Source organism: Acinetobacter sp. GRABPA_MV_2, from assembly GCF_056725885.1.
The window spans coordinates 1-115343 of the sequence record NZ_JBWZNA010000006.1 but is presented as its reverse complement, the minus strand read 5'-3'; the positions used below and the strand labels follow the sequence as shown (position 1 = coordinate 115343).

General features: G+C 37.1%; 111 protein-coding genes, 1 tRNA gene and 2 pseudogenes (1 of these 114 running past the window's edge). 65 read left to right on the top strand and 49 right to left on the bottom strand.

Annotated elements, in window-relative coordinates:
• The 20 genes from ung to ACXM0J_RS07715 all read right to left on the bottom strand — a co-directional run.
• Positions 1-496: the 5' portion of a uracil-DNA glycosylase gene (ung, locus tag ACXM0J_RS07810; protein ID WP_017399503.1), read on the bottom strand. 218 nt of this gene lie to the left of the window's left edge; only the first 496 of its 714 coding nucleotides appear in the window; its start codon is at positions 494-496; its stop codon lies off the left edge, out of view.
• A gap of 53 nt (positions 497-549) precedes the next feature.
• On the bottom strand, positions 550-1146 hold the full coding sequence (locus ACXM0J_RS07805) for a 6-pyruvoyl trahydropterin synthase family protein (protein ID WP_016145101.1): 597 nt from the start codon (positions 1144-1146) through the stop codon (positions 550-552).
• Between the two features lie 228 nt (positions 1147-1374).
• Positions 1375-2334: a type II secretion system minor pseudopilin GspK gene (gene gspK / locus ACXM0J_RS07800; protein WP_086264565.1), complete on the bottom strand. Its 960-nt coding sequence runs from the start codon at positions 2332-2334 to the stop codon at positions 1375-1377.
• A complete protein-coding gene (gene gspJ / locus ACXM0J_RS07795; RefSeq protein ID WP_086264564.1) occupies positions 2335-3150 on the bottom strand; it encodes a type II secretion system minor pseudopilin GspJ in 816 nt (271 codons plus the stop codon). It abuts the gene before it with no gap.
• On the bottom strand, positions 3150-3530 hold the full coding sequence (gene gspI / locus ACXM0J_RS07790; protein ID WP_017482272.1) for a type II secretion system minor pseudopilin GspI: 381 nt from the start codon (positions 3528-3530) through the stop codon (positions 3150-3152). Before gspI ends, gspJ begins: the two co-directional genes overlap by 1 nt.
• Positions 3520-4074, bottom strand: coding sequence for a type II secretion system protein (locus ACXM0J_RS07785; protein WP_086264563.1), 555 nt, complete (start codon positions 4072-4074; stop codon positions 3520-3522). The genes gspI and ACXM0J_RS07785 overlap by 11 nt, the downstream gene beginning before the upstream one ends.
• Before the next feature lie 6 nt (positions 4075-4080).
• Entirely contained in the window at positions 4081-4689 is a 609-nt protein-coding gene (locus ACXM0J_RS07780) for a TetR/AcrR family transcriptional regulator (protein WP_014206595.1), read from the bottom strand.
• A gap of 36 nt (positions 4690-4725) precedes the next feature.
• Positions 4726-5499: a TatD family hydrolase gene (locus ACXM0J_RS07775; protein WP_086264562.1), complete on the bottom strand. Its 774-nt coding sequence runs from the start codon at positions 5497-5499 to the stop codon at positions 4726-4728.
• Positions 5500-5516: 17 nt separating this feature from the next.
• Positions 5517-5858 (bottom strand): PilZ domain-containing protein, encoded by a 342-nt coding sequence (locus ACXM0J_RS07770; protein ID WP_086264561.1) that lies wholly within the window; start codon positions 5856-5858, stop codon positions 5517-5519.
• A 10-nt stretch (positions 5859-5868) separates the two neighbouring features.
• The gene (locus ACXM0J_RS07765; RefSeq protein WP_086264560.1) at positions 5869-6849 is read right to left on the bottom strand and encodes a DNA polymerase III subunit delta'; all 981 of its coding nucleotides are present in this window, start codon (positions 6847-6849) and stop codon (positions 5869-5871) included.
• Between the two features lie 13 nt (positions 6850-6862).
• On the bottom strand, positions 6863-7624 hold the full coding sequence (gene kdsB / locus ACXM0J_RS07760; protein ID WP_086264559.1) for a 3-deoxy-manno-octulosonate cytidylyltransferase: 762 nt from the start codon (positions 7622-7624) through the stop codon (positions 6863-6865).
• A gap of 9 nt (positions 7625-7633) precedes the next feature.
• A complete protein-coding gene (gene lpxK / locus ACXM0J_RS07755) occupies positions 7634-8644 on the bottom strand; it encodes a tetraacyldisaccharide 4'-kinase (RefSeq protein WP_086264558.1) in 1011 nt (336 codons plus the stop codon).
• Positions 8645-8646: 2 nt separating this feature from the next.
• On the bottom strand, positions 8647-10374 hold the full coding sequence (gene msbA, locus ACXM0J_RS07750) for a lipid A export permease/ATP-binding protein MsbA (RefSeq protein ID WP_086264557.1): 1728 nt from the start codon (positions 10372-10374) through the stop codon (positions 8647-8649).
• Positions 10371-10799, bottom strand: a complete 429-nt coding sequence (locus tag ACXM0J_RS07745) for an ExbD/TolR family protein (protein WP_063099691.1) — start codon at positions 10797-10799, stop codon at positions 10371-10373. The genes msbA and ACXM0J_RS07745 overlap by 4 nt, the downstream gene beginning before the upstream one ends.
• A gap of 15 nt (positions 10800-10814) precedes the next feature.
• A complete protein-coding gene (locus ACXM0J_RS07740; RefSeq protein WP_063098713.1) occupies positions 10815-11450 on the bottom strand; it encodes a MotA/TolQ/ExbB proton channel family protein in 636 nt (211 codons plus the stop codon).
• A 50-nt stretch (positions 11451-11500) separates the two neighbouring features.
• On the bottom strand, positions 11501-12388 hold the full coding sequence (locus tag ACXM0J_RS07735) for a ParB/RepB/Spo0J family partition protein (protein WP_063098712.1): 888 nt from the start codon (positions 12386-12388) through the stop codon (positions 11501-11503).
• Positions 12385-13167, bottom strand: a complete 783-nt coding sequence (locus tag ACXM0J_RS07730; protein WP_032007247.1) for a ParA family protein — start codon at positions 13165-13167, stop codon at positions 12385-12387. The genes ACXM0J_RS07735 and ACXM0J_RS07730 overlap by 4 nt, the downstream gene beginning before the upstream one ends.
• A 21-nt stretch (positions 13168-13188) precedes the next feature.
• A complete protein-coding gene (gene rsmG / locus ACXM0J_RS07725; protein ID WP_032007248.1) occupies positions 13189-13821 on the bottom strand; it encodes a 16S rRNA (guanine(527)-N(7))-methyltransferase RsmG in 633 nt (210 codons plus the stop codon).
• 87 nt (positions 13822-13908) lie between these two features.
• Positions 13909-14598 carry an N-acetylmuramate alpha-1-phosphate uridylyltransferase MurU gene (murU, locus tag ACXM0J_RS07720; RefSeq protein ID WP_032007249.1) on the bottom strand — a complete coding sequence of 230 codons (690 nt, stop codon included), beginning with the start codon at positions 14596-14598 and terminating at the stop codon, positions 13909-13911.
• Entirely contained in the window at positions 14598-15611 is a 1014-nt protein-coding gene (locus ACXM0J_RS07715) for an aminoglycoside phosphotransferase family protein (protein ID WP_086264556.1), read from the bottom strand. The genes murU and ACXM0J_RS07715 overlap by 1 nt, the downstream gene beginning before the upstream one ends.
• Positions 15612-15731: 120 nt before the next feature.
• Between ACXM0J_RS07715 and ACXM0J_RS07710 the strand changes: the two genes are divergently transcribed.
• Positions 15732-18170, top strand: a complete 2439-nt coding sequence (locus ACXM0J_RS07710; protein WP_086264555.1) for an LPS-assembly protein LptD — start codon at positions 15732-15734, stop codon at positions 18168-18170.
• Entirely contained in the window at positions 18170-19480 is a 1311-nt protein-coding gene (locus ACXM0J_RS07705; protein ID WP_086264554.1) for a peptidylprolyl isomerase, read from the top strand. Before ACXM0J_RS07710 ends, ACXM0J_RS07705 begins: the two co-directional genes overlap by 1 nt.
• Positions 19481-19598: 118 nt before the next feature.
• On the opposite strand, the gene fba is transcribed toward ACXM0J_RS07705, so the two are convergent.
• The 3 genes from fba to ACXM0J_RS07690 all read right to left on the bottom strand — a co-directional run bounded on the left by fba (position 19599) and on the right by ACXM0J_RS07690 (position 22314).
• Positions 19599-20636, bottom strand: a complete 1038-nt coding sequence (gene fba, locus ACXM0J_RS07700; RefSeq protein WP_016145083.1) for a class II fructose-bisphosphate aldolase — start codon at positions 20634-20636, stop codon at positions 19599-19601.
• A 121-nt stretch (positions 20637-20757) separates the two neighbouring features.
• Positions 20758-21003, bottom strand: coding sequence for a hypothetical protein (locus tag ACXM0J_RS07695; protein ID WP_086264553.1), 246 nt, complete (start codon positions 21001-21003; stop codon positions 20758-20760).
• A gap of 123 nt (positions 21004-21126) precedes the next feature.
• On the bottom strand, positions 21127-22314 hold the full coding sequence (locus ACXM0J_RS07690) for a phosphoglycerate kinase (protein WP_017399490.1): 1188 nt from the start codon (positions 22312-22314) through the stop codon (positions 21127-21129).
• A 137-nt stretch (positions 22315-22451) separates the two neighbouring features.
• Between ACXM0J_RS07690 and ACXM0J_RS07685 the strand changes: the two genes are divergently transcribed.
• The 14 genes from ACXM0J_RS07685 (at position 22452) to putP (ending at position 36046) form a co-directional block, all read left to right on the top strand.
• Positions 22452-22835, top strand: a complete 384-nt coding sequence (locus tag ACXM0J_RS07685) for a DUF2237 family protein (RefSeq protein ID WP_002121396.1) — start codon at positions 22452-22454, stop codon at positions 22833-22835.
• On the top strand, positions 22835-23428 hold the full coding sequence (locus ACXM0J_RS07680; RefSeq protein WP_086264552.1) for a Maf family protein: 594 nt from the start codon (positions 22835-22837) through the stop codon (positions 23426-23428). The genes ACXM0J_RS07685 and ACXM0J_RS07680 overlap by 1 nt, the downstream gene beginning before the upstream one ends.
• A gap of 30 nt (positions 23429-23458) precedes the next feature.
• Positions 23459-24622 (top strand): ribosomal protein uL16 3-hydroxylase, encoded by a 1164-nt coding sequence (locus tag ACXM0J_RS07675; protein WP_086264551.1) that lies wholly within the window; start codon positions 23459-23461, stop codon positions 24620-24622.
• Positions 24623-24971: 349 nt separating this feature from the next.
• The gene (locus ACXM0J_RS07670) at positions 24972-25535 is read left to right on the top strand and encodes a TetR/AcrR family transcriptional regulator (RefSeq protein ID WP_086264550.1); all 564 of its coding nucleotides are present in this window, start codon (positions 24972-24974) and stop codon (positions 25533-25535) included.
• A 468-nt stretch (positions 25536-26003) separates the two neighbouring features.
• Positions 26004-26315, top strand: a complete 312-nt coding sequence (locus ACXM0J_RS07665; RefSeq protein WP_086264549.1) for an ArsR/SmtB family transcription factor — start codon at positions 26004-26006, stop codon at positions 26313-26315.
• 407 nt (positions 26316-26722) lie between these two features.
• The gene (sstT, locus tag ACXM0J_RS07660) at positions 26723-27925 is read left to right on the top strand and encodes a serine/threonine transporter SstT (protein WP_086264548.1); all 1203 of its coding nucleotides are present in this window, start codon (positions 26723-26725) and stop codon (positions 27923-27925) included.
• 5 nt (positions 27926-27930) lie between these two features.
• A complete protein-coding gene (locus ACXM0J_RS07655; RefSeq protein ID WP_086264547.1) occupies positions 27931-28611 on the top strand; it encodes a YoaK family protein in 681 nt (226 codons plus the stop codon).
• A 3-nt stretch (positions 28612-28614) separates the two neighbouring features.
• Positions 28615-29151, top strand: a complete 537-nt coding sequence (locus tag ACXM0J_RS07650; RefSeq protein WP_002121466.1) for a DUF2058 domain-containing protein — start codon at positions 28615-28617, stop codon at positions 29149-29151.
• Between the two features lie 362 nt (positions 29152-29513).
• Entirely contained in the window at positions 29514-31361 is a 1848-nt protein-coding gene (locus ACXM0J_RS07645) for an ABC transporter ATP-binding protein (RefSeq protein ID WP_086264546.1), read from the top strand.
• Positions 31361-31801: a MaoC family dehydratase gene (locus ACXM0J_RS07640; RefSeq protein ID WP_017482285.1), complete on the top strand. Its 441-nt coding sequence runs from the start codon at positions 31361-31363 to the stop codon at positions 31799-31801. Before ACXM0J_RS07645 ends, ACXM0J_RS07640 begins: the two co-directional genes overlap by 1 nt.
• Before the next feature lie 108 nt (positions 31802-31909).
• Complete coding sequence (locus ACXM0J_RS07635; RefSeq protein WP_032007260.1) at positions 31910-32935, top strand: AraC family transcriptional regulator; 1026 nt, start codon at positions 31910-31912, stop codon at positions 32933-32935.
• 37 nt (positions 32936-32972) lie between these two features.
• Positions 32973-33347, top strand: coding sequence for a glycine cleavage system protein GcvH (gene gcvH, locus ACXM0J_RS07630; protein ID WP_032007261.1), 375 nt, complete (start codon positions 32973-32975; stop codon positions 33345-33347).
• An 89-nt stretch (positions 33348-33436) separates the two neighbouring features.
• Positions 33437-34144 (top strand): SIR2 family NAD-dependent protein deacylase, encoded by a 708-nt coding sequence (locus ACXM0J_RS07625; RefSeq protein WP_086264545.1) that lies wholly within the window; start codon positions 33437-33439, stop codon positions 34142-34144.
• Positions 34145-34555: 411 nt separating this feature from the next.
• Positions 34556-36046: a sodium/proline symporter PutP gene (gene putP, locus ACXM0J_RS07620; protein ID WP_014206579.1), complete on the top strand. Its 1491-nt coding sequence runs from the start codon at positions 34556-34558 to the stop codon at positions 36044-36046.
• 34 nt (positions 36047-36080) lie between these two features.
• Here putP and ACXM0J_RS07615 read toward each other — a convergent pair whose 3' ends face one another.
• Positions 36081-36569 (bottom strand): Lrp/AsnC ligand binding domain-containing protein, encoded by a 489-nt coding sequence (locus ACXM0J_RS07615; RefSeq protein WP_060465758.1) that lies wholly within the window; start codon positions 36567-36569, stop codon positions 36081-36083.
• A gap of 124 nt (positions 36570-36693) precedes the next feature.
• Here ACXM0J_RS07615 and putA point away from each other — a divergent pair, with 124 nt between their 5' ends.
• The 4 genes from putA to ACXM0J_RS07595 all read left to right on the top strand — a co-directional run bounded on the left by putA (position 36694) and on the right by ACXM0J_RS07595 (position 42697).
• Positions 36694-40446 (top strand): trifunctional transcriptional regulator/proline dehydrogenase/L-glutamate gamma-semialdehyde dehydrogenase, encoded by a 3753-nt coding sequence (putA, locus tag ACXM0J_RS07610; RefSeq protein ID WP_213034373.1) that lies wholly within the window; start codon positions 36694-36696, stop codon positions 40444-40446.
• A gap of 106 nt (positions 40447-40552) precedes the next feature.
• Positions 40553-41026 carry a GrpB family protein gene (locus ACXM0J_RS07605; RefSeq protein ID WP_086264543.1) on the top strand — a complete coding sequence of 158 codons (474 nt, stop codon included), beginning with the start codon at positions 40553-40555 and terminating at the stop codon, positions 41024-41026.
• Positions 41027-41132: 106 nt separating this feature from the next.
• Entirely contained in the window at positions 41133-42218 is a 1086-nt protein-coding gene (gene trmA, locus ACXM0J_RS07600; RefSeq protein WP_086264542.1) for a tRNA (uridine(54)-C5)-methyltransferase TrmA, read from the top strand.
• 248 nt (positions 42219-42466) lie between these two features.
• Positions 42467-42697 carry a hypothetical protein gene (locus tag ACXM0J_RS07595; protein ID WP_000011679.1) on the top strand — a complete coding sequence of 77 codons (231 nt, stop codon included), beginning with the start codon at positions 42467-42469 and terminating at the stop codon, positions 42695-42697.
• A gap of 35 nt (positions 42698-42732) precedes the next feature.
• On the opposite strand, the gene ACXM0J_RS07590 is transcribed toward ACXM0J_RS07595, so the two are convergent.
• On the bottom strand, positions 42733-43479 hold the full coding sequence (locus tag ACXM0J_RS07590; protein WP_479750376.1) for a phosphodiester glycosidase family protein: 747 nt from the start codon (positions 43477-43479) through the stop codon (positions 42733-42735).
• 193 nt (positions 43480-43672) lie between these two features.
• Between ACXM0J_RS07590 and ACXM0J_RS07585 the strand changes: the two genes are divergently transcribed.
• The gene (locus ACXM0J_RS07585; RefSeq protein WP_086264540.1) at positions 43673-44263 is read left to right on the top strand and encodes a lecithin retinol acyltransferase family protein; all 591 of its coding nucleotides are present in this window, start codon (positions 43673-43675) and stop codon (positions 44261-44263) included.
• Positions 44264-44308: 45 nt separating this feature from the next.
• Here ACXM0J_RS07585 and ACXM0J_RS07580 read toward each other — a convergent pair whose 3' ends face one another.
• Positions 44309-44899 carry a YceI family protein gene (locus ACXM0J_RS07580; protein WP_002121395.1) on the bottom strand — a complete coding sequence of 197 codons (591 nt, stop codon included), beginning with the start codon at positions 44897-44899 and terminating at the stop codon, positions 44309-44311.
• Between the two features lie 214 nt (positions 44900-45113).
• On the opposite strand from ACXM0J_RS07580, the gene ACXM0J_RS07575 reads away from it, so the two are divergent.
• Positions 45114-45521, top strand: coding sequence for an OsmC family protein (locus ACXM0J_RS07575; RefSeq protein WP_068566098.1), 408 nt, complete (start codon positions 45114-45116; stop codon positions 45519-45521).
• Positions 45522-45576: 55 nt separating this feature from the next.
• Here ACXM0J_RS07575 and tkt read toward each other — a convergent pair whose 3' ends face one another.
• Complete coding sequence (tkt, locus tag ACXM0J_RS07570) at positions 45577-47565, bottom strand: transketolase (RefSeq protein ID WP_086264539.1); 1989 nt, start codon at positions 47563-47565, stop codon at positions 45577-45579.
• Between the two features lie 536 nt (positions 47566-48101).
• Between tkt and metK the strand changes: the two genes are divergently transcribed.
• Positions 48102-49268 (top strand): methionine adenosyltransferase, encoded by a 1167-nt coding sequence (metK, locus tag ACXM0J_RS07565; protein WP_005069601.1) that lies wholly within the window; start codon positions 48102-48104, stop codon positions 49266-49268.
• Positions 49269-49395: 127 nt separating this feature from the next.
• Here the strand turns inward: metK and ACXM0J_RS07560 are convergent, their stop codons facing one another.
• A complete protein-coding gene (locus ACXM0J_RS07560) occupies positions 49396-49644 on the bottom strand; it encodes a hypothetical protein (protein WP_002121448.1) in 249 nt (82 codons plus the stop codon).
• Positions 49645-49903: 259 nt separating this feature from the next.
• On the opposite strand from ACXM0J_RS07560, the gene ACXM0J_RS07555 reads away from it, so the two are divergent.
• A complete protein-coding gene (locus ACXM0J_RS07555; RefSeq protein WP_086264538.1) occupies positions 49904-50095 on the top strand; it encodes a hypothetical protein in 192 nt (63 codons plus the stop codon).
• 66 nt (positions 50096-50161) lie between these two features.
• Here ACXM0J_RS07555 and ACXM0J_RS07550 read toward each other — a convergent pair whose 3' ends face one another.
• Positions 50162-50728: an FxsA family protein gene (locus ACXM0J_RS07550; protein WP_086264537.1), complete on the bottom strand. Its 567-nt coding sequence runs from the start codon at positions 50726-50728 to the stop codon at positions 50162-50164.
• Between the two features lie 411 nt (positions 50729-51139).
• Between ACXM0J_RS07550 and ACXM0J_RS07545 the strand changes: the two genes are divergently transcribed.
• Positions 51140-51961, top strand: coding sequence for an OXA-213 family carbapenem-hydrolyzing class D beta-lactamase OXA-832 (locus tag ACXM0J_RS07545; RefSeq protein ID WP_086264536.1), 822 nt, complete (start codon positions 51140-51142; stop codon positions 51959-51961).
• Between the two features lie 75 nt (positions 51962-52036).
• Here ACXM0J_RS07545 and ACXM0J_RS07540 read toward each other — a convergent pair whose 3' ends face one another.
• Together ACXM0J_RS07540 and ACXM0J_RS07535 are read right to left on the bottom strand one after the other, a co-directional pair.
• On the bottom strand, positions 52037-52582 hold the full coding sequence (locus ACXM0J_RS07540) for a GNAT family N-acetyltransferase (RefSeq protein WP_017386797.1): 546 nt from the start codon (positions 52580-52582) through the stop codon (positions 52037-52039).
• Complete coding sequence (locus tag ACXM0J_RS07535; RefSeq protein WP_017386796.1) at positions 52579-53172, bottom strand: helix-turn-helix domain-containing protein; 594 nt, start codon at positions 53170-53172, stop codon at positions 52579-52581. Before ACXM0J_RS07535 ends, ACXM0J_RS07540 begins: the two co-directional genes overlap by 4 nt.
• Before the next feature lie 197 nt (positions 53173-53369).
• Here ACXM0J_RS07535 and ruvC point away from each other — a divergent pair, with 197 nt between their 5' ends.
• A complete protein-coding gene (ruvC, locus tag ACXM0J_RS07530; protein WP_086264535.1) occupies positions 53370-53915 on the top strand; it encodes a crossover junction endodeoxyribonuclease RuvC in 546 nt (181 codons plus the stop codon).
• 3 nt (positions 53916-53918) lie between these two features.
• On the opposite strand, the gene ACXM0J_RS07525 is transcribed toward ruvC, so the two are convergent.
• Positions 53919-55379 (bottom strand): NAD(P)H-hydrate dehydratase, encoded by a 1461-nt coding sequence (locus ACXM0J_RS07525; protein WP_086264534.1) that lies wholly within the window; start codon positions 55377-55379, stop codon positions 53919-53921.
• Positions 55380-55405: 26 nt separating this feature from the next.
• Between ACXM0J_RS07525 and queG the strand changes: the two genes are divergently transcribed.
• Positions 55406-56506 (top strand): tRNA epoxyqueuosine(34) reductase QueG, encoded by a 1101-nt coding sequence (gene queG, locus ACXM0J_RS07520; protein WP_213034384.1) that lies wholly within the window; start codon positions 55406-55408, stop codon positions 56504-56506.
• 87 nt (positions 56507-56593) lie between these two features.
• On the top strand, positions 56594-57583 hold the full coding sequence (gene bioB / locus ACXM0J_RS07515) for a biotin synthase BioB (RefSeq protein WP_017386794.1): 990 nt from the start codon (positions 56594-56596) through the stop codon (positions 57581-57583).
• Positions 57584-57629: 46 nt separating this feature from the next.
• Here the strand turns inward: bioB and ACXM0J_RS07510 are convergent, their stop codons facing one another.
• Together ACXM0J_RS07510 and ACXM0J_RS07505 are read right to left on the bottom strand one after the other, a co-directional pair.
• Complete coding sequence (locus tag ACXM0J_RS07510) at positions 57630-57842, bottom strand: hypothetical protein (protein ID WP_086264533.1); 213 nt, start codon at positions 57840-57842, stop codon at positions 57630-57632.
• A gap of 64 nt (positions 57843-57906) precedes the next feature.
• Positions 57907-58257: a hypothetical protein gene (locus ACXM0J_RS07505; RefSeq protein ID WP_017386793.1), complete on the bottom strand. Its 351-nt coding sequence runs from the start codon at positions 58255-58257 to the stop codon at positions 57907-57909.
• Between the two features lie 447 nt (positions 58258-58704).
• On the opposite strand from ACXM0J_RS07505, the gene ACXM0J_RS07500 reads away from it, so the two are divergent.
• From ACXM0J_RS07500 to ACXM0J_RS07480, 5 genes and pseudogenes are all read left to right on the top strand, one after another.
• Complete coding sequence (locus tag ACXM0J_RS07500) at positions 58705-59241, top strand: fimbrial protein (RefSeq protein WP_438357832.1); 537 nt, start codon at positions 58705-58707, stop codon at positions 59239-59241.
• A gap of 73 nt (positions 59242-59314) precedes the next feature.
• A complete protein-coding gene (locus ACXM0J_RS07495; RefSeq protein WP_086264531.1) occupies positions 59315-60058 on the top strand; it encodes a fimbrial biogenesis chaperone in 744 nt (247 codons plus the stop codon).
• A 55-nt stretch (positions 60059-60113) separates the two neighbouring features.
• Positions 60114-62654: a fimbria/pilus outer membrane usher protein gene (locus ACXM0J_RS07490; protein WP_479750373.1), complete on the top strand. Its 2541-nt coding sequence runs from the start codon at positions 60114-60116 to the stop codon at positions 62652-62654.
• A pseudogene (locus ACXM0J_RS07485) lies at positions 62651-63669 on the top strand (fimbrial protein). Before ACXM0J_RS07490 ends, ACXM0J_RS07485 begins: the two are co-directional and overlap by 4 nt.
• 563 nt (positions 63670-64232) lie before the next feature.
• A complete protein-coding gene (locus tag ACXM0J_RS07480) occupies positions 64233-64412 on the top strand; it encodes a hypothetical protein (protein ID WP_086264529.1) in 180 nt (59 codons plus the stop codon).
• 52 nt (positions 64413-64464) lie between these two features.
• On the opposite strand, the gene ACXM0J_RS07475 is transcribed toward ACXM0J_RS07480, so the two are convergent.
• The gene (locus ACXM0J_RS07475; RefSeq protein ID WP_086264528.1) at positions 64465-65316 is read right to left on the bottom strand and encodes a LysR family transcriptional regulator; all 852 of its coding nucleotides are present in this window, start codon (positions 65314-65316) and stop codon (positions 64465-64467) included.
• A 94-nt stretch (positions 65317-65410) separates the two neighbouring features.
• On the opposite strand from ACXM0J_RS07475, the pseudogene ACXM0J_RS07470 reads away from it, so the two are divergent.
• The 3 genes and pseudogenes from ACXM0J_RS07470 to ACXM0J_RS07460 all read left to right on the top strand — a co-directional run bounded on the left by ACXM0J_RS07470 (position 65411) and on the right by ACXM0J_RS07460 (position 68699).
• Positions 65411-66341: pseudogene (locus ACXM0J_RS07470) on the top strand (DMT family transporter).
• 236 nt (positions 66342-66577) lie between these two features.
• A complete protein-coding gene (locus ACXM0J_RS07465; RefSeq protein ID WP_086264527.1) occupies positions 66578-67042 on the top strand; it encodes a hypothetical protein in 465 nt (154 codons plus the stop codon).
• Between the two features lie 241 nt (positions 67043-67283).
• Positions 67284-68699 (top strand): purine-cytosine permease family protein, encoded by a 1416-nt coding sequence (locus ACXM0J_RS07460; RefSeq protein WP_086264526.1) that lies wholly within the window; start codon positions 67284-67286, stop codon positions 68697-68699.
• Between the two features lie 60 nt (positions 68700-68759).
• Here ACXM0J_RS07460 and ACXM0J_RS07455 read toward each other — a convergent pair whose 3' ends face one another.
• Positions 68760-69197 (bottom strand): PACE efflux transporter, encoded by a 438-nt coding sequence (locus ACXM0J_RS07455; RefSeq protein ID WP_086264525.1) that lies wholly within the window; start codon positions 69195-69197, stop codon positions 68760-68762.
• Positions 69198-69286: 89 nt separating this feature from the next.
• On the opposite strand from ACXM0J_RS07455, the gene ACXM0J_RS07450 reads away from it, so the two are divergent.
• Entirely contained in the window at positions 69287-70171 is an 885-nt protein-coding gene (locus ACXM0J_RS07450; RefSeq protein WP_086264524.1) for a LysR family transcriptional regulator, read from the top strand.
• Positions 70172-71287: 1116 nt separating this feature from the next.
• A tRNA-Ile gene (locus tag ACXM0J_RS07445) sits at positions 71288-71364 on the top strand.
• A gap of 166 nt (positions 71365-71530) precedes the next feature.
• Here the strand turns inward: ACXM0J_RS07445 and ACXM0J_RS07440 are convergent.
• Positions 71531-72394, bottom strand: a complete 864-nt coding sequence (locus ACXM0J_RS07440) for a heme oxygenase-like domain-containing protein (RefSeq protein ID WP_213034372.1) — start codon at positions 72392-72394, stop codon at positions 71531-71533.
• 279 nt (positions 72395-72673) lie between these two features.
• On the opposite strand from ACXM0J_RS07440, the gene ACXM0J_RS07435 reads away from it, so the two are divergent.
• The 3 genes from ACXM0J_RS07435 to ACXM0J_RS07425 all read left to right on the top strand — a co-directional run bounded on the left by ACXM0J_RS07435 (position 72674) and on the right by ACXM0J_RS07425 (position 74888).
• Positions 72674-73246, top strand: a complete 573-nt coding sequence (locus ACXM0J_RS07435; RefSeq protein ID WP_086264522.1) for a TetR/AcrR family transcriptional regulator — start codon at positions 72674-72676, stop codon at positions 73244-73246.
• 185 nt (positions 73247-73431) lie between these two features.
• Positions 73432-73977, top strand: a complete 546-nt coding sequence (locus ACXM0J_RS07430; protein WP_086264521.1) for a 1-acyl-sn-glycerol-3-phosphate acyltransferase — start codon at positions 73432-73434, stop codon at positions 73975-73977.
• A 161-nt stretch (positions 73978-74138) separates the two neighbouring features.
• A complete protein-coding gene (locus ACXM0J_RS07425) occupies positions 74139-74888 on the top strand; it encodes a YebC/PmpR family DNA-binding transcriptional regulator (protein ID WP_057062671.1) in 750 nt (249 codons plus the stop codon).
• A 45-nt stretch (positions 74889-74933) separates the two neighbouring features.
• Here the strand turns inward: ACXM0J_RS07425 and ACXM0J_RS07420 are convergent, their stop codons facing one another.
• Positions 74934-75404 (bottom strand): Lrp/AsnC family transcriptional regulator, encoded by a 471-nt coding sequence (locus ACXM0J_RS07420; protein ID WP_002050132.1) that lies wholly within the window; start codon positions 75402-75404, stop codon positions 74934-74936.
• A gap of 344 nt (positions 75405-75748) precedes the next feature.
• Here ACXM0J_RS07420 and ACXM0J_RS07415 point away from each other — a divergent pair, with 344 nt between their 5' ends.
• Positions 75749-77062, top strand: a complete 1314-nt coding sequence (locus ACXM0J_RS07415; protein ID WP_213034371.1) for a DcaP family trimeric outer membrane transporter — start codon at positions 75749-75751, stop codon at positions 77060-77062.
• A gap of 51 nt (positions 77063-77113) precedes the next feature.
• On the opposite strand, the gene ACXM0J_RS07410 is transcribed toward ACXM0J_RS07415, so the two are convergent.
• The 5 genes from ACXM0J_RS07410 to ACXM0J_RS07390 all read right to left on the bottom strand — a co-directional run bounded on the left by ACXM0J_RS07410 (position 77114) and on the right by ACXM0J_RS07390 (position 81679).
• Entirely contained in the window at positions 77114-77857 is a 744-nt protein-coding gene (locus ACXM0J_RS07410) for an amino acid ABC transporter ATP-binding protein (RefSeq protein ID WP_002114298.1), read from the bottom strand.
• A gap of 13 nt (positions 77858-77870) precedes the next feature.
• The gene (locus ACXM0J_RS07405) at positions 77871-78548 is read right to left on the bottom strand and encodes an amino acid ABC transporter permease (RefSeq protein ID WP_032062410.1); all 678 of its coding nucleotides are present in this window, start codon (positions 78546-78548) and stop codon (positions 77871-77873) included.
• Between the two features lie 2 nt (positions 78549-78550).
• Complete coding sequence (locus ACXM0J_RS07400) at positions 78551-79393, bottom strand: amino acid ABC transporter permease (RefSeq protein WP_002114400.1); 843 nt, start codon at positions 79391-79393, stop codon at positions 78551-78553.
• A gap of 94 nt (positions 79394-79487) precedes the next feature.
• The gene (locus tag ACXM0J_RS07395; RefSeq protein WP_086264520.1) at positions 79488-80381 is read right to left on the bottom strand and encodes an amino acid ABC transporter substrate-binding protein; all 894 of its coding nucleotides are present in this window, start codon (positions 80379-80381) and stop codon (positions 79488-79490) included.
• 533 nt (positions 80382-80914) lie between these two features.
• Positions 80915-81679 (bottom strand): glutathione S-transferase family protein, encoded by a 765-nt coding sequence (locus ACXM0J_RS07390; protein ID WP_086264519.1) that lies wholly within the window; start codon positions 81677-81679, stop codon positions 80915-80917.
• A 345-nt stretch (positions 81680-82024) separates the two neighbouring features.
• On the opposite strand from ACXM0J_RS07390, the gene ACXM0J_RS07385 reads away from it, so the two are divergent.
• From ACXM0J_RS07385 to ychF, 7 genes are all read left to right on the top strand, one after another.
• Positions 82025-83260, top strand: coding sequence for an SfnB family sulfur acquisition oxidoreductase (locus ACXM0J_RS07385; RefSeq protein WP_086264518.1), 1236 nt, complete (start codon positions 82025-82027; stop codon positions 83258-83260).
• A 12-nt stretch (positions 83261-83272) separates the two neighbouring features.
• Positions 83273-84496, top strand: a complete 1224-nt coding sequence (locus tag ACXM0J_RS07380; protein WP_086264517.1) for an SfnB family sulfur acquisition oxidoreductase — start codon at positions 83273-83275, stop codon at positions 84494-84496.
• Positions 84496-85908 (top strand): LLM class flavin-dependent oxidoreductase, encoded by a 1413-nt coding sequence (locus ACXM0J_RS07375; RefSeq protein WP_262470191.1) that lies wholly within the window; start codon positions 84496-84498, stop codon positions 85906-85908. Before ACXM0J_RS07380 ends, ACXM0J_RS07375 begins: the two co-directional genes overlap by 1 nt.
• A 14-nt stretch (positions 85909-85922) precedes the next feature.
• Positions 85923-86753 carry a MetQ/NlpA family ABC transporter substrate-binding protein gene (locus tag ACXM0J_RS07370; protein WP_086264515.1) on the top strand — a complete coding sequence of 277 codons (831 nt, stop codon included), beginning with the start codon at positions 85923-85925 and terminating at the stop codon, positions 86751-86753.
• 5 nt (positions 86754-86758) lie between these two features.
• Entirely contained in the window at positions 86759-87835 is a 1077-nt protein-coding gene (locus tag ACXM0J_RS07365; RefSeq protein WP_086264514.1) for a methionine ABC transporter ATP-binding protein, read from the top strand.
• Positions 87816-88475 (top strand): methionine ABC transporter permease, encoded by a 660-nt coding sequence (locus tag ACXM0J_RS07360; RefSeq protein WP_017386774.1) that lies wholly within the window; start codon positions 87816-87818, stop codon positions 88473-88475. The genes ACXM0J_RS07365 and ACXM0J_RS07360 overlap by 20 nt, the downstream gene beginning before the upstream one ends.
• Before the next feature lie 93 nt (positions 88476-88568).
• Positions 88569-89660, top strand: a complete 1092-nt coding sequence (gene ychF, locus ACXM0J_RS07355) for a redox-regulated ATPase YchF (RefSeq protein WP_086264513.1) — start codon at positions 88569-88571, stop codon at positions 89658-89660.
• 50 nt (positions 89661-89710) lie between these two features.
• Here the strand turns inward: ychF and ACXM0J_RS07350 are convergent, their stop codons facing one another.
• Positions 89711-90232, bottom strand: a complete 522-nt coding sequence (locus tag ACXM0J_RS07350) for an Mpo1 family 2-hydroxy fatty acid dioxygenase (protein ID WP_086264512.1) — start codon at positions 90230-90232, stop codon at positions 89711-89713.
• Between the two features lie 92 nt (positions 90233-90324).
• Between ACXM0J_RS07350 and ACXM0J_RS07345 the strand changes: the two genes are divergently transcribed.
• Both ACXM0J_RS07345 and ACXM0J_RS07340 read left to right on the top strand, forming a co-directional pair.
• Positions 90325-91032, top strand: a complete 708-nt coding sequence (locus ACXM0J_RS07345) for a Crp/Fnr family transcriptional regulator (RefSeq protein ID WP_086264511.1) — start codon at positions 90325-90327, stop codon at positions 91030-91032.
• Between the two features lie 171 nt (positions 91033-91203).
• A complete protein-coding gene (locus ACXM0J_RS07340; protein WP_046811555.1) occupies positions 91204-91539 on the top strand; it encodes a hypothetical protein in 336 nt (111 codons plus the stop codon).
• Positions 91540-91613: 74 nt separating this feature from the next.
• On the opposite strand, the gene ACXM0J_RS07335 is transcribed toward ACXM0J_RS07340, so the two are convergent.
• A complete protein-coding gene (locus ACXM0J_RS07335) occupies positions 91614-92084 on the bottom strand; it encodes a hypothetical protein (RefSeq protein WP_025469827.1) in 471 nt (156 codons plus the stop codon).
• Between the two features lie 121 nt (positions 92085-92205).
• On the opposite strand from ACXM0J_RS07335, the gene ACXM0J_RS07330 reads away from it, so the two are divergent.
• The 6 genes from ACXM0J_RS07330 to dapC all read left to right on the top strand — a co-directional run bounded on the left by ACXM0J_RS07330 (position 92206) and on the right by dapC (position 98998).
• A complete protein-coding gene (locus ACXM0J_RS07330; protein ID WP_014206530.1) occupies positions 92206-92928 on the top strand; it encodes an AzlC family ABC transporter permease in 723 nt (240 codons plus the stop codon).
• A gap of 1 nt (position 92929) precedes the next feature.
• Positions 92930-93271 carry an L-valine transporter subunit YgaH gene (gene ygaH / locus ACXM0J_RS07325; RefSeq protein WP_001047275.1) on the top strand — a complete coding sequence of 114 codons (342 nt, stop codon included), beginning with the start codon at positions 92930-92932 and terminating at the stop codon, positions 93269-93271.
• A 131-nt stretch (positions 93272-93402) separates the two neighbouring features.
• Positions 93403-93792, top strand: a complete 390-nt coding sequence (locus ACXM0J_RS07320; protein ID WP_086264510.1) for a tautomerase family protein — start codon at positions 93403-93405, stop codon at positions 93790-93792.
• A gap of 102 nt (positions 93793-93894) precedes the next feature.
• Positions 93895-95112 carry a formate-dependent phosphoribosylglycinamide formyltransferase gene (gene purT, locus ACXM0J_RS07315; RefSeq protein WP_086264509.1) on the top strand — a complete coding sequence of 406 codons (1218 nt, stop codon included), beginning with the start codon at positions 93895-93897 and terminating at the stop codon, positions 95110-95112.
• 27 nt (positions 95113-95139) lie between these two features.
• Positions 95140-97803 carry a [protein-PII] uridylyltransferase gene (gene glnD, locus ACXM0J_RS07310; RefSeq protein ID WP_086264508.1) on the top strand — a complete coding sequence of 888 codons (2664 nt, stop codon included), beginning with the start codon at positions 95140-95142 and terminating at the stop codon, positions 97801-97803.
• Positions 97804-97828: 25 nt separating this feature from the next.
• Positions 97829-98998 carry a succinyldiaminopimelate transaminase gene (gene dapC / locus ACXM0J_RS07305; RefSeq protein ID WP_025469676.1) on the top strand — a complete coding sequence of 390 codons (1170 nt, stop codon included), beginning with the start codon at positions 97829-97831 and terminating at the stop codon, positions 98996-98998.
• A 53-nt stretch (positions 98999-99051) separates the two neighbouring features.
• Here the strand turns inward: dapC and ACXM0J_RS07300 are convergent, their stop codons facing one another.
• From ACXM0J_RS07300 to msrB, 4 genes are all read right to left on the bottom strand, one after another.
• The gene (locus ACXM0J_RS07300; RefSeq protein WP_086264507.1) at positions 99052-99684 is read right to left on the bottom strand and encodes a LysE family translocator; all 633 of its coding nucleotides are present in this window, start codon (positions 99682-99684) and stop codon (positions 99052-99054) included.
• A 64-nt stretch (positions 99685-99748) separates the two neighbouring features.
• Positions 99749-100585 carry an AraC family transcriptional regulator gene (locus ACXM0J_RS07295; RefSeq protein WP_086264506.1) on the bottom strand — a complete coding sequence of 279 codons (837 nt, stop codon included), beginning with the start codon at positions 100583-100585 and terminating at the stop codon, positions 99749-99751.
• A gap of 8 nt (positions 100586-100593) precedes the next feature.
• Positions 100594-101079, bottom strand: coding sequence for a glutathione peroxidase (locus tag ACXM0J_RS07290; protein ID WP_005069704.1), 486 nt, complete (start codon positions 101077-101079; stop codon positions 100594-100596).
• Positions 101076-101495, bottom strand: a complete 420-nt coding sequence (gene msrB, locus ACXM0J_RS07285; protein ID WP_057085714.1) for a peptide-methionine (R)-S-oxide reductase MsrB — start codon at positions 101493-101495, stop codon at positions 101076-101078. Before msrB ends, ACXM0J_RS07290 begins: the two co-directional genes overlap by 4 nt.
• A gap of 239 nt (positions 101496-101734) precedes the next feature.
• On the opposite strand from msrB, the gene ACXM0J_RS07280 reads away from it, so the two are divergent.
• The 8 genes from ACXM0J_RS07280 (at position 101735) to ACXM0J_RS07245 (ending at position 115286) form a co-directional block, all read left to right on the top strand.
• Complete coding sequence (locus ACXM0J_RS07280) at positions 101735-103165, top strand: pyridoxal phosphate-dependent aminotransferase (protein WP_005069706.1); 1431 nt, start codon at positions 101735-101737, stop codon at positions 103163-103165.
• Between the two features lie 472 nt (positions 103166-103637).
• Positions 103638-104945, top strand: a complete 1308-nt coding sequence (locus ACXM0J_RS07275; RefSeq protein ID WP_033849763.1) for a dicarboxylate/amino acid:cation symporter — start codon at positions 103638-103640, stop codon at positions 104943-104945.
• 682 nt (positions 104946-105627) lie between these two features.
• Positions 105628-106695 carry a type II asparaginase gene (locus tag ACXM0J_RS07270; RefSeq protein WP_086264505.1) on the top strand — a complete coding sequence of 356 codons (1068 nt, stop codon included), beginning with the start codon at positions 105628-105630 and terminating at the stop codon, positions 106693-106695.
• Positions 106696-106893: 198 nt separating this feature from the next.
• The gene (gene dnaE / locus ACXM0J_RS07265) at positions 106894-110457 is read left to right on the top strand and encodes a DNA polymerase III subunit alpha (RefSeq protein WP_033849760.1); all 3564 of its coding nucleotides are present in this window, start codon (positions 106894-106896) and stop codon (positions 110455-110457) included.
• Between the two features lie 14 nt (positions 110458-110471).
• Entirely contained in the window at positions 110472-111311 is an 840-nt protein-coding gene (locus ACXM0J_RS07260) for an RNA methyltransferase (RefSeq protein WP_005069717.1), read from the top strand.
• On the top strand, positions 111304-112116 hold the full coding sequence (cysE, locus tag ACXM0J_RS07255) for a serine O-acetyltransferase (RefSeq protein ID WP_086264503.1): 813 nt from the start codon (positions 111304-111306) through the stop codon (positions 112114-112116). Before ACXM0J_RS07260 ends, cysE begins: the two co-directional genes overlap by 8 nt.
• 105 nt (positions 112117-112221) lie before the next feature.
• Positions 112222-113163, top strand: a complete 942-nt coding sequence (locus tag ACXM0J_RS07250) for an ABUW_2363 family tetratricopeptide repeat lipoprotein (protein WP_033849758.1) — start codon at positions 112222-112224, stop codon at positions 113161-113163.
• 116 nt (positions 113164-113279) lie between these two features.
• Positions 113280-115286: an esterase/lipase family protein gene (locus tag ACXM0J_RS07245; RefSeq protein ID WP_033849756.1), complete on the top strand. Its 2007-nt coding sequence runs from the start codon at positions 113280-113282 to the stop codon at positions 115284-115286.
• Positions 115287-115343: the final 57 nt, after the last annotated feature.

The following is a 115343-nucleotide window of genomic DNA, read 5'->3' as shown; positions in this document are numbered from 1 at the left end:
CATTTAGAACATCAATAACTTCATCAGTAAAGGCTTCCCAACCCTGCTTTTGATGTGAAGTCGGCTGTCCAGCCTCAACCGTAAGCACACTATTGAGTAAAAGCACGCCTTGTTTAGCCCATTTTGTTAAGTCACCATGGCGAGGAGCCGGAATACCCAAATCTGTATGTAATTCATGAAAAATATTGCGCAAAGATGGTGGTAATGCAATACCTTTTTGAACAGAGAAACTTAATCCATTCGCTTGGTTTGGCCCGTGATATGGATCTTGCCCTAAAATCACAACTTTCACATCAGCTAATGGTGTGGTATTTAAAGCATTAAAGATCTGTTTACTAGGCGGATATATTATTTTCTGAGCTTGTTTCTGTTGAAATAAGAAATCGCGCAAACTATCCATCTGAGGACTTAATAGAAAAGGTGCTAAAGATCTTTTCCAACTTTCTTCTAATTGAACTTTACTGAGTTTATCTTGCTGTTGCTCAGTTAATTGCATTAATGTCATCCTAGATCAATTTTCAATTCTACAAATAAAATAAGTAATTCGATTTATACTTCGACTTGCAAATCAACTTGAGGATTATTAAATTTAACCCCTTTTTTCAAGTCTTCATACATTTGCGGATTTGCCCACTCTATCTGAATTTGTTCTGAAAAAACAATTCCATCAAGACTTAAAATACCCATTTGTTCGTTTTGAATATCTTCAATAAAGCTCTGAGCATATCCAGTATCAGTCTCATGAACAATAACAGAATATACTTCAACATCACCTTCCCCATTTTGAGTGACTGTTGATTGTAAAACTTGCTGAGCTAGATAAAAGAAAATACGTGAAAACTGTTCGGCCGACGGTGAAACAGGTAAAGAAATCCAACGAGCACTAAAAGTCTGACATGCATCAATATATTGAGAATCATCTTTTTCCCAAAAACAGATTGCGTGATCAAAGCTGTCGAACAGGTCTTTTATTACTCCCTTTAGGAGTCCAAAATCATAAACCATTTGCCCATGATCTAATTTCGAAGCTTTAAGCAATAACTCAACTTTATAGCTATGTCCATGAATTGATCGCTTACAACGATCCGATGTACAGTTACGTACAACATGTGCATTTTCAAACTTAAATAACTTACGAATTAACATGTGCCAAATCGATCATTCCTTCTAAGAACATTATTATAAAGCAAAAGACGAAAATTTCGCACCACTTTTCAATTAGAAACAATTAGCAAAAAGTATGATAAGACTTATGAAGAAACATTGGAGATACACATATAGAAAGTTTATATTTACTTTAACGCTTAACCTGAGAAAAATTTATAATTACAAACTTCAAAAAACATCCAAAGCAAATAAATCATAAATTTTCAATTAGTTAAATGGTGCCATATTTCTAGAATATACATAAACCTGCTTATCACTCCGCATCAAGGCACTTGTAAACTGTCTTTTTCTATTATTCAACACAACCTCAATTTGTGCTTGAAAAAAGTTCGACTTCACATCTAAAAGGCTACTAACTTCAGTTTTCTTTTGTGGATCAACTGTTGAAAAAGCATTCAATTGCCATAATTCATCAATATTTTGAAAGAACTTTAAATTCTGTTGGCGTAATTGAAGTTCTTTTTCTATAGTCCCTAAATCTAATTTTTGATCAATACTCGCTAATACTAATGGTGCTGCGGTATTAATATTCACTTTTGTATTTTCAGGTAATGCAGAAATGTATGGTGCAATTAGATCATATTTCTTACCTTCAAAACCTCTTACCAATTTCAACTCTTCTATACGATGAAATTTAGCATTTGAAACTAAATAACCAGGATCAAGACCTTCATAATAATTACTTTCTGCCCCCATAGGTCCAGATGGTTCATCATCTGGGTCTTGCCAATCAATAACTGCTTGACTTAACTCTGCTGGCAATCCTACACGCACAAGCAATCGCTCAAACCAATTTTTAGCAGCTTCGTTTACCTTGCCTTCATTGGTCGTTAAATTGTTTAGATTAAATTTTCCAGACTCATCTAGTAAGCGCCCCGATACGGCTCCATCTTCTATTGGGAAAGGTGGCATTGGCTGAGCCCAGCTTTCCTTTAAATGATCGATACCACCAGCATTATTTGCATCTTGAATTAATAATTCAGAAAAAAAAGCTTCTGCACTTTTTGCATAAAGTAATGACTGATTTTGACGCATCAAATAACCCGTATTTTCCATAGTATTCGTTTGATGCTTTGCAATAGAGGCAGCTAAAATTGTAGCCAAAGCAACCATTATCAAAATTGTGAGTAACGCTACACCTTGCTGATTTTTTTTATAGAGTAACAATTATTGCACTCCTTGTTTGGAGAGCGATAAGTCACCTTGGTTTAAGCTATAAATCCACTCATAACTTACACCTGCAACCGTAAGTTGCATTTTTATTCCTTTTGGCAACTTCCTAAACTCATCAGGTTTTGTGGGATCAATATTAACTTCTGGCCACTTTGTCACTTCTTGAGGTGTCAAAACCATAATTTGAAATTGTTCAACTTGGCTCAACAGCGTACTGGATAAAGGTTGCTCTCTATTTGAAGTATTTAAGTTACTATATTTAAGACGATAAAGCTTTTTTTGATCAGGATCATATCGATATTCGATACGCTCAAAAGGTGATAATCCTTGCTTTAATGGATCAGTAACACCCGCCTTACTAAAGCGAAGAACTTGATTATCAACTTCTAAAGCTGGACGTAATTGCCCGCCTTGATTGGCTGATAAAGGTATAATTTGCAATGTATCACGCAAAACTTGTTGATAAGCATCTTGTAATTCAAATAGCTGCACTTCATGTTGAGTATTACGATCACGAACTTTTAATAAATAGTCAAAAACCTTCCACCCCAACAAAGATAAAATAGCAAAAATTGCAATTGAAACTAAAAGCTCAACTAAAGTAAATCCTGAGGCACGAGTTAATCGAGCACTGCTCGATCGTGCCGCAAGATGAGAAACTGTGTTTCGAGTGTGAGAGTCTTTAAAGCAACGCTTTGTCTGAGCGCAAGACGAAGAGCTTTGCTCGGAGTAACCCCTCATCATCTGCTCCGATCGTACCGCAAGACGTGAAGCTGAGCTTGAAGAGCGAAAACTTTTATTCTTTATCATTATTTTGCTTTCATTGGATAATTAAAAAATACCAAGTGAGTAATACCATTTTGGACTTTGCCCTTATCTGAATCATATAAGCTAATTTGTAAATCTACTTTCTGAACATTCGGGCTAATTGTAGATTGTGCAGATTTGTCAATCTGCCAAGTTTCACCTTGAGAAGTAATTTGCTTGCTTTGAGTACCTTCGAGCCATTCCTGATTTATCTCCATTAAAGCAACTTCATTCATTGCCACAAACTGAGCTTTTGTTCTAAGAATTGCATTTGAGGTAGATTGAGTATATTGCATGGCTACTTTAGTTAACGCGACAGCCGCCACTGCAAAAATTGCTAAAGCAACCATTACTTCTAATAGAGTAAAGCCTTTAGATTTCATTTATTTTACCCAAATGATCAATTTGTATTTCTGAACCAATTGGTTTTTGTTCAAAGTAAAACTGTATTTTCACAGTTTTAGCTTCACCGTTACCGAACCAGATTAACTGTGGAGCCTGCCCTCCAATTAAATCGGTATTCGTAGCTTTTGAATAGTTTTGCTCATCTAAAGGTTGTATTGTAAAAGATACATGTTTAGGTAACTGGCGTGTATTAAACTCAGAATATTTCTGCCAGCGATTTTTTAAATCTTGGACCTGTAATTTACTCTGGTCATGATACTCATACAATTCATAAGAAAATGGTGAAACATCTGTTTCACTCAGAGTAGATAAAGCTAAAACACGAGACTGATCAAGCGACTCTTTACCAATTTTATGAATATCAAGCAAAAATAACTCTCTTGCTTGCATCGCTTTCTTTTGGTCAACCCCACCTATGTTGAGTACAACTAGAGAGGTCATAATCGTCATAATAACAATCACCACCATCACTTCTATGAGAGTAAAACCTTTTTGGAATACAAGTGGTGATTGAGATTTCATATCGACCTAAGCATACTGCTCAACGGCTTGTTTAGGTAGGGCCAAAGCCTGATCAATATAAGCCACCCTTAAAGTGTCTCTTGAACCTAAATATCGTTGATAAAAACTTGAGTTGAGAATAGCAGCCGCGCCATGAGTTAATGACCAAATAGAAGCAAGATAATCTCGTGTAGGCATATTGCTTTGAATAGATTCCAAATAATGGTCTGTCATGCGAATGATAATTCGCAATCTCTGTTTACGTACCTGATAAAGTTCGTGAAAAAGATGATGTACGCCTTGAGCAGTGATTGAGAGTTTTTCCTCGATTTGATGGAATAAAACTGTTCGCTCAGGATGATGCAAATGATGCAACATGAAAAAGGCTAAATGTTCCGGAAAGGCCTTTTCAGTATCTTGAACCATTTCAAGTAACATACGCTCATTACGAATGATCAACAGCATGTACAACTCATCTTTACTTTGAAAGTGTTTGTACAAAGTTCCTTTTGCTAGATCAAGCTCAGCAGCCAAGACATCAAGTGTCATTCCGGCTTCGCCATTTTCTAGCAATAATTGTTCCGCAACCTGAAATATTAATACTTCTCTTGCTCGGAACTGAGCCTGACGATCCATCTTCACGCAATTACTCTCTTATATAGTTTCTATGACCTAAATCGCTTTTAGCAAGTGCTCAAAATTTTGTGAGGTGATCATTGCAATTTCCTCAACCGATTTATCATATACATCACCGAGCGCTTTGGCTACATAAGGCACATATTTTGGCTCATTTGTTTTACCACGATATGGGACAGGAGCTAAATACGGGCTATCTGTTTCAATTAAAAGGCGATCTAGTGGAACCTGTTTAGCTACATCGCGCAAATCCTGTGCATTCTTAAATGACACAATACCGGAAAAAGAAATGTAATAACCACAATCAAGCACAGCTTTAGCAGTTTCCCAATCTTCGGTAAAACAATGCAGGATCCCATGGGTTGATTGTTCAGCACGGATAATATCTACCGTATCATGCTTTGCTGATCGGGTATGAACAACAACTGGTTTTTTTACAATTTTTGAAGCTTGGATATGTCTTGCAAAACACACCTTTTGCTCTTCAATAAAATCTGTACTGTGATAATAGTCCAATCCAGTTTCACCTAAAGCCCATACTTTTTCTGATTGAGCCAATTCAACCAAATATTCAGTTGTTGCACGTGCCATTGTGTCCACATCCTCACAAGGGTGTACACCTACCGTATAACCAACATCTGCATGTTTATTTGCAATTTCAGCTAGTGCAATATGGTCATCGAGATCAACGGAAATTGCCATAAACTTAGACACTCCTTCTGCTCGCGCCGCTGCAAGCGCAAGGTCCAGATCACCGTTATAAGGTGTCAAATCTAACATCGTTAAATGGCAATGCGTATCAACAAACACTTTTATTTCCTATCTAATTACATGGTATAACTTGGACGATCTAGAGACATACTACCAGCCAAAACTCGTTCTGCCTCAGTTTTATAGTAAATTCCCTTATCTCCGCTTAATTGAATAGCAAAACCCTGAGGTTTAAATCCACTTTGCTTATGTGATATCCAAATCACTTTACCAGTTAAAGGAATTTTCTGAGACTGCTCAGGTAAAGTAGCCAAAATGAAAATTTCTTGTCCCATTTTCACCTTTTGTTTTGACGGCACAAAAAGGCCTCCACCTTGCACATATCCCATATAACTTGCTTGCAAAGTAGCTCTATCAGGAATATTTACCTGAATAATCCCCCCCATTTGCGTTTGCATAATTTTCCCCTTAAATATTCATTAATGTTACAAATAATTGATCTATAATAAGTTGAGTTTGAACATTTTGTTCAACAAGTTTTTTTGCCTGTTGCAATTCATTATAAATATTAAATAAGCTTTCTAAATCATAATATGGACTTAACTGCTCAAAATTTATATCAGTATTTTTTTGTGGTTGATTAAGCTTGATACAAATTAAATCACCCAACAAGTATTCAAAGAGCATGATAAAATCATTAAAACTTAACTCTTTTTGCCACTTTCCCGAGAAAAATAGAGGCATATTTTTTTGAGCAACAATTTTAAGCCAATCATTTAAGAAAATCTGTCTTTTCACAAACCAGTCACTTTTAGCAATTTCCATTGCTTGTAAAGGCATATCATTAGATAAGGCAAGCAATAAATCAGGCTGTACTTCGGCAAGTTCAGATAAATGCTCATTCAAGTATGATGTAGCTTGCTCATATGAGATACGATCTAAAGCAAAATGTTGCAATCGGCTACGAATAGTAGCTGGTAATTTAAGATAGTGATCTGCCAATAAAATTAAAACAACACGTTCACCAGGTTCTTCTAATGTCTTTAGCAAAGCATTTGATGACGCCAAGTTAAGCGCTTCAGCAGGTTCAATCAGAATAACACGCCAACCTTCTCCAGTTTGTTGCACAAAAGGCAGTAGGTCACGAATCTTTTCAATTTTGATTTTTGCATTCTGCTTTTTATTTTCTTCATCCGTTGTGATATGGACATAATTGGGATGAGTATCTGATTTTAACCATTGGCAACTGCTGCACTCACCACAAGGGCCCTGCGGCTGCTTATTTAAACAAAGGACCCAAGCCAAAAAATGTTTCGCGAAAGCATGCTTTCCACACCCTTGCTTGCCGTAAAATAGTAAGCCGTGTCCAATATTGGGAAACCTTGTTGTTAAAGTCTCCCATGTTGTTTGCTGCCAAGGATACACCTTTGGAGTTACATTCGGATTCATTAAAAATTAACGCTTATTCAAAAGATTCAACAGGCATATTATTTAAGCGATCAAGATCAGCTTGAGTATCCACACCTGGTGGCAAATTGGCTTCGGCTACAGCAATTGCAATTCGATGACCATTTTCCAAAACACGCAATTGTTCAAGGCTCTCTAGCTTTTCAAGCTTCCCCATATCCCATGTTACATATTCTTGTAATAAGTTCACTCGATAAGCATATAAACCTAAATGGCGAAATGCTTGTGAATGTAAAGTCTGTTCATCATGCTTAGCCCCATCTCGATCATAAGGAATGGTAGCCCGACTAAAATATAAAGCTTCATTTTGTTTAGACATGACTACTTTTACAATACTGTCACGCTGGAACTCATCTAAAGTATGAATCGGCTCACACAATGTAGACATTGAACAATTGGGTTTATCAACCAAAAGTTTTGCAACTTGCTGAACAAGTTGAGCTGGTAATAAAGGTTCATCACCTTGAACATTTACAATAATATCATCTGCATCCCAGCCCTTAATGCGAGCCACCTCACTTAAACGGTCTGTACCTGAAGGATGATCAGCACTGGTAAGAACTACATCAATTCCATCTGCGCGGCAGATCTCAGCAATACGTTCATCATCTGTTGCCACGCACAAATCATCAAAACCTTCGACTTTTTTTGCCTGATCTACTACACGTAAAATCATAGGGCGATTATGAATAAGCAACAATGGTTTACCTGGCAAACGCGAACTTGAGAAGCGAGCTGGAATGACGATGTGTTTCATGTTTTCTTCCTAAGATAATTGAATATCAAGTTCTTGCAATTGCATTTTTAAAACCTGATAACACTGTGTAGACAGGACAGCTTTAACAGGAACTACCCAAATAGGTTGTTTAAATTCTGGATGTTTTTCAAGTAATGATAATAATTTAACCGCATCTTTTTCAGTTGTAATGAGTGGCAGCTCATCATCAAAAATTAAATCATCAATTGTGTAATCATGATGATCGCGAAATGCATGCTCATGAAATTGCTTCAACCCTAGATCTTTAAGTGTTTGATAAAACCGTTGAGGAAAACCAATACCAACTACAGCATGATAATTATTCTCAAGATTAAAGCTTAGTTTAGAATTAGATAAAGAGTTAAGTAAATATGGCTGTCCTGTCTCGAGATGCATGTTTAATTCTGTAGCAGGTTTATGAGTATGCTCGATCACTGTTCCAGTTTCTAAACGCGCAACAGGTTCCCGCAGATAGCCTTCAGGTAATAGTTTTTTATTTCCTAAACCACGATTTTGATCCAGTACAATCCATTCGATCTGTCGATCTAATGCCCAATGCTGCAACCCATCATCACTAATAATCAAATCTATTTCTGATGACTCAAGCAATAACTCTATTGCAGCCTGTCTATTAGGACCTACCGCCATTGGTACACTTGTAGCCTGAACAATTAATGCTGGCTCATCCCCAGCCTGAGCCACTTGGGCACCCGCGGTAACCAGCATTGGAAAAGGACCACTACCGCCATATCCCCGACTAATTACACCTACTTTTACATTATGCTGACGTAGATAATTCACCAATTGTATTAGCAATGGCGTTTTTCCACTTCCACCTACCGTGATATTACCTATAACCATCACAGGCACGGGTGCTTTATAAACTTGCTTAAAACCTGAATTATAAAGATTACGATTTAGTAAAAACCCAGCCCGGTATAAACAAGACAATGGACGTAAAGCAATCAACCAACTCGACTGCTTACTCCATGCATTTTGGATCAGCTGGGCTAATGACATGCCTAGTTATCCTCGAAATTACGCTGATGTAATTGATAATAAGCACCATGTTTTGCGAGGAGTTCTTGATGAGTCCCCTGTTCAACAATTTGTCCTTGATCCATCACGACAATACGGTCAGCATTCTCAATTGTTGATAAACGGTGAGCAATGACAATCGTAGTACGGTCTTGCATCGCTTCATCAAATGCTTGCTGAATAAAATGTTCAGATTCATTATCAAGAGCACTTGTAGCTTCATCTAAAATTAATATTGGAGCATTCTTTAAAATTGCTCGAGCAATAGCAATTCGCTGACGCTGACCGCCGGATAAGTTTAGGCCCTGTGCCCCTAAAACAGTATCATAACCATTTGGTAAATTCATAATGAAGTCATGTGCATATGCAGCTTTTGCAGCAGCATGAATTTCCTCATCTGAAGCACCTTGCAACTGACCATATGCAATGTTTTCACGAACAGTACGGTTAAATAATACAACTTGCTGATTTACCATTGCGATTTGTGTACGCAGACAAGAAAGATCAATGTCATTAATTGGCAAGCCATCTAAATAAATTTGCCCACTTGATACTTCTTGGAAACGTACCAACATATTAACTAATGAGCTTTTACCAGCGCCTGAACGCCCAACTAATGCTACAGTTTGACCAGGAAGAATATCTAAAGAGAAATCTTTAATAGCCTGTACGCCATCAGCATAATTTAATGCCACATGATCAAAACGAATCGCACCATGTAGTTTAGGTTTCAACTGACCGTTATTTTGCTCTTCAGGCAAATCTAATAGTTCAAAAACAGAATGAGCTGCCGCTAAACCACGTTGTAACTTTTCATTAACATCAGTCAAGTTTTTTACTGGTTTTGCTAATAAACCAGCAGCTGTAATGTAAGCCACAAACTCACCAGCACTTGTATTACCTAAAATCTGTGGTCTCAGAGCTAACCATACAATAAGGGCCATCGCACAAGCCATTACTACCTGAACCACAGGGCTATTCAGGTTTTGTACAATCACCATTTTTAAACCACGTTTTAAGTTTTCTTCCGATGACTTATAGAATCGTTCTTGTTCAGACTCTTCACCAGCAAAAGTTTTTACTACAGCATTACCATTGATACTCTCTTGAACAACGTGGTTCACATCGCCCATCGTATCTTGAACTTGTAAAGAAAGCTTTCGCATGCGTTTTGAAGCTTTACGTACCAATACACCAATTACAGGTAAAAATACAAAAATACATAGAGTAAGACGCCAATTGGTATAAAACAAATAACCTAATAGTCCTAGAGTAATCATCCCATCTCTAACGATGGTTCTTAATGACTCAGAAGAAGCTGCAGTTAACTGCTCAACGTTATACATAATTTTTGCAGTAATATGGCCAGATGAATTATCTAGGTAATATTGTGCCGGTAGTCTTAAAAGTTTGGCATAAACTTCTTGGCGAATACTAAAAACCAAACTACGTGAAATCACCGCAGTATAGTAACCGCCCATAAAAAGGCCTAAACCACGGAAAAAAACCAATAAAATGATTAATAATGGGAACCAATCCAAATCAGCTCTACTGCTATTTTGGATTGCATCAATAATAAATTTAATCAATTTAGCAACGGAGACTTCTGTTGCTGAGTTAATACCGAACCCGATAAGAACTAATAAAGCCACGCCCCAATAAGGTTTTAAATAGGCTATGAGACGCAAATAAACCTTAAAATCTTGATTCACTCAGAAAAACCTCTAGAAGGAACTTTGGTACTAATATTGATGTTAACAAAACCGAGTTGTCCTGCTACATCCATAACGCGAATTACATCCTGATGAGATGCTTTGGCATCCGCAGCAATGATGAACATAAAATCACGGCGCTCTTGAGCAACTTGCTTAATCGCAGTACTCAGATCAGCAACCTCTTTAGACGAAAGTGCCTGACCATTTACAGCATAATGACCACTAGAGTCTACCACGACTTCAATTTTATGATCGTACTGTTTTGGTGGAACACCTTGTGCATCTGGTAATGTTAAATTGATGCGACTTGGCTGATTAAAAGTGGTCGATAGTAATAAAAAAACCAAAATGAACAACAAACAGTCGATCATCGGCGTTAAATTGATATGAATATCTTCAACCTGAGAACGTTTAAATTTCATCTGGCTATTCACCCATTATCCAACACGACGACGCTCTGCTATAGACGAGGAATGTTTATAGAACAATGAGGCATGAAATAAAGTCGATTGCTGCTCTAGTTCAGCAATATAATCTTGTACTAATCTTTGGAAATAGCGATAAGCAATTAAGGCTGGAATAGCAATTAGCATTCCCACAGCTGTAGTAATAAGCGCTTTAGAAATACCGGGAATCATTAAACTAGGACTGCCAGCCGATCCAAAATCAATTACAAGGAATGATTCAATAATCCCAACTACTGTACCAAGCAATCCTAATAAAGGCGCTACAGCACTCAAAGTACCCAAGAAATTAATATTTTTCTCTAAATAAGAAATTTCTTGAGAAGCTGCCACTTCCATTTGCGCACGTGCAAATTGCTCACCATGCTCACGATGATCGAAACCTGCTTTTAAAATATGAGCCAATGCGCTGTTTTGCACTTCTACATTTTGTTCCAAATTTTCCACAATATCTTCAGTTCTTAAGGAACTATTATCAATTAATGCTTTGGGTAGAACTTGTGAACGTCTTAACCGAACAAAACGCTCAATACTGATCGCAACAGTTAAAATTGAGCATAGAATTAAAGGCAGCATCAACCAGCCACCCGCTCTCACAAGTTCCCACATATCTTCTTCCCCAAGAATATAAAATTAGAAATATATGACCCAAATACAAATTAATCAGGTAAACAAATGTTTAAGATACCATCTAACTCATCTAAGGTATGGTAATGAATAACAAGCTTACCCTTACCTTTTTGATTATGATCGATTTTTACATTAGCGCCAAAACGCTCTGATAGTTTTTGCGTCAATTGCTCAATATCTGGTGCTACAGGTGTTTTTTCCTTCTCCTGTTTAGGCTCACTTCTATCACGCACCAATTGCTCTGTTTGACGAACAGACAGTCCTTTTTCAATTACGATTTTAGCAACGTCTAATTGATCTTTACCCTTTAATGTCAAGATAGCTCGAGCATGCCCCATATCAAGCTGGCCTTGCTGCATGAAATCTTTAATTTCATCCGCCAAACTCAACAAACGAAGTAAATTACTTACTGTTGTACGTGCTTTCCCTACTGTGTCAGCAATTTCTTGATGGCTCAAACCGAATTCATCATGAAAACGCTGCAAGGCTATAGCCTGATCAATCGGATTTAAATCTTGACGCTGAATATTCTCAATAAGCGCCAGTGCAATAGCAACCTGATCATTTAAATCACGAACAATTGCAGGAATTTCAGTTAAACCCGCAAGTTGTGCTGCACGCCAGCGTCGTTCACCAGCAATGATTTCGTATGGATGTGCGTCATCATCAACTGGACGAATTACAATAGGTTGCATCACTCCATGTTTTTCAATAGAAGATGCTAACTCTTGCAAATCATGCTCATGAATAAAGCGACGTGGTTGATATTCACCACGTTTCAATAAATTTACATCAATTTGCTTCAACTGACCGTGGTCAAGTGCCTGTGCTTCCAGTTGTAATTTTTCTTTTTGAATTGAACCAAGTAATGCATCCAAACCACGTCCTTTAGCCAATCCGCGTTTTTTGATGCTCATACTTTACTTCCTTTCTTCACTTTACTTTTCTTCAACATCTCAGCTGCAAGATTTAAATATGCAACTGCACCTTTGGAACTTTTCTCAAAATAAATAACAGGCAAACCATGTGCTGGAGCTTCAGCCAAACGAACATTACGTGGAACGACAGTATCATAAAGCTTTTTACCGAAATACTGTTCTAACTCAGCAGATACATCACGTGTTAAAGCATTTCGTGCATCGTACATTGTACGTAATACACCAATGATTTCTAAATCAGGATTTAATGCTTTTTGAATACGATCAATGGTCTGGGTTAAATCAGCCAAACCTTCTAATGCATAATATTCACACTGCATGGGAATAATTACGCTATCCACTGCTGCTAAAGCATTTACAGTAATCAAACTTAAGCTTGGAGCACAATCCACAATGATATAGTCAAATGAGTTTCTAATTTCATTCAAAGCATTCTTTAAAATGAATTCACGACCCTCTTGCTCTGCAATAGCAAGCTCAACGCCTGAAAGTTCACGATTAGAACCTAAAACCTTATATCCAACTTCTGCTTTTTGAATTGCTGTTTCAATTGGTACTTCGCCAAGTAGAACATCTGTAATTGAATACAAAAGATCATTCTTTTGAATACCAGACCCCATCGTAGCATTACCCTGTGAATCCATATCTACAAGTAATACACGTTTCTTTAATACAGCCAGAGACGCTGCAAGATTTACTGCAGTCGTTGTTTTACCAACACCACCCTTTTGGTTTGCAATCGCAATAATTTGAGCCATGGTAACCCTAATACTTTTTATTTAAATACGTTGAAGTAAAAGTAAATGACGTTGTTCATCAAGTCTTGGTACATGCAATTCAATCACTTTACATGAAAATTCCTGCTTAAGCTCTTCCATTTCTTCAACTGGAATCAGTCCTTTCATTGCAGCAATTATACTCTGCTCATGCAAATATGGACGCGCAGCATCAACAAAATCAGTTAATGATGCAAATGCACGGCTTGTAATCACATCAAATTGACCAAGCTCATCAATTGTATCTTGATTTTCAACGCGTGTTTGCACAGCTACTACGTTTTTAAGCTTAAGGTCAGCAATAAACTGTTTCAAAAAACGAATTTTCTTACCGTTTGAATCAAGCAATACACAAGAGCGTTCAGGCTGACATAAAGCAATGATCATGCCCGGCATACCACCACCTGTACCTACATCGAGCAAACGGCCTGCTGGCAAATCTTTCAAAATACTTAGGCTATCTAACAAATGCTTCACTAACATTTCTTTCGGATCACGAATTGCTGTTAGATTATAAGCTTTGTTCCAAAGTACCAAAGCATCTTGATACTTCAACAATAATGTCAAAGCTTCATCGCTAAGCGATAAGCCTAATTTTTGACTACCCTGTTGTAACTCTTGAAAAAATGGATGCATAAACAGATAACATCTAGGTAAAATTTAAAACAAAGTATACCCATTTATGCATCGTGGAACACTAGTTAACGATTAGGGATTACACACTTAATCGTAGAAGCCCTCACGAATTTGCAAATCTAGCTCCATTAAACGCTCTGGAGTCCCCACATCTACCCATGCACCTTTAAGCTTTTCACCAGATATTTTTTGATTGTGCATCGCTTGCTTTAACAGTGGGGCTAAAGGACGTTTACCAGCTTCCAATCCATCAAAAAGCTTAGGATGAATAACAGATACACCACTAAAAGTAAGATTCTCACCCTTCACGTCTTGATCGAATGCAAAAGCGCGTCCATCCAATAATGTAAAGTCGCCTTCAGGATGTTGTTTCGGATTATCAACCAACACAAGATGTGCCAAATCATCATTTAGCTTAATATGGCGTAGAGATTCAAAATCCATTGTGGTCCATACATCTCCGTTCACCAGAATAAACGGATCTGTTCCAAGCAGTGGTAAAGCATTAATAATTCCACCAGCTGTTTCCAGACCTTCTTCCTCTCGTGTCCAACGGATATCCACACCAAATTGAGAGCCATCGCCCAAACTACTGATGAGTTTATCGGCCAACCATGCAGAATTGATGACTATTTCAGTCACACCAATTTTCTTAAGTTTTTCAATATGCCACACAATAAGCGGTTTACCACCCACCTCAAGCAGAGGCTTTGGTGTATATAGCGTAAGTGGACGCATACGATTGCCCAAGCCAGCAGCAAGAATCATTGCTTTCATTATGCTGCCACCTCATAGCTACCATATTTCTCGATAAATTTAGGCATCACGATGTTATTCATAAATACCATAAACTCTTCAAGCTCAGCGTAACCACGGCTTTCTTCAAGTAAATACCACATGACACGTGGTAAATCCTTCAAATAACCCGACTTCCCATCACGTTCAAACAAGCGAACAAAAATACCTAGAATTTTAATATGGCGTTGAATCGCCATTAAATCTGCATCACGTTTAAATTGATCAAAGCTACGGTTTTGTTTAGTCGACGCTGGCAACAGGTCATAAAACACTTTAAACCATTGATAAACACGATCAGCGTTCCATTGAACATATGCATCACGAGTAATCGAAATTAGGTCATATGTATCAGCACCAATAACAGCATCTTGGAAGTCGATTACCCCTAACTCTTGCTCATCGGTAATTTTCATCAAATTTCGACTATGAAAATCTCGATGTACAATAACTTGAGGTTGGGCTAATGCAGCATGAGCCAAGAAATCAAATGCATTATCAATCGTTTTTTTCTGTTCAGCAGTCGGCTGGATAGAAAGCGACGGTAACATCCAGTCTGTGAGTAGCTGCATTTCCAACATTAATTTTTCGTAAGAATAAGCTGGGAACTGATTAGTCCCGTCAATAGACTGCAATTGAATAAGCTGTTTAAAACTTTGTTCGTAGTATTTATCAACAGTTTCATTAGTTAATAATGTCGACAAAAGCACATCACCAAAGTCCTCTAACAATAGAAAACCTTGAGCCAGATCCTTCGCAACGATCTGAGGCACACGTACGCCATGGCTCGCAAAAAACTCGTCAATGGTCACAAACGGAACACTGTCTTCTTTTTCTGGAGGGGCGTCCATGAGCATATACGTTTTATTTTGTAACTCGATACGCGCATAACGGCGGAAGCTTGCATCACCTGCCAAAAAAGCGATCTTAAATTGATCATTTTCAAGAACAGATGTAAGCCATGTATATATCAATTGTTCACGTTGTGTATTCATTTGCAATAAAATCTAAAACAAGCTGAGATTTTTGAAGGGTTAAGTGTAGCCACTTATAAACTTTTTCTCTATGATGCGACAATAATTAATTGTGAATTAGCATACTTGGTTAATGAGACAATGAAGCATCAGTTTAAATTTAATCCTTTAGCGACAGCTATTTTTACGCTCTTATGTGGCTCCATACAATCAAGTTATGCTGAGTCAACTGATGTTGTCTCCAATATAGACAATAATCAACTTAAAGCGAGCATCAAGGAAGCTTACCCAGGTCAAGAATTCTTTCAGCAATATTATGTTGATAAATCTGCACCTGAAGCTCAGCTTCGTGACAATAAATATTTAAGCTCGGCATTTTGCCAAGGCACATGGGTTACACCGATTAACCCTGAGACCAAAGCTTTAGATGCCGACAAAGCGACTTCTGTCGTTACGGCTAACTACGGACATTACAATCCAGCGGGTGATTCTGTTTTAGAAGGTGATGTCGTTATTGATCAGGAAGGACGCACAGTTCGTGCTGACAAAGTAACGATTGATAAGACCCAAACCTTTGCGCATGCACAAGGTCGAGTACAGTTAGCTCAAGGCGGGTTACTTTCACAGAGTGATGAAATTAATTACAACCTAAAAACCCAAACCGGGAATTTAGACAATAGTTTTTATATTTCTGAACAGCAACATGCTCATGGTCACGCAGGAAAAATCGAAAGAACCTCACCAAACGTTATGGTTCTTAATGATGCAACCTATACGACTTGCCCACCAGGCCAAAAACCCGGTTGGAAAATCCAAGCCAATAAAATTGAGTTAAATCAGGAAACTGGACGCGGCGTAACTCGTGGAACAAAATTATATGTTAAGGACGTTCCTGTTCTAGCTGTTCCCTATTTTAACTTCCCGATTGATGACCGCCGTACTACAGGTATCCTCAACCCACAATTTGGTTTCTCAAACGATGGTGGTGTTGAGCTTTCAGTTCCGGTTTATTTAAACCTTGCACCTAACTACGATCTGACACTTACTCCGCGATATTTAGCAGACCGTGGTGCAATGCTAAAAGGTGAGTTTAGATATTTAACCGATGGCTTTGGTGCTGGTGAAATGTGGGGTGGCATCTTGCCATCTGACAAAGGTTATGATGACAAAGATCGTAAAGATTTCCATTTTTTACATAATTGGGATATCAATGATCAATGGTCTACTAACCTCGAATATAACTATGCATCAGATAAAGATTATTTCTCTGACTTAGATAGCAGTCCTAACTCTAAAACAGATCTTAACTTACGTAGAGCTTGGGAACTTAACTATCAACATGGTATTCCGGGTTTAAAAGCCCAGCTTAAAGTCGAAGATTTCCAGACGCTTGATCCAGAAGTTCTAGACGTAGATAAACCTTATGCACGTTTACCACAGTTTTTATTAAATTACGTCACGGGTAATCCATTAGGCTTACAATACGAATTTAATAACGATACTGCTTACTTTAAGAAATCAATTAATGATGATTCAGCTCAGGAAAGTAGTGGTACACGTATTTATAACCAGTTCGCAACACGTTATAACTACCGCACACCAGCAGCTTTTGTGATTCCTGAAGTTTCAGTACGCTCTATTCAAACGTTTTATGATAAGGACAGTATCGCTTCTCAAAATCTAGATGGCGGTTCGGAAAATAAATCAGTTGTTGTGCCTCAATTTACACTGGATACTGGACTGAACTTTGAACGTGAAGGTAAGTATTTACAAACACTTACACCACGCGCTTTCTATGCGTACGCGCCTTACAAAAATCAAGATGGCTACCCTAACTTTGATTCGACAAGTGCATCAATTAGTTATGATCAGCTATTTAACCCATATCGTTTTTATGGACATGATCGTCTTGAAGACAACAACTTCTTATCATTGGGTGTAAGTTATAGCCTCTTTGATACAGTAGGCTTAGAACGCTTACGTGCAAGTGTTGGTCAAAGTTACTATTTCGAAGATCGTCGTGTCACATTAAAACAGCAAGATGAATTTGATACCGAGCGTAACACTGGTCCTGTTGTAAGCCTATCAAGCCAGCTTAATCAAAACTTTACCATTGCTGCCAACTCAGCATGGATGTCGAATGGCGACAATGCTCAACGTGACTTCCAACTTTACTATACTGGTGATAAAGGAAATTTATACAACTTAGGCTATTTCTATCGTAAAGAAATTACCGGTCGTCAAGATACTTATGACCAAGTTGTTGCATCGTTTATACAACCAATTAAAGATAATTGGCGTATTATGGGCCACGTACAATATGACATGGACAATGATGTTGCCCGTGAACTCTTGCTAGGAGTTAACTATGAGTCATGTTGCTGGGGTATTTCTGTCTATGGCCGTTCATACTATAACGATCTTGACGATCCAAAATCTCCAGATGTTAGTGAAAAGCGGGCGATCATGGCCGAAATTACACTAAAAGGTTTAGGTGGTTTAAACAATAAACTCGCGTCTTTACTTGAAAATCGCGTTTTAGGTTTTAACAAAATTAATCAATCTTGGACACAACGTTAATGAAGACAAAGCATCTTAAACAGTTTTTTAAAGCAACTACCCTTGCTGCCCTAATCTCTTCATCAATGCATAGTTTTGCCCAACCCGCTGATGAAGTTGTGGCAATTGTGGACAATAGCGTAATTTTAAAAAGCGATCTTCAACAAGGTATGGCTGAAGCAGCTCATGAACTGCAAGCTCAAAAGAAAGAAGTGCCACCTCAACAATATTTACAGTTTCAGGTATTGGATCAGTTAATTCTGCGTCAAGCTCAACTTGAACAAGTTAAAAAATATGGCATTAAACCTGATGAAAAGAGCTTAAATGAAGCTGTACTTAAAGTAGCAAGTCAATCTGGCTCTAAAAGTTTAGAAGCTTTCCAGCAAAAATTAGATGCTATGGCTCCAGGAACTTATGAAAGTTTGCGCAATCGAATCGCTGAAGATTTAGCAATTAGCCGTTTGCGCCAACAACAAGTGATGTCCCGTATTAAAATTAGTGATCAAGATGTAGAAAACTTCTTAAAATCGCCTCAGGGACAAGCTGCGCTAGGTAATCAAGCACATGTAATTCATATGCGCATTTCTGGTGACAATGCACAGGAAGTTCAATCTGTAGCTCAAGAAGTACGTTCAAAGCTTGCACAAAGTAATGATATAAATGCTTTGAAAAAACTTTCAACTGCAAATGTAAAAGTTGAAGGTGCTGACATGGGTTTCCGCCCACTGTCTGATATTCCTGCTGAACTTGCTGCTCGTATTACACCATTACAAGATGGTCAAACGACTGACTTAGTTTCAGTACGTGATGGTGTACATGTTTTAAAGCTTCTTGAACGCAAACAAAATGAGCAAAAAGCTTTAGTACCTCAATTTCAAACTCGCCACATTCTCATTCAGCCATCTGAAGTAGTTACTCTTGAGAATGCCAAGCAAATTATTGATAACATCTATAAACGCTTAAAAGCTGGTGCAGATTTTGCAACACTTGCAGCGACTTATTCTAACGACACAGGTTCAGCGCGTGATGGCGGAAGTCTAGGTTGGGTAACCCCTGGAATGATGGTGCCTGAATTTGACAAAAAAATGCAGGAAATTCCTGTAGGTGAAATCAGCGAACCTTTCCAAACTCAATTCGGCTGGCATATCTTACAAGTGACTGAGAAACGTGAAAAAGATATGACACACGAATATCAAGAACGTATGGCACGTCAAATTTTAGGTGAACGCCAATTTAACACCGAGATTGACAGCTGGTTGCGTGAAGTGCGTGCAAATGCCTATGTAGAAATCAAAGACCCAAGTCTAGACAAAAAGAACTTACAAAAGTAAGTCTTTTTCTCTTTATCAAAACCTGTGTTTATCACAGGTTTTTTTATGAATGAAATTTACCTAATAAAAAACCGGTTATATAAATAACCGGTTTCTATAAATTAAACCCGAGCGGGAATTATTTATAACGATCAACCATTTTCTCTAAAGAAATTGGACGGATCTTGTCAGCATTACCAGCTGTACCAAACGCTTCATAACGATCAATACAAATTTGCTTCATTGAATCTACAGTTTTAGCAAAGTATTTACGTGGATCGAACTCAGATGGGTTTTCAGCCATAAACTGACGAATTGCACCAGTAGATGCTAAACGCAAGTCTGTATCGATATTAATCTTACGTACACCGTGTTTGATTGCTTCTACAAGCTGTTCAACAGGTACACCATAAGTCTCTTTAATATCACCGCCAAACTCATTGATTACTTTCAACCACTCTTGCGGCACAGAACTTGAGCCATGCATAACAAGATGGGTATTTGGTAACGCCGCATGAATTTCTTTAATACGGTCAATCGCCAAGATATCGCCTGTAGGTGGACGAGTGAATTTGTAAGCACCATGTGAAGTACCTACAGCAATCGCCAATGCATCTACATTAGTATCGGCAACAAACTGAGTCGCTTCTTCAACTGAAGTAAGAAGTTGTGAGTGATCAAGGACACCTTCAGCACCAACACCGTCTTCTTCGCCAGCCATACCAGTTTCAAGGCTACCTAAACAGCCAATCTCACCTTCGACAGAAACACCGCACGCATGCGCTAAAGCAACAACATTACGAGTTACATCAACGTTGTATTCGTAAGAAGTAGGAGTTTTACCATCTGTACCTAATGAACCGTCCATCATTACTGAGCTAAAGCCAAGCTGAATTGAACGCTGACAGATATCAGGGCTTGTTCCATGGTCTTGATGCATTACCACTGGAATATGCGGCCATTCTTCAATTGCAGCCAAAATAAGATGGCGTAAGAATGGAGCGCCTGCATATTTGCGAGCTCCAGCTGATGCTTGAACAATTACAGGTGAATTGGTTGCATCCGCGGCAAGCATAATTGCACGCATTTGTTCTAAGTTATTTACGTTAAATGCTGGTACGCCGTAGTTATGTTCAGCAGCGTGATCCAAGAGCTGGCGCATTGAAATGAGTGCCATAATATCCTCCCAGGTAGTGCGGCTTATTCTACCCTGTCATTTATTTCAATTCAGCAACAAATCACAGTATTTCAAAAAAAATCCCTGCATTTGCAGGGATTTTTTAACAAAAAACAACAAATTAATGTGTTTCTGAAGCAGCAGCCTCACTTGGCGCACTACCTTCAACCACATCTGTATTCTTTTCATCTAGTACTGGCTTATCAATCGCATCAATTGCTGCTTGTTGCTCAGGCGTTACTTTTTCAGAAACAGCAGCAGATGCAGCTGATTCTTGGCCCGCTTGAGATGCTTCATCTTTTTTAGCACAAGCAGTTAACATCATCGGCACAATTAATACAGCAGCAAGTGTAAGCTTTAAATTCATCACTATTGTCCACAGTTGGTGATTTAATGCTCATTATTTTATTTCAGATATATGACAGTTTCATGACTTATCAATGAAAAAGGGATTGGTTGCCCAATCCCTTCTCATTTCTATATAACAGTATTAAGCACGTTCAAGTAAAACAGCAACTGCTGGTAATGTTTTACCTTCAACAAATTCAAGGAATGCACCACCACCTGTAGAAATATAACCAATTTGGTCAGCAACGTTATATTTATCAATCGCAGCTAATGTATCTCCACCACCAGCGATTGAGAATCCTTCAGACTGAGCAACAGCAAGAGAAAGCGCTTTAGTACCTTCACCAAATTGATCTACCTCAAATACGCCTACTGGACCATTCCAAAGGATCGTTTTTGATGTTGTTAAAATATTAGCGAATGCTTTAGCAGTTTCTGGACCAACGTCTAAAATCATATCATTTGCAGTCACATCTTCTACTTTCTTCACAACAGCTTGAGCTGCTCCTAAAGAACCTAAGAAATCTTCAAAATTAATTTGCGATGCATCAGCAACTACAACATCTGTAGGAAGTGGAACACTTACTTTCGCAGCGATTTGTTTTGCAGTTTCAACCAAGTCAGCTTCGTATAATGATTTACCAACGTTAAAACCAGCAGCTGCTAAGAATGTATTTGCAATACCGCCACCAACAATAAGTTGATCACAGATACTAGAAAGTGAGTTTAAAACATCGAGTTTAGTTGAAACTTTAGAACCAGCAACAATTGCAACCATTGGTTTTTCAGGAGTTTGCATTGCACGGCCTAGAGCATCCAGCTCGGCAGCCAACAAAGGACCAGCAGCAGCAACTGGAGCGAAACGAGCTACACCTTCAGTAGATGCTTCTGCACGATGAGCAGTACCAAATGCATCCATAACAAATACGTCACATAGTGCAGCATATTTTTGAGCGAGCTCTGGATTATTTTTCTTTTCGCCATGGTTAAAGCGTACATTCTCAAGTAATACAACTTGACCAGCTTCAACTTCAACGCCTTCTAAATAATCTGTTAATAATTTAACTTCTTGGCCCAATACTTCTGTTAAATAAGCAGCGACTGGTGCAAGTGATTGTTCTGGCTTTGGTTCACCTTCAACAGGACGACCTAGATGTGAACATACCATCACTGCTGCGCCTTTATCTAAAGCAGCTTTAATCGTTGGTAATGCTGCACGTAAGCGAGCATCACTAGTAATCACACCATTTTTGACAGGAACGTTTAAATCTTCACGAATAAGGACACGTTTGCCTGTTAAGTTAAGGTCAGTCATACGCTGAAAATTCATGTAAAGCTCTCTTTATGATTTTAAAACGCGCCAATTTTAAATGATTACATCAAAAAAGGTTAGTTTTTTTGCATAAAAGCTGTAGAAAGCCCCAGTTTTGATTATGATAGAGGTAGTTATTTGATATTTCACCCATTATGTCTATTCATCCAGATCCACAAATCAATCGCTTAAATGTTTTAGGTGAACCTTTAGCAAGTTGTTGCTTTGACCCTATTACAGGCTATTTTAGAAATGGTTTCTGCCACACCGCAGTAACAGATCTTGGTCAACACACCGTATGTGCGCAAATGACCTCTGATTTCTTAAATTTTTCTCAGAAAATTGGGAATGATCTTATTACTCCTTTACCAGAAGTAGGCTTCCCTGGCTTAAAACCGGGTGATTTCTGGTGTATCTGCGTAACTCGCTGGGTAGAGGCTTATCAAGCTGGTGAAGCACCTCCTATTAAAATACATGCATGTCATCAAGCCGTATTAAGCTATGTACCTTTAGATGTATTAATGGAATTTGCAGTGTAATGGTTCAGCCACAAATTATTTTGGCATCGAGTAGTCAAACTCGCAGAGACTTAATGGACCGTCTTGGAATTAATTATATCTGTGTTAGTCCAGATATTGATGAAAATCCTCGCGATGAAACCCATGCCGATGAACTTGCAAAACGGCTCGCTTTCACAAAAGCTCAAGTGATTGCTGAACAGAACCCATCAGCTATCGTTATTGGTTCAGATCAAGTTGCTTGGCGAGAACATGCCCCGCATGACTTTATTGGCAAACCGATGACTAGTGAAAATGCTAAAGCACAACTAGCCGAGAATTCTGGTCGAACTGTTTTTTTTAGTACAGCGCTTAGCGTGCAATGGCTCGATAGAAACTTTGAACAAACGCTCGTTGAACATTATCAAGTTAAATTTCGAAACCTGAATCAAGCTGAAATTGAACGTTACGTTTTATTAGATCAGCCACTACATTGCGCAGGTAGCTTTAAGTGCGAAAGTTTAGGAATTAGCTTGTTTGAAAAAATGATAGGCCAAGACCAGACCACACTTATGGGTCTTCCTATGATTCAACTTTGCCATATTTTGAGGCAACTTGATCTACAAATTCCTTAATTCTAGATATTTTATAAATAGGTTATTTCCATGACAGAACCTTTAGCAGTTTTAGGCGGTATTACTGCCGAGCAATTTTTAGCAGAGTATTGGCAGAAAAAACCTTTACTGGTGCGTAACGGATTGCCAGAGATTGTAGGTCTTTTACAACCCGAAGATGTGCAAGAACTTGCCTTGGAAGAACATGCAAGTGCCAGACTGATTCGCCAAAAAGATAAAAATCCAAACGAATGGCACGTAAAATCTTCACCTTTAACCAAAGGTGATTTTCAAAAGCTACCAAAATTATGGTCGATTTTAGTACAGGCAGTGGATCACTACTCTTTTGATCTTTCTGAACTTTGGAAAAAATTTCCTTTTATTCCTCAATGGCGCCGCGACGATATTATGGTGTCTTATGCGCCTAAAGGTGGTTCAGTTGGGAAGCATTTCGATTTCTATGATGTGTTTCTAGTTCAGGGGCATGGTCATCGTCGCTGGCAGTTAGGTCAAATGTGCGATGTAAATACTGCATTTGTACCCAATCAACCATTAAAACTTTTGCCAGAAATAGATGTGCAATTTGATGAGGTTTTAGCACCAGGTGATTTACTATATGTTCCACCTGGAATGGCACATTACGGGGTTGCCGAAGATGACTGCTTAACATTCTCATTTGGCTTTCGCATGCCAAACGTTGCAGGAATGATGGAACGTATTAGCGATCAATTTTCAGCTAATACTTTACTTCAAAATCCTGTTGTAGATATCGCACGCAAACAAATGAGTCAAATCGGTGAAATTAACTCAACTGAACTAAGTTATCTAAAAGACCTAGTTTTAGCTCAGTTGCAAGATTCTGCAGCACTTGATGCCGCAATCATGTCATATATGAGCGAACCTAAATATCCAGATAATATCCCAGAACCTGATGAGATCGAAGCCGATGATCTTCAAGAGATCTTACATGAAGGTTATGAAGTTTTATTAGAACCTGCCTCTCGCCTACTTTATACAGAAAATAACGGAATTCTAAACTTCTGGGGAAATGGCGAAGCGCTATGTATAGCTGAAGCTTTTGTACCAAAATTAAAAGCTATTGCTGATGGAGAAAGCTTAGCTTTCGATAGTGAATTTAATGAGCTTGAAATCCTTGAAAATGTTGCGTACTTACTCAACGAATCTATTTTGATGCTTTTACCTCCTTCAGAGTAAGAAACTTTAATAAAAGTCGACTTTTCAAAGTATTGGAAAGTCCACTTTTAAATTGGCCCACAAACTCAAAAATAGATTTTTTTTATTAATTTCCATTTTTTTAATTTTAAAATCGACTTATCGCAAAAATATTGAAGTTAAAAGATTTTGAAAACAGAAGTATAATTATTTAAATATATAGCCTAAAACTCTTTACCATTCCCTTAAAAGTAAAACTTCAGCGTTTAAAAAAATAATATCTTTTTTCTATCAATAACAAACAATACCTTGTAAAATTAAATTATCTAGATTCTCATTGATAAAGATCACCGTTCAAGCTAATAGCAATTCATTTGTGAGAGGCTAAAATATGTCGAAAAAAGATGACATTATTAACACCGCATTAAGACTTTTTAACTCGTATAGCTATAATTCTATAGGTGTAGATCGCATCATTAATGAATCTGGCGTTGCAAAAATGACTTTCTATAAGCATTTTCCATCAAAAGAAAAATTAATTGAAGAGTGTCTACTTCTTCGAAATACGCTTCTACAAAATTCTCTTACTTCTGCCTTATCAAAACATGATGAGTTAGACCCTCTTGCGCGAATTAAAGCAGTATTTTTATGGTATTCGGACTGGTTTAATAGCGAAGATTTTAATGGCTGTATGTTTCAAAAAGCTTTGGAAGAGGTTTTAAAACAATATCCTTCAACACATCAACCTGCCACTTTGTATAAAGCTTGGTTGACCCAACTCATGCAAAATCTTCTTAACCAATATGATGTAAAAGATCCAGTTCCCCTATCTTTACTACTCGTTAATATTTTGGAAGGTATGACCATACAGGCTCAGGTCGAACATGGTTCAATAAAAATCAATGATTATTGGACTCGAGTAGAAAAATTAATCGATTTTGAAAGAGCTGCATAAAAATAAAGCGTGATATTCTTCTTCTTATATTTAATGATTCTTCTTATGTATCACGCTGCGTCTGAAAGTGATTTTGGTTCAAAATTAGACGTTTTTTTCGACCTTACCAAACCAAAATATACAGACCTGTCTGTACAGAACAGATTATATATTTAAAAAATAAAAACTCAATCTTTTTTTATGTTTTACTTGAAGATAAATTGGATTTAACTATTTATAGGGATTAGATCACACTTATTTTCTGTTGACTTCGATTCACTTATACTTAACAATTACACTTATAACACAATGCAACACTTTAGACACAAAAGAAATACAAACAGTTGTTTTTCATTGGAAAGACTACTTATTTATCAATTCCCCTTATATTGCTTTTCAACAAAAACAATTGGATTGATTAGTTTTGCTACATTCATTTCTTTAAGATCAATCTATACTATGCCCGCTATATTGATATAGGTATAAAGTATGAAAGATGGACTCCAAATTGAAGAAATGAAAAATGCGGCTGATTCAGTCGTTGGAATTCTCAAATCTTTGGCTAATACAGATCGTTTATTAATTTTATGTCACTTAGCTTATGAGGAGTTAAATGTCTCGCAAATAGAAGAGAAGACCCAAATTACCCAGCCCACTCTTTCACAACAACTGATGATGTTACGTAAAAGTGATGTTGTCTCAACTCGTCGTGATGGTAAGCAAATTTTTTATTCTATTAAGGATGACAATATGCATTCGATTTTAAACACGCTTTATCAGCTGTACTGTGCAAGTAAATAATATCTTCAAATTATAAATTTATAATAATAGTAGTAATTTCCTGAAATATGCGATTTTTCAGCTTGAAAGCTTAGAGTCCAATCCAAGCACAAAGTTTTGAAAATTCGCGTAGCTTTTCCAAATGCTCCACCATATTTAACCTTTTGCCAATTTATTTTTCCTTAGTCTATTCAATGCTTCTACAGCTTTTTGATATACCTAGTTTTTTAATGAGCAATTAACAAGCAAAATCACCAACTATAAAATTTAAAACATAGAATTAACCACAATAAAAACAACTATTTAATATTACCATTAATTATAAATACTTATAGGTGCTATAAAAAAGCTTAAGATTCACATCACTTAAGTATAAAATACTCCGCTTGTTCAACCTTTAGCCATGATTAGGTTAATAAGGCCTTTATATGCTTGCATTCTTTTCTCGATTAAGCTTAGTCACTAAGATTATTATCGCCATTATTCTAGGGATAGGCGTTGCATTACTATTTCCGAACATTACGCCTTACTTAAGTTTATTTGGTGAGCTTTTCATTAAAGCCTTAAAATCGGTTGCCCCTATTTTAGTTTTTGTATTGGTGCTTTCTTCTATTGCCAACTTCCAAGTAGGCCATAGTGCAAATTTACGCCCAGTCTTACTACTGTATGTTATAGGTATGTTGCTAGCCGCTTTTAGTGCTGTTATTGCAAGTTTATCTTTTCCAAGTACTCTTTACCTCAACACGGTTTCTCATAATGATTTACAAGCGCCTGGTAGTCTCGCAGATATATTAAAAAACTTGCTTTTAAGCTTTATTGCTAACCCTGTTCAAGCAATTAGTGAAGCTAACTTTATTGGTATTTTAGCTTGGGCAATTGGACTAGGTTTAGCTATGCGTCATAGTTCAGACACAACAAAACAAGTGATGCAAGATGTTTCACATGCTGTAAGTGCTATTATTCATAAAGTAATTGCTTTTGCACCAGTTGGTATTTTTGGATTAGTTGCAGTGACTTTTGCCGATGCCGGTCTTGCAACACTTGAGAGCTATGCACACTTATTAGTGGTGTTACTAGGAACAATGTTATTTGTTGCCCTCGTAGTAAACCCTATTTTAGTAGGTTTAACTATTCGTAGTAATCCATATCCATTAGTTTTTAAATGCTTAAAAGAAAGTGGGATCACTGCATTCTTCACACGAAGTTCGGCAGCAAACATTCCAGTTAACTTGGATTTAGCAGAGCGTTTAGGGGTTAACCCATCGACAGCTAGTGTGTCTATTCCGTTAGGCGCAACAGTAAATATGGCAGGTGCGGCAGTCACGATTACTGTACTTACATTAGCTACTGTACATACTCTTGGCATTCATGTTGATTTTGCAACAATGGTTATTTTATCAGTTGTTGCTACTGTTTCAGCTTGTGGTGCTTCTGGTGTTGCTGGTGGTTCTTTACTACTCATTCCTGTAGCTTGTAGTCTATTTGGCATTTCAACAGAAATTGCGATGCAAGTTGTAGCGGTTGGTATGATTATCAGTGTATTACAAGACTCTACAGAAACAGCCCTTAACTCATCTACAGATGTATTATTTACTGCAGCTGTAGATATTCGCTCCAAGCAAACGTCTTAAACAAAATGCCATTTCAACGTCTACCAAACTGGTTCCAACTTGGAGCCTTTTTACTAGCTTTTAATGCCGGAATGATTAATGTATTAGGGTTAATTACTCTTTTGCATCAATCGATTTCACATATGACTGGCAACGTTAGTATGCTGGCTATGAGTTTGGTAGAGTGGCAACCCGAACATATCATTTTTTTACTTCTAGTGATTATTTGCTATGTTTGCGGTTCATTTTATAGTGGTTTTATTTTAGGTAGCAGTCATTTTCGACTAGGTCGTCGTTATGGCTTACCTTTGAGCCTTGTTGCCTTATTCATTTTCCTTTGCTGGCTATTGCTTCCTTATTTTCCACGCTATGGATTATTATGGGCTTGTACGGCAATGGGTTTACAAAATGCAATGGTAAGCCACTATAAAGGAACAATCATCCGCACTACCCATCTATCAGGTGTTTTAACTGATATTGGTTTAGCACTTGGGTATAAAGCCAGAGGCTTAATTGTAGAAAATCGACGTATTGTTTTACATCTACTTATTTTTATCGGCTTTCTGCTGGGTGGAATTCTTGCCGCTTCAGTACATCCATATTTAAAGCTACAATCATTTTTATTGCCGGCAACTTTAAGCTTAACCTTAAGTATTTCTTACTGGGTAGTTTATCTCTATAGCACTTCAACTTCACACAAGGACTAAGACATGGTTAAAAATGCCTTACAAGCACAGCTATTAAAAGCTGGTTTAGTTGATAATAAAAAAGCAAAAAAATTAACAAAGCAAGCTCATCACGAACAGCGTCTTGGACTAAGTAATGAGGCTGAAATCAAAGCAAATATTGAAAAAGCTCAACAAGAAAAGTTAGCTAAAGATCAGGCTTTAAATTTAGAAAAACAGAAACAGCTTGAAGAAAAAGCACTTAAAGCATCAATCATTCAGATGATTAAGCAGCACAAGATTACTGATTTTGCAGGGGATGTGGCTTATCAATTTATTGATGAAAATAAAATCAAAAAAGTGTATCTATCTCAGCAAGTTTATAATGCACTTGTTGCAGGTAGCCTAGTTATTGCTAAAGATCAAGATCAATACGCCTATCTTCCAAAAGCTTTAGGTGAAAAAATTGATCAAAAAATGCAAGGCTTCATTTTGATTAATAATGCTGAGAAAAACGAACAAGCCACTGATGAGGAAGATCCATATGCTGCATATGTTATTCCAGATGACTTAATGTGGTAATACAATACTTAGGCCTTTATGATATAGATCTAAAGGCCTTTTCTAATTAATGTGTAGCTGCAATAATTTAACAAATGTTCAAAATACTAAGAAAAAATACTTAAAGAATAAATTCCTTCACCCTTTATCTATTAATCTCGATATAATGAATAATACTTTTAGTCCTCGCGACGTTCTTGAAGGTTTCTTCAAGTCTCCTTTTTACGTCATGTATTAATTTAAGACGTACAACATAATCAGTTCATGTGTATTTGCATATATTCACAAGATCGAAACCTTAAGTGATATTGATCTAACTGACTTTTTGCAAATTAAATTGCAAAGATTTAATTAAGTGGCTTTTGTCTCAAAGGTAGTAATTCATGCTGAAGTGGTTTGAAAAACTTGTAGATCCCTACCCAACTAAAGGTTTAGATGAACCTTTACCAACTCGTTTTTTCCCATTTGTTTGGCAAGCTACGGAAGGCCTACGACCTTACTTATTCTTACTTATTCTTTTTACAGCAGGTGCAGCAAGCTTTGAAGCCTTACTTTTTTCAAAGATTGGACAACTCGTAGATTGGTTAAGTAAAAGTCATCCAGAAAGCTTTTTAAGTCAGCATGCTACTGATTTACTCATTTTGATTGCAGTCTTATTTACCAATATCTTTTTTGTAAATATTCAATCTATTATCAAACATCAAATTTTATATAGCACCTTCCCAATGCGTTTGCGCTGGCGTTTCCATAATCTTTTATTGAAACAAAGCTTGGACTTTTTCCATAATGACTTTGCAGGACGACTTTCTGCAAAGGTTATGCAAACAGCATTAGCAATCCGTGAGTTCTGGATTATTTTGGGTGACATGTTGGCCTACGTCAGCATTTACTTCATTACGGTCAGCATTGTTCTTGGCGCAATTTCACCAATTTTACTTATTCCACTTTTAGTGTGGTTAAGCCTATTTTTATTAAGCGCATGGTTCTTTATCCCCCGCTTAAGTAAAGTTTCCCAGCAACAAGCCGATGCTCGTGCTGTCATGACGGGCCGCGTAACAGATGCATACACCAACATCCAAACAGTAAAACTATTTGCCCACGCTGGTCGTGAAAGCCAATATGCAAAATCATCGATGAAAGAGTTTATGACCACAGTCTATGCCCAAATGCGTTTAGGCACTCTCTTTGAAGTCAGCATTAATATGTTGTCTGCTGTTTTGTTTGTAGGTGTAATTGGTACCTCTGTTTGGCTATGGACTCAAGGTTTAGCAGCATTAGGTGTAATTGCAGCAACTACAGCAATGATTTTAAAACTTAATAGTATGGCTGAATTTATGATGTGGCATATGTCAGCCTTATTTGAAAATGTTGGAACTATTCAAGATGGTATGCAAACATTAGGTAAAAAGATCAACATTCAAGACAAACCAGATGCAAAGCCCCTTAAAGTCACCAAAGGTGAAATTGTATTTAAAGATGTAAGCTTTGCTTATAACAATAAAAATGTAATTGATCACTTCAACCTGCATATTAAAGCAGGTGAAAAAATAGGTATTGTGGGTCGTTCTGGCGCAGGAAAGTCGACACTGATTCAGTTGCTTTTACATTTTTACCATCTTAAGCAAGGTGCCATTTTAATTGATGGCCAAAACATCGAAGATGTAACTCAAGATAGTCTAAGAGCTAATATTGCTTTAGTTACTCAAGATACGTCTTTATTACATCGTTCAGTTGCAGAAAATATTAAATATGGTCGCCCTGATGCATCTGATGCAGATATGGAAAATGCTGTAAATAAAGCCAAAGCTGCTGAATTTATTCCGCAATTAGTTGATTTAAAAGGACGTAGTGGTTATAACGCTCAAGTAGGTGAACGTGGTGTTAAACTTTCTGGTGGTCAAAGACAGCGTATTGCCATTGCACGTGTATTCTTAAAAGATGCGCCTATTCTTATTTTAGATGAAGCAACTAGTGCATTAGACTCAGAAGTTGAAGCAGCAATCCAGTCAAGTTTAAATGACCTGATGGTTGATAAAACCGTTATTGCAATTGCACACCGTTTATCTACTATTGCACAAATGGACCGTTTAATCGTTCTTGATGAAGGTCGAATTGCTGAGCAAGGAACTCATGAAGAGTTAATTGCGCAAAATGGTATATACGCACAGTTATGGAAACGTCAAACAGGCGGTTTCCTAATTGAACAAAAAGTATTACAGGGTCAAGATTAATGCTTTATTTAGAAGATTTGAAAATTGGTGATCGCTTCATTAGCCGTGAATATGAAATTACCTTAGATGAAATCAAAAAATTCGCAAATTCCTATGACCCTCAGCCCTTCCATATAGATGAAGAACAAGCTAAGCATGATCCAATTTTTCAGGGAATTGCTGCTAGCGGTTGGCATACTTCTGCAATTACTATGCGGTTATGGACGGAATGTATGCCGATTCATGGCGGCCTGATTGGTTCAGAGTCCAGCTTACGGTGGCCACGCCCTACTCGACCAGGTGATAAAATTCATGTTGAAGCAGAAATTTCAGCGATCACACCATCCAAAACAAAATTAGATCGTGGTATTGTAAGTTACGTTACGCAAGCCTTAAATCAAAATGGCGACGTATTACTTATTTCAACAACAAAAATTGTTGTCTTTAAAAAGAATGTTTAAAACATGGTTGATATGATTGTCTAACAGTTTTTATAAACTCAGATTATATTTCATGACAAGATGTGTAAGAAATGCATGTGACAAATTGATGAGAGCAATGGAACGCATATGAAAATTACCTCAGCTCGTCAAGATCAGGGTATTCCGGGAGTCTATGGCTTATTGCTATTAGATGTTGTTTCACGTTGGGGATATAACGATGAAACATTATTTGCTCCATTTCATCTTACTAGTGAACAACTGGCCGACCCTGATTATCGTATTTCTACACCTGTAGCAAATGAATTGGTTAAACACGCTCTTAATTTAACTGGTGAAACCACGTTGGGGTACCATCTTGGTACTCAAATGCGTATTTCAATTCATGGCTTCATTGGCTATGCAATTATGACAGCCAAAGATATTACAGAAGCAATTGCCCTTGCAGCACGTTTTATTCAATTACGCTTACCTTTCTTACAACTCTATTTTTCAACGTTTGGGCCCAAAGCCACCTTACAATTACAGTGTGATATCGAACTTGAACCTCTAAGAACAGAAATCGTTTTAGGTTTAACCATTGGTATCATGAGCATGGCTAAAGCGATTACGGGTATCGAAGATTTAGCTGGCGAGGTAGATTTGGATTTTCCTGAACCAGAAGGTTTTGAAAAGTATAGAAATAAATTAAGTAGCACAATTCGATTCAATCAACCACATTTGATCTCAAGTTTTGATAAGAAATATTTAGGAATTAAATTAGTTAACGCAGATCCTATTGCAAGTCAGGTTGCTATTAATCAGTGCGAAGCCGAACTTTCCGCTTTGGGTGAACGCCGTCGTTTAGCAATGCGTGTTCGTGATATTTTAAGTAATTCCGAACAACATTATTTAAGCATCGAAAATGTAGCCGAATGTCTACATATGTCAGATCGGACACTCAAACGTCAATTAGCCGCTGAAGGAACTTCATTTTCTACATTGGTCGATGAAGTTCGCTATCGACATGCAACATCTCTACTTTCACGTACAGATTATAGTCTTGAACAAATTGCAGATGAACTTGGCTATTCGGACGTTGCAAATTTTAGCCGTGCCTTTAAACGCTGGAGCGGCCGCAGTCCGAGTAACTGGCGTAAAGACCCATACTTATAATGTTTAAAACTATTGGACACAAGCTTAAGGAGTTATCATGAATCATCCTTCGGAACTGAAGTATGCACGTACACATGAGTGGGTAAAGATTGAGGGTGATCTAGTTATTACCGGGATTACCGATCATGCACAAGATGAACTTGGCGATTTGGTATACGTTGAAACTCCAGAAGTTGGAAACCAAGTTACCGCTGGTGAACAAGCTGGTGTAGTAGAGTCAGTGAAAACAGCATCTGATATTCACGCCCCTGTCTCAGGTACTGTAGTAGAAGTGAATACTGATCTTGAAGATGATCCTGACTTTGTAAATGAAGACCCATATGGTAAAGGCTGGATTTATAAAATTAAACCAGACAACATTGCAGATGTTGAAAAACTTTTAACAAATTCAGAATATGAAGCTGGCTTATAAAAGATAGGCATCGCTTTCAATATTTGATAAAACCAGTTTAGTTTTAAACTGGTTTTTTATTATCTATTTAAAATTAGCTTTCCGAATAGGTGAATTCTATGACAAAACTTGTTGTATTTTCAGGTGCGGGCATGAGTGCCGAAAGTGGAATCAGCACTTTTCGTGACAGTAATGGCTTATGGGAAAATTACGACATCCAACAAGTTGCCACACCTGAGGCATGGCAAAGGGATCCTGCCTTAGTTCAACGCTTTTATAATGAGCGTCGTAAAAATATTTTAGAGGCTAAACCTAACGAAGCTCATCAATATATTGCCAAACTACAAGACTACTTTGACGTACAAGTGATTACTCAAAATATTGATGATTTACATGAACGGGCTGGAAGTTCCAAAGTTTTACATTTGCATGGAAATATTCGTTTAGCGAAAAGCTCTGGCCCGGATGCACAATTTACAACACAGTTTTACGATATTAACGGATGGAAGCTAGATTTAGAACAAGACTTTTGCCCAGATGGCTATCCCCTGCGTCCACATGTAGTTTGGTTTGGTGAAGCTGTACCTGCTTATGAAGAAGCAATTCAATTAGTACAGAGTGCAGATATTTTTATTGTGATAGGCTCGACATTAAGCGTATATCCGGTTGCGGCTTTAGTTCATGAAATTTCAGATCAATGTAAAGCCTACTATATAGATCCAAATGCGGATCATCTGCGTGTTCCTCACCAATATGAGTTATTAAAGATATCAGCAACTCAAGGAATGCATAAACTTTTTGAAAATTTAATCAACTAATTACTATTTTAGACACTAAATAAGCCTAACTTGAATAAAAAAAATTATTAATTGAACAAAAAAATGTCGATTTTTTTAACTTTATTCTCAATTTCTATAAGTTTTTTTTGACCAATAGCCTATTTATAACTCAATATCGATTTAGTTTTTTTCAGAATGGTGTTTTTTTTCTGAAAAAATTTAAAAAAATAAATATTAAAAAATTATAAGTTAATGATTAATATTATAATTTTAAATCTATAAAATCAATTTATTTAAAGTTACACAATGATACAAAAGTACAATATAAAAATAACAGTGCAAAAAAAATCTTTTGTGGTTGAATCTCAACCTCTTGGATGCCGTACAAGAAAACAGCGACCTGGATTAGGTTACAATCACGGATTATGGATATAAGGACACACATCCATTATGAGTTATTTTGATCCCACCCTCATCATGTTTATGGTGTACATCGTAGCAATGGTTCTTATTGGCTTATTTGCCTACCGTGCTACAAGCGACTTCTCAGATTATATTCTCGGTGGTCGTAGTTTAGGCAGTTTCGTAACTGCATTATCCGCAGGCGCATCAGACATGAGTGGTTGGCTGCTCATGGGTTTACCAGGCGCGATTTATCTTTCTGGTTTATCTGAAGCGTGGATTGCAATTGGTCTTATTATCGGTGCTTGGCTTAACTGGCTACTGGTTGCTGGTCGATTACGCGTTCATACTGAAGTCCAAAATAATGCACTCACGTTGCCAGATTATTTTACAAGTCGTTTTGACGATCAGAAAAAAGTACTTCGTATTTTCTCTGCCGTTATCATCTTGGTTTTCTTTGCAATTTATTGTGCTTCAGGCATGGTAGCAGGCGCCCGCTTATTTGAAAATTTATTCGGAATGTCATACACCACTGCTATTTGGCTCAGCGCAATTGCAACCATCAGCTATGTTTGTATTGGTGGATTCTTAGCGATTAGCTGGACAGATACATTCCAAGCTGGCCTAATGATTTTTGCTTTGTTATTAACACCAATCGTAACTTATCTTGCAATTGGCGATACAACACAATTTGTGACACTCATTGAAACTGCTCGTCCACATGCATTTAATATTATTTCAGATTTAAGTGTAGTGGCAGTTTTATCTTCCATGGCATGGGGTTTGGGTTACTTTGGTCAACCACATATCCTTGTACGTTTCATGGCTGCTGACTCTGTAAAATCAATTCCTGCTGCGCGCCGTATTGGTATGACTTGGATGATCTTGTGTTTAGCTGGTGCAGTCGGTGCTGGTTTCTTCGGTATTGCTTACTTTGAGCAACACCCTGAACTAGCAGCAGTTGTAAGCAAAAACCCTGAAACAGTATTTATGGAATTGACTAAAATCTTATTCAATCCATGGATTGTAGGTATCATCTTAGCTGCGATTTTAGCTGCTGTAATGAGTACATTGAGCTGCCAGCTTTTGGTATGTTCAAGTGCGTTAACCGAAGATTTGTACAAAGGCTTCATTCGTAAGAATGCATCTCAGAAAGAGCTTGTATGGGTTGGCCGTGTTATGGTTCTTGCAATTGCTGTTCTTGCAATTGCTCTTGCTGGTAACCCCGACAGTAAAGTTCTTGGCCTTGTTGCTTATGCATGGGCTGGTTTCGGTGCTGCATTTGGTCCGCTTATCATCTTGTCATTGTTCTGGAAACGTATGAATTTACAAGGTGCTCTAGCGGGTATGATCGTTGGTGCAGTTGTAGTGATTGGCTGGAAAAATCTTTTCGCAGACACTGGTGTTTACGAAATCATTCCAGGCTTTATCCTTGCATTTATCAGCATCATTGTAGTGAGTCTCTTAACTAAAGCGCCAAATACGACAGTAACTGGCCGCTTTGAAAAAGCAGATGAACTCTACAAAGAAAGTGTATAAGTTATTGAAATAAATCAAAGGGGCTTCGGCCCCTTTATTTATTTTTAGTTTTGATTTTAATTTTTGAAGTATCTTTTACAACTTGCATGACAGGATAACTACGAGTCTCTTTTACCCCTGGTAATTGCCACAGTACCTGCCCCGCAATTCGTCTAAACTCTTCCATGCTGCCACTTCGTAATTTAATTAAAAAATCAAACCCACCACTCACCATATGGCACTCAACAATTTCAGGATAGTGAACCACAGCATCAATAAACTCATCTAAAACATTGGGGGTAGTCTTATCTAATAGCACCTCTACGAACACCAAAAAATTTGCGTTTAACTTGATTGGATTCAATTTAGCTTCATATCCTAAGATGAATTCATCTTTCGTTAATTTTTGAACTCGTGCCATCACTGCTGTTGGTGACAAGTTAACAAGTTCCGCCAATTTACTATTAGAAATTCGCCCATCTGTTTGAAGAATATCCAAAATTTTTAAATCAGTGCGGTCAAGGCTTAAAATTGGGCCATTCATCTGAATTTTCCTCTAAAAAATGGGCTAAATATAGTGAGTTATTCGGTGTTTCTTCTGTAATGATAAATTATCTAAACCTCTCTACTCAAGATGAGTTTACGAGAGCTGGTTGGCGGAAACAGATATGAACACAATGGATACTTTTCATCAAATGGATAAATCTCACCAAGGCTATATCACCGAATTTAACGATAAAAGTGAGTTTGAACAACGCATTAATACAGCTTGGCGACGTGCTGAACCAGAAGCTGTAGAAGAGCTATTACAAGCTGCTGCGGTATCTGATGATTTAGATCATAAAATTTATGACCTAGCTTTTAATCTTGCTAATAATTTACGTGAACGCAAGACCTCTTCGGGTAAAGCAGGTATTGTTCAAGGGTTATTACAAGAATTCTCTCTTTCTTCACAAGAAGGCGTGGCGCTCATGTGTCTTGCCGAAGCTTTGCTTCGTATTCCAGATTCTGCAACACGTGATTTGCTTATTCGAGATAAAATCAATCAAGGTAACTGGAAAGAACATGTTGGCCAAAGCAGCTTAATGTTTGTAAATGCTGCAGCATGGGGCCTCATGTTAACTGGTAAGCTGATGGAAACTCCAAAGCAAACCAGTCTTTCAAGTGTACTTACTGGCCTTTTAGCACGCAGTGGACGTGGTATTATTCGTAAAGCTGTTGACGTTGCAATGCGTATGATGGGTGAGCAGTTTGTAACTGGTGAAACCATTGAAGAAGCTGTAGACCATGCGAAAGTACTCGAAGACAAAGGTTTCCGCTATTCTTACGATATGTTAGGTGAAGCAGCTTTAACCGAACATGATGCTGAACGCTACTTTAACGATTACACACAAGCCATTCATGCAATTGGTAGAGCATCTAATGGTAAAGGCGTTTATGATGGCCCAGGTATTTCAATTAAGCTTTCTGCTTTACACCCTCGTTATCAACGCGCACAAATTGAACGTGTTCATCAAGAACTTTACGGCAAAGTATTTGAACTCGCTCGTTTGGCTAAAAAGTACAATATTGGCTTAAATATCGATGCTGAAGAATCAGAACGTTTAGAAATTTCTCTTGAGTTACTTGAACGTCTTTGCTTCGAGCCAGAACTTGCAAACTGGAAAGGTATTGGCTTCGTTATTCAAGCTTATCAAAAACGCTGTTTCTTCGTGGTTGATTATATTATTGACCTTGCTAAACGCAGCCAAAAGCGTCTCATGATTCGTCTTGTGAAAGGTGCATATTGGGATAGCGAAATTAAGAAAGCGCAAATCGAAGGTATGGATGACTACCCTGTCTTTACCCGTAAAGTACATACAGACTTATCTTATATCGCGTGTGCTAAAAAATTACTTGCAGCACCTGAGTTTATCTATCCGCAATTTGCAACTCATAATGCTCAAACATTGGCAACGATCTATCATTTAGCTGATCCAAGCAAATATTATGCTGGTCAATATGAATTCCAATGCTTACATGGCATGGGTGAACCGCTTTATGAACAAGTTGTTGGTCCACGCGAGCAAAATAAATTAGGCGTACCATGCCGTATTTATGCACCCGTTGGTAACCACGAAACTTTGTTAGCTTATTTAGTTCGTCGTTTACTCGAAAATGGCGCGAATACTTCATTCGTTAACCGTATTGCCGATAAAACACTTAAAGTTGAAGACCTTATCCAGTCTCCAATTTACGATATTCGTCATGCAGCTAAGCTTGAAGGTTCAGTTGGTTTAAAACATCCATCTATTCCTCTACCTTTAGATATGTACGGAACACTTCGTAAAAACTCTAAAGGTTATGATTTAGCAAACGATACTCCACTCGCTGCTTTAGATCATACAGCTCAAGAATTACGTAATCGTATTTGGCAAAGTCATCCATTATTGGCAAATAATGAGTCGTTAGAGCAAGGTCATTCTGTTGCAATTACAAACCCAGCACAAAATGATGAAATTGTTGGTTATGTGCAAGAAGCTGATCTTAAGCATGTTGAAATTGCGCTTAATGCAGCTGAACAAGCTCAATCAGAATGGTCAAATACGCCTAAAGAACAGCGTGCTCAATACTTAAAATGTGCAGCTGACCTAATGGAAAGTCGCATTCAAGAATTGATGGTTTTGCTTTGCCGTGAAAGCGGTAAAACCTATGCTAATGCGATTGCAGAAGTTCGTGAAGCTGTAGATTTCCTACGTTACTACGCAACTCAAGTTGAGAATCTTCCGGCAAATACAGCTATTCAGCCTTTAGGTACTGTACTTTGTATTAGCCCGTGGAACTTCCCTCTTGCAATTTTCTCTGGTCAAATTGCTGCAGCATTAGTCAGTGGTAACTGCGTTATTGCTAAACCTGCTGAACAAACCCCATTAATCGCAACTCAAGCAGTTCAGATTTTATGGGAAGCTGGTATTCCACATGGTGCTGTACAGCTACTTCCTGGCCGCGGTGAAACAGTAGGTGCTCAGCTTAGCCAAGATAGCCGTATTGATGGCATCATGTTTACTGGTTCGACTGAAGTTGCAAAAATTTTACAGAAAACCGTTGCGAAACGTTTATCTGAGAATGGTCAATCTATTCCTCTTATTGCAGAGACTGGTGGTCAAAATGCAATGATTGTGGACTCATCAGCATTAACTGAACAAGTCGTACTCGATGTTGTAAGTTCTGCTTTTGATAGCGCGGGTCAACGTTGCTCTGCTTTACGTATTTTATGTGTGCAAGAAGACAGTGCTGCAACCGTTATTAAAATGCTTAAAGGCGCAATGCAACAGTTGATCGTAGGTAACCCTGCGATTTTAAAAACTGACATTGGTCCTGTTATTGATGACGAAGCAAAACAGACGATTGATCAACACATCCAAAAAATGAAGTCTAAAGGCTATCCAGTACATCAGTTGATGTTTGGAACAACAAGTCAGAATGAACTGGATAAAGGAACCTTTGTTGTACCAACAGCAATTGAACTCCCTAACCTTGATGATTTGCAGCGCGAAGTCTTTGGTCCAGTTTTACACATCATTACCTATAAGTATGGCGAGCTTGAGCAGTTGATCTCACGTATTAATGCCAAAGGTTATGGTTTAACAATGGGTCTGCATACACGTATTGATGAAACCATCCAAACAGTCATTCAACATGCTGAAGTTGGTAACCTTTATATCAACCGCAATATTGTTGGTGCTGTCGTTGGTGTACAACCCTTCGGTGGTGAAGGTTTATCTGGTACAGGCCCGAAAGCTGGTGGTCCACTTTATATGTACCGCTTGATGCAGCAGTGTTCAAACAAAGTATTGGCAACACCATTTGCTATGAAGAATGAGCAAACTGCTTTTGAAGGCTTTAACCGAGAGATTTATCAGAGCTTACAAAATTGGGCGAAACAACATTTACCACAAGCAAATCGTGAAATTGAACCATTTGGTGTTGGTAAATTCTATGAGTTACAAGGCCCTACTGGGGAAAGTAACCAATATATTATTTTGCCGCGTCATCGTGTGCTTTCAATTGCAGACACTGAACAAAATCAATTGCATCAATTGCTCGCAATTTTTGCAGTGGGTAGCCAAGCAGCAGTAATGCCAAATAGCCCATTATTGGCAAAATACAAACAAACTTTGCCAAAAGATGTACTTGCAGCAATTACTACGGTTAAAAATATCGCATCAGATGATTTTGATGCAGTTTTACATCATGGTAACCGTGAAGAAATCTTCTCATTGCAGCAAGAAGTTGCTAAACGTTCTGGTGCAATTGTTGGTATCACACACGTTGAGCCAAATGAGAATATTCCACTTGAACGTTTAGTGATTGAACGTGCAATTAGTGTGAATACAGCTGCAGCTGGTGGTAACGCAAGCTTAATGACAATGACTGATTAATCGATAATTTTCAAAAAAAAGCCCAAATCTCAGTATTTGGGCTTTTTTATTTAATAAAGTAATCTATTCTTAAATATATAGATTTTATCAATTCGAGATTCTAATAATGATCTTTTTAGAACCAGAACAGTATCAACAAAGATGCACTCAACTTTTTAATTCATATCAAAAAGAAATTTCCACACTTCTACCATTTGCCAAAATTGAGCATATTGGTTCATCTGCAATACCGAATGCAATCTCAAAAGGTGATCTAGATATTTATGTTGAAGTTAAATCTGATCAATTTGAATTCGCAATAGCTCAGTTAAAAACACTTAATTTTATCGAAAAACAAAATACATTAAGAACACATGAGCTTTGCATGCTCGAGTCACTCAACGACGATGATGTAGCATTTCAAATTGTAGTCACAGATTCAGTATTCACATTTTTCTTAACATTTAAAAATAAGCTTATAAGCTCCCCCACATTGGTCAATGAATATAATCAATTAAAATTACAGTGTAGCCATTTAGACCCCGATCAATATAGAACAATAAAATCAGATTTTATTAATCGCGTTTTAAATCCTCTCTAGTTTAGGTACTTTTTTCTCTTATGCATATCTGGTTAAAATTGGCTCCTGTAAGTTCAATTTTTTTGATACCATTCATTATTTGATTCTGTCTAAATTTTCTTTGTCTATGACCTCTTCTTATCGTCAACAACTTCAAGCTAAAATTGAACGCATTACCACTCAATTTTCTGAATTTACACCGCCTACATTAGAAGTGTTTGAATCACCTGAACAACATTTCCGTATGCGTGCTGAATTTCGTATCTGGCATACAGAAAATGATATGTTCTATGCCATGTTTGAGCGTAACGATGACGACAAGCAAAAAACCGTTGTACGCATTGATGAGTTTCCAATTGCAGATCAAAGCATCAATGATTTAATGCCAAAACTTTTGGAAGAACTCAAAGCTGCACCTAAGCTTTCTAATCGTTTATTTGAAGCTGATTTCCTCGCAACACTTAGCGGCGAAATGTTAGTTACCTTAATTTATCACCGTAAACTGGATCAAGAATGGGAACAAGCCGCTAAAGCGCTTGCTGATAAATTAGATATTAAGATTATGGGCCGTAGTCGTGGCCAGAAAATTGTTATTGGCGATGATTTCGTTGTTGAAGAATTCGAACTTTTAAATCGTTCATTTCAATATAAACAAATCGAAAGTAGCTTTACCCAACCTAATGCACAAGTTTGCAAAAAAATGCTGCAATGGGCATGTGACGCAGCTGAAGGATCAAAGAAACACTTGTTAGAACTTTATTGTGGTAATGGTAATTTTACACTTCCACTCTCTTTAAAGTTCGAACGAGTATTGGCTACTGAGCTTGCAAAATCATCTGTTTATGCAGCTCAATGGAACATTGAACAAAACCAAATTGATAATATTCAAGTAGCACGTCTCTCGGCTGAAGAATTTACTCAAGCATATCATGGTGAGCGCGAATTCCGCCGTCTACAAGAAGCGAATATTGATATTCAGAGCTATGACTTTGACACCGTATTTGTAGATCCACCGCGTGCAGGAATTGATGATGAGACTTTAAAACTTCTACAAGGTTTTGAACGTATTATCTACATTTCATGTAATCCTGACACGTTATATGAAAACTTAAAAACTCTCAGTCAAACTCATCGAGTGACTAAATTCGCCTTATTTGATCAGTTCCCTTATACGCATCATGTCGAGTCTGGTGTTTTACTTGAGAAGATTTAAACAAAATCTTTCATTGTAAATTTTTAAGTAAGGAGGTTTCATACCTCCTTATTTTTTAACGTTTTATTAGTTAAGTATTTAAATTTTCAAAAAATATCAAGTCATCTATTCGTCATAATTTCGTTTAACTCAAGCATTCCCATCGAAAATTCTCGAGTTCAATTGGTGGATTTATCACTTATGGAGTCTTGTATTTTATTTTAAATTGGCTATATTTCGAGCTATGTTAGGTTGTATATGAAGGCTCTATGAGTTTTTGGCAAAAGCTGTTCTTGGCAGATCAACAGCATAACGAGCATAAAAACCAAACTGCTTGTGTTGAAAATGACTGCTCATGTAAAACTAATGAACAACTTCTAAGTGCACTTGCACAAGCAACAGATGAAGATGTCATTAAGGGAATTAAGAAAGTTCTTATTTCCCGTGGTTATAGCCGAAAAGAGTTAAATGAACTCACTCAAAAACCATCTATTCATTAATTAAAAAGCCAGTCTTGTACTGGCTTTTTTATATTTCACTTTAATGCACAACTGGACTCGCCTACCCAACCGACCATTGGTCCCATTTGAAATTGCTGATCATTCCGTCTGTTCTTTTGCAGATATAAACTAGAAATAGAACCATCGAGATATAAAGCTTGCTCTACTTTAAGGTTTCTTTGAAAAAACTCGGCAAAATTATAGAAATTCACCCTATTTTTCGATATTACAAAGTAAAGTTTATTATCTCGAATACCACCTCCATTACGAATTTTCTTTGATTGAGAGTCTGGTAAAAAAAGGGAATTTATCTTTCCATCAATAACTAACATTGGCCCAGATTGGGTTGCATAATCAACTTTCAAATTTTGTCGGCTATATTGTTGCGTAGTTAAAACAAAGGCCTGTTTTTTATTCCAAGCTAATACACCATTCGGCTGTAAAAAGAAATTTCCCAATCCTTTATGCTCATTTAAGGGTTGAATTATCTTAGCCTTTTCAACATATAGCCCTACGGGAGAAAATCCTATATGAAACATCCCTGCATTCATTGCAAAGTTAAGTTGCTCGCACTGCTTTAATTGCTCCTGAATATTGTTAAAGCTTTTGTAATATTGTTGATTATGAGGATTTCTTAAAAACAGGCGCAATGCTTTAAAATCGCTGATAGAGACCACATCGTATTGATCACCTTCTACTGTTTTAACTTGCTGATGTTCTATAGCATATGCAGACTGAAATAAAAACCAATACAAAGCTAAGCACCCGACGACCCATTTCATTTAACATCACCTGACATGACATTTTTCCTTCATATTAAATTCTTAAATTATATACAAGAAATATGAATAGATTGGATATGCATCAAACTCATTCATCCGACGTAATCAATACACTCCAAATTGCTGATATTGGTTATAATGTTTAGCAGCTTTTCAATAAAAGCCATTTACACTTTATTGGATCAGCGTAAGCATGCAACAACCGAATAAACACTACCCTTTAGGGGCTCACCTCATCGTAAAGCATCTCGGCTATAGCCATCATGGTATATATGCAGGGAGAGGTCGAGTTATCCATTATTCCGGCTTAGCTCATTTCATCAAAAAACGCCCGATTGAAATCACCTCAATAGATGCGTTCTCACATGGCAAAAAAATACACGTTCGTTCTTATGACAGACCTCGTTATAAAGGAAAGATTGTCGTTCGCCGAATGCGCTCACGTATGCATGAAAATCACTATCATTTGATTATTAATAATTGCGAACATCTATGTAGTTGGGCAATTACTGGTATTGAAAGTAGCACCCAAGTTGAACGTATGATGCACCGCTTAACGACCATTGGTTATGTAAGCTCAATCATGAGCTATATGAATGGTATGATGCTGACCGTTGCAACTACATGTTTTGCTCTGGTTCTTTATATTAAAAAGAAACTGCGCGATCAGGCAAAAAGAAAAGTTCCTACTTACCAGTTCTTAAGAGAAAAATCTCAGAAAAGAAATATCGACCCCTCAACGCCTTTAGTATTTATAGATCCAGATAAAAAAGAGCCAGTCTAAATAAAAAAGCCCTCATATTTGAGGGCTTTTTAGAAAACTTATAACTTATTTTTTAGCTGCATTAGCAGCAGTTGCTTCAGTGGTAATATTTACAGTGATCTTATCGCCAACATTAGGCACATAACTTCCTAAACCAAAGTCAGAACGCTTGAATGAAGTTGTAGCATTAAAACCAATCGCTGGAACTTTAGCCATTGGATGCTCGCCCTGCTTGTTTAAAACAGCGTCAAGTACAACTGGCTTAGTTACGCCTTTAACAGTTAAGTCACCAGTGATTTTAAAGTGCTTTTTATCTTTAGTTTCTACTTTCGTACTTTTAAACGTAATATTTGGATATTTAGCAGCATTAAACCAAGCTTCTTCTTGGAACTCTTTATCTAAAGCAGGTACGTTTGTATTTACACTGCTTAAAGGAATAGTCACATTTACAGATGAGTTTGCTGGTTTAGCATTATCAACTTTAATTACACCTTGGATATCCGAGAAGTTAGCGCTTGGGGTAGAGAAACCAAAGTGATTCCATGAGAAAACAGTAGCTGTATGTGTTGGGTCAATTTTGTAGTCTACTGGCGCAGCTAAAGTAACTGAACTAGCCAATGCTACTGCCAAACCGAAGCTTAATGTTTTAAGATGCATTTTTCGTATCCTTTATTGATATAGTCGTTAGTGTATACATCAAGTAATTTAATTCACCATTCTTTATAAAACGATATGTTTCATCCATGCAACAATAAAAGCGTTACAGTTATTATTTAAAACCCATATTATAAAGTATCGGTACTATCATCCGTGTCCGAATTCTAAGATTTCGTTTTTACTTCAAATTTATTGATGAATAATAAGGTAAAACATGGCTAATACTGCTCAAGCACAAAGTACTTCTACCCCATATCGAGTAACTCTCACCGATCCTTCGGGTCATCAATGGTTTGCAGATGAACCAACTGATAAAGGTGGTCTAGATACTGCCCCAAACCCAGTGCAAATTTTATTATCGGCTTTAGGTGCTTGTACCACCATTACATTAGAGATGTATGCGAATCTTAAAGGTATTAAGCTTGATCATGTTCAAGTGGATTTAGCATTAAACCCAAATGGCGAACCTGAGAAAGGCCAAAACAATATTGAAAGGAAAATTACACTCAAAGGTGAATTTACTGAAGACCAGCATAAGCGATTATTAAAAGTTGCAGAGAATTGCCCTATTCATAAGTTATTAACCTCTCAGATTAATATCCAAACAGAACTCACCATCTAACTTCTCAAATAAAAAAGCGCTCTAGATAGAGCGCTTTTTTACACTACTTTAATATTTAAGCAGTTAATTCTTTTACTGCTGCAACAACAGCTTCAGTCGTAATACCAAAGAATTGGAACAAATCTTTTGCTGGTGCAGACTCACCATAAGTTGTCATACCAATTACTTTGCCATCAAGACCAACAAACTTCCACCAGTAATCAACATGAGCCGCTTCAACAGCAACACGCGCACGGATATGAGCTGGTAATACTGCTTCACGGTATCCGGCATCTTGCTTCATAAATTCTTCTGCACATGGCATAGAAACTACACGCACACCTTCAAGTTGTGCATAAGCTTCCATTGCTAAAGAAATTTCAGAACCTGTTGCAATAATAATTGCTTTTAATTCGCCTTTTTCTTGAGCAAGTACATAACCACCTTTTGCAGCATTTTGAATTTGCTCTTCAGAACGTGTTTGGAATGGTAAGTTTTGACGAGAGAAAATAAGTGCTGTAGGGCCATCTTTGCGTTCTAAAGCAGATTTCCAAGCAATTGCAGTTTCTACAGTATCCGCAGGACGCCATGTATTTAAGTTAGGTGTACCACGCAATGAAGCAATTTGTTCAATCGGTTGGTGAGTTGGACCATCTTCACCCAGACCGATTGAGTCATGTGTATAAACATGAATTACACGTTGTTTCATTAATGCAGACATACGTACTGCATTACGTGCATATTCCATAAACATTAAGAATGTTGCAACGTAAGGAACGAAACCGCCATGTAATGCAACGCCATTAGCGATTGCAGTCATACCGAATTCACGTACGCCATAATATACGTAGTTACCAGCTGGGTTTTCTTGAACACCTTGGCAACCTTTCCAAAGTGTTAAGTTAGAACCTGCTAAGTCAGCAGAACCACCTAACAATTCAGGTAATAAAGGACCAAATGCTTGTAATGTATTTTGGCTTGCTTTACGTGTTGCAATTGTCTCGCCTTTCGCGTTTGTTTCACGAATGAAAGCATCGGCTTGGGCTGCAAATTCTGCTGGTAAATCACCACTGATACGACGAAGTAATTCAGCTGCTTCAGTTGGATATTTTGCTTGATATTGTGCAAATACCGCATTCCAAGCTGCTTCAGATTCACTACCTTTTGCTTTTGCATCCCATGCAGCATATACGTCAGCAGGAATAATAAATGCGTCTTCGTTCCAGCCTAATGCTTCACGAGTTAAAGTAATCTCATCTTTACCTAATGGCGCACCATGACAGTCTTCTTTACCCTGCTTATTTGGTGAACCTAAACCAATAATCGTTTTACACATAATGATTGTTGGTTTTTGAGTTTCAGCTTTTGCTTCAATTGTCGCTTGACGAATCGCATCGGCATCATGACCATCTACACGAAGAACTTGCCAACCATAGGCTTTGAAACGCTCTTCTGTATCGTCGCTGAACCAGCCTTCTACTTCACCATCAATTGAAATGCCATTATCATCATAATAAGCAATCAATTTACCAAGTTGTAATGTGCCAGCTAAAGAACATACTTCGTGAGAAATACCTTCCATTAAGCAGCCATCACCTAAGAAACAGTATGTGAAATGGTCAACAACTTTTAAATCATCTTTATTAAATTGAGCAGCCAATGTTTTTTCTGCTAAAGCAAAACCAATAGCATTAGCAATACCTTGACCTAAAGGACCAGTTGTCGTCTCTACACCCGGTGCATAGCCATATTCAGGATGGCCAGGAGTTCTAGAATGCAATTGACGGAACTGTTTTAAATCTTCAATTGAAAGATCATAACCTGTTAAATGAAGCAAAGCATATTGCAACATTGAGCCATGGCCATTTGATAAAACGAAACGGTCACGGTTTGCCCATTGTGGATTTGTTGGGTTGTGATTTAAAAACTCACGCCAGACGACGTCAGCAATATCTGCCATCCCCATTGGAGCACCTGGATGCCCTGAGTTTGCTTGTTGCACAGCATCCATTGCCAATACACGAATTGCATTTGCAATACGACGTTCGTTTAAAGGGGTCGTCATAGATCAGAATCCAATTTTAATAGATTGATGAAAAGAAGAAGATGAATAACCATTCAATGCCGCTATATTGTCTTAAAAAAAAGGCTTAGGGTAAACCCCAACACGGTATATTTCTTTATTTTTAACCGTTTCTTGGTTACACAAAAAACATTTGAATCTTTTAGTTATACAAAACAGTGTTTATTTTTCTGCACAATGACTAAATGTAAGAGCATTTATCTGGTTAGCTTTTGATATATCGATAAAATCTTTAGCCAATCCTGTATGCGTTGATCATGTTTCTTTACTTTAAAATTCAAATTCTGATATTTAAGATTTTTATTAAGTTATATGTTTAAAAAACACACTAGCAACAAGTTGTTAAAATATAAATACTTTAAATTAAAGCTTTCTATATCAATTTTGCTAATACACTTATCAATTAAAACACACTATAAATGAAATAAATTCATGCTTTTTAGTCAGTATGAACTGGTCCTTCAGCTCAAGTCGATGTAACATATTATGTCTTTTGAAATAACCAAGATAGGACTTTCATGCGCGAGTACGCTGTTTTTACCTCGGAATCTGTAAGCGAAGGTCATCCCGATAAAATGGCCGACCAAATTAGCGACGCTATTTTGGATGCAATCTTAAAAGAAGACCCATACGCACGTGTTGCTTGTGAAACACTGGTAAAAACAGGCGCTGTTGTACTTGCTGGTGAAGTAACAACGACTGCTAATATTGATGTTGAAGCTGTTGTTCGTAATACTGTTAACGGTATTGGTTATCACCACTCTGATCTTGGCTTTGATGGATCAACGTGTGCTGTAATCAATATGATTGGTAAACAATCACCTGAAATTGCTCAAGGTGTAGACCGTCAAAAACCAGAAGATCAAGGTGCTGGTGACCAAGGCCTAATGTTCGGTTATGCAAGCCGTGAAACAGACGTGCTTATGCCTGCGCCGATTTCTTATGCTCACCGCTTAATGGAGCGTCAAGCTGAACTTCGTCGTTCAGGTGCCCTTCCATGGTTACGCCCAGATGCAAAGAGCCAAGTTACTTTTGCCTATGAAAATGGCAAGCCTGTACGTCTAGACGCTGTTGTTTTATCTACTCAGCACGATCCTGAAATTTCTCAAAGCCAGCTTAAAGAAGCAGTTATTGAAGAAATTATTAAACCGATCATTCCTGCTGAAATGTTCCATGCAGCTACTAAGTTCCACATTAACCCAACAGGTATGTTCGTTATTGGTGGCCCTGTAGGTGACTGTGGTTTAACAGGCCGTAAAATTATTGTTGATACATACGGTGGTATGGCTCGTCACGGCGGTGGTGCTTTCTCTGGTAAAGATCCATCTAAAGTTGACCGTTCTGCTGCTTATGCTGGTCGTTATGTTGCAAAAAATATTGTAGCTGCTGGTCTTGCTGATAAATGTGAAATTCAAGTGAGTTACGCAATTGGTGTAGCAGAACCTACTTCGATTTCAATTAATACCTTTGGTACAGCAAAAGTTTCTGATGAGTTGATTATTCAACTTGTACGTGATCATTTCGATTTAAGACCGTTTGGTATTACTCGTATGTTGGATCTTCTTCAACCAATGTACAAACAAACTGCGGCTTATGGTCACTTTGGTCGCGAAGGTTCAGACTCTGCATTTACTTGGGAAAAAACTGATAAAGTTGATGCCCTTAAAGATGCTGCTGGCCTCTAAAACAAAATCGTAAAAAGCCCGCCATTGAGCGGGCTTTTTTATTTATAGTTCAAATTTTATGGTATGTAGGGTTTAATCTTCTAGCAATCATCCTTGACGCCATATCATTTTTAGCTGTAATCAGAATCTATTGTCTTGTCGTTTTATCATCCTGATTTAATACATCCAGTAAAGTTGACTGCGTTGGAGTATCTTGATGATTCTGGATATAAATATGGACAACTTTAAATACAACGACAACCGCCAAACAAGCCATCACACAAAACATCCATAAGCCATACGGGCTTCGAATATGTTGTGAACCACAATATGGACATGATTTATCAGTCGATGCCACAACTTTGTCGCAACACGCACAATGGTATTGATATAGCATAGGTAACCCTCCTTCCCTCATTTCAACCGTTGTTGTTTTAATAGGTTTGCTGCATTTTTTAATTTATACATCCTTTATATTTATCCTATGTGAAATGAAAAGATAATTCAATCTGGATGAACAATTGAGTCAATTAAAAAATATTAATTAAAAACAAATATATAAGTTAAATATTGTTTTTATAGGACTATTTTTCTTATTTTGATATTTTGCCAAATTTGTTAAAATAAGCGAATAATCTCACATTTTAGGCAAATGCATGTCACACACACAGCTCATTAATAAAGGTGGCTTTCGCGAAAGAGCCAACCGAAGCCGAGGTTATCAACAATCTGAAAATAAGCAAACAGCCTTAGCTTCAAACAAATACCAACCTCAAACAAAACCACAAGAAAGCCCAACTGAATTGGCTCAAACAGATTCTATTGTGACCGAATCTCTAACTAAATAATTTATATCTTCTTAAAATAAAAAAGGCCTAAACTTTATAGGTTTAGGCCTTTAGATAAGGTCTTTATTAATCCTTATTTTTATGTTCAATTTTCTTGTGATCTGGAGTGACTTCTCGTGCTTCTCCATCAATAATGCTTGAATCACGGTATTGACCTTGACTACCACCACCTTGTTGATTCTGCATATCCTGCATTTGGCGCATTAGATCAGCAAATGGGTTTTGCCCTCCCATATTACCGCCCATACCACCCATCATTTTTTCCATCATAGCTTGTTGGCGTTTTGCGAGAGTTCTCATCGCTATATTACGGAAAGCAGTTTGAACACCAGGGATCAAAATTAAAACCGCTAAAACATCAGAAACAAGACCTGGCAACATTAATAAGAAACCTGCAAAAGCATAAGCAAGTTTTTTAGTTACTGTCGGATCATTACCGAGTTGGCCAGTCATCTGCATTTGCTGTAATTGAGGCATAATACCAGCGGTACTTCTTCGAATAAGTCCTAAACCAATAAAGAAAGCAAGAATGAACCAAAAGAATACATACCATCCACTGATGAACTGTGCTACGCCAATCCATACAGCAATTTCAACAATCGCGCCCAGAACTACAATAAGAAGTAAATTCATGTAAAACTTTATCTATCTCAAAAAGAAAATTCATTGCAGTTTATTTGCCCCAACCCTATCGAAACAGCCAGAGTCTGCAATACTAGAGTACATTTGATTTTAACTCGATAAAAACAAACATGCTTTATTATTAATGAGTGCTGTATCAAGTTTATCAAGTGCAACTTTAATCAGATTTTAATTTTTTTTACTCTAGTTAAACGGAAAGCCCTCAAAAAAGCAGTTTTTAACACAACAAAAACTTAGGTTCTTAGAAAATTTGGACGTATTTCTTTGTTTGTATAGTTTTTTATGAAATTTAAAAAGTAGCTATGGGTATAGAGTTTCCTAAATAACTTACATTTTCTCTATCTAAAAGTACCTCTATTCAAGTTAAATTAAAGAATAACTCTTTTAAAGCTACATAGACTCATGACTAAAAAAGCTCTTTTCTTTGCCATTGGTACGATGTTTTTATCGGCGTGTTCTTTTGATACCGTAGAACAACATCAAATACAGTCAATTTCTACCAATAAAAACTCAGAGAAAATTCAATCATTGTTTGATCAAGCACAAACTACAGGTATTTTAATTATAAAACGTGGCCAAACAGAGGAAGTCTATGGCAATGATCTTAAAAGAGCATCAACCGAATATGTTCCCGCCTCTACCTTTAAAATGTTAAATGCTTTGATCGGACTTGAGCATCATAAAGCAACACCAACTGAAGTATTTAAATGGGATGGGCAAAAGCGTTTATTTCCCGATTGGGAAAAAGACATGACATTAGGCGATGCTATGAAAGCTTCTGCTATTCCAGTTTATCAGGAACTAGCTCGACGAATTGGTCTTGATCTTATGTCTAAAGAGGTGAAGCGTATTGGTTTCGGTAATGCTGATATTGGTTCAAAAATAGATAATTTTTGGCTTGTTGGCCCACTTAAAATTACACCTCAACAAGAAGCCCAGTTTGCTTATGAACTAGCCCATAAAACTCTTCCCTTTAGCAAAAATGTGCAAGAACAAGTTCAATCTCTGTTGTTCATAGAAGAAAAAAATGGACGAAAAATTTATGCTAAAAGTGGTTGGGGATGGGATGTGGAACCACAAGTTGGTTGGTTTACAGGCTGGGTGGTTCAACCACAAGGAGAAATTGTAGCGTTCGCACTTAATTTAGAAATGAAAAAAGGAATACCTAGTTCTATTCGAAAAGAAATTGCTTATAAAGGATTAGAACAATTAGGTATTTTATAATTTAGACCCTATAGCCCAATTTAATTTCATCATCATGAACTGGGCTATTTGCTTAAAATTTGAAAGCTTTATTATTTATCCATCAACTGGCTGCTGCGGTGTATTTAAATTTAACTGATAAAAAGCAGCATCCAGCCACTGGCCAAACTTAAAACCGACTTGCTTAAAAGTACCTGCATGGATAAAGCCCATTTTTTCATGTAAACCAATACTTGCTTGATTGGTTGCATCGATACAGCCTATCAATACATGCAAATCTGCCTCTTGAGCACGCTTAATCAATTCATGCATTAAAATTTTGCTTAATCCGCCACCACGATGTTCATGATGAATGTAAATACTATGTTCGACCGTATATTTAAAGGCAGGAAAAGCTCTAAAGGTTCCCCAGCTTGCAAAACCTAATAACTTATTTGTCTCATCTACAATACCAATGACAGGAAAACCATTTTCTCTTTTAACTGCAAACCAACTTTTCATTGACTCTTCAGAGCGCGGCAAATAGTCATACAAAGCGGTAGAATTAATAATTGCTTCATTCAAAATATCTAATATAGCCTTTGCATGTGTAGCTTCATGACAATCAATTAAACGTAAATTTGGATTAGAATTTTTAATCATGAAGATTCCTTAAGAACAGAGACGAGCTCATTACATACAACTAAAATATAGCGAGCGGTTTTAGAAGAAGGATTGCTGTATATGATCGGTTGACCTAATTGCATCGCCAAACAATCACCCTCTTGTAAAGCATAAAAGTTTTCACCCAATTGAATATCGATTTGCCCCTCAATTACCCAAATCTGCTGTAATACAACCTTAGAATTTACACTTGTTTCATACGTAACTCGAGACTGAGCAGGAAATTCAATTTCAACGATTTGAAATGGAGATTTCCAATTTGGAGGGGAAACTTGACGGCGAATGTACCCTGTTTCTGGATCTTTCCATTGTGATTGTTGATTACGTCGTACCATAGGTTGAGGCGATTGAGTATTCTGTGGGCTATCAAATAGCTGAGTCAAAGGCACCCCTAAACCATTTGCCAGCTTTTCAAGGACAACAGCTGTAGGACTCGCTTCTCCTCTTTCAATGAGTGAAATTGCAGAACGGCTTACCTGACATCGACTAGCAAGAACATCTAGGGTATATCCACGCGCTAGACGTATTTCACGCACTTGCTGCGCAATGCGGATATTAATATCTTCCATCTACCGATAAAATTTAATTCCAAAATTATAGATAAGTATTCCACTAAAATAGAATTACATCAAATTATTTTAAAGATATAAATTAGTCCGATAAAAACCGAAAAATAACCATTCATCGCAGCATTCTTTAAATTACGCATGCAGAACCTTTTTGGCTATGTAACAATACTCTCTAAACTATTTATATAAGTCTTCACATGGCACTGATTATTGGTATTGACCCGGGTTCACGCTTAACAGGTTATGGAATCATTGAAAAAGATGGTAGTAAACTGCGTTTTGTTGATGCCGGTACAATCCGAACAGAAACTCAAGAAATGCCAGAACGCTTAAAACGTATTTTTGCAGGCATTGAGCGAATTGTGAAATTTCATGGTCCAACTGAAGCTGCGGTTGAGCAAGTCTTTATGGCTCAAAACCCAGACTCTGCCTTAAAACTAGGACAAGCCCGTGGTGCTGCCATAGCCGCATTAGTGAATTTAGATTTACAAGTTGCAGAATACACTGCCCGTCAAATTAAACAGTCTGTGGTTGGTTATGGCGCTGCCGATAAAGAACAAGTCCAAATGATGGTGATGCGATTACTTAATTTGACCATTAAACCTCAATCCGACGCAGCCGATGCCCTTGCTGCTGCTATCTGCCATGCTCATGCATCGGGAAGTATGAGCAAATTGTCTGTTTTAAATGCCTTAGGTGGTATGGCACGTGGACGAAGCCGTTCTAGCAGTCGTAGACGTTAAAATTTATTGATTTACAACCTGAGTAATGGCTTGATTCATTTGGTAGGCCTGTAAACCACGCATACCTTGTTTTGCAAGTTTATCACCTGCTTGAGCATGCAGAGTCACTATCTCATGTAATGCAATACCTTTGTGAAACTGGGCTTTTAAGCTTGCAATCATTCCTGCTAACACATCTCCCATTCCACCAGTTCCCATACCAGCATTACCTTGCGTACAAATATACAAATTATCTTCTAAAATTAAGCTACCCGCTCCTTTAAGTACCCACTGGCCTGCATATTTTTGTTGTAAGGCATAAATTGCAGCAATTCGGTCATTTTCAATTTGCGCTGTAGAGCAACCAAGTAAAGTAGCAGCTTCTCCAGGATGAGGTGTGGCATAAATATGTGTATTTAACTTTTCAGGCTGTTTAGCCAGAAACCATAAAGCATCTGCATCTAAAACAACTTCTAGGCGTGTACTATGACTTAACAATTTAAACCATTGTTGGTAAATCTGCTTTGCCCAATCGTCACGGCCTAATCCCATTCCAAAGCATATTGCATCGACCTGAGATAGAATCTCTTTAATACTGTTTTCATCTAAAGCATTAATATCACGAAGCATAATATTAGGTGCCCGCGACAAAATAGCTTGATGATGATTACGATGACAAACCACCGTCACTTTGCCTGCACCTGCATGAAAGGCCGCTTCAGCAGCCATAATAACTGCACCGCCCATTTGCTCATGTCCCCCCACCACTAAAACATGCCCGTAACTTCCCTTATGACCAAATGCCATACGTTGAGGAAGTTTAATATTTGTGGGTGACAAATAAGCTAAGGGTTTTAGCTCTTGATCTACTGGAATTAAATTAATTAAATGAACTTGTCCGGCGTACTCTTTACCTTGTCCTGTAAATAGTCCTGCTTTATGACCTAAAACAGTAAAGGTATGATTAGCTCTTACTGCACAGGGTAAGACTCGTCCTGTATTTGCTTGTAAGCCACTAGGTATATCAATCGAAATTTTTAGGCCCAATTGTTCATTAAATATTTGTATCACTTGTTGCCAATCTATATTTAATTCTCTGTTTAAACCTATGCCAAATAAAGCATCAATATGACAATCAAATGTTCTTTTAATCTCAAAATTTGAGTGAATTGGGACTTTTATTTCTCTAGCAAATTGCGCTGCACAATGTAAATCGGCTGACTCACCCAATTGAGCTGCAAAGATTTCAACATTAAATCCAGCTTGTTTAAGGTAACTTGCTATAAAGTAACCATCACCTGCGTTATTACCCTGTCCACACCAGACCGCGATATTCTTAGTGGCATGATTTTCAAAAAGTACGATGAGCTGTTGAGTGATTGACCAAGCTGCTTGTTGCATTAAGCCTAATGATGAGTTTTGCGCAGCAAACCAGCGCCGCTCCCATGCTCGAATATCATCGCTATGGTAAACTACCGCCTGCATATTATTATCCTCTTGCATTTTGGTTTATGACATCTTCCGACACATCACGCATTACAGTGCAACAAATTGATCCACATGAATTAAAAGCATGGATCAAAGCTCAAGCATTAGACTTGGGTTTTGCTGATTGTGTCATCGCAAAACCAGATGCTCAAGAGCAAATGCCACGTTTTTTGGAGTACATTGAACGTGGTTATCATGCAGATATGACCTATTTAGAAGAAAATCTAGAAAAGCGAGCTGATCCAACACTATTAGTGCCTGGCACAAAAAGTATTATTTGTGTCCGCATGAATTATCTTGTGGAATCTCCAAAACCCCGATATGTACCTTTGGAACCTAACTCTGCCATTATCGCCCGCTATGCACGTGGGCGTGATTACCATAAAGTCATGCGTGGCCGATTGAAAACTTTAGCAACACGAATTCGTGAAAAAGTTGGTGACTTTGAATCTCGTCCTTTTGCAGATTCGGCGCCTATTTTTGAGAAATCATTAGCTGAAAGTGCTGGAATGGGTTGGACAGGTAAACATACTTTGCTCATTCATAAAAAGTCAGGTTCTTTTTTCGTATTAGGTGAGCTATTTACTTCACTCGACCTACCTTTTGACGAGCCAGCCACAGCACATTGTGGTTCTTGTAGCGCTTGTATTGATATATGTCCAACACAAGCGATTGTCGAGCCCTATATGTTAGATGCAAGACGTTGTATTGCTTATTTAACTATCGAATATAAAGGAATTATTGCTGAAGAATTACGTGCAGGTATTGGAAACCGAATATTTGGTTGTGATGACTGTCAATTAATTTGTCCTTGGAATAGCTTTGCCAAAACAGCATCTATTTCTGATTTTAATCCTAGACATGGGTTAGATAATATTAGTCTACTTGACATCTGGCAGTGGGATGAAGCCACTTTTTTAGCCAATACGGAAGGTAGCCCTATCCGCCGCACAGGTTATCAATCATTTAAACGTAATATTGCAATCGGATTAGGAAATGCTCCTTATTCAAAAGAAATTGTAGATCAACTACAAAATGGCAAAAATTTACATGACGAAATCGTCAATGTGCATATTGATTGGGCAATTGAACAGCAACTTAATCAACTTCAGCTATCAAATTAAAAAAATGATGTTTTTTGCCCTATAGCTTTAATACGAATTCTGTATGATTATGTATAGTGAATTAATGCCATCATCATGGATATGACAATGACTCTACGTAATGATTGGAATCGTGAAGAAATCCAAGCTTTATATGAACAACCTTTTTTGGATTTAGTTTTCAAGGCTCAACAAGTACATCGTGAGCACTTCACTGCCAATTCAATTCAGGTCAGTACCCTTTTATCTATTAAAACGGGTAAATGTCCTGAAGATTGCAAATATTGCTCACAATCGGCACATTACGAATCAAAACTAGAAGCAGAAAAACGTATTGCTGTTGAAAAAGTGATTAGTGAAGCGAAAGCTGCAAAGGATTCCGGTTCTTCACGTTTTTGTATGGGTGCTGCTTGGCGTAACCCACATGAGCGCGATATGCCTTATGTTTTAGAAATGGTACGTGAAGTTAAAGCATTAGGTATGGAAACCTGTATGACTTTAGGCATGCTTAACCAATCTCAAGCAGAACGCCTAAAAGTTGCTGGTTTAGATTACTACAACCACAATTTAGATACATCTCGTGAGTATTACTCTCACATTATTAGTACTCGTACTTTTGATGATCGTTTAAATACCCTTGATTATGTTCGTCAAGCTGGTATGAAAGTTTGTAGTGGCGGTATTGTGGGTTTAGGCGAAACTCGTGAAGACCGAATTGGTTTATTACATGAACTAGCTACCCTACCAATTCATCCTGAATCTGTGCCAATCAATATGCTTGTTCCAATTGAAGGAACACCTTTAGCTGATGTTGAAAAGCTTGATGTTATTGAGTGGATTCGTACTATTGCTGTGGCGCGTATTATCATGCCGCATAGCTATATTCGTTTGTCTGCTGGTCGTGAGTCATTAAGTGATTCAGATCAAGCATTAGCATTTATGGCAGGTGCAAACTCATTATTCTCTGGTGATAAACTACTGACCACACCAAATGCCGGTGAAGGTAAAGACCAAGCTTTATTTAATAAACTAGGTTTAACAGCTGAAAAACCAAAGCCAACAGTTGCTGATTTATCGGTAGATGCAATGAGTGCTTAACTCAAATTAAAAGATTTAAAAGCCCTGATCATTCAGGGCTTTTTATTTAAACAGAAGTTACTAATATTCCGTAAGTGGCATTCAGGAAGGTTCCGACTCGAATAATATCCTTCCCTGCAGCATGCGTTACTGTGAACTCTTGGCTCAACACATCAAAATTAAAAGAATCAAAAATATCTTGATGGTGTAAAAGCCAAGTTACTGTATCTGCTACATTATCATCCACAATATAAGTTAAGGCCTTAAAGTCTTTACTCATAAATAACTCTTAAAAAATAAATTTTATGAATTTTATATGAGTTCACTCTACCTTAAAAGAAAATCTAAGCTGCTTTAGGATTTACCAACGAATGACCAGACAACAGGCTTGCCAAAGCTTGAGGCGTAAATTCTAAAGAAAGTACATGATTTTTGAGATTGACTGAATGCTTACTAATTAGTGGAAGTAAACCATCTTCTGTTTCAAAGACATATTCATCTGCAATATTTAAAATACCTTCAAGGTTTGTCGTACTTGAAGCAAGATCATGGCTAAAGATGTCATAAATCGTTTGTAAGTTAAACGTTGTTTGCTGCTCCGTCGGATGCTTGATGAGATAATCCTTTAAAAATAAAACTAATTTATGAGCAAAGAAAAAGTAATTAGGTTTATAGCTATACTTCATAGTATTCATGGAACTGGACTCCAGATTATCTTTTATTGAATGACAACTAAAACAGTAGGAATTAAATCTTAAAAAATTCTTAAAAAAATTAAATATATTTATAAGATACAAGCAAAACAATTTTATATTTTAAAAACAATAACTTATATAAAAATATTGGATTTTTTATTATCTTAAATATTTTAAAATTACATTAATTCATTAGAATACAATTACTTATATATTACTATTTTTTAAATTCTATTTTAAATAAAAACTAATTAGTTATTTCACCAAATGATAAAAAATAATTTTTTTAATTTTCATTAATAAAAACAATTAATCAAAATATATATAAATATAATGTTTTTCTTGTTTTTTGATTGAAAAATGATATATTTCATTCGCCTTACTTAATCAGAATAAACTTACTGAAAAGTAATGGATTTTATTTTAAAAAGCTATTCTGGGGATTTTATGAAAAAATTTATTTTGGTGGCGACAGTTTCTCTCTTAAATATAGCAAATACACAAGCAGCAGATGGCACAATTACTATTAATGGTCTTGTCACTGATAATACTTGTACTATTGATACTGGAGATAAAAATTTAACAATCAATTTGCCTACTGTTTCATCTCAAACCTTAAAAAATGCTGGTGATGTAGCTGGTCGCACCCCTTTTCAAATTAATTTAACGAATTGTGCCGCTGCAGGTAAAGTCGCAACTTATTTTGAACCAGGCGCAACCGTGGACTTTAATACGGGTCGTTTATTAAACCAAGCAACTTCTGGTGCAGCAACAAATGTGAATATTCAGTTACTTGGCAGCAATAACGCTGTAATTCCTGTACTTGCTACAGGGACAAATGAAACTCAAACGAATTCACAATGGGTAAATGTTTCAGCAGGCGGTAGTGCTGATCTTAACTATTATGCTGAATATTATGCTACAGGTGCCTCTACTGCTGGTACGGTAACATCGCAAGTAAAATACACGATTATTTATCAATAAAATTAAAATTGAAGCTTCTATTCATGAATAGAAGCTATTTCCTACCTATTATTTATTATTGAGAATATGACTGATGCTTTTTCGTGGTCGTAAATTTTTTTGGGGATTAGTTTGTCTGCAAGTAGCGCTAACTACTACAGGTCATACTGAAATTGTTTTACATGGCACACGTGTCATTTATCCTTCAAATGCCCGTGAGATCACATTACAACTGAGTAATAACGGCACGGCTCCGTCTCTTGTTCAAGCATGGATCGATGATGGAAATGCAAAGTCAACACCAGATGAAACAAATGTACCTTTCATTATTACGCCCCCAATTTCACGAGTAGAAGCAACTAAGGGACAAACTTTAAGAATTACAGCTTTACCTACTACGTCTCAACTAAATCAACAACAAGAATCTATTTTTTGGCTTAATGTTTTAGATATCCCTCCTAAACCCGAAGGAAAAACTCAACAAGACCAAAGCCTGCCAATTTCTAATAATTTTTTACAGCTCGCTGTTCGTTCACGAATTAAATTCTTTTATCGCCCTATAAATCTAAAAGAAAATATTGAACAGCTTAGTGAAAAAGTTCAATGGAAAATAAATGATCAATATCTAATGATAAAAAACCCGACACCATTCTTTCTTACTATCACTTCTATTTTTCAAGGAAGTGAGGGTCATAAAACAGACTTATTACAACAAGGCTTAATGATTGCCCCTTTTTCAGAGGATAAAATTAAACTAAAAAATAAAAACTTAGCAGATATGAGCTTTGTGTATATCAATGATTACGGTGGACGAGTTGAGCACCCAATAAAATTCTAACCTCATTGTATTACTTAAGAAGATTTAAAACCTATCATGAATAGGCTCTAGAACTATGTCTAAATGGTTTATACCTTATATATGTTTAAAAAGTCCCTTTACTTGGTATGTGGTCTCAAGTATTACGCTATTCATGCCTATGGCTATATATGCTGAAAATAATACTGACATTCCACATTTTACAAAGGCTGAATTTGATAGCAACTTCTTAGTCGGTAATGCACAAAAAATTGATATAGCTCGTTTCAAATATGGCAATCCTATCCTACCTGGTGAATATAGCTTAGATGTCTACGTTAATGGTCAATGGCTGGGTAAACGACGTATGCGATTTACTGCCTCAGCTCCTAACACAAATGCTGAAACATGTTTTACAGAAGCGATGCTCCTTGAATATGGAGTAAAAGCTGAGGTTCTGAATCAAAATGCTTCTACTTCCTCTGTTTCATGTAAAGCTATTGCTTCATGGATAGATAACGCTTCTTACATATTTGATAGTTCCCGTTTAAGAATAGATATTTCGATCCCACAAGTGGTTCTAGAAAAAAATGCACAGGGTTATATTGATCCACATCTGTGGGATAGAGGTATTAATGCAGCTTTTTTAAGCTATAACGCAACAGCATATCGAATAGTCAATCAACAACATGAAAATACATATGCTTTTATGGCAACGAATCTAGGAGCGAATTTAGCAAGTTGGCAGTTTCGCCATAATGGACAATGGAAATGGCAAAGCCAATCTAATTCTCAATCTAATAATTCTTTTTATACTTCGACAAATACATATGTGCAAAAGGCATTTCCCGATATTCACGGTGTTGTGACTTTAGGAGATCATTTTACTAATAGCGATTTTATTGACTCTTTGCCGTATCGTGGAATGAATATTTCAAGTGATGACCGAATGCTTCCAAATAGTATGCTCGGTTATGCTCCAAGAGTTCGAGGTTATGCAAAAACCAATGCAAAAGTCGAAGTTAGACAACAAGGTAATTTAATTTACCAGACTACAGTCCCACCAGGAAACTTTGAGATTAATGATCTTTATCCCACAGGATTTGGAGGTGAGTTACAAGTTTCGGTACTTGAATCTAATGGAGTAGTTCAAAAATATTCTATTCCATATGCTTCTGTCATTGAAATGCTGCGTCCTCAAATGAGTCGGTATTCATTCACCTTAGGACAATTTCGAGACCCAAACATTAAATTAACTCCATGGTTAATACAGGGTAAATATCAACGTGGAATCAACAATTACCTTACAACTTATAGCGCAATTCAAGGAACACAGCAGTATTTCTCTGTATTGTTAGGTACAGCTTTTTCAATGCCTGTTGGTGCTATTTCTTTTGATGCAACTCAATCAAATGCCAATTTTTCCCATCAAGCTAAAATGACAGGGCAAAGTTATCGTCTAAGTTACAATAAGTTATTTTCTCCAACGCATACTAACCTAACACTAGCAACTTATAGATATTCAACAGAAAACTATCTCAAGCTACGGGATGCAATTTTAATTCAAGACTTACAAAAGCAAAATATTGATAGTTTTTCGGTAGGTAAGCAAAAAAGTGAATTCCAGCTTAATTTAAATCAAGCTCTTCCAAACCAATGGGGAAATTTCTATTTAGTAGGTTCGTGGACAAACTATTGGAACCAGTCTAGTACTAATAAGCAATTCCAATTAGGTTATAGCAATCAATTTAAAGATTTAACTTATAGTTTTTCTGCAATTAATAGTGAAACTATTGAAGCTGGCGGGCGAACTGACCAAGATACTCAATACCTCATTTCTCTATCCTTTCCCTTAGATTTTAAGAAAAGCTCTTTAAATTTTAATAGTCTTCTAAATGAAGATAGCCAAATTTTGAGCTTTAGCGGTTTTACAGGAAGCCGTTTGAATTATGGTGCATCAATTTCCAGTCAAGACCGTGGTCAAACGAATCTTAATATCAATGCCAACTATAAGACAAACTACACAACATTAGGTGCTTCATTCAGTTACGCTGACTCATATCAACAAGAAATGCTTAACTTGAGTGGCAATATCGTTGCCCACTCCCAAGGAATTATGTTTGGGCCAGATCAAGCTCAAACAATGGTTTTAGTTTATGCACCAGATGCAACAGGAGCACAAGTCGGTAATACACCAGGACTCAGCATAAACAAAAAGGGATATGCGGTTATCCCCTATGTTACGCCTTACCGTATGAATGACATTAGCCTTGATCCGCAAAATATCTCTACACAGGTTGAGCTAGCGGAAAGTAGCTTACGTATTGCTCCCTATGCAGGCTCGATTACTAAAGTTCAATTCTCCACAAAAAAAGGTTATGCACTTTTTATTAGTGCCACAAGATTAGATAGCTCACATTTACCTTTTGCCGCACAGGTTTATAACCAAGATAACGAAGTAATAGGCATTGTTGCGCAAGGCAGCCGTATTTATTTAAGAACCCCGTTAACCCGTAACCACTTATATGTGAAATGGGGAGATAAGAGTACTGAAAAATGCGAAATTGAATACGACCTAACGGACCAAATAAAGCACAACAACCAATCAATTATTATGACAAAGGCAGTCTGTATATGAATAAGTTTTTAATAATAATTAGCTTTTTTGCATTAAGCCTATTTGCTTATAGCCACACACATGCAAATTGTAATTTAAGTAAGGGATTTACTACAGTCGATATTCCGATGGACATAGGTAAAATCGTCGTAAAACCAACTGACCCTATAGGAACTATATTACAAAGAAATACTTTTACAATATCCCCTAATAATTCAACTGCCACTTGTAATCGTGCTAGTGATCAAATTATTGCAGCTCTCCCTTTAAACTATCCTGTTAGTACTATAGGCAATAATGTCTATGCAACCAATATTCCTGGTATTGGCATTCGCCTTTATCGGGAGGCTGCAGATGCTTCAGATTTTTCTGGATATTATCCATATAGACGTACATTAACACCAAATACAGCATATACGCTTTCACCAGGGTATTTTGTTATGGAAGTCATTAAAACTGCCATGACCACAGGCTCAGGAGCATTAGTAGCAGGACGTTACAGTACCTATTATGTATCCGGTCAACAAAATCGCCCATTTTTAACAACTACTGTATTGAGTAACGCCCCTATTCTCATCGCCTCCTCCTCCTGTGAAATTCAAAATGGTGTAGATACACCAGTTCAACTTCCAACCGTGATGAAATCAGGCTTTCGAGCGATTGGGTCAACCCAAGGGGAACAGAATTTTAATCTATCGATCTTATGTAATGGGGGTGAAAACAACTCTGGTATCGCTACGAGCAATACGATCAGCTTAAGTTTTGATTATAATTCTGATATCTCCAATAATCAGGTGATTAACAACAGTGCTTCGAACTCAATCAAAGCTAACGGTGTGGGTGTTGAACTGTTATGGAATATGAATGGAGCAAATAAGCCGATTCAAAAAGCAACCAAACTCAATATAGGTAGTGTGAGTTCCAACCAACTATTGAATATGATATTCCTTTAACTGCCCGTTATTATCAGACCGCCACCAATGTGACCGCAGGTGAGGTTAAAGCCACAGCAACAGTGACTATTCAATATGATTAACTAATCCCAATACCATTTATGAAAAATACATAAGCTTAAACCTGCTAAAAAAGTTTAATCCTAATATTTTTAACAACTTTGTAGTTAAATTAAAAAATTCCATAAAAAAATGCTCATAAGCGAAAATAGCAAATGAGCATTAGTGATAACCACTTAACCTGAAATACAAATTGTGGGAAATAGATCACAATTTGCATAACTATAATTCCAAAATTTAGCTTAAAAATCAAGTCTTTTTTTTAACAAAAATTTAAATAGCTTTACTAAGGCTTTGTTTTACATAAATTAAAAAATGAATTTATTTTTTAAAGTCCTATTTTATAGTGTTTCTAAAGAATTATCATTCTATTAATTGATAAAAACTTAATTCTAAAAAAAAGAAATAATTAGGTTACATATCTTAATTAAAATTTTATTTATTTCAAACACTTAAACAAAATCAATAAAACTGTAATTTTAAAAAATTATAAAGAATTACATAATCTATAATAAAAAAAACATAAATAAATTTAGAAATCCCCTTCAATGACAAACAACATTCTTAGGCTTTATTAGAACGTAACATGCTCATTTTTTGGAAAATATTATGTATTATATTATTGAGTCTAGGAGCTACAAGTATAGGTTACGCAATCAGTAAAGTTGATCTTTTCCTTTTATTTATAGGCCTACTTTTATTACTATCATTTATCTTAGCTTTAAAACAAGCACGTGAAGATGCAGGTTTTTTTTCCGATAACTAGATGAAATCACTTTGATGAATAAGCCTCAATCTATTTGTTTATTAATTAAAAATTATATTTTAAAAGGTTCAAAACAGCTCACAAGAAAATCCATTACTACTCGTATGGCAGGACTATGTCGTAAATCTTCGTGTGTTACCAACCATATTTCAGCACTCATCGGATAATCATCGGGTAATTTAACTAAATTATTGAGCGGTCCCAAAAAATCAGGTAAGACGGCTAAACCCACTGCTCCACATGCAGCTCTCCACTGTAACTCTGGATGATTGGTAACCATTATAGGTTCTTTATGATTCAATCTTTCTTTCAACTTCTGCTGTTTTTGACCATGTACCCCTCCTACTTCCACACTAATCCATTCATAATTTTCAGGTCCTGTTGAAGCCAGATAATCTGGTGCCGCATATATTCCAAAAGGCACTTCTCCAACTTTGCGAGCAACTAAATTTTCATCTTTAGGACGTCCAAATCGTACCGCAATATCAGCCTCACTATGTTGTAAAGAAACATAATGAACATCGCCAAGCACCCGCAATTTTAATTGAGGATAATGACGATAAAATTTACCAAGATGAGGCATGATGAGATGTGCAGCAGTTAAGGGAGGCATACTAATAGAAACCATCCCCGTTACTTCTTGCTGACCAACCTGAGTTAAACGCTCAATAGAAAAAGTTTCTTCCATCATACGAGCAACTACCTGGGCAAGGCGTTCCCCATCAGGAGTTAGAATGTATGTCCGGGGCCTACGATCAACTAATTTAAGTTTTAAATTTTGTTCTAGCTGAGCAATTCGTCTAGACACAGTTGCATGGTCTACGCCCAATTTTCTGGCAGCAGCGGAAAGTGACTTTTCTTCGGTAAAAACTGAAAAGTAATGCAAATTTTCCCAATCAATCATTGTGCAAATTTTCACATTAGAAGTGTATTAATATGGAATTGTACACCTTTATAGATTTGCCGAGAATAAAACCTTTCTTAATGGGAGCCTGTCCATGAACAGAACGGTGGCTTATGCCTATGTTGGTGTTGTCTTAACAATGTTTTTTTGGGGATCAGCATTTAATGCAATGTCTTATATTATTCAACATATGCCCCCGTTATCTGCTGCGTCTGAACGCTTTTTAATTGCGAGTCTAGGCTTGCTAGTAATTTTTTCAATAACGGGTCAGCTTAGATGGACAGCCTTAAGGGAAAATCTTGTTATCTATCTTATTATTGGCGTTATCGGAATTGCGGGTTTCAACATTGGCTGTTTTTATGGCCTTCAAACCACATCAGCTGTTAACGGTGCTTTGATTATGGCAACTACGCCATTAATGACTCTATTAATGACAATCCTTTTAGATGGTGAAAAACTTACTACTAATAAATTCTTAGGCGTTTTATTCGGCTTAAGTGGCGTGTTACTGGTGATTAGTCAGGGACATATAACGACTTTACTGCACCTCAAAATAGACATTGGAGATCTATTTATATTATTGGGCGCATTTGGATTTTGTCTAGCAAATGTACTATCTCGCCGTTATGTAAAAAATGCCACCCCCCCTAGAAACAACAACTTTCTCTATGATGTTCGGGGCAATAACACTTGGTTTGTTGAGTGTTATATTTGAAGATCCTCTTACAGCAATTGCATCTGCCCCTATTAATGCGCACTTAGCTATGGGATATGTTGTTATCTGTTCTACCATGATTGCTTATCTATTCTGGTTTAATGGTATACAAAAGTTAGGTGCTGGTCGTGCTTCTGTCTTTTTTAACTTTGTGCCAGTGTTCAGTATGATAATTGCTCTACTTACTGGTCAAACCCTCAATATCTGGCAGTTGCTAGGAACAGTTTTAGTGATGCTTGGTGTTATGAGTAGCGGAGGATTTTTTAAAATTAAAAGCACTCCACTTATGATAAAACATTGTACAAAATAAGAAATATGCTGCTACATTAAAAATCTATTATTAATATGTAGCAGCATTTCCAAATGTAAAGATTATCTCTCAACATTTTTTTAAGTTCTTATATTTTCAAAATATTTTTTATATTTGTGATGATTTATACAAAAGCTCATCTTAATTATTCCGTTGTAACAAATACTGTATGTTTCTTTAAAACTTAATAAAAGATTGCCATATATAGTTTTAAAACAACTAAAGGAGATATTAAAATGAAGCTGGATTTTACAACAATTGAAAAGCAAGCCAAATTGCTACAAGAAGAGCAAGAAAAGATCGAGCAACGAGATCATGAATTTCAAGTTGCCTTAGATAAACACAGAGAATCCCTTAAGAATTTATTTAAAGAACTTTTCTCTGACAGAGAAATTAAGACAGAAAATGGAGGCCACTTCTGCGTAACCTTCGGAGATTTCAAAATTTCCTTATTGATTGAAACTGCTAAATTTGAAAATGGTGTTCCTGTAAAATTAAACTCCGTAAATCCTGTTATTATTAAATGCAAGAAAGATAAGCCGATTGCAAAAGCACAGTTTACAGATGCAACCCAATATCTAGATAACCATTTAGACACTCCAAATTATCAGTATTATTTTAAGCAAGAAGATAAGACCCAACTGGTACAATTTTCTGAACTTCCCACTTATTTCCAACTTGTTTTAGACGCAAACGCATAAAATCGAGCCCTCTTCAGAGGGCTTTTTTATATATTATTTTTTTATCATTTAACTTTCGAAAAATAAAATCAGTCAAATACTTTTTCTATTTATCTATGAATTATTTAACTCAATTTTAATATCCAATACTTCAAAAATATTTGATTCTTCTTAAAATTACTTGTATATACATGTTTATATTTGATTATACAAATATGAATAAATAAGAATAGGATGGCTCTTAAAGGATAAGGAGAGTGAAATGGACTCATCGGCTGGGAAACCTAATAGTAGTTTTATAGAAAACCGAAGCATCGACTTTATTCCTGAAAATGAAAGACATGGCGGAATATTTGCCCAATTCACCCTATGGTTTGGGGCTAACTTACAAATCACAGCCATTGTGACAGGCGCGCTAGCCGTTGTGTTAGGTGGGGATGTTTTTTGGTCTATTATTGGCTTATTAGTAGGACAATGTTTTGGTGCTGCCGTCATGGCACTACATGCTGCCCAAGGTCCTAAACTTGGTCTGCCTCAAATGATTTCAAGCCGTGTGCAATTTGGGGTTTATGGCGCGTGCATTCCAATCATACTCGTTTGCCTTATGTATATTGGCTTTACCGCAACTGGAGAGGTATTAGCGGGTAAAGCAATTGCACATTTAGCACATGTCAGCAATACAACTGGCATCTTAATTTATGCAAGTTTAATCATTTTATTCGCAACGATTGGATACCGTTTAATCCATTTGGTAGGTAAAGTAGCCAGTATTATTGGTTTGATTGCTTTTGTGATTATTTTGACTCAGATCTTAGCACTTTCTGATTTTTCTGAGCTCTTAGCAGTACGTCATTTCAGCTGGTCTTCATTCTTATTAGCAGTTTCCCTTTCTGCTTCTTGGCAAATCTCTTTTGGTCCCTATGTTGCAGACTATTCTCGCTATCTGCCAACTAAAACATCTTCATCTCGTGTTTTTTGGGCAGTGGGCTTAGGTTCTTTAATTGGCTCACAAATTTCTATGAGCTTAGGCGTTTTAATCGCTCAAGTTGCAAACGGCAATTTTGTCGGAAATGAAGTTCAATATGTTGTTGGTATGAACCCAATTGCCCTTGTCGTAACCTTTCTATATTTTAGTATTGCTTTTGGGAAAGTTACTCTGACGACCTTAAATGCCTATGGTAGTTTTATGTGTATTGCTACGATTTGGAATAGTTTCAAATCAACAAATCAAATCTCAAAAATAACAAGATTACTGATTGTCCTTGCTATGGTTGTAGTCTCGACCTTTATTGCAATTATAGGTGAACATACTTTTTTAAGCGCCTTTAAAGCATTTATTTTGTTTTTGCTTACCTTTTTTATTCCGTGGAGTGCCATTAATCTTGTTGATTACTACTTTATCTCTAAAGAAGAATGTGATGTAGATGCGCTCTATGATCCAAATGGTAAGTATGGACGTTGGAATCGGATTGGTATTACCTGCTACTTTCTAGGTATTTTGATTCAACTACCATTTATTGATAGTAAATTTTATACGGGTCAAATTGCGGCAATGCTAGGAGGAATCGATTTATCGTGGCTCGTAGGCCTTATCTCAACTGCTTTAATTTATTATATTTTCGCCAAGAAAGCTCAATTAAAATTTTCAAAACAGTTAGCTATTGATCAAATCAAATAATGAAGCTAGATAAGCTATCAAAGTCGATCACCTTGTTAGCTTATTAAAATGATTTTACAGTTATTCTGGTAGCGCTTTAGCCTGCGCCGAAATAGGCAATCCAAATAACTTATCAAAGCTCCAATTAAATATAAAAGTATAGATAGGGATAATGATAATAAAGGCCACATCTAACCAAAAAGCAGCAATGAGGGAAATATCCATCCACCATGAAATAAGCGGAATTAAAAACAGAACCAAAGTAAGTTGAAAACCGATGGCATGTCCAACTCTACGCTTAACTGTACGGATATGACTGCTTTGTTTAGCTTCCCATTTCTCATATAAAATATTGTAGATAAAATTCCAAGTCACAGCGATGGTCGTAATCATGACAGATAGTGGCCCTGTATGTTCAACACTATCACCTGCCAAAATCGCTAACCCTACTGATGAAATAATCATGCCGATTATCTCATAGGAAGAAACATATACAATTCGACGTTTTATACCTTGCATAATCAACAAACTCTGCTTCATTCCTTATATTTTAATTTCAGTTAAAATCATATATAAAGTTAATAGCTTTCAGTTCAGCTGATATCAAAATGAATTTTAACAGTGAAAATATTGAACTTTTCATAACTGTACTTGATACAGGTTCTTTCTCTGCGGCCGCTCGTAAACTCAATCGAGTCCCCTCAGCGGTAAGTATGGCCATTGCTAATTTAGAAGCAGAATTGGGTTACATATTATTTGAACGGACTCCTCGGAAGGTCATTCCAACCGCTACCGCATTAGCTTTGGAACCGCAAGCACGAATTATCTCTGAACAACTTAGGCTATTTAGCAATCATGCACATGAACTTTCCTTAGGACTTGAAAGTAAATTGCGTATTGGCGTTGTTTCTGATGTAAATACAAAATTATTGTTTTCTTGTATAAAGAAATTAGCCGATAAATTCCCTTTACTGAATATAGAGATTATTACTGCACCTCAAGACGACATTGTTAATTTACTTTATACGGAGCAAATCAGTCTTTGCTTAGCAGGTTCAGATCTCAATATAAAAATGCGTGAAAATCTACAATTAGTCATGACTGAAACAGTGGCGGCTACGATTTCTTCTAGCCACGCTCTTCTACAAGATAAATCAAAACAGTTTTCTATTGAAGAATTAATCAATATTAGACAAATTGTTGTGGCGAGTAGTGAACATGAAATGAAAGATCCCCGTTCAATTATTGGTGCAATGTATTGGAAAACCAATAGTCTACAAACAGCAATTAATATGGTTGAAGCGGGACTCGGTTGGGGAAATTTTCCGTTATCATTAGTACAAGATAAAATCGATCAAGGTCACTTAGTCCTTTTAGATTTTAAAAATACAAAAAATCATTTACCTCTATCTATTTATTTAATTTGGCTCCAAGACCGCCCTTTACCTAAAGCAGCTAGAGAGTTAATTCAAATTATTCAAGAAAATTTATAGGATAGTTCTTAAAGTCTAAAGCTTTTTTATAGGTTTAATTCTTGTTAAATCTATTTTATTTAAAGCTTAAGCTTATTACTCTGTACCATATCTCTAAATACTACCAAAAACAAAAAGCCTACTTAGAAAGTAGGCCTCTTGTTGTATTTCAGGATTAAGCAATAATATTTTATTTTGTAAAAAATACACTTATACTTTATTAAAACCAAGTGTTTTAGTCAAGAATAAAATTTATAGGATACAAACATTTATATTATTGTGAAGACAATCACAATTTAAGTTTTATATATAAAATACTGAGAAGAAGAAAAGATATTTTAATCATAAAAATTTTTATTTTTGTCCTTAATAACTTCTTTTTTAGAAAAACACAACAAACACATTAAGAAAAAGTATTATATTTTAATTAAATTTATTTATCTCTCACAATACTGAAAACTGTTTATTTACTATTTTTATATTTCATCATTAAAGTTGTTAACGTTATATCTCAATGTTTACTTTTTATTAACTTAAATTTAAATTTCATACCTACTCTAAAAATTAATAATACCATTATTCTTAAGTCATTTAGACCTATTAATTTATTTTTTACTACATATAGACTAGAATTCCATTAAGAGAATTCTTACAACAATTATTTTTCGAAAGATATACTTAAAAAGACAATCTACTATATATCTAAAGCTTAATTACAATATTAAAATATAGAAAATTTTATATAGTATTTTTAATCTACATTTGTATTTATCTTAAATAAGTTTTTCTAATTTCATAATTTCAAAACATTCAAACAATGCACCTACACATCCTGCTCATATTTTAAACAAAATATATTTTATATAAATTAGTGGTTCAAATTACAAATACAATTACATCAACATGTCGATAAACTGTTGGAATAAGTTCTAATTGATCGATAAATAACTTAGTCTACTTTACTCTTGAAGTATAGATAAGCTAGAATCCCTATCGTTTGAAATATTAACCAATATAACACAATATTTTTGGGTTTACTTTGAGCCTATTTCAGAAAATGTCTTGTGTTTAATTAAAAAATTGATTAGTATTGCACGCACTGAAAAGGCTTGAGATTAAAAGCTTTTCTGACTTATAGGGCCTATAGCTCAGTTGGTTAGAGCAGCGGACTCATAATCCGTTGGTCCACAGTTCAAGTCTGTGTGGGCCCACCAAATACGAACCCCATAAATTAAAAATTTATGGGGTTTTTTATATGTTCGAATAGAATATTCTATACCGATATACAAAATTCTCAAAAATTAAATTTTATTTTATCTCTAAATTTTAGATGTTTTAAAGCACATTCCCGTTTCTTGCTAAATATACACATTTCATCTATTAAGCTAAGATTTGTTTTCGCATAGGTTTAGAATTTTCTAATTGAGTATCCCAAAACTTTTCCCATAAATCACAATACTCTAAGCATAGTTTCTCAATATAGTTGTAATCTGCTTCTGTACAAGCTTGCATCAACACATACCATAAATCTTCTTCATGATCATCGTCTGCTGCTTCAGCACTTTCATCCTCAGAGATACCATGTACATGATAATAACCACCACCTTCCACATCCAGACCAACTGCTTTAGTTGCTCTACGTAGAGGTGGGCTATATAGAATCACCTCTTCTTCTGCAACTGCTAATAAGGCTGAAACTGCTTTGTAGTCATCATAAGTATTTTCTAAAAATACCCTAACCTGATCTGCAATTTTACTCGGGTGATAATTTTGGCGATCTTGTTCAGTGATACCAAAATCATTCAATATATCTTCAAATAAAGGATAATGAGCATATTCAGGATTTCCCTGATAGTAACCGTCTTTGTCTAAGCCTGGACGAAATCCAAACTCATCAAAAATATTTAAACTCAACAGAAAACGCGGAAACATTTTTGCACCAGCATGCAATCTCGGTTCCAATTGTTTTGTTTGAAATTGGGCCATGAGCAATGCATCAGTAAAAGTTTGTACAATTGCATGACGATACTCTAAGTGAATTTTTTTTAAGTCTTCTTTATTAATTTCGCCGTTATTTAAAGTATCAATTGCCGGATGATGGGATACTGGATGTTTAGCAATTTTTGCTCTTAAGTGGGTTAAAAAGTTTAAATTTTTTTCCCATAGTTCTACTGAAATGCTTTGCTTCATCCCTGCGAGTGCTTTCTTTCTAGGATTATTAAAATTCTCAAATTTCTTAGGCATATCCGCTCTCATTAAACTTATTGAAGCATGATCGATTTTTACATATTTTATTATAAAAACAATGACTTAAATTAATATTTAAACTTATTCCATCATCAATTCATATTAGAATTAAAATGGTACGAAATCAAATAAAAAATTTAAAAAAAACTTCAATTAATGATAATCATTATCACAATCTCAACTTGAATCAAATTCACTTTTTCATTATCATAATTTGTATTAAAAATTTAATATTTTAGATTAAGTTATAATTAGTTTTAACTATATGGAATAGTAATGTCAAAAAAAGAAGATATTATAAATACTGCTTTAAATTTATTTAATCAGATTGGTTACAATGCTACTGGCGTTGACCGTATTATTGCCGAATCAAATGTTGCAAAAATGACTTTCTATAAATATTTCCCTTCAAAGGAAAATTTAATTATGGAATGTTTGCAACATCGAAATATAAATATCCAAAACTCTATCAATGAACAGTTGAGTTTGCATCAAGATGCTACTCCGCTACAACAAATTCATATTATTTTTAATTGGTATATTGAATGGATCAATAGCGAAACATTTAATGGATGTTTATTTAAAAAGGCATTTATTGAAGTATCCAAACAATATACTTCAATTCGCGAACCATTTTATGAATATACAAAATGGTTGACTAATTTATTACATGAAAAACTTACTCAATTAGGCATAGAAAACCCAACTCCCCTTGTTCATATCATTATTTCTATTATTGATGGAATGATTATTGATGGGACGACAGATAAAAACCTTATTAACCCAGAAAAAATTTGGAAATATATTGAATATTTAATTAATGAAGAGATACCACAGCCAGTATCTTAACTTTAAAATTATCTAGGTTTATTACTTAAGACTAAGTTTGAGAAAAATAAAAAAAGAACTTTTTAATTATTTTATAATTTAGATAACCCTTAACTTTTGTGCTCTACTTTAGCTTTCATAATTTTTCTAGGCTTTTTTACAAACTCATATTAGAATCCTGAAAATTTCTCACCTTGCACTGATGTATGAAAAAATTTTTAGCTAACTCTATCTTTAAAGCCGTTGGTTGGACCTACAATGTAGACCCAAAAATTCTTGAGAAAAAACAAGTTATTATTGGCTTTGAACATACATCAAATCTAGATGCAGTGTTATCGATTGCCCTCTTCCAAATTTTAGACATCAAAATTCATACCTTAATAAAGAAAGAACTCTTTAAGGGCCCACTTAAGCCCCTTCTAGAAAAACTTGGTGGTATTCCAGTTGACCGAAAAGCAAGTAAAGATATCGTTTCACAAATGGTTGAACAGTTTCAAACTCATGAAACTTTTAACTTGGTGATTGCTCCTGAAGCTACACGTGCCAAAGATGGCTCTGAACGTAAACCTATCCGCACAGGTTTTTGGCATATTGCAAAAGCAGCCAATGTTCCTATTGTTTTAATGTATGCGAATGCTCGAAGTAAACAAGGTGGGATTTTAGGTAAAATTTACCCGACTGATTTACAAAAAGACTTGGAAACTATTAAAGAGTTATATGCTCAATTTGACATAGATGTCAAAATTAGCTAAATCAAATTGGACTTGATTTGACCTAATCTCAATCATTAGGTTTTAAGCTTATTGTTGTTATTCAATTGGCTAACAAAACGCAGGGCAACAGTTTTCAACAAAACCAAGCCTATGCTAATATTCTAGCACTTTTGCATTTTCTTTTTTTGGAGTTCACGTCCATGGCGGGTCATTCTAAATGGGCCAATATTAAGCATCGTAAAGCTAAACAAGATGCAAGTCGCGGTAAAGTTTTTACTAAATATATTCGTGAAATTGTGACTGCTGCCAAACTTGGTGGTGGAGATCCTGCTAGCAACCCTCGTCTGCGTGCAGTAGTTGAAAAAGCTCTCTCAGTTAATATGACACGTGACACCATTAACCGTGCAATCCAACGTGGTGCTGGTGGTGAAGATAATGATGATTTAAAAGAAGTAACTTACGAAGGTTATGGGGTTGGCGGTGTTGCTGTTCTTGTTGAAACAATGACAGATAACTTGAACCGTACAGTTCCCGATGTACGTCACTGTTTCAGTAAAACAAATGGTAACTTAGGAACTGCGGGTTCTGTATCTTATCTATTTACTAAACGTGGTGAGATTACTTTTGAAGATGTTTCTTTAGAAGATAAAATCATGGAAGTTGCTTTAGAAGCTGGGGCTGAAGATATTGAAGTTTCAGAAGATGAAATTTTAGTAATCACCTCACCTGAGACTTTCGGTGAAGTTCAGGATGCTCTTGCTGCTGCTGGTTTAAAATCTGATAACGCAGAAGTTGTGATGAGTCCATCCACAAAAGCTGAAATTACAGATGTTGATCAAGCAAAACAAATTCTTAAAATGATTGATATGTTTGAAGATCTTGACGATGTACAAAACGTTTATACTAACGTTGAATTCTCGGATGAGGTTTTGGCTCAACTTGATGCTTAAATCAAACATTTGAATCAAAGAAAACGCACCATTTGGTGCGTTTTTTTATAGCTTGTTGAGCAAGTTATAGCAATTAAATACATTATATTCTTTAATGACAAAACTAGAATGTAAAGCAACGACATTGTCGATTTTTCCAATACGTCTTAATAAAATTTCACTGTAGTCATCCATGTTGCGTGCTACAAGCTCCAAAATAAAATCTGCACTTTGACCTGTGACTAAGAATGCGTTTGTTACTTCTGGAATTGCCTCTATTTCAGACAAAAACTTATCAAATGTTTCGCTATCATGTTTGCTCAATGAAACTTGCAATAAAATATGTAAAGTAAAACCAAGCTTACTAAAATTAATTTCCCTTTTGAGCTGCCCCATGATGTTGGCTTCAATCAGGTGCTTAATACGGCGATGTACAGAACTGACTGACAGATTGATCCGTTCTGAAAGTTCATTCAAATTTAAGTCTTCATGAGACAAAATTTCTAGAATTTGTTTATCAAAACGATCTAACTCCACTCTTATCTCCAGCCAGAATTTCACAGTAAAGACAGTATAACCCTATACCATCACCTCTGCATTGAAAATACAGAGGTTTATAGACAGCAAAACTCTTTTTCTTTTATAGAGCTTAATTCTTTTATGCCTTTTAAACGTGCAAGTAGTGTCAGGGACGGTTCATTTTAGAGAGTCAGTTTATGCTTAAATCTGATTTATCTATTCAGAATCCTTATTCTCACTACCATTTAAGGCTAAAAAGGAAGTAATCATCAAAAATTGACTATTTTTAAAGCTTCGTAAAGTTGGCATCATTTTTGTTATGTATTTGCAGGAAAATTTTTATCCATGTCGGGGGAGTTCCTGTGAATAAGATCAAAACACTAGTGTTAGCAATGAGTTCTTTCGGTGTAATGAGCGTGACGATGCCTGTGCATGCCGCTACAGATGCTGAAGTTAACGCCTTACGTGATGAAGTAAAGGAGTTAAAACAACTCGTTCAGAAACTATCTGATCAACAAAAAACAGCTTTAACTGTCACTGCTCCAGCAACAAGTCCCGCACTACCTGCCACCCCTACACCACCTGCATCAAAACCAGGTTGGATGGCTATGGTCGATGGACAAACTCAAGTCAAGCTTTATGGTAGTGTTCGCGCAGATGCAACCTATGACTTTAAAGGTTCAAATGGCAGTATTTCAAATGGTGCCAATTATCCACTGAATAAAGATGACCCTAAACAAGACTCACTAAATGTATCTGCAGCAACTTCACGAATTGGCTTAGATATTACTCGTCCAACTCAATATGGAGATTTAACAGGTAAAATTGAAGCCGATTTCATGGGTGGGAATGGAGATAATGGCAATGGTACTTTCCGTGTTCGCCATGCCTATATGTCCTTAGGAAAATGGTTAGCTGGTCAAACAACCTCACCGTTTGTAAACACAGATACCTCACCAGAAACTGTAGATTTTAATGGTGCTATTGGTACAGGCACTACACGGACAGTACAGGTTAGGTACACTCAGCCAATTAATGCACAACAGAAAATATTAGTTGCCTTAGAAGGTGGGGATGTTGAAAAAGCTGGTAATGCTGCCGGTGGAAGCCGTTTTCCTGCTTTAACAGCACGATATGATTTCAAAACTACGAATAACAAAGGCCTATTACAGTTGCATGGTCTTGCCCATGAAAACCGTGTGGCTCCAAAAGATAGTGCTTCAGAAGAAAAATTTGGTTGGGGTGTCGGTGTTGGTGGTAAATATGATTTAACGCCTCAAGATAGTGTGGTTGCTAATTACTATCATGTTAAAGGTGATGGTCGTTATTTACTTTATAGCAATTCAGCTTATAACTATGACACAACAACACAAGATATTAATTTAGGAGAATTCGATAGCGCAGTAATTGGATATCAACGTAAATGGAGCCCTATTCTACGTTCTACTTTTGCTGTAGGTGGTATTCAATATAAAGATGATAATGTCTATGCAAATAGCAATTTAACCAATACTAGCTATAACAAAGAAATTTATAACGCTTTAGTCAATTTAATCTGGAACCCAGTTAAAAATATTGATTTAGGAGCCGAATATACTTACGGTCAACGTGAAACTTTTGCGGGTGACAAGGGGGATTATTCACGTATCAACCTGCTAGCAAAGTATAGTTTCTAAAAATTAGATATAAAAAAAGAGCCTTTAATGGCTCTTTTTTTATTAGGGTTATTAGTGCATCGCCTGAATTTTTTCTAAGAAAAGTTTAGCACGCTCATGACGAGCTTCTAAATTATCAAAGAATTCATGGGTTGGGCAGTCTTCTAAAATTTTACCTTCATCCATAAAAATTAAACGGTTAGATACTCTTTTAGCAAAGCCCATTTCATGAGTAACACACATCATGGTCATGCCTTCATGTGCGAGCTGCACCATAACTTCAAGAACCTCACCGACCATTTCTGGGTCAAGTGCTGAAGTTGGTTCATCAAACAACATACAGATTGGGTCCATAGACAAACCACGAGCAATCGCTACACGTTGCTGCTGACCACCCGACAACTGCCCCGGAAATTTATCTTTATGAGCAAGTAAGCCTACACGCTCTAAATATTTCAGACCTTTTGCACGAGCATCTGCAACTGAACGCTTTAACACTTTAACTTGAGCAATCGTCAAATTTTCCAAAACAGTCATGTGCGGAAAAAGTTCAAAGTGCTGAAAGACCATTCCCACTCGTGAACGGAATTTAGCTAGATCTGTTTTTGGATCTTTAAGCGAAATCCCATCAACAATAATGTCACCTTGTTGAAATGGTTCTAGAGCATTTACTGTTTTAATGAGTGTTGATTTTCCTGAACCAGATGGTCCACAAACAACAACGACATCACCTTTTTCAATACTCGTCGTGCAATCTGTTAAAACTTGAAAATCACCATACCATTTAGAGATATGTTGGATGTCTATCATTGGCATTTAAAATCTCCAATTAGCGAATGATGGCAATTTTTTGCTGTAAGCGTTTGACTAATTGCGACAGCACAAACGAGCTACAGAAATACACTACAGCGACGATTAAATAGAATGTTGCTTTAGTTTCAGGTCCATAAGTATTAGCTAATGTATCTGCACGACCTAAAAAGTCTGGTGCACTAATCACATAAACTAACGATACATCCTGAAACAGAATAATGGTTTGAGTTAACAATACCGGAAGCATGTTGCGAAAGGCTTGAGGTAAAACCACGTAGCGCATTGATTGACCATAGGTAAAACCAAGCGCGTAGCCTGCATGTACCTGACCTTTTGAAATAGACTGAATTCCAGAACGTACAATTTCCGAAAAAAATGCAGCTTCAAAAATAGCAAAAGTTACAACGCTCGAAAATAGCGGCCCCCAATAGGTATCAGATTGAAACTCAAATATTTTTGGCAACAAAAAGTAGAAAATAAAGATCACCTGAATCAGTGGAATACCACGAAACAGATCAACATAAAATTTTGCAAAATTACTTGCGATGGCATTGCTAGATAAACGCATCATTGCCAATGGGGTTCCAATTAGGATACCGCCCATCATTGCTAATACCGTTACGGTAAGCGTAAAAATGAAACCTTCTTTGAGTGCTGCGATCACGTCAGGGTTTTGTAATAAAGAAAAATCCATGATTACTTCCCTCCTGAACCTAAGCCAGGTACAGCCATTCGTTTCTCAATCCATGCCATTACAAACTTAATGCTATAAGTGATAATCAAATAAACAGGTGTAGAGAGAATAAGAATGATGATGTCCTGAGAAGTTTCTTCACGCATCGTTTTCGTATAAGCAAAGAAATTCAACACACTCAACGCATATAAAACAGCTGAGTTTTTGAATACGTTCATTGCTTCAGATGTAATCGTTGGCCATACAGTACGATATGCAACTGGTAAAATGACATAACGATAGCTTTGGGCAGTAGTAAAACCCATAGCAGAAGCCGCGAACTTTTGTCCACGAGAAACAGTATTAATTCCGGCACGTATGTGCTCAGATACACGGGCAGCCGTGTAGAGACCTAATGCAAAAACACCAATAACTGCAGGTTGTTGATTTAAAATATTTTTCCACCAACCACCAGCAACCACATCCCCACTACCTGCACTTAAGCTGTCCGGTAGAAATTCCGGAAAAACAAAAGCCCAGAAGAATAGTTGCACAATAAGTGGAATATTACGAAAAATTTCAACGTAACAATTGCCGATAAATGCGAGAGGTTTGTTAGGTAATGTACGAATTACCCCTAGGAGAGAACCTAATAAAAATGCGATAAGAAAGGCTATAATAGCTGTCCAAACCATAGTGAACACGCCTGAACCTAACATTTGTAACCATGTGGGTGCCTCAGCATAAGCATTGTAGCTTGAGCTACCAATAGCTTTACAAACTGATTCTGCCCATGCGGCTTTATCGACACCATATTCATTAGACTCCGCACAGAATATAGTCCAGTTTAGCGAGCCGACTGACATGTTTGCCCCTTAAATTAATATCTTTAGAAAATAGACCACTTGTGCAAATGAATCTTTACACTTACACAAGTAAATTTAGGACAAAAAGATCCAGTTAGATTCCTGCATCTGTTGGGTTAGCTTTTAATTTCTTATAAGATGAACTTTGTTGCATGTTCAAATTCGTATTCTTTGGTGGAATTGGAGATAAGAACCACTTCTTATATAAAGCGTCCATTTGACCAGTTTTCCACAAGTTCTTTACAGTACGGTCTGCAACCGCTTTAAATTTTGGATCATCTTTAGCAAGCATAATTCCATAAGGTTCAGATGAAAGTACTGGACCTACAATTGCAAAAGCTTTAGGTGTAGAAGATTTAGCAATCAAGCCTGCTAAAATATTATCATCCATTACAAATGCAGCAGCACGGCCAGATGCCATCATGGCAAAAGAGTCAGCATGATCCTTACCATAAATATTTTGAACATTAATTGCCTGACCTTTCTCATTCATCTTGATGTATTTGTCAGATGTGGTGCCTTGAGTGGTAACAACAGCTTTACCATTTAAGTCTGCCAAACTTTTAATGCCTGAATTTGCTTTAACAGCCATGCGCACTTCAGTTGCATAGTAGTTAGTTGAGAAACCAACTTGTTGCTGACGTTGTTTAGAGTTTGTAGTAGTACCACATTCCATATCGATATTGCCTGCCAAAAGCTCAGGAATACGTGTTGATGAAGTTACAGCCTTGTACTCAACTTTTAAGCCAGGCATTTTCAGTTCTTTTTTAATGTCATTTGCAAACTGGTTACAGATATCGACTGCATAACCTACTGGTTTACCTGCAACAACATATGAAATTGGATCTGAGGATTCTCGATGACCAATTACGATCTTTCCGGTACTTTTAATTTTAGCTAATGTATCTGCTGCTTGAATTTGAGAAGTAGCGCCAACCGTACAAAGCATAACTGTTGAAATAATGAGAGAGGTTGCAGAACGTTTCATAAGAACTCCTTGATGATCATTCTCTCTATTTATCTATAGAATCATTCATATAGAGCAATAGAGTGATTTTTTATTAAATTGCAATTATCGAGCCAACTTTTCCAAGTCGGATCCATCCATTTGCTTCACTTATTCTATTCAATCTGTTTTGCAGAATTAATACCTTTAAAACTGCTCACATGTTTCTACTTTAATCTATGTTTTAATCTTCTGTCTATTATTAAGCTCATCTAATTACACTTAAATGTGGCAATTATTGATTACAATGTAAACACATGCACAATAAAGTGGCTTAACTTTGGCTAAAATAGTATTTAGAAAAATTGTATTTTCCAAAAAATTATAAAAATTAAAGTTATTAGTCATTTAGATAAAATAGAATTTATATTGTAAAAAGTAATTTTGGCAACAAAATAATATAAACAAATGGCTTAATAAAAATCATTTAGAAAATTGATAGTAATGTCTAACATTAATAAAATAACTAGCAGAGATAAAAATAAGCCCCGATTTTCTCAGGGCATTTTATAATTTTAAATTCCGCGCCAATCTACACGCGCATTACGCTCAGTTTGATATATTCTTAAAACATACTGACCTAGAGGTAAATCGAGTAAATTTTGCTGATAGTTATTCCATTCTTCCGAAACACCTTCAGCTTCTTCCCGCTCCCACGGCGTACCCTTTATTTCTAATAAAGGAGCAAGCATAGAACATACAGAAATATCAGCAAGACTTAAGCGATCACCCACCATATAACGTGCCTGATTTTCGATTAAGCAGTTATTTAGTTCATTTATGAGCTCATCCATGTGCTGTTTTGACTGGTTCACTAGCTCTTCTTCAAGTTTATAATTCTTCTTTACCAGTGTTTTGAGGAAGGGCTTCGATATTTTTTCAAACTGACGTAAATAGCCTTGTTCACCCATCATAATTTCTAAAGCATGGTCTCCTTGTGCCAACGTATGAGCTAAAGCCCAACGACGGACATGAATACCCAGCTCATCAGCCAAGCTATCTATTTTTAATGTTTGTTGCCTTAATTGTTCATCACGACGTAACAGTGAATGCTCTGGATAAGTATCATCCAGATAAAGTGCAATTTTAGTCGACTCAGCGATCCATTGATGATCATCTTTCAAAATAGGCAGTAAATTTTGGCCTGTCTTGAGTTGTGCAAAAGCACGATGAAACCCTGGAATTAAGTTATGAGCCACATAATCAAGTTCTTTATGGTCTAACAACCAGCGAGCTTTTTCACAATAATGGGACAAAGGAAACTGATACAAAACCCGCATAAAATCTCCACGTTTATTTTTATTTGACTATTTGTACAAAAATGGTCGATGGTAAGTAGATACTTTAGAAGCTATTTTTAGTTAAAACAATGGATATTGTGCTCATTTTTCACTAACAGTTAGGTCTATATTTTTTATATCTTTTTTTACCGTACTTATAGATGTTTTTCATATTAAAATCTTTTTAGTTATTCATTTTACAAATAAAAATCATAATTTATTGATTTTTAATATATTTATATATCTGAATTTATCTATTAAAAAGCAAAAAAATTGCTTTGCACTTTATTTCATAAGCTGAGCATAAGTCCTCGTTTAGTGGAAAAATATTTCTTTTGTAAGGTAATGACAGTAATACAAGGTGTCATTATGTCTAATTCTCTATCTAAAACGACGGCGTACGTCCAAATCATTCAAAATGATCAACAAGCCATTAATGCTGCTTATCAAGTGGCTGATTTTGCTTTAGAGGGTCGTAATACACGTGATCAACAACGCTTACTTCCTTATGAGCAAATCGAAAGCTTTAGTCAAAAAGGCTTAGGCGGAATTCGCATTGCAAAAAAATACGGCGGTGCTTTTGTTTCCAATAAAACACTTGCACAAGTTTTCCGTATTCTAAGTAAAGGCGATGCGAATGTTGGTCAGATTCCACAAAATCAGATTAGCTTGTTAAACCTCATTGAAATCATGGGTACAGAACAACAAAAACAATTTATCTTTTCAGAAATATTGGCAGGAAAGCGTCTTGCTAACGGTGGACCAGAACGTAATACCCATGATTCAAAAACCTTAAAAACCACTCTTACTGTTGAAAACGGCAAATATATTTTAAACGGCGAAAAGTTTTATTCGACGGGAACAAGTTTTGCGCATTGGCTCGCGATTAAAGCAATTCATCCCGAAGGTCATGTGGTTTTAGTGATTGTTAACCGAGAGGCTCAAGGTATTGAAGTCATTAATGACTGGAATGGATTTGGGCAACGTACGACAGCGAGCGGTACAGTTAAATTAAATCATGTTGAAGTTAATCCAGAACTCATTTTTGATGAACGCTTATTAACTAAAGCCCCTACTTATCGCGGTGCTTACTCTCAGTTATTACAAGTAGCAATTGATGTAGGGATTGCTGAAGCCGCATTTGACGATACTTTATCGACTATACACAAAGCACGTCCAATTATTGATGCAAATGTTGAAAAAGCCAGCTTTGAACATTACACCCTGCAAGAGGTAGGTAAGTTAAATATTTTGCTCGATGCTGCAATTTTATTATTGGATGAAGCTGCTGAATATTTAGATGAACTTGACCAACTTGAAACTGTGACTGATGAACAGGTAGCAAAAGCTTCAATCTTGGTTGCCGAAGCGAAAGTCTATGCGAATGATGCTGCCCTACAAATTTCTGAAAAACTACTAGAGCTGGGCGGTAGTCGTTCAAGCTTAAGCCAACATAATTTAGATCAACATTGGCGAAATGCCCGTGTACATACCCTACACGACCCTGTTCGCTGGAAATTACATGCCATTGGCAATTATTACCTTAATGGTCATTTCCCTGCCCGCCATGCTTGGATTTAAGGAGAAATTGTCATGACTTCATATCAATCGGTACAAACCAAACAAACATCGGCATCTGGTCAAGCACATATTATTCAAAATGATGCTGAAGCTTTAGAAATTGCCAAACAATTTGCTGAGCAATTTAAAAAAACTGCTGTTGAACGAGACTCTAAGCGAATTTTACCGTATACCGAAATTGATGCATTGAGCCAGTCTGGACTTTGGGCAATTACAGTACCTAAGCAATATGGCGGTGCCGAAGTTTCAAGTCATACCGTTGCTAAAGTGATTGCTCTTTTAAGCGGTGCAGATGGTTCAATCGGACAAATTCCGCAAAACCACTTCTATGCCTTAGAAGTCTTACGCAATATGGGTACAGAAGCTCAAAAACAACGTTTATACGGCGAAGTTTTAAATGGGACTCGCTTTGGTAATGCACTTGCTGAGTTTAAAACCAAAACTTCAACTCATAAACAAACCAATATTCGTCCACACGAAAATGGCTACCTGATTCAAGGAGAAAAGTTTTACTGCACAGGAAGTTTATTTGCTCACCGTATTCCAACCTTAGTTTTAGATGATGCAGGTCGAGAGTATCTAGCCTTTGCAAAAAGTGGTTCACAAGGATTGAAACTTGTTGATGACTGGTCTGGCTTTGGGCAAAAAGCCACAGGTAGCGGCACGGTCAAGTTTGATCAGGTTTTTGTCGATGTAGATGATGTTATTCCTTTTGATACTGCATTTTTGCAACCAACCTTAGTGGGTCCTTTTGCCCAAATTATGCATGCATCGATTGAGGTAGGTATTGCACGTGCAGCCTTTGAAGAAAGCTTGCAAAGAGTACATCAAGCTCGTCCATGGATTGACTCACAAGTAGAAACAGCCAACCAAGATCCTTTAACGATTTATGAGCTAGGACGCATTGCTGTAGATGTACGAGCAAGTGAAGTTTTATTAAAACAAGCTGCGCAATCAATCGATGCCGCAAAAATTGAGACCACACCAGAAAATATTGCGAAAGCATCCATCGATGTTGCCAAAGTACGTGCTCATAGTAGTGATACGGCGCTAAAAGCTTCGTCTAAGCTGATTGAACTTGCTGGTAGCCGTGGTAGTCAATCACAAGATGGTCTAGACCGTTTCTGGCGCAATGCGCGTGTGCATACCTTACATGATGCTGCACGATGGAAATATTACTTTATTGGGAACTATGTTCTTAACGGTGTTCTACCACCTCGACGGGGGACATTGTAATGGCAGATTTCAAAGCAAAAGAGATTTTATTAAACGCCTTTGACATGAACTGTGTTGGGCATATCAATCATGGTCTATGGACACATCCACGTGATGAATCACACCGCTTTAATGAACTGAGCTATTGGACAGAACAAGCTAAAACCTTAGAAAGTGGTTTATTTGACGGCTTGTTTATAGCCGATATTACAGGTGTGTATGACGTCTATCAAAATGGTATTGATCTGACTTTAAAAGAGTCCATTCAACTTCCAAGCCATGACCCATCTACACTCATTTCAGCTATGGCGGCAGTCACTGAAAACTTGAGTTTTGGGGTCACTGTGAACTTAAGCTATGAACATCCATATCAATTTGCACGCCGCTTTGCCAGTCTTGATCATTTAACTCAAGGTCGTATTGGCTGGAATATCGTGACGGGTTATTTAGATAGTGCAGAACGTTTGATTGGTCAAAAAGGTTTAAAAGACCACGATGCCCGCTATGAACAAGCCGAAGAGTTTTTAGAGCTTTGCTATAAATACTGGGAAGGTTCATGGGAAAACGACGCCGTTAAAAAAGATAAAGCACGACGTGTTTTTACAGATCCATCTAAAGTTCACACCATTCACCACCACGGGAAATATTACCAAAGTGAAGGTGTGTTTCAGGTGTCTCCTTCTGTACAACGCACACCAACACTGTTTCAAGCAGGTGCTTCCCCCAAAGGTATGCAGTTTGCGACGCGTCATGCTGAGTGTGTATTTATTGGCGGCGACAAACCCGAAAAAATACGAGAACAAGTGAAAAAGATTCGTGCTCTTGCAGAACAGCAAGGCCGTTCAGCGGATGACATTAAAGTCTTCGTTGGCATCACCGTTGTTGTTGCCGAAACAGATGATCTCGCTGTACAGAAACTTAATGAATATCGTCAATATGCAAGTCCTGAAGCTGGCTTAGCGCATTATGCGAGTTCAACTGGCATCGACTTAAGTAAATTTGCCGACGATGAAGCAATTCCTTACCAAAAAAGTAACAGTATTGTTTCGATTACCGAAAAATTTAAAGAGCAACAAATCACAAAAAATGACTTAAAAGCTCAACATGTTTTGGGTGGTCGTTATCCACTCATTGTGGGTAGTGGCGAAGAAGTTGCTGAATACCTAATTCATCTTTTAGATGAAACCGATATTGATGGCTTTAATTTGACACGTACAGTTGCACCTGAGTCTCACCACGACTTTATTCGCTTGGTCATTCCTGAGCTACAACAACATGGTCGCTATAAAACTACATATAAAACGGGTTCACTACGGAACAAAATTTTTAATCGGGGTGACCAATTACCAGAACAACATCCTGTTCAAGCGTTCCGATGTAGTCCCTATAACAACAGCAAAAACTTAACAACAATTGAAGAAATAACCGCTTAAATTTGGAGATAGACATGGCTCAAACAGCCTCTAAAAAATGGCTAGGCGTAGGCTTAGTCGTTGTAGTCCTTGTTATTGCTTTATTCTTTTGGAATAAACACCGTCAAAGTGGCTCAAATGAACTTGTGATTGGTATTAGTCCACCATTTGCAAAAACTTTACAAGCTGCTGCCGATGAAGCAAAGCAGCAAGGTTTAAATGTGAAACTGGTTGAGTTTTCTGACTGGAACACACCAAATATTACCTTAAATCATGGGGATATTGATGCCAACTTTTTCCAGCATCAACCGTTCTTAGACAATGCAATTAAAGAAACTGGCTTTAAATTAAAAGCATTTGCAGTGGGTGCAGCATCACATGTGGGACTTTATTCAAAGAAATATAAAAGCCTTGATGAATTGCCACAAAACGCACGTGTAGTCATTCCAAATGATCCAGTGAATCAAGGTCGTGCCCTACTACTTTTACAGCAAGCTAAATTAATTACGCTTAAAGATTCAAATAATCATTTATCTGCACTAAAAGATGTAGTTTCAAACCCTAAAAATTTGCAATTCGTAGAGGTTGAAGGGCCACAGACTGCTCGTGCAATTGATGATGTTGACTTGGCTTTTGGCTATCCGCATTACCTACGCTTAGCAAAAACAGCTGACCCTGAAAGTGCACTTTTACTTGATGACAATACCAATAAACGTTATGCAATTTTGTTTGTAGTACGTGATGACTACCAAGATAAGGGCGACAAATTAAAGAAATTTGTTGAGATCTATCAAAACTCACCAAAAGTTAAAGCTGTGTTAGATGCTGAGATTGGGCCAACACTTTGGTTCCCTGGCTGGAAATAAGGAGAATGACGATGGTGAGTTTTGGATCACAAGTTGATTTTTCTCTACCCCATATCAAAATTCGTGGTTTGAATAAATTTTACCAATCGCAGGGTCAAAAACTGCATGCTTTAAAAGAGATTAACCTTGATATTCCTCAAGGTAAGATTTTAGGCATTATTGGTAAAAGTGGTGCGGGAAAATCTTCCCTACTCCGCACTTTAAATGGCTTAGAACAAGTAAATACAGGCAGTATTCATATTCATCAACAAAACATTGCTGAATTGAGTCATGCCGAACTTATTCAAACTCGCCAACGCATTGGAATGATTTTCCAACATTTCAATTTGATATCTGCAAAAACGGTCTGGGAAAATGTGGCATTACCCTTAAAAGTTTCCAATTACAACAAAGCAGATATCGATGAGCGTGTAAATGAAGTTCTGGCACTCGTAGGCCTTGCAGATAAGTCTGGTCATTATCCGTCACAACTTTCAGGCGGACAAAAGCAACGTGTCGGTATTGCACGTGCACTTGTTCACCACCCTGAAATTTTACTTTGTGATGAAGCCACCTCAGCACTTGACCCAGAAAGTACTGCTACTATTTTGGCTTTACTTAAAAAGATTAATCAGGAACTTGGCCTAACCATTGTACTCATTACTCATGAAATGCAGGTCATTCGAGAAATTTGTGATCAGGTCGTTGTGATTGACCAAGGTGAAATTGTAGAGGCTGGGCAAGTTTGGTCTGTATTTTCACGACCAGAGCAGCAAATTACTCAAGAACTGTTAAACCTTGAGCAAATTACCCTGCCTTTTAAAATCAGTCCTCTACCCGATGAAGATTCGACTCATATTATTGTAAAACTGAAATATGAGGCTGAAGCACATCAGGTTCCTGATATTCAAGAACTACTTGCCAGATTTAAAGCACCCGTCAATTTATATCAAAGTCAGGTCGATACCATTCAAGAGCACATTATTGGCTCACTTTTAGTCGGTATTCCTAACGTAGAAATTGATCTTTCATCTCTACGACAAGACGCATTAACTGCAATTGCACAATTTGAGGTACTTGGCTATGCACGACCAGCTCATTGATTTATTAATTACTGGAACTGTAGACACCTTACTCATGGTAGGCGCATCTGCGTTTATTGCTTTTTTAATTGGCTTACCTATTGCTGTTGTTTTAGTTAGCACTTCTGAGCATGGCATTCATCCGTCACAAAAGATTAATCAGGCTTTGGGTTGGGTCATTAATATTACTCGTTCTGTGCCCTTTCTTATTTTAATGGTTGCACTTATTCCGCTTACTCGCTGGATTGTAGGTACAAGTTATGGCGTTTGGGCAGCCGTTGTTCCATTGACGATTGCGGCAATTCCCTTTTTTGCTCGTATTGCAGAAGTCAGCTTACGTGAAGTCGACCAAGGCTTAATTGAAGCTGCTCAAGCCATGGGTTGTAACCGTAAACAAATTATTTGGCATGTGCTTTTACCAGAGGCTTTGCCGGGTATTGTGGCAGGCTTTACCGTGACTATTGTGACTATGATTAACTCTTCTGCAATTGCCGGTGCTATCGGTGCAGGTGGATTAGGAGACATTGCTTATCGTTATGGTTATCAACGTTTTGATATGCAAATTATGGTGGCTGTCATTTTAGTCTTAATTGTTTTAGTCATGTTGGTACAAGCGACTGGCGATGCATTAGCCCAGCAACTTGATAAACGTAAAGTTTAAACGCAATACAACCCTGCTCTAGCCATGACTTTGTCATGGCTTTCATGTAAAATCAGCGACAATTTTTAATTTACACATTTGTGAGTGGTTTTCATGGGTTTTAATTGCGGTATTGTTGGTCTGCCAAACGTAGGGAAATCTACCCTTTTCAATGCATTAACGAAAGCAGCGATTGCAGCGGAAAACTTCCCTTTCTGTACCATTGAACCAAACACAGGTATTGTTCCTGTACCAGATCCACGTTTAGAAAAACTTGCTGCGATTGTTAAACCACAGCGTATTTTGCCAACTACAATGGAATTTGTGGACATTGCTGGTCTTGTTGCTGGTGCATCAAAAGGTGAAGGCTTAGGTAACCAATTCCTTGCTAACATCCGTGAAACTGATGCAATCGCTCATGTTGTACGTTGTTTCGAAGACGAAAACGTAATTCACGTAAATGGTAAAATTGATCCATTAGACGACATCGCAACTATTAATACTGAACTTGCGCTTGCCGATCTTGAAACTGTTGCTAAAGCAATTTTACGTTTAACTAAGGTTGCTAAAGGCGGTGACAAAGAAGCTGTAGCAACTAAAGCAGTTTTAGAAAAAATCCAACCGTTACTTGACGAAGGTAAACCAGCTCGTGCAGCTGATTTGTCTGATGACGAACGTAAATTAGTTCGTGGTTTTGGTTTAATGACTTTAAAACCAACGATGTATATTGCAAACGTTGCAGAAGACGGTTTTGAAAACAACCCACACTTAGAAGCAGTTAAAAAACTTGCTGCTGAGGAAAACGCAATTGTTGTTCCTCTTTGCAACCAAATCGAAGCTGAAATTTCATTATTAGAAGATGAAGATCGTGCTGAGTTTTTAGAAGCAATGGGCATGGAAGAACCAGGTTTAAATGTGGTTATTCGTGCAGGTTATGCGCTTTTAGGTTTACAGACTTATTTCACTGCTGGTGTACAAGAAGTTCGTGCATGGACAGTAAAAGTTGGCGCAACCGCTCCTCAAGCAGCTGGTGTGATTCATACTGACTTTGAAAAAGGCTTTATCCGTGCTGAAGTTGTTGCATATGATGACTTCGTACAATACAACGGTGAAAACGGCGCTAAAGAAGCTGGAAAATGGCGTTTAGAAGGTAAAACTTACGTTGTTCAAGATGGCGATGTAATGCACTTCCGTTTTAACGTTTAAGTTTAAAGCTTAAAAAGAAAAAGCCCCAATATGTTGGGGCTTTTTTATATTTAATGACTTAAATCCATCGTCTCTCGTTTACTACGCGCCTCTTGTAAAATACGCGCATGCAAAGGCTTTCTAAAACCTAGCATAAATATAAATTCTGCCAATACAAATAACGGTCCTATGGCGAGTCCAATCACATCATCAACGAAGGCAGGTTTTTTCTTTTCGAAATAATGTCCAATAAACTGAAAGACCCAACCCACCACAAAAAAACCAATACTTGCAGCTAACCATTCTCCAAAAGATAACTGTGCAATTTGGCTCGCCAGTGGATACACAGCAGCTAAAAGAACGAGCATGAGTAAGCCAAAAACTTTATCCAAAATGAAATAATAGATCGTACTAGCTATAATCAGCACTATGGCTAAAGTCAGTTTAAAATTACCAATATCGATGCCTGCTCTTGCGGTTAAACACAAAATTGAAAACACGATAAGCGGAATACCGATAAAATGCGTCAAAATATTTTTATGATTTAAGTGGTAAGCCGCATATTTGCTAAGTTGTTGCTCCAGATTTGACATGAGTTATTCCCTATTCATCAACATATAGTCATACTGTACAAATAAGGAAAACTTAAAGTTGTCAGCTATTTGACAAAGTAATGAATTTTTTCATGGATGACCGAATATTGGACCTAATTTATATTAATCGACTAAAAGAAAACACATGGTTTAGTATGCTTCCAGAAACATTCCAAAATTTTATTTTAGAACATGGCAAGCAAATCACCTTTGAAAAAAATAGCTATGTTTTCCACGCTCAAGATCTATTTGATGGCATTTATACCGTACTTGAAGGCTCAATTAGCTTGGGTTATGTCGATGTAAATGGTAATGAAGCACTTTCTGCTATTGCTGAGCCAATTATGTGGTTTGGTGAAATATCGTTGATTGATCATGAACCGCGCTCACACGATGCCATTGCCTTGAAAAAAAGTACAGTTCTACATATTCCTGCAAAACCATTAAATGATCTACTCAAGGACAATCCATATTATTGGTATTTTTTCGCACGTTTAACGAGCCAAAAACTCAGGTATGTTTTCTTAGAACAGATTGCTATCCAAACACGTAGTATTTCTCAACGGCTAGCTCAACGTCTTCTGTTCATTTTAGAGGGATACGGTAACCATATTCTTATTCAAGATCATCAAATTCATATTTCTCAAGAACAGTTGGCAAATATGCTGACCACATCTAGACAGACGATCAATCATGAGCTGAGCCTGCTCGAAAAACAGAAAATCATCAAAATTGCTTTTAGAAAAATTGAGATTCTAGATATTGAGAAATTGAAAGTAGTTGCTCAAGCACAATGCTAATTTTTTAAAAGCGGCTAAATAATAAAAACTTAAAATTAAATTAAAAAATTAGATAACACTGCAAATCAAAACATTGTTCAAACTCTATTTCCACAAAATAAATGTGTTAAAGCAGATATTTTCACCCTACACTCAAACTGAGCAATAATACTCAACAAAGCGCTGATTAACATGAAAAAATTATCAACAATTCTTACAGCAGGCGTATTGGCTATGTTAAGTGTTTCGGCATTTGCATGTCCAAAAGGGACTCAACTACAAGGCGGTACAGGACCGAATCACAAAGGTGGAAAATGTGTAGCGGTACATGGAAAAACTACAGCTCAAAAAGCCAAGAAAGAGGTAACTAAAACTAAACAGGATGTTAAAAAAGACTTAAGCACTCAAAAACATGATGCAATGACCAGCGCGACACATGCTCAACATGAATCACAGCAAATGACTCATCAAATGAAACAAGATGCTGTGAAAACTGCCAACACCGCTAAAGCTGCCACAAAACCGTAATTCACATTCACTCATTATCGTTTAAAAGCAAAAAAAGCGAGATTGATCATCTCGCTTTTTTATATTCATTAGTTTTATTTTGGCGAAGTATTTCCAAGATTTGGCGTATCGATCGCATCCTTACATTGAGCCTTATCTCGCTCATAGTCCGCTTGTTTTTGGGCAACTGAACTATTGTTTTCTAGTGTTTCGCGTGCCCATATATCTAAACTTGTCAAGGCCTTACGACAGAGTGCATATTTCCCTTCTGTCACTGAGTCCGTCATTTTTACATTAATGCGCCAGTCTGTACTCAATTGGCGTAAAGGTTTACGAACTTTGTCATCAATTTGGCTAAGTTGTTTTTCATAAACTAAATGCTCAACCGTGTTAATCAATGTCCATGCTTTTTGAGCATAAACAGTTGCATCATTGGTTAGTTTCGGTGCTGGCTTAATTTCTACTTTTTTTTCTGCACCCTGATTACCATTATCACAGCCCTGCAATGTAAAAATACCTGCACTTATCATGGCGATATAAACTAAACGAATCTTTGCCTTGAACATATCAAACTGCCGATTAAACATTTCGGCACTATGCTATTAAATTCGGCTACAATACTCAATCTTTCAAGTATTTTTATCATTTGGTTTATTGCCAAGGTGTATTGTGTCCGAACAACAATTGATGCCTGCCCAAACAGCAACTTTTTGGCAAGGCGCCAAAGATAGCCAAGCTATCGTACTCACCTATTTACCCGTTTCTTTTGCCTTTGGCGTTTCTGCATCTCAGTTTGGTTTTACACCATGGGAAGCTTTTTTTCTATCTTGTTCAATGTATGCCGGCGCTAGCCAATTTTTGGTTGTTGCGCTTTTAGCTAGCGGTTCATCCATTTGGCTAACAGCATTAACAGTCATTGCACTAGATATTCGCCATGTCCTTTATGGACCTGCTCTATACAACCTGATTCCAAACAAATTAAATCTTAAGAAAACGGCAATATGGGCTTGGGGCTTAACGGATGAAGTTTTTGCCAGTGGAATGATCCAACTTTCACAGCGCAGACAACAATGGTCCGAGTCTTGGATGCTTGGCCTAAGTTTATTTAGTTGGATGGCTTGGGCAAGTGGCTCTTTGTTAGGTGGATTATTCGCCGATCAAGTTGCTCATTTACCAAAGTTTTTACAAGCAGCTTTAGACTTCTTATTACCTGCTTTATTTTTAAGTTTTTTATTAGCGGCATTCGAACGAAAGCATAGCCTTGTTGTTGCTGTATCGTTAGTAGTTTCAGCTTTGGCATGTTATTGGATTAACTTATCAGCGGCTATCTTTATTGGTATTTTTTCAGGCATTTTAGCTGGTCTATTTAAACATTATGTGCTGAAACAGCATGATGAGGTTGAGGCTTAATATGAACCTAGAAATTATTCTGGTCGGCATTATTGTAGGCATAGCCAATTTTGCTTCACGCTTTGGACCTTTTTTCGTAATACAAAAACTACAGGGCAACCAACAAAGACGCGGCTCAATCTGGATCAAAATTGCCTTAGGAAGTATTGGAATATCTGCAATTAGTGCCATGCTTGTAGTTGCTACTCTTCCACCTCTCCTTGAAACTCCCAATAAGAGTTTCGCAATGCTTATCGGTTTTTTAGTTTTAGCAGGTCTTTATTTTAAATTTAAGAAAATCGTACCGGCAACTTTAACTGCCGCAATTGTTTATGGCCTGATCTATACTTATTTACCTTTATAAATAGATAAACTCATCTTCCTTATATAAAATAAAACCTAGCCAGAAGCGTTTAAGATTGAAACTTCTGGCTTGGAAAATTTAATTTTTGAATTGATTAAAAAGATAACCTTAGCTACTTAATAGAGATAAAAATGTCACAAGTTAAAATTTATGCAAATGAACAAACCATTATGCAGTACCGAGAATTACTTTCTCATGCAATCCATCAAGCGCTTATTGAAGAATTGAAATATCCTGTTGAGAAAAGATTTCAACGTTTTATTAGCCTTAAACCAGGAAATTTCATTTACCCTTCTGACAGAAGCCAGCATTACATTATTATTGAACTTTCAATGTTTGCAGGCCGCAGTCCAGCCACTAAAAAGCAGCTTATTCAAACCTTATTCCGTAATATTCAAGAACAATGCAGAATTTCTCCACAAGACATTGAAATTACTATTTTTGAAACACCAAAAGAAAATTGGGGCATCCGTGGTAAAAATGCTGATGAGTTGCTTTTAAACTATCAGGTTAATGTCTAAAAACCACTTTTTTAATTGTCCGACAAAATTACTTTTTTTATGCATGATAAGGCTTAACTCCACCATAAGTTCTGCTATGCTTAAAAAAATAATTTTGTCAGGATGATTCGCATGAGCGTGACACTCGGTACCCCACTTCAATCTTCTGCATTTAAAGTTTTATTGTTAGGTTCAGGAGAGCTTGGCAAAGAAGTTGTAATTTCCTTACAACGCCTTGGTGTAGAAGTACATGCAGCCGACCGTTATGATCACGCACCAGCAATGCAAGTTGCACATTTTTCTTATGTGTTAAACATGGCAGATCCTGCCCAATTAAAACAACTCATCGAGAAAATTAAACCAAATTTAATTGTTCCAGAAATTGAAGCAATTGCGACAGAGGTTTTACTTGAGATTGAAGCGAGCAAAGTAGCAACTGTCATCCCTTCGGCTAAAGCTGTAAACCTGACCATGAACCGTGAAGGCATCCGCCGTCTTGCGGCTGAAGAACTTGGCCTACCTACTTCTGCATATCGCTTTGCTGATACGCTCGAAAGCTTCCGTGCTGCTTGCGATGACATTGGTTATCCAAACTTTGTAAAACCAGTCATGTCTTCTTCTGGTAAAGGACAGTCTCGTGTAAAAAGTTTCGATGAAGTCGATGCAGCTTGGGAATATGCAATGCAAGGTGGCCGTGTTAACCAAGGCACGGTCATTATTGAATCTCAAATTGATTTTGATTTTGAAATTACATTACTTACCATTCGCGCTAAAAACCCTGAAACTGGTGAAATTGAAACTCATTACTGTGACCCAATTGGTCACCGCCAAGATGCCGGTGATTATGTAGAAAGCTGGCAACCTCAACCAATGACTGCGGCAGCACTAGAAGAAGCAAAACGTATTGCGAATAAAGTGACAACTGCACTTGGTGGCTGTGGTATTTTTGGTGTAGAACTGTTTATTAAAGGTGACAAGGTTTGGTTCAGTGAAGTTTCACCTCGTCCACACGACACAGGACTCGTAACTTTAGCATCACAATTTCAAAGTGAATTTGAACTGCATGCACGTGCAATTTTAGGTTTACCTGTAAACACAGCACGCCACAGTGTTGCAGCAAGTGCAGTAATTTATGCTGGAGTTGATGCTAACAATTTAAGTTATAGCAACCTCAATGTGGCTTTAACACACCCAGACACCGATTTACGCCTGTTTGGCAAACCAGAAGGTTTCAAACGTCGTCGTATGGGTGTAGCAACCGCTCGTGCTGAAAATACTGATCTTGCTCGTACTTTAGTGAAAGAAACCGCTGATCAAGTAAGCGTTCAAACAAACTCTTAATTTTTACTTATTGGTAGACCCATTTTCATGATCAATATATCGCCATTGTTGAACTATGTCTCAAGTCATCATGATATTAAAGCCATTAATCAATGGCGAACGGATGTAGAAAAGCAGTTGCAAGATTCATATGAAAATGGGCAATCTATTCGTGAAATCATTAAAACCCGTTCAGATTTAGTAGATGAAGCACTGATCTTTTTATGGAAACATGCTGAACTCGATCAGACAGAACTGGGCCTTTTTGCTGTAGGCGGTTATGGGCGCCGTGAAATGTTGCCCTATTCTGACGTCGATATCATGATCCTATCGGAGCATGAAATTAACGAAGAAAACGAAAAACGTATCTCTACATTTATTTCGTCTTTATGGGACGTTGGCAATTTCAAACCCGGCATTAGTGTTCGCACGATTCAAAGCTGTGTTGAACAGGCCACTACCGATTTAACCGTTGCAACAACTTTAATTGAGGCGCGGTTAATTACGGGTAATAGTCAGCTTGCGAAATGGCCTCGCCGTATTGTTTCGCAGACATGGACAGATAAAACATTTTATGACGCAAAGATGGCCGAACAAGCCAAGCGTTACCATCAACACAACAATACTGAAAGTAATTTAGAACCCGATATTAAAAATGCACCAGGCGGTATCCGTGACATTAATCAAATTGGCTGGATTGCCAAACGCCACTTCCGCGTAAACCGCATTTATGACTTAGTGCATTTAGGTTTCATTTCAGAGTTTGAATTGGCAGTTTTAGAAGAAGCTGAAAGTTTTCTTTGGGAAATTCGACATCATTTACACCGTTTAGCTAAACGTGATGAAAACCGTTTACTCTTTGACCACCAAAGGGAAATTGCCGCCAAATTTGGATATGTGCGTCAAGAAGGCCAACCTGTAAATTATGGTGTAGAGCAGTTCATGAAACGCTACTATCGTACGGCGCAGCAAGTTTCAACACTCAATGAAATGTTGCTGGCGTATTTTAGCGAGTCAGTGATTACTCCTCGACTCCCCAACTATGAACGCAAAATTGAAGTTGTTAACGATCACTTTAAAATTGTCGATAATAAACTTGCCGTACAACATCACAAAATATTCGCAGAGCATCCAAGCGCGATTTTAGAGTTGTTCTATATTTTAGCCAATCGACCAGATATTGAAGGTATTCGCGCTCGGACTTTACGCTTACTTATTCTTGCTGCGAAACGAATCAACCAAAGTTATCGCGATAATCCAGAGCATCAAGCACTGTTTATGTCGATTATTCGTTCACCATATCGTTTATACGATACCTTGGTTGCGATGAAACGTTATGGTGTTTTAGGAAACTATATTCCTGCTTTTGGCCAAATTATGGGCCTTATGCAATATGACCTATTTCATATCTATACGGTCGATGCTCACACATTATTATTGCTGCGTAATTTAAATCGTTTTAGAGAACCTGAATTCGCTAAAGAATTCCCTGTAGTAAGTTCAGTTTTCCAACGTCTTGCCCGTCAAGATATTGTCTTTATTGCTGCTTTATTCCACGACATCGCAAAAGGCCGTGGTGGTGACCATAGTGAACTTGGCGCAGAAGACGCGATTGAGTTTGGACGTGCACATGGCTTTACAGAGCGTGAATGCAAATTAATTGCATGGCTTATTCAAAACCATTTGCTCATGTCACTTACAGCTCAGAAAAAAGATATTTCTGATCCAGACGTCGTGAAAGATTTTGCAGAAAAACTTGGCGACATGGAGCATCTTGATTATCTCTATACTTTAACAGTTGCAGATATTAACGCGACAAATCCAAAACTATGGAACACATGGCGCGCATCGCTTATGCGTCAGCTTTATACACATGCCCGTGATGTAATCCGTACAGGTTTAGGTCGTCCTGTTGACTACCAAATGTTAATTGAAGACACCAAATTTGCAGCAAGTGAATTACTGGTAAATAACTTCGCATTGGCAGATGTCGAAAAAGTATGGCAAGAACTTGGTGATGAATACTTCATTAAAGAATCAGCAGACGAAATTGCATGGCATACACAAGCAATATTAAAACATGGTGATAATCCAGAGCCATTAGTGCTCTTGCGTGCTCACCGTAAAGCAGCTCAAGATGCGGTGCAAATCTTTATTTATACTCGCGATCAACCTAACCTATTTGCGACCACTGTTGCCGTTTTAGACCGAATGAACCTAGATGTTCAAGACGCAAAAATTATCACAGCAAGTACAGCATTTAGCTTAGACACCTATGTTGTACTTGATCGTTTCGGTACATTGCTTACCGACCCAGAGCGTGAAGAAACCGTTAAAAATGCATTAGTGAAAGCGCTTAGCCAACCAGACCAATATCCGGGACTCATGCAACGTCGTATTCCACGACAGTTACGTCACTTCGACATTGAAAACACAGTAGATGTAACATTAAATGAAGCCTTACAGCAAAATATGGTCGAAATTTCAACACTCGATCACCCCGGCCTACTTGCACGCGTGGGTGGTTTATTTATGATGCAAGGTTTAGACATCCATTCAGCCCGAATCGCAACTTTAGGTGAACGTGCCGAAGATATTTTCTTTGTCACCAAAAAAGATGGAAAACCACTGAATAACGAAGAGGTCAAACTCTTCTCTGAAAAACTGAAAGCTGCATTAGATGAAGCATCTAATCAAATTTGTCAGCACTGAAACTCAACTACTTGGTAACTGTTTAATGAACTCTAGCTTGTCGTTATTACATCCGTATCCATTTGAAAAGTTAAACCAACTTTTTAAGGATACTACTCCTGCTAACCTTCCCTTGATTCCTCTATCAATTGGCGAACCTAAGCATCCAGCACCAGAGTTTGTTAAACAGGCTATTATTGATAACTTTAACCACCTATCAACTTATCCAAACAGCAAAGGCTTACCAGAGCTTCGCCAAAGCATTGCAGATTGGTTAACTAAGCGCTTTAAACTTAACAGCATCAGTGCTGAAAACCATATCTTGCCTGTCTCTGGTACTCGTGAAGGGATTTTCTCTTTTGTACAGGCATTAATTAATCGTGAAGATGCACCTTATGTGGTGATGCCAAACCCGTTTTATCAAATTTATGAAGGTGCTGCTTTACTTGCAGGTGCAAAGCCATACTTCATTAATTGCACAGAAGAAAATGGTTATTTAGGTGATTTTGATGCAGTACCAGCAGAAGTTTGGGAAAAGACAGCCCTTCTTTTTGTGTGTACACCGGGTAACCCAACAGGTACTGTGCTTTCCAAAGAACAATTTAAAAAGCTAATTGCCTTATCTGATCAATATAATTTTGTTATTGCTTCTGATGAATGCTATTCAGAGCTTTGGTTTGACCAAGCACCTACTGGCCTATTAGAAGTTTGTGCTGAGCTTGGACGTGATGACTACAAAAACTGTATCGTATTTCATTCACTTTCAAAACGCTCAAACTTACCGGGTCTGCGTTCAGGTTTTGTAGCGGGTGATGCCGATCTGTTAAAGCCATATTTGCAATACCGCACCTATCACGGCGCTGCAATGCCAGTACAACACCAGCTTGCTTCAATCGCAGCGTGGAACGATGAAAATCATGTTGAAGAAAACCGTAAGCAATATCGTGCAAAATTTGATTTATTCCAATCTGAGCTAGGCCATCTGCTCCCACTACAAAAACCTGATGCCGGTTTTTATTACTGGTTAAAAGTAGATAATGATGAAACTTTTGCCAAAATGCTGATGGAAAAAGCACATATTAAGGTTTTACCAGGTCGTTATCTATCTCGTGATACCGAACAAGGTAACCCTGGTGCCAACCATGTGCGTATGGCTTTAGTAGCAGATTTGGCACAATGCGAAGAAGTGGTTAAACGTTTAAAAGCGATTCTTTAAACCCAGCAAATTGCATAGCCTTCAGTCTTATTTAGAAGGCTATGCAATTTATATTACCTATAGACAACCAATAACACTGCGAAAAAAATGAAAGCCAGACTAGAGCAATAATATATTCCTCTAGCAGAACGTTTAATCTGTGCTAATACCCGCTCTTGACGTAATAAATGAACTAATAATAAATTCCATCCAAGAACCACTCCTGTCATCCATATACTCATTAGTAATTTTTGAAACAAACTAAATTCCTGTTGAATAAGCAGCATTAAGCTACTATAAAACATAATATTTTTAGGATTAAGAAGACTGGATTGCAAACCCAGAGCTAAGCTTTTAACTTTACTTTTATAACTAGACTCTTGTTCAACCAAACTATTTTCAGCAACAGCAATATTTAAGTTTGTTCCTTGAGTGGCCCTAAAACAAAGAAAACTCAAATAAGCTAAATATCCAGCCCCCAGCCATTTAAGTACTAAAAGAATCGTTGTACTTAAATTGCCAAGCACCATAAATCCAAATATACATACCATTAAGATAAGAGCATTGCCCAAAGTAATTCCCAGAATAACGCCATAGGTATAACGCGCTCCTTTTTGCAAAAGACTGGTCAGAATAAGAAAAAAATCTGGTCCCGGAGATAGGAGTGCTAAAAAGTGAGTAAAGGCGATAACCAAAAAAACTTCCATAACGATTTCATCTTTAAAACTGTATGGAGTAGCTTAAAAATAGAGAAAAATAATTTCTTGTAAATTAATGCGCTGCTGCAAGTTGAAACTGTCGAGGAGTAATTCCTGTATGTGCTTTAAAAGCTTTATGAAAATGGCTTTGATCACTAAAGCCTAAATTGACAGCTAACTCTGCGAGTGAAATCCCTTGTTTTAATTGAGATCTAGCTTGATTAATCTTTAAATTAATTTGAAATGCATGTGGAGTTAGACCAACATTGGCCTTGAATAAACGAATGATTGCATATCGACTAAGACCAACCTGCTCTGCAAGCTCTTCAAGAGAAATAAATTGTTCTGACGATTTAATAATATGAATTAAGTCCAAAAAATCTTCATACAAATATTCAGTTTTTTGTATTTCTTCTAATACGAAATGAGGGAGTAATAGCTGGGTAAGGCAATAGATCAGCGACTGTTCTTTTTCAATAATTAATTTTTCAGGATCAAATAAAGTTTCATTCATATCAGAAAAAGCCTGATATAAAGTTTCTTCTTTTATTATGAGCGGCTTATGCTGAGGCAGAAGCAAATCCAAACCATGTTGTCGAAATTCTGAATACAGCTGATTTAACCACCTTATGTCCAAATGTAGCATCTGGTAGCTCCAAGCCTGATCTGGCAAAGGGTTACATGAATGCTCAATATGTGCGGGTACGATCACCAAAGTACCAGCATCAATTTTTTGGGGCGTACCAAATGAACTTTGAAAAATGCTATTCCCCTCGTCTATAGCCCCGATAGAAAACGTTGGATGACTATGAGATTTATAACATGTTCGGCTAAAACAGGACCTTCTGGTTTCAACATACGGCATTCGCACATCTTGCCAAAACTCAAAAGGTTGAGGAATAGCGTTCATTTAAACAATTAACTCGCTAAAGCTTTTTCAATATCAGCTTCTAAAGCTTCAGGTTTAGTGGTAGGCGCATATCGGTTTAAAACAGCGCCATCCTTACCTACTAAAAATTTAGTAAAGTTCCATTTAATGCTACTGCTGCCCAAAATACCTTTAGCTTCACGTGTTAAATATCTAAAAATTACATGGGCTTCCGGACCTTTTACATCAACTTTAGCAAACATAGGAAATTTCACCCCATAGTTACGCTGACAGAAGCTACCAATTTCTTTATTGCTTCCTGGATCTTGCCCACCAAACTGGTTGCAGGGAAAACCTAAAACTTCCAACCCTTGATCTTTATATTTTTCATAAAGTTTTTCGAGACCAGCAAATTGTGGGGTAAAACCACATTTACTCGCAGTGTTTACAATTAATAAAACTTTACCTTTGTAATCAGCGAACTGCTTAACTTCACCCTCTAACAGCTCAGCTTCAAACTGATAAATATTACTCATGGATAGGTTTCCTCATCATTTTTTTCTTCTGTTTTAAGTTGTAATGATGCCGAGTTTACGCAATAGCGCAAACCAGTCGGCTGTGGTCCATCTTCAAATACATGCCCTAAATGAGCCTCGCAATCATGACAAACAATTTCAGTTCTGACCATACCATGCGTTAAATCTTCATGTTCATCAATGACTGTACCATTGATAGGACGGAAGAAACTTGGCCAACCACAACCGCTATCATATTTGGTATCTGATGAGAACAACTCTGCGCCGCAGCAACGGCAAACATAGGTACCATGTTGCTTAGTATTCCAGTATTGCCCCGTAAATGCAGGTTCAGTGCCTTTTTGTCGTGTAATCCGATACTCTTCTGGTGATAACTCTCTTTGCCATTCCCGGTCTGTTTTATTGACTTTTCCCATGACATACACCTTTTATTCTGAAGTAAACATTTCTGTTGATCGAGTTTTATATTTACGCCATTCATCACAAAAACACTAGTCTCTGAACGTAAAATTTGTTGGAATTTAAACATATAAAGAATAAAAAGCAAAAAGTAAGCAAAACACAAAATCAAAAGTAAGCAAATTTATTACTAATTAGCTTTAAAGCAAGCAAACATAGTGCTATTCTAAGTACGCACGGTTGTATAGGACAGAACATGTCTCAGAAAAAAAGTGTGGTTTTCCAACAACTACTACCAATTATTAAACAATATCAACAATCGGGTTTTACCCATGAAAAAATTGTTGAACTATTGAAAGATCAACATGATCTAAATTTGGTAACAGTTAAAACATTTAAAAGTTATTTATACCGATATGCAAAAGTGAATCCCGTTATGTCTAAAAATACTGCTACCCTCCATTCCATGCCATCTACTCGAGAAATCAAAAAATCATCGAAGCTTGAGCATGTTTGTTATGACATCCGTGGGCCAGTTTTAAGAGCCGCCAATGAAATGGAAGAGCAAGGACATAAGATTATCAAGTTGAATATTGGTAACCCAGCTCCCTTTGGATTTGAAGCACCACAAGAAATTATTAATGATGTTGCTTTAAACTTACCAAATGCAATTGGTTATGTTGACTCAAAAGGCATCTTCCCTGCTCGTAAAGCAATTTGTCAGTATTACCAGCAAAAAGGAATTCTCAATATGCATGTCAATGACGTGTATATTGGTAATGGCGTATCTGAACTTATCGTAATGGCTATGCAAGGCTTATTAGATGACGGAGACGAAATGCTGATTCCAATGCCGGATTATCCGCTTTGGACAGCAGCAGTTAATCTTTCAGGCGGCACGGCAATTCATTATAAATGTGATGAAGAAAATAGCTGGTACCCAGATATTGCTGATATTGAAAGTAAGATTACTCCGAATACTCGCGGTATTGTCATCATTAACCCAAACAATCCTACGGGTTCGGTATATCCACGCCACATTCTTGAACAGATTGTAGCGATTGCAAAAAAATATGATCTAATTTTATTTGCTGATGAAATTTACGACAAAATTATTTATGACGGTATTGAACATGTTTCAGTAGCATCATTAGCTGGCGACCAGCTTTGTGTATCTTTTAATGGTTTATCAAAAGCTTATCGTATTGCAGGCTTCCGTTCAGGTTGGATGGCAATTACGGGTGATAAAAGCCGTGCTGCTGACTATATCGAAGGATTAGACATGTTAGCATCAATGCGCCTATGTGCAAACGTTCAAGCTCAATATGCGATTCAAACTGCCCTAGGCGGTTATCAATCAATTAATGACTTGATTCGTCCTGGTGGCCGTTTATACGAACAGCGCAATATTGCTTGGGAAATGCTCAATGAAATTCCAGGTGTAAGCTGTGTAAAACCAGATGGAGCAATGTACTGTTTCCCTCGCCTCGACCCGAACATCTATCCAATTGAAGATGATGAAAAGTTAATGCTTGATTTGCTACGTGCAGAAAAAGTTTTATTGGTTCAAGGTACAGGCTTTAATTGGCCAACTCCAGATCATTTCCGTGTGGTTTTCCTACCTGCTGAAAATGAATTACGTGAAGCAATTACACGACTAGGGCGTTTCTTAGCCAATCGTCGTTAAAAAAATACATAATAAAAAAGGCATCTTAAACTAGGTGCTTTTTTTATAATTTTATTTTATTCATTTTTACAAAAGAAGAATTACACATTTTCACTACACTGCACTATCTAAAAATAAGACATTGAAGTTAAAATATTTTTATAAAATTTCTCATTCTTTTAATTTTAAAAATTAGTTCAAGTTTTTATTTTTATATTTTTACCATACGTTCAAAATTACTTATATTCTGTCCACTTAGCAAATTTTTATTATGCAAAAAATGCATGGATCAATATTTTTTTGCATTTCACACTGCTTCAAAATCGAGCAACAATCCATCTCCATAACAACATCGCCATATTCAATTCGGTTAAAACAGATACAAATCTAGGAAGATAACATCGTTAGAACGACCGGACTGAACTAACAAGGAAAGCTTTCGATCATCCAACTCCCATCAAAGGATGATTGAATCAAATGGATAGAGGTTCACATGAAGCAAAAGAAATTGCTCAAGTATATTGTTGTTGCTATTTTACTTGGCATACTGACAGGTTGGATTTGTCACCACTTCTTTAATGAAGGTGAACAACTGAAGCAAATCGCTTCTTATCTCAACATACCTACAGATATCTTTTTACGCCTTATCAAAATGATTATTGCTCCATTGGTATTTGCCACAATTGTTTCAGGCATTGTATCAATGGGGAAATCTACATCAATCGGCAGTATCACCCTTAAATCAATGACTTGGTTTATTACTGCTTCATTCGTATCGCTTGCTATTGGTATGGGTTTGGCAAACTTTTTCCAACCTGGTGCAGCTTTAGATTTAGTATTACCAACTGCACAACAACTGAGTAGTTCCTCTGTCCCAGCGACTACTGGTTTCACTCTACAATCATTTTTAAGCCATGTTTTCCCACGCAGTATTGCCGAAGCAATGGCAAACAATGATATTTTGCAAGTGCTTGTTTTCTCTATTTTCTTTGGCTCAGCCCTTGCTTTTGTAAATCAAGGCAAAGAAAAAGATTCTGTTATCATTCGTTTGACTGATGAACTCAGCAAGATCATGTTCCGCATTACCGATTACGTCATGATGTTTGCACCTGTTGCAGTATTTGCAGCAATCGCTTCAGCAATTACAGTACAAGGTTTAGGCTTGATTGTTGACTATGGCATTTTAATCGCAGAGTTCTACTTCGGTCTTTTATTACTGTGGATCATCTTATTCTCTGTAGGTGCAATCGTACTTAAAAAAGATATTTTCCGCTTAGGTAAATTAATTCGTGAACCTGTAACCCTTGCTTTTGCTACAGCTTCAAGTGAATCAGCTTATCCTAAAGTTATGGATGCACTAAATAAATTTGGTGTGCCTAAAAAAGTAACGAGCTTTGTATTACCTTTAGGTTATTCATTCAACCTAGATGGTTCAATGATGTACACCACATTTGCAGTGCTCTTTATTGCTCAAGCTTACAATATTGATCTTAGCTTCACTCAGCAAGTCTTAATTTTGTTAACTCTAATGGTGACAAGTAAAGGTATTGCTGGTGTTTCACGAGCTTCAATTGTGGTTATTTCAGCAACACTCACTATGTTCCATTTACCTGAAGCCGGAATTCTCTTATTACTCGGTATCGATCAATTCCTTGATATGGGCCGTACTGCAACAAACGTAGTAGGTAACAGTATTGCTACCGCAGTTGTTGCCAAGCTTGAAGGCGATAAAGTAGCTGATACTGAAGAACTACCAGAGCCAGTATTAATTAAATCAACTCAAGAACAAACGACCGCATAAGTTTCTCTTTTCTCCCACTCTCCCAACTTAAGAGCAATTTTATATGACCTTATAAAATTGCTCTTTTTTTATTCTAAAATTAAACAATAAAAATTTGTCAGTATTTCTATATTAAATAGTAGGCCAATAATAACTATTAGCCCTATTAAATTTCTTCAATCAAAACCTTAAAAATAGAATAAAATCTACACAAATAAAATTTATACCTTAAAAAATAAAAATCAAATGACTAAATCTTAATTCAGCTTACTAAGACTTATTCACATTAAACTATTGATATTATTATTCAGCTTAAATAAAAAAACATTTCCATTAATTTAAATTCAGACTATCCAATTAAAAATCAATATATTGCATATATAAAGCAATAAACAAGAACTGAAACCACTCTATTATTTTTTAATTTTATAAAGATTAATAAATCATTTTATTTACTTATCTTAAAAAATAAACAAATCGAGATAAATTAGAAAAACTTAATAGATTTTTTATTTTATTCATGTTATTTATTAGCGCTAAATAAAAGCAATGACTAAGCAATTGTTGGTGAAACAAAATGCTATTCAGGGATGCTTTTTATTCAAACAAGTTTGGAATATGTCTTACATGGTATGTATTTTGCTTAGGAAAAGCACACATATTCGACAAACTTTTACTTCGTCACTTCATAAGGATATTTTCGATGTTGACTAAAACTGTTAAATCTTTAGGTTTAGCGATGGGCTTATTAGCCTGCTCTCTCCCACTTTATGCAAAAAATAATGTTGTCGTAGTTGCCACTGGCGGTACTATCGCTGGTGCTGGCGCAAGCTCGGCAAATAGTGCAACTTATACTGCTGCAAAAGTTCCTGTTGATACCCTAATTAACGCAGTTCCACAAATCAAAGATTTGGCAAATGTAACTGGTATTCAAGCTTTACAAATCGCTTCTGAGAGTATTACTGATAAGGAATTATTAGAAATTGCTCGTCAAGTGAATGAGCTTGTTAAAAAGCCATCTGTTAATGGTGTCGTAATTACACACGGTACAGATACTTTAGAAGAAACAGCATTTTTCTTAAATTTGGTTATTCATACTGATAAACCGATTGTACTTGTTGGCTCAATGCGTCCTTCAACTGCTCTTTCAGCTGATGGACCACTTAACCTTTATAGTGCAGTTGCTTTAGCAGCTTCTGATGATGCAAAAAATAAAGGCGTTATGGTTCTTATGAACGACTCTATTTTTGCTGCACGTGATGTAACTAAAGGTATTAATATTCATACAAATGCTTTTGTTAGCCAATGGGGCGCTTTAGGTACATTAGTTGAAGGCAAACCATACTGGTTCAGACAGTCTGTAAAACGTCATACAAATGCTTCAGAATTTAATATTGAAAATATTAAAGGCGATGCACTTCCAACTGTACAGATCGTTTATGGTTCGGACTCTATGCTTCCAGATGCATATGAAGCTTATGCAAAAGCTGGTGCTAAAGCGATCATTAATGCAGGTACTGGTAACGGTTCTATACCAAAATATATCGTACCAACCTTACAAAATCTTCACGACAAAAACGGTATTCAAATTATCCGTTCATCACGTGTCGCACAAGGTTTCGTATTACGTGATGCAGAACAACCTGACTCTAAATATGGTTGGGTAGCAGCACATGATTTAAACCCTCAAAAAGCGCGTCTTCTTGCAGCTTTAGCTCTTACTAAGACGAATGACACGAAAGAAATTCAGCGCATGTTCTGGCAGTACTAAGTTTTTCAACCAACCCAAACACAAAGTTTGGGTTGGCTCTATTTCTTAAAAATAAGCTCTTTCATATTAAATCTGTACAATAGATGTTCAAATGATTCTTGTTAAATAATAAAATCCATAACAGTTTGCCAAAATATTAAGCATTTCCTTTTAACTTTGCGTGCTAAACTATGCTTCGGTCGCATTAAGGATTGGTTTATGCAGTTTGTTCATCTCGGTATTTATACAGAATTTTCGATTACAGAGTCGATAGTTCGCATACCTGACTTGGTCAATGCTGCGGTTAAAGACCAAATGCCTGCGCTGGCATTAACCGATCTATCAAACCTTCATGCCGCCGTAAAATTCTATAATTCCTGTTTAAAAAAAGGAATTAAACCGCTTTTAGGTAGCACAATCCGCCTTGACGATGCTCAACATCGTGCAACTTTACTTGCAATGAGTAATGTAGGCTGGAAAAGTCTCACCGAAATCGTTTCACGCGGTTTTATTGAAGGTCAACAACTTAGTATTCCATGTGTAAAAAAAGAATGGGTACTTGAACAGCATCAAGATATTATTGTTTTACTTGGCCAACATAGTGATGTGGGTCAGATGCTTTGCTCATCTAACCCTCAAAAAGCCGCTCCCCTTTTAGAAGCATGGATCGAAAAATTTGGTAACCGTGTTTATCTGGCTTTAACACGTACCGATCGTCCCGGTGAAGAAGACTTTATTCAAGAAGCCGCTAAACTTGCTGCTCAATATAATGTGGGTGTAGTTGCACATAATGATGTGCACTTTGTAGAAAAAGAAGATTTTGAAGCTCACGAAGCACGTGTTTGTATTGCTGATGGCTATGTATTAGCAGACGACCGTCGTCCACGCTTATATAGTCCTGAGCAACATTTTAAAACATCCGATGAAATGATCGAGTTGTTTTCAGATATCCCTAGTGCTATCGAAAATACCTATAACATTGCAAAACGCTGTAATGTTAGCCTACAACTTGGCACCTACTTTTTACCTGACTATCCAATTCCAGATGGTTTCACCATCGACACTTACTTTGAGCATTTGTCTAAAGTAGGTTTAGAAGAACGTTTAGATTATCTCTACCCTGTCGAAAAACGTGGCGAAGATTGGCCTGAAATTCGTAAACCTTACGATGAACGAATTGATTACGAAGTCGGCATTATCCTAAAAATGGGATTCCCAGGTTACTTCCTTATCGTCATGGACTTCATCCAGTGGGCAAAAAATAATGGCGTTCCGGTAGGACCAGGCCGTGGTTCAGGTGCGGGTTCACTCGTTGCCTATAGCTTAAAAATTACTGACCTTGATCCTCTTCGTTACGATCTACTTTTCGAACGTTTCTTAAACCCAGAACGTGTTTCGATGCCCGACTTTGATGTCGACTTCTGTATTGCTGGACGTGACCGCGTTATTGATTATGTTTCACGTACTTATGGCCGTGAAGCCGTGTCGCAAATTGCAACTTTCGGTACGATGGCGGCAAAAGGTGCAATTCGCGACGTTGCCCGTGTATTAGGTAAATCTTACGGTTTAGCTGACCGTATCTCAAAAATGGTACCTACTAAACCGCTCGGTGTGGACTTAGCCACTGCTATCGAGATGGAACCTCAGCTTAAAGATATCGTTACCAATCCATCTAACCCAGATAATGATGATGCGAGTGAAATCTGGGAAATGGCATTAAAACTAGAAGGTATCACCCGAAATACCGGTAAACATGCCGGTGGTGTTGTTATTGCACCCGGTAAGATTACCGATTTCTCAGCTGTGCTTTGTGATGAAGATGGAACCAGCCGTGTTGCTCAATATGATAAAGACGATGTAGAAGCAGCAGGTCTCGTCAAATTCGACTTCTTGGGTTTACGTAACTTAACCGTTATTGAAGACGCAATTCAAAATATTAATAAAAATCGCGATAGTAATGATCCGCTCATTATTTCGCATGTTCCACTTGATGATGCTAAAGCCTATTCTGTCTTTGCCGATGCAAATACAACAGCGGTATTCCAGTTTGAATCCGTCGGCATGAAACGAATGCTCAAAGAAGCACGTCCAAGTAAATTTGAAGAGATTATTGCGTTCGTATCATTGTACCGTCCTGGTCCAATGGATCTTATTCCTGACTTTATTCACCGTATGCATGGTGGAGATTTTGAATATCTTCACCCACTTCTTGAAGGTGTATTAGAGCCAACTTACGGGATTATGGTTTACCAAGAACAGGTGATGCAGACTGCACAGATCTGTGCGGGTTATACGCTTGGTGGCGCGGACTTACTACGTCGTGCAATGGGTAAAAAGAAACCTGAGGAGATGGTTAAGCAGCGCCAAATTTTCTTGGCAGGTGCTGCAGAAAAAGGAATTGATGAAAGTACAGCCAACCATATCTTTGACTATATGGAAAAGTTCGCAGGCTATGGTTTCAACAAATCTCACGCCGCAGCTTATGCACTAGTAGCCTACCATACCGCATGGTTAAAAGCACATTATCCTGCTGAGTTTATGGCAGCAGTAATGTCATCGGAAATGCAGAACACCGACAGTGTTGTATTTTTAATTGATGACTGCCGAAATAATGGCCTAGAAGTTTTACCACCATCAGTCAATATGTCGACTTATCATTTCCATGCGAGCGATGATAAAACTATTGTGTATGGTTTAGGTGCAATTAAAGGCGTTGGCGAACAAGCGATGCAGTCAGTTATTGACTCTCGTCGACAATTTGGTCCTTATACAGATCTATTCGATTTTTGCCATCGTATTGATTTGAAGAAAATCAATAAGCGTACTCTTGAAGCTTTAATTCGTGCAGGTGCACTCGATTGCTTAGGAATTGAACGCGCAAGCTTAATGGCGCAATTACCTGAAGCTGTTCAAGCTGCCGAACAAGCGCGCAGTAACCGTGAAAGCGGTATTATGGATTTATTTGGTGAGGTTGAAGAAGTTCAGCGTAAGCCAGCTAAACCTGTTAAACCGTGGAGTGATGAAGTTCGTCTAAAAGGCGAAAAAGACACGCTTGGCCTATATCTCACTGGTCACCCAATTGATGTTTACCGACAAGAACTTAAAGCTTTTATCCCTGTGAAACTTAATGAAATTACGGCTACACGTCGTGGTGTTACAACAGTCTATGCAGGTTTAGTCATTGACGTCGCAAACTTCCCAAATCGGGTAGTTATTGTACTAGATGACGGTACAGCTCGTATTGAAGTAAGTTGCAACCATGAACGTTTCCAACGTTTTAAAGATATTATTCAAGTTGAACGTGTTGTTGTCTTTGAAGGCGAAATTTATGAAAGAGAAGGCTTTGAACGTCCGATGGGCCGTTTAACTAAGGCTTTTACTTTAAATGAAATACGACAAAAACGTGCTAACAGTATTCAGATCAAATTAACAGAAGAGTTTATGCAAGCCACTTTGGCAAAAGATTTACAAAACATAATCTTGCCATTTTGCAATGTAGATATGCATCAACATATCACTCTACAGCTACAGATTGATCAACCTTATGCTCAAGCCGAGCTTCAACTTGGTCCACAATGGAAAGTTGCTCCTCTCGATGAATTACTTGCTAAACTCAGAGATTATTTTGGTAAAGATAATATTTACATTGAATATCAAGTAAAGTCGAAAGCAGCTAAAGCAGCAGAACCTACTCGTCCGCAAACCGTTGCTTCCCCTCCCGCGGACATGACTATGGACGATGCATTGGATTTATACCAAAGCGAAGTTTCTCAATATTCGTAATTTCTGGAAATCTTATGAGTTCGTTTGATCACAACACTGTGTCAAAACAATTAGCACAAGTGCGTATTGTCATGGTAAATACTACGTTGCCAGCTAATATTGGCAGTGCTTTACGTGCCATGAAAACGATGGGGCTAATTAAATTAGTTCTTGTTGCACCAAAAACATATCCCCACCCAGACATACAAGCGCTTGCTGCTGGTGCCCAAGATTTATTTGAACATCTTGAGATTGTCGATACTTTAGAAGATGCTATTAAAGATTGCCATTTAGTATTTGGAACAAGTGCACGTAGCCGTACTATTCCTTGGCCTTTACTTGACGTACGGCCTGCTGCCAAAGAAGCTATTAAGGCCACTACTCAAGGGCAACAGATTGCGATTGTTTTTGGACGCGAAGACCGTGGTTTAACCAACGAAGAATTAGCGCTGGCAAATTATCATTTAACCATTCCTGTCAATCCTGACTATGGCGTATTAAATGTTGCGCAAGCGATTCAAGTTGTATGTTACGAGCTTCGCATGTCTGCTCTAGAACAACAAAACGTGGATCAAGATGCAGATGAAATGCCATTAGTGCAAGGCCAAAGCATGCAATGGGATGAGCCTCTGGTTACTCAGCAACAAATGGAAGAGTTTTATCCTCATCTAGAGAAAATGCTGACTGAAATTGAATTTTTAGATCCAGATAATCCACGTTTATTACCTTTACGCTTGCGTCGTTTATTTGGTCGTATACAATTAGATCGTATGGAATATCATTTACTTCGCGGTATTTTTAGTCGTGTACAAGCCCTAACCAGTGGTAAATGGAAAAAGACATTATCTGACAAGGAGGATCAACCCAATGCTTAAACAGCTGAAAGAAGATATAAAGGCTGTATTTGCGCGAGATCCTGCTGCCCGCAATACTCTCGAAGTTCTCACGACCTATCCTGGCATTCATGCGATCATGATGCATCGTGTTGCTCATGAATTATGGCAAAAAGATTGTAAAGGTGCTGCTCGCCTTCTTTCTTCATTTAGTCGTTTTGCAACAGGCATTGAAATTCACCCAGGTGCCAAAATCGGTAAACGTTTTTTTATTGATCATGGCATGGGTGTTGTGATTGGTGAAACTGCTGAAATTGGTGATGATGTTACGCTTTATCATGGTGTGACCTTAGGTGGTACAACATGGAAGACTGGCAAACGTCACCCAACTTTAGAAGATGGTGTGGTTGTTGGTGCTGGTGCAAAAATTTTAGGTCCATTTACAGTTGGTAAAGGCGCTAAAGTCGGTTCAAATGCTGTAGTGACTAAAGCAGTCCCTGCTGGTGTGACCGCTGTAGGAAACCCTGCTCGCTATATTTATAAAGATGCCACCGACAAGAATAAAGATGAAGAACGTCGTCGTGATTATGCACAAAGTATTGGCTTTGCCCCATATGCGACAACTGCTGATCAGTCAGACCCTATTTTAGAAGGTATGCGTGTTTTACTTGATCGTATTCAGCACAACGAAACACGTATGAATAATTTATGCCAGCGTTTATCAGTGCTAGATCCGAGCTTCAAAAAAGAAAGTCAGGATGAACAGCCTTTTAGCGATGAAGAACTAAAAATTATTGAAGAAGTTCGTCGTGAATGCGGTGCGCAAGATAAGACATCAAAAACGTAATATTCTTGATTCATACTGTAACAAGCTTACCCTTGCATGTCTGTTTAGCTTTTCCTAGACTTACCTGTACCAAATCTGACTTTACTAAAATGAACGGAAGATCCTATGAATTTTAAGCCTTTGGCATATATAATCCTTGCGACCTCAAGTTTAACTGCTTGTACAATGGCACCCGTAAAAGAACAAAAAATTGAGCCTTTTGTTTTCAAGGAACCAGAGCTTACTCCTCCTTTTTATGCGCTAAACCCTTTTAACTATGATCAGCCGCCAGCATTTGAAGTTGCATTAAAAGAAGCTGCTGCACAGCCTGTAACGAAAATGGTGGTTAATCGTCAAGATGACCCAACCAAACAGCTTACTCTCGACGTAAATAAACTGATTGTTCCGACTGTCAATAATTCACAACGTTCAATGAAATACGCAGTTTTAGCTGGTGAAAATGAAATTGACGTGACTACTATTGATGACTTTTTACAATTAGTAGAAGGTAAAGCACGTCACTACCCACCTCGCTTTACCGACCGTCAAGAACGTAAAGGCTTTGAAAGTAAACTCAAAGAAGTTACACAGCAACTTGATACACTTGCTGCAAATCCAAATGCATCTTTTGATATTCTAATTCGTGCTTTTAAAGCAAGTGTTCTTGCACGTAACCTTGATTTAGGTACTGTTCATACAACTAAATCTTTAGAATATGCTCAAAGACTTTTGAAAATTAGTCCAGATGACGCAGAAACAAATTTCTGGTTCGGTTTTGGTTTATCTGAAGGTGGTGGCCAACGTGAAGCCATTCCATATTTAGACAAAGCCATTAAAGGTAATGTTCAAGAAGCATATTTAGCTGCTGCAAATAATTATATTGCGATGGAGCAGAAGAAAAATGCTATCCAGACGCTCAAGAATTATAAAGTTAAATATCCAGATGAAGCTGAAATTGCGGATCGTTTAATTCAAGAAATTGAAAAACAAGGTCGTTGGAACGTATGGCAAGTTTTAACTAACCCAGCAATGTCAGCAACAACTTCTACAGCTACACCTAAAAAATAAACTTAATGCTATAAAAAAGGGCTGATTTGACAGCCCTTTTTTATATTTGATCATTTGAAAAATATCTTAAAATTTGTATGATCTACCTACCATTGAGCCACTATATTTTGACCATAATGTTTTCAATAAAAAGAAGCAAAATACAGTTGACGGTCATACTACTCGGTTCAATTCTGAGTGGTTGTCAAGTCGTAAATGTTAAACAGCAAGATTTGAATGTAACTATTGCTAATGAACGTAATAGTATTCTCACGCAAGACAAACTCAGCGAAGCGAGCCTGAATGTTTTATCCATGTCTGGTCAAGAAGCTAAAGTTTGTACAGATAAGCCAGAGATTTGCGTAAATCAACTCAAAAATCTTCCCCAAATTGTAGATGAGCAATTCTTATCAGCTGCAAGTGAAATGTATTTGGCAAAAGCTATGGCTTTATCAAATACATCTGATTGTAAAACAAGTAGATTTACTAAGCATAAGTCTGAAGAAGAACAAAAGAATATCCAGAATAGATATGATGATTGTTTAGATCAGCAATTGAGTTTATTGGATAAAAGTATTCGCTATAGCTACGCGTATTTGTTTTCAACAAAACGTCAGCCTAATGACCGTATTTTTGATAATAGACAAGTTCAAATTCGCGATTTCTATAATCAAGCCATAGCAAAAATGGTGAGTATTTATGATTTAAGATACCCACAAAAAAATGTTGTTGAACCGCAAATTCATATTGGTAAAAGTGTTTACTCAATTGATTTTGAATTTCATAAACAACTATCAGGCCAAAAATTAGAAAAATTAATTTCGAGTTATAACTTAAATTTTTCAGGCTTAAGAACCATTAACCGCCGTGATGGTTTTGGATCTGAATTTGTTGCTGTTTTTCCTAGCTCAGGAAAAGAAGATATTAATGAATATATTTTAGATCCACTTAAATACAATTACAAAAATGGTGTTAATCCAAATATTCATCATGCACGCTACTTAGCTGCGACTATTGTCGCTGAACCCAAACATGCGACTACCATCGAAGAAATCATTAATAATCCAGAATTCGTGATCCGAGTTTATGATCCTTATCGAACAGATAATATTAATGTAGCGGGGAAACAATATCCTCTAGCTGCTAACTTTTCTGCGCCTTACGGTCTATGGTTGGCCGAAAATAATTTAGGGGTCGCAGCTTATTTAACTCTGATTGACCGCGATCAGCATTTAACTATGCCACATCTCTACATGCTTGAACCATACAATCCCAATAAGAAAATTATTGTGTTAGTACATGGCTTAGCCAGTAGTCCCGAAGCGTGGATTGCACTCACCAATGATGTTATGGGCGATACGGTTTTAAGAGATAATTATCAAGTTTGGCAAGTTTTTTATTCGACTAACATGCCAATTTTAGAAAGCCGTTTCCAGATTTATGCTCTGCTTAAACAAGCTTTTAGTTCACTAAACCCAAGTGACCCTGCCGCACATGATGCTGTTCTTGTTGGACATAGCATGGGAGGCATTATCAGCCGTTTACTGGTCAGTGATGGAGATATTACTAAACCTGCCTTAGAGTTAATGACGATCCGTCAGCAAAACCGCTTTAAAAAACATCCAATGGTCACTGAACGATTGCAAATGCATTCGATCAATAATTTTGATCGTGCGATCTTCTTGGCTTCCCCTCATCGCGGTACAGATTATGCTGATCGCTGGTTTACTTTAGCAGCGCGTAAAATTATTCGTTTACCCGGTGCATTTTTGTCGGCTGTTGCCACGTCACTAACAACCGAAAATTTAGATGTTAAGGATTTCTTGAGTAATATTGATAATGGTTTGATTCAAAATGGACCAAGCGATTTAAGTCATCAATCTAAATTTATGGAGCTGACTAAAAATATTAATCCACACCAAGGATTAGTTTTCCATTCAATTATGGGAAATATTACTAAGAGTGATGATCCAAATGTGATTACCGATGGTATCGTCCCATACAAAAGTGCTCACTTAGACGGAGCAAAGTCTGAGAAAGTTCTTCCAGGTGGTCATTCCATCCAGCTTACACCTCAAGCTGTATTAGAATTGCGCCGTATTTTACGAGAACATTTAGTCGAACACGGTTTATATAAACCATAAAATAAAAAAGAGCCAAAGGGTATCCTTTGGCTCTTTCGTTTTGGGATTAAATTTTAT

Excerpts from the sequence above, each read along its gene's own strand:
- ACXM0J_RS07805 (WP_016145101.1), bottom strand. The coding sequence starts at position 1,146 with ATGTTAATTCGTAAGTTATTTAAGTTTGAAAATGCACATGTTGTACGT.
- gspJ (WP_086264564.1), bottom strand. The coding sequence starts at position 3,150 with ATGATAAAGAATAAAAGTTTTCGCTCTTCAAGCTCAGCTTCACGTCTT.
- gspI (WP_017482272.1), bottom strand. The coding sequence starts at position 3,530 with ATGAAATCTAAAGGCTTTACTCTATTAGAAGTAATGGTTGCTTTAGCA.
- ACXM0J_RS07785 (WP_086264563.1), bottom strand. The coding sequence starts at position 4,074 with ATGAAATCTCAATCACCACTTGTATTCCAAAAAGGTTTTACTCTCATA.
- ACXM0J_RS07780 (WP_014206595.1), bottom strand. The coding sequence starts at position 4,689 with ATGGATCGTCAGGCTCAGTTCCGAGCAAGAGAAGTATTAATATTTCAG.
- ACXM0J_RS07770 (WP_086264561.1), bottom strand. The coding sequence starts at position 5,858 with ATGCAAACGCAAATGGGGGGGATTATTCAGGTAAATATTCCTGATAGA.
- ACXM0J_RS07765 (WP_086264560.1), bottom strand. The coding sequence starts at position 6,849 with ATGAATCCGAATGTAACTCCAAAGGTGTATCCTTGGCAGCAAACAACA.
- kdsB (WP_086264559.1), bottom strand. The coding sequence starts at position 7,624 with ATGAAACACATCGTCATTCCAGCTCGCTTCTCAAGTTCGCGTTTGCCA.
- lpxK (WP_086264558.1), bottom strand. The coding sequence starts at position 8,644 with ATGTCATTAGCCCAGCTGATCCAAAATGCATGGAGTAAGCAGTCGAGT.
- ACXM0J_RS07745 (WP_063099691.1), bottom strand. The coding sequence starts at position 10,799 with ATGAAATTTAAACGTTCTCAGGTTGAAGATATTCATATCAATTTAACG.
- ACXM0J_RS07740 (WP_063098713.1), bottom strand. The coding sequence starts at position 11,450 with ATGTGGGAACTTGTGAGAGCGGGTGGCTGGTTGATGCTGCCTTTAATT.
- ACXM0J_RS07735 (WP_063098712.1), bottom strand. The coding sequence starts at position 12,388 with ATGAGCATCAAAAAACGCGGATTGGCTAAAGGACGTGGTTTGGATGCA.
- ACXM0J_RS07730 (WP_032007247.1), bottom strand. The coding sequence starts at position 13,167 with ATGGCTCAAATTATTGCGATTGCAAACCAAAAGGGTGGTGTTGGTAAA.
- rsmG (WP_032007248.1), bottom strand. The coding sequence starts at position 13,821 with ATGCATCCATTTTTTCAAGAGTTACAACAGGGTAGTCAAAAATTAGGC.
- murU (WP_032007249.1), bottom strand. The coding sequence starts at position 14,598 with ATGAAAGCAATGATTCTTGCTGCTGGCTTGGGCAATCGTATGCGTCCA.
- ACXM0J_RS07715 (WP_086264556.1), bottom strand. The coding sequence starts at position 15,611 with ATGAATACACAACGTGAACAATTGATATATACATGGCTTACATCTGTT.
- ACXM0J_RS07710 (WP_086264555.1), top strand. The coding sequence starts at position 15,732 with ATGAAGCATCAGTTTAAATTTAATCCTTTAGCGACAGCTATTTTTACG.
- ACXM0J_RS07705 (WP_086264554.1), top strand. The coding sequence starts at position 18,170 with ATGAAGACAAAGCATCTTAAACAGTTTTTTAAAGCAACTACCCTTGCT.
- fba (WP_016145083.1), bottom strand. The coding sequence starts at position 20,636 with ATGGCACTCATTTCAATGCGCCAGCTCTTGGATCACGCTGCTGAACAT.
- ACXM0J_RS07695 (WP_086264553.1), bottom strand. The coding sequence starts at position 21,003 with ATGAATTTAAAGCTTACACTTGCTGCTGTATTAATTGTGCCGATGATG.
- ACXM0J_RS07690 (WP_017399490.1), bottom strand. The coding sequence starts at position 22,314 with ATGAATTTTCAGCGTATGACTGACCTTAACTTAACAGGCAAACGTGTC.
- ACXM0J_RS07685 (WP_002121396.1), top strand. The coding sequence starts at position 22,452 with ATGTCTATTCATCCAGATCCACAAATCAATCGCTTAAATGTTTTAGGT.
- ACXM0J_RS07680 (WP_086264552.1), top strand. The coding sequence starts at position 22,835 with ATGGTTCAGCCACAAATTATTTTGGCATCGAGTAGTCAAACTCGCAGA.
- ACXM0J_RS07675 (WP_086264551.1), top strand. The coding sequence starts at position 23,459 with ATGACAGAACCTTTAGCAGTTTTAGGCGGTATTACTGCCGAGCAATTT.
- ACXM0J_RS07670 (WP_086264550.1), top strand. The coding sequence starts at position 24,972 with ATGTCGAAAAAAGATGACATTATTAACACCGCATTAAGACTTTTTAAC.
- ACXM0J_RS07665 (WP_086264549.1), top strand. The coding sequence starts at position 26,004 with ATGAAAGATGGACTCCAAATTGAAGAAATGAAAAATGCGGCTGATTCA.
- sstT (WP_086264548.1), top strand. The coding sequence starts at position 26,723 with ATGCTTGCATTCTTTTCTCGATTAAGCTTAGTCACTAAGATTATTATC.
- ACXM0J_RS07655 (WP_086264547.1), top strand. The coding sequence starts at position 27,931 with ATGCCATTTCAACGTCTACCAAACTGGTTCCAACTTGGAGCCTTTTTA.
- ACXM0J_RS07650 (WP_002121466.1), top strand. The coding sequence starts at position 28,615 with ATGGTTAAAAATGCCTTACAAGCACAGCTATTAAAAGCTGGTTTAGTT.
- ACXM0J_RS07645 (WP_086264546.1), top strand. The coding sequence starts at position 29,514 with ATGCTGAAGTGGTTTGAAAAACTTGTAGATCCCTACCCAACTAAAGGT.
- ACXM0J_RS07640 (WP_017482285.1), top strand. The coding sequence starts at position 31,361 with ATGCTTTATTTAGAAGATTTGAAAATTGGTGATCGCTTCATTAGCCGT.
- ACXM0J_RS07635 (WP_032007260.1), top strand. The coding sequence starts at position 31,910 with ATGAAAATTACCTCAGCTCGTCAAGATCAGGGTATTCCGGGAGTCTAT.
- gcvH (WP_032007261.1), top strand. The coding sequence starts at position 32,973 with ATGAATCATCCTTCGGAACTGAAGTATGCACGTACACATGAGTGGGTA.
- putP (WP_014206579.1), top strand. The coding sequence starts at position 34,556 with ATGAGTTATTTTGATCCCACCCTCATCATGTTTATGGTGTACATCGTA.
- ACXM0J_RS07615 (WP_060465758.1), bottom strand. The coding sequence starts at position 36,569 with ATGAATGGCCCAATTTTAAGCCTTGACCGCACTGATTTAAAAATTTTG.
- putA (WP_213034373.1), top strand. The coding sequence starts at position 36,694 with ATGAACACAATGGATACTTTTCATCAAATGGATAAATCTCACCAAGGC.
- ACXM0J_RS07605 (WP_086264543.1), top strand. The coding sequence starts at position 40,553 with ATGATCTTTTTAGAACCAGAACAGTATCAACAAAGATGCACTCAACTT.
- trmA (WP_086264542.1), top strand. The coding sequence starts at position 41,133 with ATGACCTCTTCTTATCGTCAACAACTTCAAGCTAAAATTGAACGCATT.
- ACXM0J_RS07595 (WP_000011679.1), top strand. The coding sequence starts at position 42,467 with ATGAGTTTTTGGCAAAAGCTGTTCTTGGCAGATCAACAGCATAACGAG.
- ACXM0J_RS07590 (WP_479750376.1), bottom strand. The coding sequence starts at position 43,479 with ATGAAATGGGTCGTCGGGTGCTTAGCTTTGTATTGGTTTTTATTTCAG.
- ACXM0J_RS07585 (WP_086264540.1), top strand. The coding sequence starts at position 43,673 with ATGCAACAACCGAATAAACACTACCCTTTAGGGGCTCACCTCATCGTA.
- ACXM0J_RS07580 (WP_002121395.1), bottom strand. The coding sequence starts at position 44,899 with ATGCATCTTAAAACATTAAGCTTCGGTTTGGCAGTAGCATTGGCTAGT.
- ACXM0J_RS07575 (WP_068566098.1), top strand. The coding sequence starts at position 45,114 with ATGGCTAATACTGCTCAAGCACAAAGTACTTCTACCCCATATCGAGTA.
- tkt (WP_086264539.1), bottom strand. The coding sequence starts at position 47,565 with ATGACGACCCCTTTAAACGAACGTCGTATTGCAAATGCAATTCGTGTA.
- metK (WP_005069601.1), top strand. The coding sequence starts at position 48,102 with ATGCGCGAGTACGCTGTTTTTACCTCGGAATCTGTAAGCGAAGGTCAT.
- ACXM0J_RS07560 (WP_002121448.1), bottom strand. The coding sequence starts at position 49,644 with ATGCTATATCAATACCATTGTGCGTGTTGCGACAAAGTTGTGGCATCG.
- ACXM0J_RS07555 (WP_086264538.1), top strand. The coding sequence starts at position 49,904 with ATGTCACACACACAGCTCATTAATAAAGGTGGCTTTCGCGAAAGAGCC.
- ACXM0J_RS07550 (WP_086264537.1), bottom strand. The coding sequence starts at position 50,728 with ATGAATTTACTTCTTATTGTAGTTCTGGGCGCGATTGTTGAAATTGCT.
- ACXM0J_RS07545 (WP_086264536.1), top strand. The coding sequence starts at position 51,140 with ATGACTAAAAAAGCTCTTTTCTTTGCCATTGGTACGATGTTTTTATCG.
- ACXM0J_RS07540 (WP_017386797.1), bottom strand. The coding sequence starts at position 52,582 with ATGATTAAAAATTCTAATCCAAATTTACGTTTAATTGATTGTCATGAA.
- ACXM0J_RS07535 (WP_017386796.1), bottom strand. The coding sequence starts at position 53,172 with ATGGAAGATATTAATATCCGCATTGCGCAGCAAGTGCGTGAAATACGT.
- ruvC (WP_086264535.1), top strand. The coding sequence starts at position 53,370 with ATGGCACTGATTATTGGTATTGACCCGGGTTCACGCTTAACAGGTTAT.
- ACXM0J_RS07525 (WP_086264534.1), bottom strand. The coding sequence starts at position 55,379 with ATGCAGGCGGTAGTTTACCATAGCGATGATATTCGAGCATGGGAGCGG.
- queG (WP_213034384.1), top strand. The coding sequence starts at position 55,406 with ATGACATCTTCCGACACATCACGCATTACAGTGCAACAAATTGATCCA.
- bioB (WP_017386794.1), top strand. The coding sequence starts at position 56,594 with ATGACTCTACGTAATGATTGGAATCGTGAAGAAATCCAAGCTTTATAT.
- ACXM0J_RS07510 (WP_086264533.1), bottom strand. The coding sequence starts at position 57,842 with ATGAGTAAAGACTTTAAGGCCTTAACTTATATTGTGGATGATAATGTA.
- ACXM0J_RS07505 (WP_017386793.1), bottom strand. The coding sequence starts at position 58,257 with ATGAATACTATGAAGTATAGCTATAAACCTAATTACTTTTTCTTTGCT.
- ACXM0J_RS07500 (WP_438357832.1), top strand. The coding sequence starts at position 58,705 with ATGAAAAAATTTATTTTGGTGGCGACAGTTTCTCTCTTAAATATAGCA.
- ACXM0J_RS07495 (WP_086264531.1), top strand. The coding sequence starts at position 59,315 with ATGCTTTTTCGTGGTCGTAAATTTTTTTGGGGATTAGTTTGTCTGCAA.
- ACXM0J_RS07490 (WP_479750373.1), top strand. The coding sequence starts at position 60,114 with ATGTCTAAATGGTTTATACCTTATATATGTTTAAAAAGTCCCTTTACT.
- ACXM0J_RS07480 (WP_086264529.1), top strand. The coding sequence starts at position 64,233 with ATGCTCATTTTTTGGAAAATATTATGTATTATATTATTGAGTCTAGGA.
- ACXM0J_RS07475 (WP_086264528.1), bottom strand. The coding sequence starts at position 65,316 with ATGATTGATTGGGAAAATTTGCATTACTTTTCAGTTTTTACCGAAGAA.
- ACXM0J_RS07465 (WP_086264527.1), top strand. The coding sequence starts at position 66,578 with ATGAAGCTGGATTTTACAACAATTGAAAAGCAAGCCAAATTGCTACAA.
- ACXM0J_RS07460 (WP_086264526.1), top strand. The coding sequence starts at position 67,284 with ATGGACTCATCGGCTGGGAAACCTAATAGTAGTTTTATAGAAAACCGA.
- ACXM0J_RS07455 (WP_086264525.1), bottom strand. The coding sequence starts at position 69,197 with ATGCAAGGTATAAAACGTCGAATTGTATATGTTTCTTCCTATGAGATA.
- ACXM0J_RS07450 (WP_086264524.1), top strand. The coding sequence starts at position 69,287 with ATGAATTTTAACAGTGAAAATATTGAACTTTTCATAACTGTACTTGAT.
- ACXM0J_RS07440 (WP_213034372.1), bottom strand. The coding sequence starts at position 72,394 with ATGCCTAAGAAATTTGAGAATTTTAATAATCCTAGAAAGAAAGCACTC.
- ACXM0J_RS07435 (WP_086264522.1), top strand. The coding sequence starts at position 72,674 with ATGTCAAAAAAAGAAGATATTATAAATACTGCTTTAAATTTATTTAAT.
- ACXM0J_RS07430 (WP_086264521.1), top strand. The coding sequence starts at position 73,432 with ATGAAAAAATTTTTAGCTAACTCTATCTTTAAAGCCGTTGGTTGGACC.
- ACXM0J_RS07425 (WP_057062671.1), top strand. The coding sequence starts at position 74,139 with ATGGCGGGTCATTCTAAATGGGCCAATATTAAGCATCGTAAAGCTAAA.
- ACXM0J_RS07410 (WP_002114298.1), bottom strand. The coding sequence starts at position 77,857 with ATGCCAATGATAGACATCCAACATATCTCTAAATGGTATGGTGATTTT.
- ACXM0J_RS07405 (WP_032062410.1), bottom strand. The coding sequence starts at position 78,548 with ATGGATTTTTCTTTATTACAAAACCCTGACGTGATCGCAGCACTCAAA.
- ACXM0J_RS07400 (WP_002114400.1), bottom strand. The coding sequence starts at position 79,393 with ATGTCAGTCGGCTCGCTAAACTGGACTATATTCTGTGCGGAGTCTAAT.
- ACXM0J_RS07395 (WP_086264520.1), bottom strand. The coding sequence starts at position 80,381 with ATGAAACGTTCTGCAACCTCTCTCATTATTTCAACAGTTATGCTTTGT.
- ACXM0J_RS07390 (WP_086264519.1), bottom strand. The coding sequence starts at position 81,679 with ATGCGGGTTTTGTATCAGTTTCCTTTGTCCCATTATTGTGAAAAAGCT.
- ACXM0J_RS07385 (WP_086264518.1), top strand. The coding sequence starts at position 82,025 with ATGACAGTAATACAAGGTGTCATTATGTCTAATTCTCTATCTAAAACG.
- ACXM0J_RS07380 (WP_086264517.1), top strand. The coding sequence starts at position 83,273 with ATGACTTCATATCAATCGGTACAAACCAAACAAACATCGGCATCTGGT.
- ACXM0J_RS07375 (WP_262470191.1), top strand. The coding sequence starts at position 84,496 with ATGGCAGATTTCAAAGCAAAAGAGATTTTATTAAACGCCTTTGACATG.
- ACXM0J_RS07370 (WP_086264515.1), top strand. The coding sequence starts at position 85,923 with ATGGCTCAAACAGCCTCTAAAAAATGGCTAGGCGTAGGCTTAGTCGTT.
- ACXM0J_RS07365 (WP_086264514.1), top strand. The coding sequence starts at position 86,759 with ATGACGATGGTGAGTTTTGGATCACAAGTTGATTTTTCTCTACCCCAT.
- ACXM0J_RS07360 (WP_017386774.1), top strand. The coding sequence starts at position 87,816 with ATGCACGACCAGCTCATTGATTTATTAATTACTGGAACTGTAGACACC.
- ychF (WP_086264513.1), top strand. The coding sequence starts at position 88,569 with ATGGGTTTTAATTGCGGTATTGTTGGTCTGCCAAACGTAGGGAAATCT.
- ACXM0J_RS07350 (WP_086264512.1), bottom strand. The coding sequence starts at position 90,232 with ATGTCAAATCTGGAGCAACAACTTAGCAAATATGCGGCTTACCACTTA.
- ACXM0J_RS07345 (WP_086264511.1), top strand. The coding sequence starts at position 90,325 with ATGGATGACCGAATATTGGACCTAATTTATATTAATCGACTAAAAGAA.
- ACXM0J_RS07340 (WP_046811555.1), top strand. The coding sequence starts at position 91,204 with ATGAAAAAATTATCAACAATTCTTACAGCAGGCGTATTGGCTATGTTA.
- ACXM0J_RS07335 (WP_025469827.1), bottom strand. The coding sequence starts at position 92,084 with ATGTTCAAGGCAAAGATTCGTTTAGTTTATATCGCCATGATAAGTGCA.
- ACXM0J_RS07330 (WP_014206530.1), top strand. The coding sequence starts at position 92,206 with ATGCCTGCCCAAACAGCAACTTTTTGGCAAGGCGCCAAAGATAGCCAA.
- ygaH (WP_001047275.1), top strand. The coding sequence starts at position 92,930 with ATGAACCTAGAAATTATTCTGGTCGGCATTATTGTAGGCATAGCCAAT.
- ACXM0J_RS07320 (WP_086264510.1), top strand. The coding sequence starts at position 93,403 with ATGTCACAAGTTAAAATTTATGCAAATGAACAAACCATTATGCAGTAC.
- purT (WP_086264509.1), top strand. The coding sequence starts at position 93,895 with ATGATTCGCATGAGCGTGACACTCGGTACCCCACTTCAATCTTCTGCA.
- glnD (WP_086264508.1), top strand. The coding sequence starts at position 95,140 with ATGATCAATATATCGCCATTGTTGAACTATGTCTCAAGTCATCATGAT.
- dapC (WP_025469676.1), top strand. The coding sequence starts at position 97,829 with ATGAACTCTAGCTTGTCGTTATTACATCCGTATCCATTTGAAAAGTTA.
- ACXM0J_RS07300 (WP_086264507.1), bottom strand. The coding sequence starts at position 99,684 with ATGGAAGTTTTTTTGGTTATCGCCTTTACTCACTTTTTAGCACTCCTA.
- ACXM0J_RS07295 (WP_086264506.1), bottom strand. The coding sequence starts at position 100,585 with ATGAACGCTATTCCTCAACCTTTTGAGTTTTGGCAAGATGTGCGAATG.
- ACXM0J_RS07290 (WP_005069704.1), bottom strand. The coding sequence starts at position 101,079 with ATGAGTAATATTTATCAGTTTGAAGCTGAGCTGTTAGAGGGTGAAGTT.
- msrB (WP_057085714.1), bottom strand. The coding sequence starts at position 101,495 with ATGGGAAAAGTCAATAAAACAGACCGGGAATGGCAAAGAGAGTTATCA.
- ACXM0J_RS07280 (WP_005069706.1), top strand. The coding sequence starts at position 101,735 with ATGTCTCAGAAAAAAAGTGTGGTTTTCCAACAACTACTACCAATTATT.
- ACXM0J_RS07275 (WP_033849763.1), top strand. The coding sequence starts at position 103,638 with ATGAAGCAAAAGAAATTGCTCAAGTATATTGTTGTTGCTATTTTACTT.
- ACXM0J_RS07270 (WP_086264505.1), top strand. The coding sequence starts at position 105,628 with ATGTTGACTAAAACTGTTAAATCTTTAGGTTTAGCGATGGGCTTATTA.
- dnaE (WP_033849760.1), top strand. The coding sequence starts at position 106,894 with ATGCAGTTTGTTCATCTCGGTATTTATACAGAATTTTCGATTACAGAG.
- ACXM0J_RS07260 (WP_005069717.1), top strand. The coding sequence starts at position 110,472 with ATGAGTTCGTTTGATCACAACACTGTGTCAAAACAATTAGCACAAGTG.
- cysE (WP_086264503.1), top strand. The coding sequence starts at position 111,304 with ATGCTTAAACAGCTGAAAGAAGATATAAAGGCTGTATTTGCGCGAGAT.
- ACXM0J_RS07250 (WP_033849758.1), top strand. The coding sequence starts at position 112,222 with ATGAATTTTAAGCCTTTGGCATATATAATCCTTGCGACCTCAAGTTTA.
- ACXM0J_RS07245 (WP_033849756.1), top strand. The coding sequence starts at position 113,280 with ATGTTTTCAATAAAAAGAAGCAAAATACAGTTGACGGTCATACTACTC.